At 66.1% G+C, this 110731-nt stretch carries 117 protein-coding genes and 1 other RNA gene (2 of these 118 cut by a window edge); 48 read left to right on the top strand and 70 right to left on the bottom strand.

Going from position 1 to position 110731, the window contains the following annotated elements; translation table 11 throughout:
- Positions 1–195 carry the 3' portion of a 50S ribosomal protein L11 methyltransferase gene (prmA, locus tag LV476_RS10895; RefSeq protein ID WP_250076077.1) on the top strand. It extends 705 nt beyond the left edge of the window, so 195 of the gene's 900 nt are visible here — the last part of the coding sequence; its start codon lies off the left edge, out of view; it ends in the stop codon at positions 193–195.
- A 17-nt stretch (positions 196–212) separates the two neighbouring features.
- Here prmA and LV476_RS10890 read toward each other — a convergent pair whose 3' ends face one another.
- Genes LV476_RS10890 through LV476_RS10870 form a run of 5 tightly spaced genes read right to left on the bottom strand, consistent with a single transcriptional unit; the run spans position 213 to position 5473 of the window.
- Complete coding sequence (locus LV476_RS10890; protein ID WP_250076075.1) at positions 213–1115, bottom strand: potassium channel family protein; 903 nt, start codon at positions 1113–1115, stop codon at positions 213–215.
- Positions 1105–2295 (bottom strand): FAD-dependent oxidoreductase, encoded by a 1191-nt coding sequence (locus LV476_RS10885; RefSeq protein ID WP_250076073.1) that lies wholly within the window; start codon positions 2293–2295, stop codon positions 1105–1107. Before LV476_RS10885 ends, LV476_RS10890 begins: the two co-directional genes overlap by 11 nt.
- Positions 2295–3521, bottom strand: a complete 1227-nt coding sequence (locus LV476_RS10880; protein WP_250076071.1) for an FAD-dependent oxidoreductase — start codon at positions 3519–3521, stop codon at positions 2295–2297. The genes LV476_RS10885 and LV476_RS10880 overlap by 1 nt, the downstream gene beginning before the upstream one ends.
- Before the next feature lie 7 nt (positions 3522–3528).
- Positions 3529–4881 carry an aminopeptidase P N-terminal domain-containing protein gene (locus LV476_RS10875; protein WP_250076069.1) on the bottom strand — a complete coding sequence of 451 codons (1353 nt, stop codon included), beginning with the start codon at positions 4879–4881 and terminating at the stop codon, positions 3529–3531.
- Positions 4882–4921: 40 nt separating this feature from the next.
- Complete coding sequence (locus LV476_RS10870) at positions 4922–5473, bottom strand: UPF0149 family protein (RefSeq protein ID WP_250076068.1); 552 nt, start codon at positions 5471–5473, stop codon at positions 4922–4924.
- Between the two features lie 137 nt (positions 5474–5610).
- Here LV476_RS10870 and LV476_RS10865 point away from each other — a divergent pair, with 137 nt between their 5' ends.
- From LV476_RS10865 to LV476_RS10845, 5 genes are all read left to right on the top strand, one after another.
- Positions 5611–5829 (top strand): hypothetical protein, encoded by a 219-nt coding sequence (locus LV476_RS10865; protein ID WP_250076066.1) that lies wholly within the window; start codon positions 5611–5613, stop codon positions 5827–5829.
- A gap of 3 nt (positions 5830–5832) precedes the next feature.
- Entirely contained in the window at positions 5833–6129 is a 297-nt protein-coding gene (locus LV476_RS10860; protein ID WP_250076065.1) for a cell division protein ZapA, read from the top strand.
- A gap of 70 nt (positions 6130–6199) precedes the next feature.
- Positions 6200–6388, top strand: a non-coding RNA gene (gene ssrS / locus LV476_RS10855) — 6S RNA.
- 9 nt (positions 6389–6397) lie between these two features.
- Positions 6398–7012, top strand: a complete 615-nt coding sequence (locus tag LV476_RS10850; protein ID WP_250076063.1) for a 5-formyltetrahydrofolate cyclo-ligase — start codon at positions 6398–6400, stop codon at positions 7010–7012.
- Between the two features lie 30 nt (positions 7013–7042).
- Positions 7043–7504 (top strand): EVE domain-containing protein, encoded by a 462-nt coding sequence (locus LV476_RS10845; RefSeq protein ID WP_250076062.1) that lies wholly within the window; start codon positions 7043–7045, stop codon positions 7502–7504.
- Between the two features lie 78 nt (positions 7505–7582).
- Here LV476_RS10845 and ilvA read toward each other — a convergent pair whose 3' ends face one another.
- Positions 7583–9106, bottom strand: coding sequence for a threonine ammonia-lyase, biosynthetic (gene ilvA, locus LV476_RS10840; protein WP_434062826.1), 1524 nt, complete (start codon positions 9104–9106; stop codon positions 7583–7585).
- A 146-nt stretch (positions 9107–9252) separates the two neighbouring features.
- Between ilvA and rpiA the strand changes: the two genes are divergently transcribed.
- From rpiA to aroE, 5 genes are all read left to right on the top strand, one after another.
- Positions 9253–9918, top strand: a complete 666-nt coding sequence (gene rpiA / locus LV476_RS10835) for a ribose-5-phosphate isomerase RpiA (protein ID WP_058575407.1) — start codon at positions 9253–9255, stop codon at positions 9916–9918.
- Between the two features lie 8 nt (positions 9919–9926).
- The gene (locus LV476_RS10830) at positions 9927–10439 is read left to right on the top strand and encodes an ATP-dependent zinc protease family protein (RefSeq protein ID WP_250076060.1); all 513 of its coding nucleotides are present in this window, start codon (positions 9927–9929) and stop codon (positions 10437–10439) included.
- Positions 10440–10537: 98 nt separating this feature from the next.
- On the top strand, positions 10538–12097 hold the full coding sequence (locus LV476_RS10825) for an inactive transglutaminase family protein (protein WP_250076057.1): 1560 nt from the start codon (positions 10538–10540) through the stop codon (positions 12095–12097).
- Complete coding sequence (locus LV476_RS10820) at positions 12097–13077, top strand: alpha-L-glutamate ligase-like protein (protein ID WP_250076055.1); 981 nt, start codon at positions 12097–12099, stop codon at positions 13075–13077. The genes LV476_RS10825 and LV476_RS10820 overlap by 1 nt, the downstream gene beginning before the upstream one ends.
- 8 nt (positions 13078–13085) lie before the next feature.
- Positions 13086–13946: a shikimate dehydrogenase gene (aroE, locus tag LV476_RS10815; RefSeq protein ID WP_250076053.1), complete on the top strand. Its 861-nt coding sequence runs from the start codon at positions 13086–13088 to the stop codon at positions 13944–13946.
- Positions 13947–14032: 86 nt separating this feature from the next.
- Here the strand turns inward: aroE and LV476_RS10810 are convergent, their stop codons facing one another.
- The 22 genes from LV476_RS10810 to rsmI all read right to left on the bottom strand — a co-directional run bounded on the left by LV476_RS10810 (position 14033) and on the right by rsmI (position 34076).
- Positions 14033–14467 carry a DUF2802 domain-containing protein gene (locus LV476_RS10810; protein ID WP_250076051.1) on the bottom strand — a complete coding sequence of 145 codons (435 nt, stop codon included), beginning with the start codon at positions 14465–14467 and terminating at the stop codon, positions 14033–14035.
- Entirely contained in the window at positions 14464–14970 is a 507-nt protein-coding gene (locus LV476_RS10805; protein WP_250076048.1) for a chemotaxis protein CheW, read from the bottom strand. The genes LV476_RS10810 and LV476_RS10805 overlap by 4 nt, the downstream gene beginning before the upstream one ends.
- Positions 14971–15009: 39 nt before the next feature.
- The gene (locus LV476_RS10800; RefSeq protein WP_250076046.1) at positions 15010–15921 is read right to left on the bottom strand and encodes a chemotaxis protein CheW; all 912 of its coding nucleotides are present in this window, start codon (positions 15919–15921) and stop codon (positions 15010–15012) included.
- The gene (locus LV476_RS10795; protein WP_250076044.1) at positions 15921–16757 is read right to left on the bottom strand and encodes a ParA family protein; all 837 of its coding nucleotides are present in this window, start codon (positions 16755–16757) and stop codon (positions 15921–15923) included. The genes LV476_RS10800 and LV476_RS10795 overlap by 1 nt, the downstream gene beginning before the upstream one ends.
- A complete protein-coding gene (locus LV476_RS10790; protein ID WP_250076043.1) occupies positions 16754–17827 on the bottom strand; it encodes a protein-glutamate methylesterase/protein-glutamine glutaminase in 1074 nt (357 codons plus the stop codon). Before LV476_RS10790 ends, LV476_RS10795 begins: the two co-directional genes overlap by 4 nt.
- Positions 17828–17830: 3 nt before the next feature.
- Positions 17831–19909: a chemotaxis protein CheA gene (locus LV476_RS10785; protein ID WP_250076040.1), complete on the bottom strand. Its 2079-nt coding sequence runs from the start codon at positions 19907–19909 to the stop codon at positions 17831–17833.
- Between the two features lie 93 nt (positions 19910–20002).
- Complete coding sequence (locus LV476_RS10780) at positions 20003–20773, bottom strand: protein phosphatase CheZ (RefSeq protein WP_250076039.1); 771 nt, start codon at positions 20771–20773, stop codon at positions 20003–20005.
- A 13-nt stretch (positions 20774–20786) separates the two neighbouring features.
- Positions 20787–21173 (bottom strand): chemotaxis response regulator CheY, encoded by a 387-nt coding sequence (gene cheY, locus LV476_RS10775; protein ID WP_250076036.1) that lies wholly within the window; start codon positions 21171–21173, stop codon positions 20787–20789.
- Between the two features lie 112 nt (positions 21174–21285).
- Positions 21286–22008: an RNA polymerase sigma factor FliA gene (locus tag LV476_RS10770; protein ID WP_250076034.1), complete on the bottom strand. Its 723-nt coding sequence runs from the start codon at positions 22006–22008 to the stop codon at positions 21286–21288.
- Positions 22005–22895, bottom strand: coding sequence for a MinD/ParA family protein (locus LV476_RS10765; RefSeq protein ID WP_250076033.1), 891 nt, complete (start codon positions 22893–22895; stop codon positions 22005–22007). Before LV476_RS10765 ends, LV476_RS10770 begins: the two co-directional genes overlap by 4 nt.
- A complete protein-coding gene (flhF, locus tag LV476_RS10760; protein WP_250076031.1) occupies positions 22892–24418 on the bottom strand; it encodes a flagellar biosynthesis protein FlhF in 1527 nt (508 codons plus the stop codon). Before flhF ends, LV476_RS10765 begins: the two co-directional genes overlap by 4 nt.
- Positions 24419–24462: 44 nt before the next feature.
- Entirely contained in the window at positions 24463–26493 is a 2031-nt protein-coding gene (gene flhA, locus LV476_RS10755) for a flagellar biosynthesis protein FlhA (RefSeq protein WP_250076340.1), read from the bottom strand.
- Positions 26494–26619: 126 nt separating this feature from the next.
- Positions 26620–27759: a flagellar biosynthesis protein FlhB gene (gene flhB, locus LV476_RS10750; protein WP_250076030.1), complete on the bottom strand. Its 1140-nt coding sequence runs from the start codon at positions 27757–27759 to the stop codon at positions 26620–26622.
- 4 nt (positions 27760–27763) lie between these two features.
- Positions 27764–28534 (bottom strand): flagellar biosynthetic protein FliR, encoded by a 771-nt coding sequence (fliR, locus tag LV476_RS10745; protein WP_250076027.1) that lies wholly within the window; start codon positions 28532–28534, stop codon positions 27764–27766.
- An 11-nt stretch (positions 28535–28545) separates the two neighbouring features.
- Positions 28546–28815, bottom strand: a complete 270-nt coding sequence (gene fliQ / locus LV476_RS10740) for a flagellar biosynthesis protein FliQ (RefSeq protein WP_058575391.1) — start codon at positions 28813–28815, stop codon at positions 28546–28548.
- Between the two features lie 3 nt (positions 28816–28818).
- The gene (fliP, locus tag LV476_RS10735; RefSeq protein ID WP_250076025.1) at positions 28819–29580 is read right to left on the bottom strand and encodes a flagellar type III secretion system pore protein FliP; all 762 of its coding nucleotides are present in this window, start codon (positions 29578–29580) and stop codon (positions 28819–28821) included.
- Complete coding sequence (gene fliO, locus LV476_RS10730) at positions 29570–30004, bottom strand: flagellar biosynthetic protein FliO (RefSeq protein WP_250076023.1); 435 nt, start codon at positions 30002–30004, stop codon at positions 29570–29572. Before fliO ends, fliP begins: the two co-directional genes overlap by 11 nt.
- A gap of 5 nt (positions 30005–30009) precedes the next feature.
- Positions 30010–30423: a flagellar motor switch protein FliN gene (gene fliN / locus LV476_RS10725; protein WP_250076020.1), complete on the bottom strand. Its 414-nt coding sequence runs from the start codon at positions 30421–30423 to the stop codon at positions 30010–30012.
- Positions 30416–31468 (bottom strand): flagellar motor switch protein FliM, encoded by a 1053-nt coding sequence (gene fliM / locus LV476_RS10720; RefSeq protein ID WP_250076019.1) that lies wholly within the window; start codon positions 31466–31468, stop codon positions 30416–30418. The genes fliN and fliM overlap by 8 nt, the downstream gene beginning before the upstream one ends.
- Before the next feature lie 46 nt (positions 31469–31514).
- Positions 31515–32033, bottom strand: a complete 519-nt coding sequence (locus LV476_RS10715) for a flagellar basal body-associated FliL family protein (protein WP_250076017.1) — start codon at positions 32031–32033, stop codon at positions 31515–31517.
- Between the two features lie 108 nt (positions 32034–32141).
- The gene (locus LV476_RS10710; RefSeq protein ID WP_250076016.1) at positions 32142–33131 is read right to left on the bottom strand and encodes a GGDEF domain-containing protein; all 990 of its coding nucleotides are present in this window, start codon (positions 33129–33131) and stop codon (positions 32142–32144) included.
- A gap of 42 nt (positions 33132–33173) precedes the next feature.
- On the bottom strand, positions 33174–34076 hold the full coding sequence (gene rsmI / locus LV476_RS10705; RefSeq protein ID WP_250076015.1) for a 16S rRNA (cytidine(1402)-2'-O)-methyltransferase: 903 nt from the start codon (positions 34074–34076) through the stop codon (positions 33174–33176).
- A gap of 146 nt (positions 34077–34222) precedes the next feature.
- Here rsmI and LV476_RS10700 point away from each other — a divergent pair, with 146 nt between their 5' ends.
- The 12 genes from LV476_RS10700 (at position 34223) to folE2 (ending at position 46749) form a co-directional block, all read left to right on the top strand.
- Positions 34223–36163, top strand: a complete 1941-nt coding sequence (locus LV476_RS10700; RefSeq protein WP_250076014.1) for a penicillin-binding protein activator — start codon at positions 34223–34225, stop codon at positions 36161–36163.
- 24 nt (positions 36164–36187) lie between these two features.
- The gene (locus LV476_RS10695) at positions 36188–36598 is read left to right on the top strand and encodes a YraN family protein (RefSeq protein ID WP_250076012.1); all 411 of its coding nucleotides are present in this window, start codon (positions 36188–36190) and stop codon (positions 36596–36598) included.
- Between the two features lie 34 nt (positions 36599–36632).
- Positions 36633–37196: a hypothetical protein gene (locus tag LV476_RS10690; protein WP_250076010.1), complete on the top strand. Its 564-nt coding sequence runs from the start codon at positions 36633–36635 to the stop codon at positions 37194–37196.
- A 5-nt stretch (positions 37197–37201) separates the two neighbouring features.
- Positions 37202–38605 (top strand): FAD-binding oxidoreductase, encoded by a 1404-nt coding sequence (locus tag LV476_RS10685; RefSeq protein WP_250076008.1) that lies wholly within the window; start codon positions 37202–37204, stop codon positions 38603–38605.
- A gap of 73 nt (positions 38606–38678) precedes the next feature.
- Positions 38679–39500 carry a cytochrome C assembly family protein gene (locus tag LV476_RS10680; RefSeq protein WP_250076006.1) on the top strand — a complete coding sequence of 274 codons (822 nt, stop codon included), beginning with the start codon at positions 38679–38681 and terminating at the stop codon, positions 39498–39500.
- A gap of 88 nt (positions 39501–39588) precedes the next feature.
- Positions 39589–40863 carry an HlyC/CorC family transporter gene (locus LV476_RS10675; protein WP_250076004.1) on the top strand — a complete coding sequence of 425 codons (1275 nt, stop codon included), beginning with the start codon at positions 39589–39591 and terminating at the stop codon, positions 40861–40863.
- Between the two features lie 3 nt (positions 40864–40866).
- Positions 40867–42249, top strand: coding sequence for a DNA repair protein RadA (gene radA / locus LV476_RS10670; protein WP_250076002.1), 1383 nt, complete (start codon positions 40867–40869; stop codon positions 42247–42249).
- 83 nt (positions 42250–42332) lie between these two features.
- Positions 42333–42614 (top strand): exodeoxyribonuclease VII small subunit, encoded by a 282-nt coding sequence (locus tag LV476_RS10665; RefSeq protein WP_250076000.1) that lies wholly within the window; start codon positions 42333–42335, stop codon positions 42612–42614.
- 61 nt (positions 42615–42675) lie between these two features.
- Positions 42676–43578, top strand: coding sequence for a polyprenyl synthetase family protein (locus LV476_RS10660; protein ID WP_434062837.1), 903 nt, complete (start codon positions 42676–42678; stop codon positions 43576–43578).
- Positions 43578–45476 (top strand): 1-deoxy-D-xylulose-5-phosphate synthase, encoded by a 1899-nt coding sequence (gene dxs / locus LV476_RS10655; protein WP_250075995.1) that lies wholly within the window; start codon positions 43578–43580, stop codon positions 45474–45476. The genes LV476_RS10660 and dxs overlap by 1 nt, the downstream gene beginning before the upstream one ends.
- Complete coding sequence (gene queD, locus LV476_RS10650; protein ID WP_250075993.1) at positions 45473–45874, top strand: 6-carboxytetrahydropterin synthase QueD; 402 nt, start codon at positions 45473–45475, stop codon at positions 45872–45874. The genes dxs and queD overlap by 4 nt, the downstream gene beginning before the upstream one ends.
- Positions 45875–45975: 101 nt before the next feature.
- A complete protein-coding gene (gene folE2 / locus LV476_RS10645) occupies positions 45976–46749 on the top strand; it encodes a GTP cyclohydrolase FolE2 (RefSeq protein ID WP_250075991.1) in 774 nt (257 codons plus the stop codon).
- Between the two features lie 107 nt (positions 46750–46856).
- Here folE2 and bamC read toward each other — a convergent pair whose 3' ends face one another.
- The gene (gene bamC / locus LV476_RS10640; RefSeq protein WP_250075989.1) at positions 46857–47975 is read right to left on the bottom strand and encodes an outer membrane protein assembly factor BamC; all 1119 of its coding nucleotides are present in this window, start codon (positions 47973–47975) and stop codon (positions 46857–46859) included.
- A gap of 39 nt (positions 47976–48014) precedes the next feature.
- Positions 48015–48911, bottom strand: a complete 897-nt coding sequence (gene dapA / locus LV476_RS10635) for a 4-hydroxy-tetrahydrodipicolinate synthase (protein ID WP_250075987.1) — start codon at positions 48909–48911, stop codon at positions 48015–48017.
- A gap of 246 nt (positions 48912–49157) precedes the next feature.
- Here dapA and LV476_RS10630 point away from each other — a divergent pair, with 246 nt between their 5' ends.
- The 3 genes from LV476_RS10630 (at position 49158) to LV476_RS10620 (ending at position 51909) form a co-directional block, all read left to right on the top strand.
- Positions 49158–49652 (top strand): peroxiredoxin, encoded by a 495-nt coding sequence (locus LV476_RS10630; protein ID WP_250075985.1) that lies wholly within the window; start codon positions 49158–49160, stop codon positions 49650–49652.
- A gap of 52 nt (positions 49653–49704) precedes the next feature.
- Complete coding sequence (locus LV476_RS10625) at positions 49705–51129, top strand: PhoH family protein (protein ID WP_250075983.1); 1425 nt, start codon at positions 49705–49707, stop codon at positions 51127–51129.
- A gap of 210 nt (positions 51130–51339) precedes the next feature.
- On the top strand, positions 51340–51909 hold the full coding sequence (locus LV476_RS10620) for a DUF302 domain-containing protein (RefSeq protein WP_250075981.1): 570 nt from the start codon (positions 51340–51342) through the stop codon (positions 51907–51909).
- A gap of 190 nt (positions 51910–52099) precedes the next feature.
- Here LV476_RS10620 and LV476_RS10615 read toward each other — a convergent pair whose 3' ends face one another.
- Positions 52100–53053, bottom strand: a complete 954-nt coding sequence (locus LV476_RS10615) for a LysR family transcriptional regulator (RefSeq protein WP_250075979.1) — start codon at positions 53051–53053, stop codon at positions 52100–52102.
- Positions 53054–53244: 191 nt separating this feature from the next.
- Here LV476_RS10615 and LV476_RS10610 point away from each other — a divergent pair, with 191 nt between their 5' ends.
- Both LV476_RS10610 and LV476_RS10605 read left to right on the top strand, forming a co-directional pair.
- A complete protein-coding gene (locus LV476_RS10610) occupies positions 53245–53730 on the top strand; it encodes a DUF4124 domain-containing protein (protein ID WP_250075978.1) in 486 nt (161 codons plus the stop codon).
- Positions 53731–53893: 163 nt separating this feature from the next.
- A complete protein-coding gene (locus LV476_RS10605; protein ID WP_250075977.1) occupies positions 53894–55600 on the top strand; it encodes a proline--tRNA ligase in 1707 nt (568 codons plus the stop codon).
- Between the two features lie 82 nt (positions 55601–55682).
- Here LV476_RS10605 and LV476_RS10600 read toward each other — a convergent pair whose 3' ends face one another.
- From LV476_RS10600 to LV476_RS10590, 3 genes are read right to left on the bottom strand one after another with little or no spacing between them, the layout of a single operon-like run.
- The gene (locus LV476_RS10600; RefSeq protein WP_250075975.1) at positions 55683–56474 is read right to left on the bottom strand and encodes an efflux RND transporter periplasmic adaptor subunit; all 792 of its coding nucleotides are present in this window, start codon (positions 56472–56474) and stop codon (positions 55683–55685) included.
- Positions 56471–57904, bottom strand: coding sequence for a TolC family protein (locus LV476_RS10595; RefSeq protein ID WP_250075973.1), 1434 nt, complete (start codon positions 57902–57904; stop codon positions 56471–56473). The genes LV476_RS10600 and LV476_RS10595 overlap by 4 nt, the downstream gene beginning before the upstream one ends.
- A gap of 49 nt (positions 57905–57953) precedes the next feature.
- Entirely contained in the window at positions 57954–58454 is a 501-nt protein-coding gene (locus LV476_RS10590; RefSeq protein ID WP_250075971.1) for a thioredoxin family protein, read from the bottom strand.
- Positions 58455–58694: 240 nt separating this feature from the next.
- Between LV476_RS10590 and wrbA the strand changes: the two genes are divergently transcribed.
- The 4 genes from wrbA (at position 58695) to LV476_RS10570 (ending at position 61139) form a co-directional block, all read left to right on the top strand.
- The gene (gene wrbA, locus LV476_RS10585) at positions 58695–59285 is read left to right on the top strand and encodes an NAD(P)H:quinone oxidoreductase (RefSeq protein ID WP_250075969.1); all 591 of its coding nucleotides are present in this window, start codon (positions 58695–58697) and stop codon (positions 59283–59285) included.
- Positions 59285–59731, top strand: coding sequence for a DUF2069 domain-containing protein (locus LV476_RS10580; RefSeq protein ID WP_250075967.1), 447 nt, complete (start codon positions 59285–59287; stop codon positions 59729–59731). The genes wrbA and LV476_RS10580 overlap by 1 nt, the downstream gene beginning before the upstream one ends.
- Positions 59731–60552, top strand: a complete 822-nt coding sequence (gene galU, locus LV476_RS10575) for a UTP--glucose-1-phosphate uridylyltransferase GalU (protein WP_250075964.1) — start codon at positions 59731–59733, stop codon at positions 60550–60552. The genes LV476_RS10580 and galU overlap by 1 nt, the downstream gene beginning before the upstream one ends.
- A 104-nt stretch (positions 60553–60656) precedes the next feature.
- Positions 60657–61139 carry an FKBP-type peptidyl-prolyl cis-trans isomerase gene (locus tag LV476_RS10570; protein ID WP_250075963.1) on the top strand — a complete coding sequence of 161 codons (483 nt, stop codon included), beginning with the start codon at positions 60657–60659 and terminating at the stop codon, positions 61137–61139.
- A gap of 93 nt (positions 61140–61232) precedes the next feature.
- Here the strand turns inward: LV476_RS10570 and LV476_RS10565 are convergent, their stop codons facing one another.
- The gene (locus LV476_RS10565; RefSeq protein WP_250075962.1) at positions 61233–62042 is read right to left on the bottom strand and encodes a BPSS1780 family membrane protein; all 810 of its coding nucleotides are present in this window, start codon (positions 62040–62042) and stop codon (positions 61233–61235) included.
- Between the two features lie 81 nt (positions 62043–62123).
- On the opposite strand from LV476_RS10565, the gene LV476_RS10560 reads away from it, so the two are divergent.
- Positions 62124–62879, top strand: a complete 756-nt coding sequence (locus tag LV476_RS10560) for an HAD-IA family hydrolase (RefSeq protein WP_250075961.1) — start codon at positions 62124–62126, stop codon at positions 62877–62879.
- 90 nt (positions 62880–62969) lie between these two features.
- A complete protein-coding gene (locus LV476_RS10555) occupies positions 62970–63386 on the top strand; it encodes a CZB domain-containing protein (protein ID WP_250075960.1) in 417 nt (138 codons plus the stop codon).
- Between the two features lie 15 nt (positions 63387–63401).
- Here LV476_RS10555 and LV476_RS10550 read toward each other — a convergent pair whose 3' ends face one another.
- From LV476_RS10550 to LV476_RS10540, 3 genes are all read right to left on the bottom strand, one after another.
- On the bottom strand, positions 63402–64037 hold the full coding sequence (locus tag LV476_RS10550) for a CBS domain-containing protein (protein WP_250075957.1): 636 nt from the start codon (positions 64035–64037) through the stop codon (positions 63402–63404).
- Positions 64038–64116: 79 nt separating this feature from the next.
- The gene (gene sbcB, locus LV476_RS10545) at positions 64117–65667 is read right to left on the bottom strand and encodes an exodeoxyribonuclease I (RefSeq protein WP_250075955.1); all 1551 of its coding nucleotides are present in this window, start codon (positions 65665–65667) and stop codon (positions 64117–64119) included.
- Positions 65668–65693: 26 nt separating this feature from the next.
- Positions 65694–67685, bottom strand: coding sequence for a lytic transglycosylase domain-containing protein (locus LV476_RS10540; protein WP_250075953.1), 1992 nt, complete (start codon positions 67683–67685; stop codon positions 65694–65696).
- 129 nt (positions 67686–67814) lie between these two features.
- On the opposite strand from LV476_RS10540, the gene gluQRS reads away from it, so the two are divergent.
- Positions 67815–68726, top strand: a complete 912-nt coding sequence (gene gluQRS, locus LV476_RS10535) for a tRNA glutamyl-Q(34) synthetase GluQRS (protein WP_250075951.1) — start codon at positions 67815–67817, stop codon at positions 68724–68726.
- A gap of 6 nt (positions 68727–68732) precedes the next feature.
- Here the strand turns inward: gluQRS and LV476_RS10530 are convergent, their stop codons facing one another.
- Complete coding sequence (locus LV476_RS10530) at positions 68733–69599, bottom strand: rhodanese-like domain-containing protein (RefSeq protein ID WP_250075950.1); 867 nt, start codon at positions 69597–69599, stop codon at positions 68733–68735.
- A gap of 159 nt (positions 69600–69758) precedes the next feature.
- Here LV476_RS10530 and LV476_RS10525 point away from each other — a divergent pair, with 159 nt between their 5' ends.
- Complete coding sequence (locus tag LV476_RS10525) at positions 69759–70472, top strand: hypothetical protein (protein WP_250075948.1); 714 nt, start codon at positions 69759–69761, stop codon at positions 70470–70472.
- A gap of 19 nt (positions 70473–70491) precedes the next feature.
- On the opposite strand, the gene LV476_RS10520 is transcribed toward LV476_RS10525, so the two are convergent.
- The 11 genes from LV476_RS10520 to LV476_RS10470 form a co-directional block, all read right to left on the bottom strand.
- Positions 70492–72093 (bottom strand): peptide chain release factor 3, encoded by a 1602-nt coding sequence (locus LV476_RS10520; protein ID WP_250075946.1) that lies wholly within the window; start codon positions 72091–72093, stop codon positions 70492–70494.
- 67 nt (positions 72094–72160) lie between these two features.
- A complete protein-coding gene (gene rimI, locus LV476_RS10515; RefSeq protein WP_250075944.1) occupies positions 72161–72631 on the bottom strand; it encodes a ribosomal protein S18-alanine N-acetyltransferase in 471 nt (156 codons plus the stop codon).
- Positions 72628–73173 (bottom strand): hypothetical protein, encoded by a 546-nt coding sequence (locus LV476_RS10510; RefSeq protein ID WP_250075942.1) that lies wholly within the window; start codon positions 73171–73173, stop codon positions 72628–72630. Before LV476_RS10510 ends, rimI begins: the two co-directional genes overlap by 4 nt.
- Before the next feature lie 16 nt (positions 73174–73189).
- Complete coding sequence (locus tag LV476_RS10505; protein WP_250075941.1) at positions 73190–74737, bottom strand: 2-isopropylmalate synthase; 1548 nt, start codon at positions 74735–74737, stop codon at positions 73190–73192.
- A 235-nt stretch (positions 74738–74972) separates the two neighbouring features.
- Positions 74973–75752, bottom strand: a complete 780-nt coding sequence (gene pssA, locus LV476_RS10500) for a CDP-diacylglycerol--serine O-phosphatidyltransferase (RefSeq protein WP_250075939.1) — start codon at positions 75750–75752, stop codon at positions 74973–74975.
- Between the two features lie 43 nt (positions 75753–75795).
- On the bottom strand, positions 75796–76812 hold the full coding sequence (gene ilvC, locus LV476_RS10495; RefSeq protein ID WP_250075936.1) for a ketol-acid reductoisomerase: 1017 nt from the start codon (positions 76810–76812) through the stop codon (positions 75796–75798).
- Between the two features lie 55 nt (positions 76813–76867).
- A complete protein-coding gene (ilvN, locus tag LV476_RS10490; RefSeq protein ID WP_250075934.1) occupies positions 76868–77368 on the bottom strand; it encodes an acetolactate synthase small subunit in 501 nt (166 codons plus the stop codon).
- Positions 77369–77381: 13 nt separating this feature from the next.
- On the bottom strand, positions 77382–79082 hold the full coding sequence (locus tag LV476_RS10485) for an acetolactate synthase 3 large subunit (RefSeq protein WP_250075932.1): 1701 nt from the start codon (positions 79080–79082) through the stop codon (positions 77382–77384).
- 401 nt (positions 79083–79483) lie between these two features.
- The gene (locus LV476_RS10480; protein ID WP_250075930.1) at positions 79484–80428 is read right to left on the bottom strand and encodes a hypothetical protein; all 945 of its coding nucleotides are present in this window, start codon (positions 80426–80428) and stop codon (positions 79484–79486) included.
- A gap of 241 nt (positions 80429–80669) precedes the next feature.
- Positions 80670–80903, bottom strand: a complete 234-nt coding sequence (locus tag LV476_RS10475) for a sulfurtransferase TusA family protein (RefSeq protein WP_250075929.1) — start codon at positions 80901–80903, stop codon at positions 80670–80672.
- A gap of 26 nt (positions 80904–80929) precedes the next feature.
- Positions 80930–81250, bottom strand: coding sequence for a rhodanese-like domain-containing protein (locus tag LV476_RS10470; RefSeq protein ID WP_250075926.1), 321 nt, complete (start codon positions 81248–81250; stop codon positions 80930–80932).
- Between the two features lie 160 nt (positions 81251–81410).
- On the opposite strand from LV476_RS10470, the gene LV476_RS10465 reads away from it, so the two are divergent.
- The 4 genes from LV476_RS10465 (at position 81411) to soxB (ending at position 86570) form a co-directional block, all read left to right on the top strand.
- Positions 81411–82826, top strand: coding sequence for a M48 family metalloprotease (locus LV476_RS10465; protein WP_250075924.1), 1416 nt, complete (start codon positions 81411–81413; stop codon positions 82824–82826).
- A gap of 335 nt (positions 82827–83161) precedes the next feature.
- Positions 83162–83542 carry a sulfur oxidation c-type cytochrome SoxX gene (gene soxX, locus LV476_RS10460; RefSeq protein ID WP_250075922.1) on the top strand — a complete coding sequence of 127 codons (381 nt, stop codon included), beginning with the start codon at positions 83162–83164 and terminating at the stop codon, positions 83540–83542.
- Positions 83543–83595: 53 nt separating this feature from the next.
- Positions 83596–84459 carry a sulfur oxidation c-type cytochrome SoxA gene (soxA, locus tag LV476_RS10455; RefSeq protein ID WP_250075920.1) on the top strand — a complete coding sequence of 288 codons (864 nt, stop codon included), beginning with the start codon at positions 83596–83598 and terminating at the stop codon, positions 84457–84459.
- Positions 84460–84764: 305 nt separating this feature from the next.
- A complete protein-coding gene (gene soxB, locus LV476_RS10450; RefSeq protein WP_250075917.1) occupies positions 84765–86570 on the top strand; it encodes a thiosulfohydrolase SoxB in 1806 nt (601 codons plus the stop codon).
- Positions 86571–86657: 87 nt separating this feature from the next.
- On the opposite strand, the gene LV476_RS10445 is transcribed toward soxB, so the two are convergent.
- On the bottom strand, positions 86658–87194 hold the full coding sequence (locus LV476_RS10445) for an asparaginase domain-containing protein (RefSeq protein WP_250075915.1): 537 nt from the start codon (positions 87192–87194) through the stop codon (positions 86658–86660).
- 124 nt (positions 87195–87318) lie between these two features.
- Here LV476_RS10445 and LV476_RS10440 point away from each other — a divergent pair, with 124 nt between their 5' ends.
- The 4 genes from LV476_RS10440 to moaB all read left to right on the top strand — a co-directional run bounded on the left by LV476_RS10440 (position 87319) and on the right by moaB (position 89900).
- The gene (locus LV476_RS10440) at positions 87319–87657 is read left to right on the top strand and encodes a DUF3579 domain-containing protein (protein WP_250075913.1); all 339 of its coding nucleotides are present in this window, start codon (positions 87319–87321) and stop codon (positions 87655–87657) included.
- Between the two features lie 88 nt (positions 87658–87745).
- A complete protein-coding gene (gene rimO, locus LV476_RS10435) occupies positions 87746–89125 on the top strand; it encodes a 30S ribosomal protein S12 methylthiotransferase RimO (protein WP_434062825.1) in 1380 nt (459 codons plus the stop codon).
- Complete coding sequence (locus tag LV476_RS10430) at positions 89125–89379, top strand: DUF3565 domain-containing protein (protein WP_250076337.1); 255 nt, start codon at positions 89125–89127, stop codon at positions 89377–89379. The genes rimO and LV476_RS10430 overlap by 1 nt, the downstream gene beginning before the upstream one ends.
- Complete coding sequence (gene moaB / locus LV476_RS10425) at positions 89376–89900, top strand: molybdenum cofactor biosynthesis protein B (protein WP_250075909.1); 525 nt, start codon at positions 89376–89378, stop codon at positions 89898–89900. The genes LV476_RS10430 and moaB overlap by 4 nt, the downstream gene beginning before the upstream one ends.
- A gap of 4 nt (positions 89901–89904) precedes the next feature.
- Here the strand turns inward: moaB and LV476_RS10420 are convergent, their stop codons facing one another.
- From LV476_RS10420 to glyA, 9 genes are all read right to left on the bottom strand, one after another.
- Positions 89905–90426 carry a phosphatidylglycerophosphatase A family protein gene (locus tag LV476_RS10420; protein ID WP_250075907.1) on the bottom strand — a complete coding sequence of 174 codons (522 nt, stop codon included), beginning with the start codon at positions 90424–90426 and terminating at the stop codon, positions 89905–89907.
- Positions 90423–91403, bottom strand: coding sequence for a thiamine-phosphate kinase (thiL, locus tag LV476_RS10415; protein WP_250075905.1), 981 nt, complete (start codon positions 91401–91403; stop codon positions 90423–90425). Before thiL ends, LV476_RS10420 begins: the two co-directional genes overlap by 4 nt.
- Positions 91404–91424: 21 nt before the next feature.
- Positions 91425–91949 carry a transcription antitermination factor NusB gene (nusB, locus tag LV476_RS10410; protein ID WP_250075903.1) on the bottom strand — a complete coding sequence of 175 codons (525 nt, stop codon included), beginning with the start codon at positions 91947–91949 and terminating at the stop codon, positions 91425–91427.
- 6 nt (positions 91950–91955) lie between these two features.
- Entirely contained in the window at positions 91956–92438 is a 483-nt protein-coding gene (gene ribH, locus LV476_RS10405) for a 6,7-dimethyl-8-ribityllumazine synthase (protein WP_250075901.1), read from the bottom strand.
- Between the two features lie 24 nt (positions 92439–92462).
- Positions 92463–93575 carry a 3,4-dihydroxy-2-butanone-4-phosphate synthase gene (ribB, locus tag LV476_RS10400; RefSeq protein ID WP_250075899.1) on the bottom strand — a complete coding sequence of 371 codons (1113 nt, stop codon included), beginning with the start codon at positions 93573–93575 and terminating at the stop codon, positions 92463–92465.
- A 95-nt stretch (positions 93576–93670) separates the two neighbouring features.
- A complete protein-coding gene (locus LV476_RS10395; protein ID WP_250075897.1) occupies positions 93671–94312 on the bottom strand; it encodes a riboflavin synthase in 642 nt (213 codons plus the stop codon).
- Positions 94313–94353: 41 nt separating this feature from the next.
- Positions 94354–95502, bottom strand: coding sequence for a bifunctional diaminohydroxyphosphoribosylaminopyrimidine deaminase/5-amino-6-(5-phosphoribosylamino)uracil reductase RibD (gene ribD / locus LV476_RS10390; protein WP_284047453.1), 1149 nt, complete (start codon positions 95500–95502; stop codon positions 94354–94356).
- On the bottom strand, positions 95492–95992 hold the full coding sequence (gene nrdR / locus LV476_RS10385; protein ID WP_250075893.1) for a transcriptional regulator NrdR: 501 nt from the start codon (positions 95990–95992) through the stop codon (positions 95492–95494). Before nrdR ends, ribD begins: the two co-directional genes overlap by 11 nt.
- 13 nt (positions 95993–96005) lie before the next feature.
- Positions 96006–97268, bottom strand: coding sequence for a serine hydroxymethyltransferase (glyA, locus tag LV476_RS10380; RefSeq protein WP_250075891.1), 1263 nt, complete (start codon positions 97266–97268; stop codon positions 96006–96008).
- 430 nt (positions 97269–97698) lie between these two features.
- Between glyA and LV476_RS10375 the strand changes: the two genes are divergently transcribed.
- On the top strand, positions 97699–98187 hold the full coding sequence (locus LV476_RS10375) for a Crp/Fnr family transcriptional regulator (RefSeq protein ID WP_250075889.1): 489 nt from the start codon (positions 97699–97701) through the stop codon (positions 98185–98187).
- A 3-nt stretch (positions 98188–98190) separates the two neighbouring features.
- Here LV476_RS10375 and LV476_RS10370 read toward each other — a convergent pair whose 3' ends face one another.
- The 9 genes from LV476_RS10370 to LV476_RS10330 all read right to left on the bottom strand — a co-directional run bounded on the left by LV476_RS10370 (position 98191) and on the right by LV476_RS10330 (position 108396).
- A complete protein-coding gene (locus LV476_RS10370; protein ID WP_250075887.1) occupies positions 98191–100644 on the bottom strand; it encodes a heavy metal translocating P-type ATPase in 2454 nt (817 codons plus the stop codon).
- A 49-nt stretch (positions 100645–100693) separates the two neighbouring features.
- Positions 100694–101494 carry a FixH family protein gene (locus tag LV476_RS10365; protein ID WP_250075861.1) on the bottom strand — a complete coding sequence of 267 codons (801 nt, stop codon included), beginning with the start codon at positions 101492–101494 and terminating at the stop codon, positions 100694–100696.
- Positions 101495–101565: 71 nt separating this feature from the next.
- The gene (gene ccoG / locus LV476_RS10360) at positions 101566–102990 is read right to left on the bottom strand and encodes a cytochrome c oxidase accessory protein CcoG (RefSeq protein WP_250075859.1); all 1425 of its coding nucleotides are present in this window, start codon (positions 102988–102990) and stop codon (positions 101566–101568) included.
- 149 nt (positions 102991–103139) lie between these two features.
- On the bottom strand, positions 103140–104060 hold the full coding sequence (gene ccoP, locus LV476_RS10355) for a cytochrome-c oxidase, cbb3-type subunit III (RefSeq protein WP_250075856.1): 921 nt from the start codon (positions 104058–104060) through the stop codon (positions 103140–103142).
- Positions 104041–104238: a cbb3-type cytochrome oxidase subunit 3 gene (locus tag LV476_RS10350; RefSeq protein WP_250075855.1), complete on the bottom strand. Its 198-nt coding sequence runs from the start codon at positions 104236–104238 to the stop codon at positions 104041–104043. Before LV476_RS10350 ends, ccoP begins: the two co-directional genes overlap by 20 nt.
- A 65-nt stretch (positions 104239–104303) precedes the next feature.
- Positions 104304–105038: a cytochrome-c oxidase, cbb3-type subunit II gene (gene ccoO, locus LV476_RS10345; RefSeq protein WP_250075852.1), complete on the bottom strand. Its 735-nt coding sequence runs from the start codon at positions 105036–105038 to the stop codon at positions 104304–104306.
- An 18-nt stretch (positions 105039–105056) separates the two neighbouring features.
- Positions 105057–106514, bottom strand: coding sequence for a cytochrome-c oxidase, cbb3-type subunit I (gene ccoN, locus LV476_RS10340; protein WP_250075850.1), 1458 nt, complete (start codon positions 106512–106514; stop codon positions 105057–105059).
- 285 nt (positions 106515–106799) lie between these two features.
- The gene (bioC, locus tag LV476_RS10335; protein ID WP_250075848.1) at positions 106800–107645 is read right to left on the bottom strand and encodes a malonyl-ACP O-methyltransferase BioC; all 846 of its coding nucleotides are present in this window, start codon (positions 107643–107645) and stop codon (positions 106800–106802) included.
- 70 nt (positions 107646–107715) lie between these two features.
- The gene (locus LV476_RS10330) at positions 107716–108396 is read right to left on the bottom strand and encodes an alpha/beta fold hydrolase (RefSeq protein WP_250075846.1); all 681 of its coding nucleotides are present in this window, start codon (positions 108394–108396) and stop codon (positions 107716–107718) included.
- A gap of 107 nt (positions 108397–108503) precedes the next feature.
- Here LV476_RS10330 and plsY point away from each other — a divergent pair, with 107 nt between their 5' ends.
- Positions 108504–109139 carry a glycerol-3-phosphate 1-O-acyltransferase PlsY gene (plsY, locus tag LV476_RS10325; protein WP_250075844.1) on the top strand — a complete coding sequence of 212 codons (636 nt, stop codon included), beginning with the start codon at positions 108504–108506 and terminating at the stop codon, positions 109137–109139.
- Positions 109140–109152: 13 nt separating this feature from the next.
- Here plsY and tsaD read toward each other — a convergent pair whose 3' ends face one another.
- The gene (gene tsaD, locus LV476_RS10320; protein WP_250075842.1) at positions 109153–110172 is read right to left on the bottom strand and encodes a tRNA (adenosine(37)-N6)-threonylcarbamoyltransferase complex transferase subunit TsaD; all 1020 of its coding nucleotides are present in this window, start codon (positions 110170–110172) and stop codon (positions 109153–109155) included.
- 179 nt (positions 110173–110351) lie between these two features.
- Here tsaD and rpsU point away from each other — a divergent pair, with 179 nt between their 5' ends.
- The gene (rpsU, locus tag LV476_RS10315; protein WP_125199564.1) at positions 110352–110567 is read left to right on the top strand and encodes a 30S ribosomal protein S21; all 216 of its coding nucleotides are present in this window, start codon (positions 110352–110354) and stop codon (positions 110565–110567) included.
- Between the two features lie 25 nt (positions 110568–110592).
- On the top strand, positions 110593–110731 hold the start of the coding sequence (locus tag LV476_RS10310; RefSeq protein ID WP_250075841.1) for a GatB/YqeY domain-containing protein. Its footprint extends 311 nt past the window's final position; the window shows 139 of its 450 coding nt (coding positions 1–139); its start codon is at positions 110593–110595; its stop codon lies beyond the right edge, outside the window.

Genomic DNA, 110731 nt, shown 5'->3' with positions numbered 1-110731 from the left:
CTCGCACCAACGCTGATCGAACTGGCGCCCATGTTGAGCCGCCATCTCAAGCCGGGTGCGCGCTTCGTCCTGTCGGGCATCCTGACCCATCAGGCCGACGCCGTCGCTGCTGCCTGGCAGGCCGCCGGATGCCGGGTGGACACGTTCGGCGAACTGGGCGACTGGGCTCTGGTGGCCGGTCACCGACCGACCTGAAGCCGAACCCGGCGCTGCTAGCGCGCCGGCGGCTCGCGTTCGCTTTCCTCGCTTCCCGCCGACCATTCCTCGTTCGAGCGGCGGGCATCCTGCTGACGCTCAAGTAACGCCTCGATCCGGTCGAGGCGATGGAGAATCCGTGTCTCGACGCGCTCTTCATCCTCGCTGGTCGCCTCCATCTTCAGGCCGACCAGAAATGCCGCGATCGACGCACTGATCAGGCTCAGCCAAATCACGGCGATCGCGACATAGAGGAGGCCGAGCGATCGCCCGGCCTCGGTCTGCGGCACCATGTCGCCGTAACCGACCGTCGACAGGGTGACCATGACCCACCACACGCCGTCGCCGAAATCCTCGAAGGTCTCCGGATCGAGCAGGGGCATCAGCGAGCCGCCGAGCATCACCAGGAAGGCGGTCATCAGACCGATCGCGAAGAAGACATGCCGGCCCAGCTCGCGGAAGTAGCGCCGCCCCAGTCGCAGGGCGGTAATCAGTACCAGCAGCCCGCGCAACAGGCGCAGCCCGAGCAGGAACTCCACGGCCTGGATCAGGATCAACGGCAGGCCGATGGCGACGACACTCACCAGCAGCCAGTTGCTCTTGAGGTAGAAGACCTTGTCCTTGACCAGGGCCAGCAGGATCAGCTGTTCGACCAGGAAGAACCCCCAGATCAGCTGGTCGATCCAGAACCCCTGGCCGAACTCGATCCGGCCCGTCTGGGCCAGATACCATTGAAACGGAATCCACAGGGTAATCAGCAGCAGCGGCAGTTCGAGCCGATACGCCCATCGCTGGGCAGCCCGATCCTCATAGTCCGCCACCCCGGCGATGCCGAGAACGCGCGTGAGCTTCACGCCCCAGTAGATCATGCGCCGGGCGGTCTGCTTTTCCGGTGGATCGAGGAAGGGCTTATCCGCCAAAGCGCTGCCCTCCCGCCATGCGCGTCATCCAGCGGCGCAAAGGCGGCACGCCGGCAACCAGCTGCGTCGCGGCGGTGCGCGCCGCCACCGTCACGGGATCGCGGCGTCGATAGCCCCAGTCGAAGGCATCCATGAGCGACTGGACCAGTTGATTGTCCGCCCGCCGGCGGCGCTCGTAGGCGCGGCCCAGCCGCGCGGCGCCGGGCGCGTGACCATCCGACTCGCCCAGTAGCGCGTCCAGCGCGTCGACATCGGCGAACCCCAGGTTCGCCCCCTGCCCCGCCAGCGGGTGGATCGAGTGGGCCGCGTCGCCGACCAGGATGACCCGCTCGGCCCAATAGCGATGAGCGTGCAGGCGCCGGATCGGGAACCAGGCCTGGCCGGCCACCCGGTCGATCTCGCCCAGCTCCTCGGGGAAGTGGCGGATCGCTTCATCACGCAGTTCGGTCGGCGACAGAGCGTGGCGCGCTCGCACGCGCTCCGGCGCGTCGTACCAGACCAGCGACCCCCGCGAGCCGGCCAGCGGCAGGAAGGCCTGCGGGCCGTCCGGGGTGAAACGTTGCCAGGTAATGTCCTGCTGCGGGTAGGCGGTCTCCACCGACAGGATCTGCGCGGCCACGGCATAATCACGGCTGCTCGCGCCGATACCGGCCGCCTCGCGTATCCAGGAACGCTGACCGTCGGCACCGATAACGAGATCGGCAGTCACGGCCCGTCCATCGGACAGCGTCACCCTGGCGTTGCGCTCGCCGACTTCAAGCTGTTGCGGGACGCTGCCGGTCAGGCACTCGACGTTGTCGCAGCCGGCCAGCTGTTCCCACAAGGCCAGCTGCACGCGCCGGTTCTCGACGATGTAGCCCAGATACGGACGGCCAATCTCGGCCGCCTCGTAGGTCAGATCGCCCGGGGCGACGGCATCGAAGACCCGCATGCGCCGATAGAGGGCGGCGCGCTCGGCGCGAATGGCGGGCCAGGCACCCAGTCGATCGAGCAGCGCAATGCTCGCCGGCGCGAGCGCCGAGACCCGCAGGTCGAAGGGATCGTCACCAGCCAGTGGGGCGGGCGGCTCGCGCTCGACTAGCACCACCTCGAAATCGCGCCGCGCCAGAGCAAGCGCCGCGGCAGCACCGACCATGCCGCCACCGACCACGATCACGTCGGCGTGATGCGCCGCGGCCATCAGGCAATCCCCCGCGTGGCCCGCACCAGGCGGTTCTTAAGCGGCAGCAGGCCGTCGAACAGCGACAGCGTGCTGCCGCGCAGGTGTCCCAGCCCCGGCAGGTCGAGCGAGAAACCGCGCACCAGCCCGTCGGTCAGGCCGATGGTGCGGCGGTAGTCGGCCTTGCGCAGTGAGCGATATCGCTCGAGGCGCTCGGGATCGCCCGGGTCGACCGCCGCACCCCGATCGGCACGCAACACCCGGGCGAGATCACGAATGTCGCGCAGGCAGAGATTGAAGCCCTGCCCCGCCACCGGGTGCAGGGCGTGGGCGGCGTTGCCCAACACCACCAGCCGCTCGTCGACCGGCTCGGTGGCAGTCACCAGGCTCAGGGGATATTGCCCCCGCGGGCTGACCGCCGAGAAGCCGCCCAGACGATGACCGAAGGCCTCGTCGACGGCCCGGGCGAAGGCCGCGTCGTCGAGTCCGCCGAGGCGCTCGGCCTCCTCGCGGCGCGCGACCCAGACCAGCGAGACCCGGTCATCTGCCGCCGGCAGCACGGCCAGCGGCCCGCCGGTGGTGAAGCACTCGAAGGCGACGCCCCCGTGTGGACGCGACGGCATGGCGGTCGCCACGGTCGCTACCTGCTCGTACTCGCGCCGCTTGACGCCCATCTCGGCCTGCTCGCGTACCGCCGATTCGGCCCCGTCGGCCGCGACCACCAATCGGGCATGGCGGGAGACACGCTGCTCATCGGCTCCCTCGCTCAGGGTGACGGTCACCCCGTCGGCATCGGTTTCGTGGTGCTCGTAACGGGCCGGACGGCGATACGTCACCGGGGCGTCGCCCGACGGCGGCTCGGCGAGCAGCGCCTCGAGACGGTCGCCCAGTGCCCGGTTGGGCATGACGTAACCGAGCGCCTCGACACCGGCGGAGCGGGCGGTGATGCGCGTCAGGCCGAAATGGCCGCGATCGAAGACCCGCACCTCGCGAATGCGCTCGGCGGCAGCGGAGAGCGATGCATCCACCAGCCCGAGGGTGTCGAGGTACTGCCAACCCGCGTCGGCTACCGCCGTCAGCCGGCGGTCGAAGCTGGCCGACTCACCGGGCGGACGGGGCTCGACCACCTCGACGCGCCAACCGTCGGCCGCCAGCGCCCGCGCCAGCACACCGCCGACCATGCCGCCGCCGACGATGATCACGTCGGTGTCGAATGGCATCTGGCTGTCGTCGATGGCTCGGCTCATGGGCGATTCACTCCAGCGGCAGGCTGACCGGATCGCGCCGGCCGGCGAAAAGCGCCTCGATCTCGTCGATCCGTTTGGGCACCTCTCGGGTGAGCACCTCGTGCCCCTCCTCGGTGACCAGCACGTCGTCCTCGATACGGATGCCGATGCCACGGTAGGCCTCGGGTGCATTCGACTGCGGATCGACGTAGATGCCCGGCTCGACCGTCATCACCATGCCGGGCTCGAGTTGGCGCCATTCGCCGTCGACGCGATAGCGGCCGACGTCGTGCACGTCCGAACCCAGCCAGTGGCCGGTGCGGTGCATGAAGAACGTCCGGTAACGGCCCTCCTCGATCGCTTCCTCGACCGGCCCGTCGATCAGGCCGAGCGAGATCAGCCCTTCCGCGATCACGCGCACGGCAGCCTGGTGGGGGGCATCGAAGGACACGCCCGGAGCGATGGTCTCGATCGCGGCGATCTGCGCATCGAGCACCAGCTGGTAGAGCTCGCGTTGCGGTTCGGAGAAGTGGCCGCTGACCGGCCAGGTGCGCGTGATGTCGCCGGCGTAGTAGTCGACTTCCGCACCGGCGTCGATCAGGACCAGATCGCCGTCCTTGAGCTCGGCGGCGTTGGCACGATAGTGCAGCACACAGGCATTCGACCCGCCGGCCACGATCGGCGCGAACGACGGCTCGCCGTGAGCGCTGGCGAACACCTTCTGCAGGATCGCGGCAATCTCGTATTCGAACAGGCCACCGTGCACGCCACGGGCCGCCGCGAGGTGTGCCTCGGCGGAAACCGCGGCAGCCCGGCGCAGCCGGTCGATCTCGTGGGCCGACTTGATCAGACGCAGTTCGTGCAGCGGCACGGTGACGTCCTTGAGCGTCTCCGGCGGCTGAACACCGGCCCGCGCCCCGCGACGCAATGCGTCGAACCACCCCAGCGCCTGCATGACCAGGTCATGCTCGGCGAACGGCAGGTAGCACTTGGTGTAACCGCGCAGCAGCTCGGGGAGCCGCTCGTCGATTTCGTCGATGGGAAAGGCCTGGTCCACGCCCAGCACCGCGGGTGCCTGCTCCACGCCCAGCTGCGGGCCTTCCCAACGCTCGCGCTCCGGGTCGCGCGGGCTGACGAAGGCAATCACCTCGCCGGCCTCGCGCTTCGAGCAGAGCACCAGCAGGGCGTCCGGTTCGGCGAGACCGGTGAGGTAGTAGAAGTCGCTCGACTGCCGGAACGGCCAGGGATTGTCGTGATTGCGCTGCTGCTCGCAGGCTGCGGTGACGATCGCCGCCCCACGCTTCCCGATCCGTTTGAGCAAGTGTTTGCGGCGGCGTTGGTATTCCCGCCGCTCGGTGGCTGAGGGACCGATCGTCTGCATCTCGTCTCTCGTGTCGAAAGTTCGTGGAGCCCGACGTTGCCTACTGCAGCCGATTGGAGCCGGCACTCTCCGGCACCGGCGGATGCAGTTGCAGGTACATGACCAACAGCGCCGAGCTGAGGTACTCCTCGATCTGGTGGAGATCGAAGGCATCGTCCTCACTGCGACCGACCGACTCGGGGTCGAGTTGCGCGATGTCGCCGAGATCGTCGAATACCTCGCGTGCCTCGTCGGTCAACGCGCGGCGTGCCGGCCCGTTCTCGATCGCATAGCCGTAAAGCACGCCCTGCGCGAAGTCGATCAGCCCCTCGACCTGGTCGCGGGGGCTGGCGTCATCGTCGGGAAGCACCAAATCGAGACCCAGATTGTCGGCCGTGGTGACCTGCTCGACGAACTGCCGGTACAGACCGGAAAGCTCTGCCGGCACGGCCTGCGGCTCTTCGTCCTCCTCGACCAGTTCAGCCAGCCAGCGCGACTGCTCGGCCGGCCCGCCGCCGACCCACATGCCGATCAGCACCCCGTGTGCTTCGGCCGGATTCGCCAGCGCCCCGATCGAGTCGAGCGCCTGCTGGAGTCGTTGGTATTCGGTCATTGGCTCCCCGTTGGCATTCTGCATGGATCGTCGCGGGACACATTGTCACCGCTATGCCAGGCAAATGATAGACTCCAGCGGGTCGGGCGCCGCCCCGCCCGTGACCCGAGGGGCGCCACACGCGGAGATTCGCAACCATGGCCGAACGGCTTGCCGACAAGATCGAACGACTGATTGCCGCCGCAGAGCGGGCCCACGACGAACGCAGCGCGCTGCGCGAACAGGCCGCCGCGCTGGCCGAGGAAAATCAGGAGTTGCGCCGGCTGATTCAACACAGCCATGCCCGCATCGAGGAACTGGCCGGCCAGTTGCGGCGTCTGGAAGACGAGGCCGTCCACTCCCAACCCGAGGATTGATCCATGAGCCAGCCGACGCATCCCGTGACCGTGCGGGTGATGGAAAAGGACTACCGCATCGTCTGCCCAGCCGAAGAACAGGGCATGTTGCTGCGCACGGCGGAATATCTCAACGACGAGATGGCGGAGATCCGGCGCACGAGCAAGGTGCTGAGTACCGAACGGATCGCCGTGCTTGCTGCGCTCAACATCACCCGCCAGTTGCTGGAAGGCCGGGAGCTCGAACTGCCGGATGATCTGGAGAACGGCGAGCTGGCCGGCCGGATCGACCGATTGCTGACGGCCATGGAGCAACACTAAGCCGGCGAACAGATCGCCGTGCCACACGACACCGCTTGAAAGCCCGGACCACCGCCCCTAGCATGAAGACAGTCTTCTGGGACGTTCGCCAGGTGGCGCTCAATCCCTTGAGCCTTAATTTGCGACACAGGGGGCGGCAAAACGGTTCTGTGTGCATGTCCGCGCCCAGCGCGGAAAGCCTAATGAGCCGGGCGTGGCCCCCGACTTGAACCCTACCGGTTCAAGGTCGTAGCGTCGCCAGCGGCGCCCTGGAAGACACCTCATTCTGATGCTCAAGCCTGACAAAGCCGCCCTGAGAAAAGCGCTCCGCGCCCGCCGCAAGGCGTTGGGCGGCTTTCAGCGATTCCAGGCCATCCGCCGTCTGGAGGCCCGGCTTGAGCGCCTGACCCGCGGGCTCTCGCTGCATGCCGTCGCTGCCTACTGCGCCTTCGACGGCGAACCCGAGCTCGACGGCTGGCTGCAGCGTCATCGAGGCCATATCTGGCTGCCACGGGTACTGCCGGACTACCGGCTGGCCTTCCATCATGCCGACCCGCTGACCGCCTGCTCGCACCGACGCATGCCACGCCGGCGCACCAACCGCTTCGGCATCATCGAATCCAGCGATCCGCGTCGGCGGGGTATCAACAGCCTCGATGCCCTGCTGATCCCGCTGGTCGGTTTCGATGCGCGCGGCAACCGACTCGGCATGGGAGCCGGCTTCTACGACCGCGCACTGACCAAGCGCCACGGCCGGCGCCCCCTGGCCATCGGCGTGGCCTTCGGCTGCCAGGAGGTCGACAGCCTGCCGGTCGACCCCTGGGACCAGCCGCTGGATTACGTCGTCACCGACAGCGGCATCATCGATGCCCGCCGCTCGGCCGGCCCCGCGGCCTCGGACTGACTCGCCTATCACGACGCACAGGAGATACTCATGGCCTACTGGCTGATGAAATCCGAACCCGACGCCTTCTCCATCGACGACCTCGAGCGCGTCGGAACCGAACCCTGGGACGGCATACGCAACTACCAGGTGCGCAACATGATCCGAGACGAGATGAAGCCGGGCGACCGCGCCTTCTTCTATCACTCGAACACCAAGGTCCCGGGCATCGTCGGCATCATGGACATCGTCAGCGAGGCGCGCCCGGACCCTACCGCCTTCGACCCGGACGAGAAGTACTACGACCCGAAATCGGATCCGGACAAGCCGCGCTGGTTGCTGGTCGACGTCAAGTACGTCCGTCATACCAAGCGCGTGATCCCGCTGCCCGAACTGAAGGCGGATCCGGCGCTCGAGGAGATGCCGCTGGTACGCCGCGGCAACCGGCTGTCGATCATGCCGGTGACCGAAGACCAGTGGGAGCACATCCTCTCGATCGAGGATCAGGGCTGAGAACGCCCGGCGAACGCGCCAACGAGAAAACCGCGCCGAGGCGCGGTTTTTTGATGGAGCAAGAACCAAGGATCCCGGTTACGCCAGGAACAGCGGATAGACCGGGTTGTCGCTCTCGGCCCAGTAGGGGTAGCGCAATCGCTCCAGGTAAGCGGTGAGCTCGGCGACCTCGCCCTCCGGCACCTGGATGCCGACCAGCACCCGGCCGTAGTCGGCGCCGTGATTGCGGTAGTGGAACAGGCTGATGTTCCAGCGCGCACCCAGATGCGAGAGGAATTTCAGCAGCGCGCCGGGACGCTCGGGAAACTCGAAGCGGAACAGCCGCTCGTCGGCGATATCGCCGGCGTGTCCGCCTACCATGTGCCGCCCGTGGAGCTTGGCCATCTCGTTGTCGGTGAGATCGATGACGGGGTAGTCAGCGGCCTTGAGTTGCTCGAACACCCGCGCTCGATCGGCCTGCTCGGCAAGCTTGATGCCGACGAAGATGTGCGCCCGATCGGCGTCCGCATAGCGGTAGTTGAACTCGGTGATTTGTCGGCGCCCCAGCAACTCGCAGAATGCGAGGAAGGCACCCGGGCGCTCCGGAATGGTCACCGCGTAGAGCGCCTCGCGGTGCTCGCCGATCTCGGCACGCTCGGCGACGAAACGCAGCCGGTCGAAGTTCATGTTCGCCCCGGAAGCGATTGCCACCAGGGTCTCGTCGGCCAGGCCTCGCTCGCGGGCATAGCGCTTGAGTCCCGCAGTGGCGAGTGCTCCGGCGGCCTCGTTGATGCTGCGGGTGTCGTCGAAGATGTCCTTGATCGCCGCGGCCATCTCGTCGGTATCGACGGTGATCACCTCGTCGACCGCCTCGCGGGCGACCTTGAACGAATGCTCGCCGATCTGGCGCACGGCCACGCCATCGGCGAACAGCCCGACCTGCTCGAGCACTACCCGCTCGTCGGCGGCCATGGCGGCGGCCAGGCAGGCGGCATCCGCCGGCTCGACGCCGATCACACGGATCTCGGGGCGCAGCGCCTTGACGTAGGCGGCCACGCCGGCGATCAGCCCGCCCCCGCCGACGGGGACAAAGATCGCGTGGATCGGATCGGGATGGTGCCGCAGGATTTCCGCGCCGACGGTGCCCTGGCCGGCGATGATATCCGGATCGTCGTAGGGCGGGATGTAGGTCAGCCCCTCGGACTCGATCAGGGTGGTGGCGTGGGCGAAGGCATCGTCGAAGGCATCGCCAACCAGCACCGCCTCGGCGCCACGACGCCGAACCGCGTCGACCTTGATCGCCGGGGTGGTCTCGGGCATCACGATCACCGCGCGCAGGCCGAGCGTCTGTGCGGCCAGGGCCACGCCCTGGGCGTGGTTGCCGGCCGAGGCGGCAATCACCCCGCCACCGATGCGCCCTTCGCGCCAGAGCTTGTGGATCTTGTGATACGCCCCACGCAGTTTGAAGGAGAACACCGGCTGCATGTCCTCGCGCTTCAAGAGCACCCGGTTGCCGATGCGTTCGGACAGCTGGACGGCCGGTTCCAGCGGGGACTCGATGGCCACGTCATAGACCCGGGCCTTGAGGATCTCCTCGAGATAGTCACGCAGCAGGGGCGTCAAATCCGCACCTCGTCATCGATGGATCGCGGGCACGTTTGCCCGCCAAACCGTGGTAGTGATATACGATAGGAGATTACCAGAAACCCGAGCCCCCGCGGCGTCGCGCCATCCTGACGGGGCCTATCGAGTACAGAGTGAAGGCAAGAATGAGCAACACCGAACAAGGCAAGAAACTGGCCGCCCAGGCCGCGATCGAATACGTCCCGGCCGGCAGCGTCGTCGGCGTGGGCACCGGCTCGACGGTCAACTACTTCATCGACGAACTCGCCAAGATCAAGAACCGCATCGAAGGCGCGGTCTCCAGCTCCGAGGCCAGCACCCAGCGCCTCAAGGATCACGGCATCGAGGTCTTCGACCTCAACAGCGTCGACTCCGTGCCGGTCTACATCGACGGGGCGGACGAGTCCAACGAGAACCTGCAGCTGATCAAGGGCGGCGGCGGTGCCCTGACCCGCGAGAAGATCATCGCGCAGATGGCCGACAAGTTCGTCTGCATCGCCGACGAGACCAAGCTCGTCGACGTACTCGGCGCCTTCCCGCTGCCGGTCGAGGTCATCCCGATGGCGCGCAGCATGATCGCCCGCGAACTGGTCAAGCACGGCGGCCAGCCGGTCTACCGCGACGGCTTCGTCACCGACAACGGCAACCAGATCCTCGACGTGCACAATCTGCGCATCATGGAACCGGCGAAACTCGAGGCGGAACTCAACGACCTTCCCGGCGTCGTAACCGTCGGTATTTTCGCCCTGCGTCCGGCCGACGTCCTGATCCTGGGCACGGCGGACGGCGACATCCGCAAAATCGACGGGTAATGTTCTCTATGCATGCAGTCAAACTCTTGACCCGCACAGGCCATCTCTTGACGGCCGCGTTGCTGACCTTCTCCTTCGTCGCGCCGGTTCAGGCGGACGACAAGGAAATCTTCGGGTACGTCGAGGACGTCAAGGTCATGGAACTCGGCTGGATAATGGAAGCCAAGCTCGACACGGGAGCCACCACCTCCTCGATCGACGCCCGCGAGATCGAAACCTTCGAGAAAGACGACGAGGAGTGGGTTCGCTTCAAGGTCGTCGATCGGGACACCGGCACCGAAGCCTGGCTGGAGCGCGAGGTCGAGCGCACGGTCAAGATCAAGCGCCACGAAGGCAAACCGGATACCCGCTACGTGGTCAACCTGACCATCTGCGTCGACAGCACGGAGATCGAGGAAGAGGTTACCCTCAACAACCGTGACGGGTTCAACTACCCGGTACTGGTCGGTCGCAACCACATGGCAGGACGAATCATCGTCGACCCGGAAGAACGTTTCACCGACGACCCGGACTGCAAGTAACGCCAGATCCACCCGGCCGGCATGTCGCCGGCCGCTTTATTCCGGGCGCATGACCGCCCGGTTTTGCCGTCCTACCCACCGGAGCAAAACACGCCATCATGAGACAAATCCACCTGCTGTCCGTTGTTTTCCTGCTGACCCTGGTGGGCCTCTCGGTGGCGTACTACAAGCACAGCGCTCTGGGCTTTCCGCTCACGCCGGACCGCGAGACCGAGACCTGGACGGTCGAGGCACAGATCGCGATGGACACCGGCACGGCACCGGTGTCGGTGCGTTTCGCCCTGCCGACCGACCCGCCCCACTATTCGGTTCTCGACGAGAGTTTTGTCTCGCGAGGCTGGGGCCTGACCACGCAGTCGACCGACAAGCAGCAGGAGGCGATCTGGACCAAGCGCAACCCGGAAGGCGACCAGACGCTCTACTACCAGTCCACGGTCTACCGGGCGGATGACGAGATCGAGCCCTCCCCCTATCCGGGACCGGCCGAGCCGCCGGAACTCGAGGAACCGCTCAAGTCGGCTGCCGAGGCGTTTATCGAGGAAATCCGTGCCGGCTCGGCCGACATCCAGACCTTCGCCACCCTGCTGGTCAAGGAGATCAACGCCGCAAATCCGCACGAGAACATGGCCGCCTACCTCAAGCCGAACGCGAACGACGTCGAGCGCACGCGTCTGGCGATCCGCCTGCTGGCCATCGCCCGCATTCCGGCACGGATGACCCACGGCGTCATGCTCGAGGACGAAGGCCGCAACCTGCACCCCACCACCTGGCTCGAGGTGCACAATTCGCGGCGCTGGGTCCCGATCGACCCACGTTCCGGCAAGGTGGGCTACCCGCGCGACTTCCTGGTCTGGTGGCATGGTGACCGCCCGCCCATCGAGGCATCCGGGCTGAAGGGCTGGGAGGTAACCTTCGCCACCACCCGCACGCTGCGCGACGCCGTCGAGACCGCCGAGCTGCAATCGACCATCGCCCAGTCGCGACTGCTCGACTTCTCCCTGCTGGAGCTGCCGATCGACGTGCAGAACACCTACCGGGTGTTGCTGCTCGTGCCGCTGGGTGCGCTGATCATCGTGCTGTTGCGGAACATCATCGGCATCCGCACCTTCGGCACCTTCATGCCGGTGCTGATCGCCCTGTCGTTCCGGGAAACGCAACTGGTCGGCGGCGTGGTGATGTTCACCCTGATCGTGGCCCTCGGGCTGGCGATCCGCTTCTATCTCGAGCACCTGAAACTGCTGCTCGTGCCCAGGCTGGCCTCGGTCGTGATCGTGGTGATCCTGCTCATGGCGCTGATCAGCATCGTCTCCCACCGACTCGGACTGCAGATCGGCCTGTCCGTTGGGTTGTTCCCGATGGTCATCCTCGCCATGACCATCGAGCGCGTATCGATCGTCTGGGAGGAGCATGGCCCGGGTGATGCACTCGCCCAGGGGGCCGGCTCGCTGGCCGTGGCGGCACTGGCCTACCTGGTGATGGTCAACACCTACGTCACGCACCTGTTCTTCGTCTTCCCGGAACTGCTGCTGGTCGTGCTCGCGCTGACCCTGCTGCTGGGCCGCTACACCGGTTACCGCCTGACCGAACTGTTCCGCTTCCGCGCGTTCAAGACGTTGGCACATGCCCGGCGTCCCAACCCGCCCGAGGATTCGCGCTGATGGGCATCAACTGGCCCATCTCGCCGCGTCGACTGCGTGAGCTCGGGGTGCTGGGCATGAACCAGCGCAACGGCGAGTTCATCGCCCAGATGAATGCCCGTCGCTACTACCCGCTGGTTGACGACAAGATGCTGAGCAAGGAATTGGCCGAGGAAGCCGGCCTGACCGTGCCCCAGCTCTACGGCGTGATCCGCACCACACACGAGATCAAGGGGCTCGCTGAGCTGGTCGGGCAGCACGAGGAATTCGTGATCAAGCCGGCCAACGGCGCCGGCGGGGACGGCATCCTGGTGATCGACGGCAAGCAGTCCGATCGACCGCTGGTCTATCGGCGCAGTTCGGGGCGACCGATCGACATCGACGCGATCGCCCTGCACATCTCCAACATCCTCGCCGGCGCCTACAGTCTCGGCGGGCGCCCCGACGTGGCGATGATCGAATACCGGGTCAAGTTCTCGCCTCTGTTCGCCAAGATCAGTTTCCAGGGGGTTCCGGACATCCGCACCGTCGTCTATCGCGGCTATCCGGTGATGGCGATGGTGCGCCTGCCGACCAGCCAGTCGGACGGCAAGGCAAACCTCCACCAGGGGGCAATCGGTGCGGGCGTGGACATGTCGAGCGGCAAGACGCTCGACGGCGTCGCCCACAATGCCCACGTCACCCACCACCCCGATACCCACGAACCCATCAACGGCGTGGCGATCCCGCAGTGGCAGTCGCTGCTGGAAATGGCGGCGAAGTGCAGCGACATCACCGGCCTTGGCTACATCGGTGTCGACGTGGTTCTCGACCACGATCTCGGCCCGCTGATCCTCGAGCTCAACGCCCGCCCGGGGCTTTCCATCCAGGTTGCAAACGGTGAGGGTTTGCGTCACCGTATCGAGCGCATCGACCGGCACATGGCATACCTCGACGGCCACGAGAACGCCGCCGAACGAGCCGCCTGGTCCCGCGCGAATCTCGCCCCCATGAACCTGTGACTCACGCCATGCCTCAGCGCTACGCCGTCATCGGCAACCCGATCGAACACTCACGCTCTCCCCTGATTCATCAGGCCTTCGCCCGTCAGCTGGGTATCGACCTGACCTACGAGAAGCTTTGGGCGCCGATCGATGGCTTCGACGAGGCGATCAACGCGTTCCGCGAGGCGGGCGGTCGCGGCATGAACGTCACGGTCCCCTTCAAGCTCGAGGCATTCGACCTCGCCGGCCGTCACAGCGAACGCGCCAAGCGGGCGTTGGCCGCCAATACGCTGGCGTTCCCGGAGTCGGTGGACGAGCCGATCTTTGCCGACAACACCGACGGCGTCGGGCTGGTCAACGATCTTGCCTTCCACGGCCTAAAGCTTGAGGGCAAGCGCGTCCTGATACTGGGCGCCGGCGGGGCCACTCGCGGCGTTCTCGCGCCGCTGCTCGGGCAGAATCCGCAGGAGATCCTGATCGCCAACCGCAACCCCGAGCGGGCCTACGGCCTGGTCGAGGAATTCAGCGACGCGGCAGGCGAATGCCGGCTGTCCGGCTGCCCGCTCGCCGGCATCGAGGACAGCCTGTTCGACCTGATCATCAATGCCACCCCCGCCAGCCTTTCCGCGCAGCTCCCTCCCCTGCCGGATGCACTGGTCGGGGCGCGGACCGTGGCCTACGACATGGCCTATGGCGCCGAGCCGACCGTCTTCATGCAGTGGGCCGAGGAACGCGGCGCCCGCGCCCTCGACGGGCTGGGCATGCTGGTCGAGCAGGCGGCCGAGAGCTTCGCCCTGTGGCACGGTCAACGTCCGGACACGGCCCCGGTACGCGAACTGCTGCGTGAGGATATCCGTCTGGCTGCCGAATCCGCCGAGACGGACTGACCACAAGGCCCACGCACGCAAAGAGGCCCGCGCCGATTGGCGCGGGCCTCTTTGGTTTCCAGCCAGCCTGCCGTGAGTACACGTGATTACCGTGGCGGGCGACGATCCTCGTCCGGGCGGTTGACCCGCATCAGCAGCCGAGCCTCGCTCTCGGACAGCCCGAAGTCCTCGATCAGCTCCTCCACGCTGACCCGCCCCTGCGAGGCGAGACGCAGGGCATGCCCGAATCCGGGCTGGTCGTCGTCCGCTGCCACGGCGTCGATCCGGGCATTGAGCTGCGTCAGACGCTCCAGCGTCTCCCTCCCCTGCTCGTCCAGCTGATCGATGTGCCGCCCGAATCCGGCTAGCGCCGACTCGAGACCGCGGTTTTCGCGCTCGAGTCGCTCCATCTGGCTCTGAAACCAGCGCTCGCGGGTCAGCCGGGCGTTCCTGGCGCTCCGGTGGAGCGACAGGCTGACCAGCAGGGCGATCAGGGCAAGAATCAGAGCAGCGGCAGCGAGCCAGAGCGGCGGTATCGTCATGGAGTAGCGAGGTCGGAGAGGCTTTTCATATCGACAAGGATAATCAGTTTCTCATCCTGAGGCACGATTCCAAGAATATGGCGCGCCCGATCATCCGCCACCGACAGCGTTGCCCTGTCCACCACCGACTGCGGCAACACGATCACCTCGGCGACGCTGTCGACCACCAGACCCACGATTTCGCCGGAGGCGACCTCGATCACCATGATGCGGCTGTTCTCGTCCCACTCCTTGGCCTCCAGGCCGAAGAATGTGCGCGCATCGACCACCGTGACGACGTTGCCGCGCAGGTTGATGATGCCGAGAATCGCATCCGGCGCCCCCGGGATCGGGGTGATCTCGGCATCACGCAGCACTTCCTGCACGTCGAGGACGTTCAGGGCATAGGTCTCGTCATCGACGGTGAAGCTGACCCAGCGCGACAGGGGGCCCTGGTCCTGTGCCTCGAGCTCGTCGTCGTACTGCTCGGGGGCGTGTGTCGTTTCCAACGCTTGATTCGTCATCTCTCACCTCGTCCGCGGCCCCTCGTCGGGGCACGCACCTTATCGGGATCCTTTCAGTGCCGCTCTCAGTCCGGCCACATCGAGCACCGCCACTCCGGCCGACGGCGCAGTGCCCGCCAGCCAGCCACGCCGCTCATTCTTCTGCGCCTCGCTGCGCCATTGCACAGCGTCTTCATCGAACGAAGGCGCCTCGCTGACCGGCTCGGCCACCACGCCCCACAGGCCGCCGTTGCCGAGCAACAGCACCTCGGTGGCATCCCCGCGGCAGCGCGCGCCGGTAACGGTCGACAGCGACAGGATCAGCCGCGGCCGGCCATCGACCGTCAACGCCCCGGCCACCTGCTCCGGGGCACCCGGCACCGGTTCGAGCGTGGCATCGACGTGACGCGAGACCACCGCCTCGGCCGGAAGCGCGAGGGTCATGCCACCGACGCGCAGCCAGGCCCACGGCGAGGCCTCGGCAGGTTCGTCGAGCGCCATGGACTCTTGCCCAATGGCCGCTACGGGGGTCGCCGTATCGAGCGATGCCGACTCATCGGTTGCCGCGGCCTCCTCGGCCACCGGTTCGGCATTCCCCTCGTCTTCGGACGCCACAACGGCGGCCATGTCAGTCGCTTCGTCTTCGTCGTCCGCTTCCCGAGAGCCTGTCTCTTCGGCGAACGACTCCGGCTCATCAGCAACAACCGGATCGGCGGGAGCTTCCGCAGCCGTCGGAGCTTCCTCTTCTGCCGACTCGGCCGGGGTGTCCACCACCGGCTCGTCGGCAACGACGGACTCCGCCGCCTCGACGTTGTTGACCACCGTCAGCCCCGGCGACTTGCGTGACCGCGACGACTCGGGGGCCTCGTCCTGTTCGGGGTCCCGGAGCAGACCATCGAGGTAGGCGGTGATCGCCGCATCCTGGTCGACGATCGACTGGCTTCCGGAGGGATTGCGCTTCTCGGCGGCCATCAGCGTGACTCCTGCAGGCGGGTACCGCTGGAGGCCACGTCGGGCGCCGGCGCCATCGCCTGCTGGCCGACATGGGTCTCCAGCCATTGCAGAAACTGGTGGTACGCCTTGCTGCCGCGGGCATCCGCCTGGATCAGCGGCAACGGCTTGCCCTGCCGACTGGCCTCGCGGAACTGGGTATCGACCGGGATCACCTCGGTCCAGACATCGTCGTCATAGCGGTCGTGCAGAATGCGCAGCGTGTCGTGCGACGCCCGCGTGCGACGGTCAAACATCGTCGGCAAAATGACGTACTCGAGCCGTTCGCGACGCGAGCGCTGCACCATCGCCAGGGTGCGCAGCATCCGCTCGAGCCCCTTGAGCGCGAGGAACTCGGTCTGCACGGGCACGATCAGGAATTCGGCCAGCGCCAGCGCATTGACCATGGTCACGCCGAGGATCGGCGGGCAGTCGATCAACACGTAGTCGTAATCGTCGCGGATGCGTTCGACCGCCCGCTTGAGCACCAGGCCCATGCCATCACGCATGCCCAGCTGACGGTCCAACGTCGCCAGAGCGGTGGACGCCGGCATCAGGCTGATGCCATCAAAGGCGGTCGGATGCACCACGCGCGCCGGGTCGAGCGGCTGACCGTCGGCGGCCGACTTGAACAGCGAGTAGACGCTGGCGCCGGGCGCCTCGGGCTCCATGCCGAAGTAGACCGTCATCGACCCGTGAGGATCGAGATCGACGAGCAGCACGCGCTTGCCGTCCCGGGCCAGGTGACCGGCGAGACTGACGCTGGTGGTCGTCTTGCCGACCCCGCCCTTCTGATTGGCTACGGCCCAGATCTTCATCGCAATGCTCCTCCGATGGCCGCACCGATCTGCCCCAGGGGCAAAACCGATTCGGCCAAATTGGCCTTGGCCACCGCCGCCGGCATGCCGTAGATCACACTGCTGGCCTGATCCTGGGCCCAGACGTGACCACGCGCCGCGACTACCTGTCGCGCGCCCTCGGCCCCGTCGTCGCCCATCCCGGTCAGGACCACGGTGAGCAGGTCGTCGGCGGCCACGCGGGCAGCCGAGGAGAACGCCAGGCTGACACTGGGGCGATAGTGTTCGTCGGCAACCGGGTCCCGCAGGTTGAGCTTGTAGGAACCGTGCCGACCGCCCACCTCACCGTGCTTGCCGCCGGGAATCACGTAGGCGGTGCCCGGCCGCAGCAGGTCGCCGTCGCCGGCCTCGACCACCCGGATCGGCATGGAATCGTTCAGGCGCTGGGCGAACGGCCCGGTAAACGCGCCCGGCATGTGCTGGGCGATCACGATCGGCACGGGGAAGTCGGTCGGCAACTTGCCGAGCACCGCCGGCACCGCAGCGGGCCCGCCGGTGGAGGCGCCGATCACCACCAGCCCCTGCCGTGAGAGAAAGCCACTTGGCGCCCCTTGCCCGGAACGAGCACTGCCCGAGGGCCGCGCTGCCGGCTCGGGGCGCGCCGAGGCCAGTGTGCCGCCGTTCTCGCGCTGTGCGCGGAGCGCGAGCATACGTACGCGCGAGCACAGCCGCCGCCCGGAGCGCGCCAGCGTATCCTCGGGGTCATCGCCGTTCTTGGGAAAGAAGTCGACCGCGCCGGCATCCAGTGCATCGAGCGTCGCCTCGGCACCGGCCTTGGTCAGCGCCGAGAGCATCAGGATCGGTGTCGGGCAGCGCTCGGCAATACGACGCACCGCCGAAATGCCGTCCATGATCGGCATCTCGACATCCATGGTGATGATGTCGGGCTTGAGCTCGCAGGCCTTGAGCACGGCCTGCCGACCGTTCGAGGCCTCGCCGATCACTTCCAGGCGTTCGTCGCCGGCAAACACCTCGCGCAGGGCGCGGCGGAAAAACAGCGAATCATCGACGATCAGGACACGAATCGGCATGGATCAGGCCACCGAACGCAGACGGTTCCGCCCACGACTGCCGGCATGTCGACGGACCATGCCCGGCAGGTCGAGGATCAGCGCGATGTGACCGTCGCCGGTGATGGTCGCGCCGGCGAAGCCCTCGACCACGCGCAGCAGCTCGCCCAGCGGCTTGATCACCACTTCCTCCTGACCGATCACCGAGTCGACCACCAACGCCATCAGCTGCGCGCCGTGCTGAACCATGACCACCTGGTCGGTCTCGGCACGCTGCCCCGGCGACTCGCCGCGCAGGGCGAGCCAGTCGGTCATGCGGAACAGCGGCACGGCACGGTCGCGCACGGTGATCGTTGCCTGGCCGTCGACGACGTTCACCTCCTTGTCCGCCATCTCGAAGATCTCGTTGACCACCGACAGCGGAATGGCGTATTTGCGGCCACTGACGATGACCATCAGCGTCGGCAGAATCGCCAGCGTCAGCGGCACCTTGATGTTGATCTGGGTGCCCAGCCCAGGCTCCGAGTCGATGCTGATCGTCCCGGACAGCTTAGTGATCGCGGTCTTGACCACGTCCATGCCGACGCCGCGACCGGAAATGTCGGAGATCTGCTCCTTGGTGGAGAAGCCCGGATGCAGGATGAGCTCAAAGCACTCCTGGTCCGTCAGGCGCTCGGCGCTGTCCGGGTCGACGATGCCTTTCTCCACGCCCTTGCGGCGCAGCACGTCGGCATCCATCCCCGAACCGTCATCCTGGATGGCAAGGCGAATGTGATCCCCTTCCTGAGCGGCCGACAGCAGCACGGTACCCGCCCTGGGCTTGCCGTTGGTCTCGCGGTCGTCTGGCATCTCGATGCCGTGATCGACGGCGTTACGCACCAGGTGGATCAGGGGATCGGCAAGCGCCTCGACCAGGTTCTTGTCGAGGTCGGTGTCCTCGCCCTCGAGCTCCAGGTTGACCTCCTTGCCGAGGGTCCGGGCAGTGTCGCGCACCACGCGCGGGAAGCGGCCGAAGACCTTCTTCACCGGCTGCATGCGGGTCTTCATGACCGCGCCCTGAAGGTCGGAGGTGACCATATCCAGGGTGGCAATCACCGAGGCGATCTCCTCGTTCTCGAAGCTGGTCTTGAGCGTGTTCATGCGGTTGCGCACCAGCACCAGCTCGCCGACCAGGTTCATGATGCCGTCGAGTCGCTCGGTATCCACCCGCACGGTGGTCTCCGCCGCCTTGGCGGATTCGGCCGGCTTAGCCTTGGCCGCCGGCTTGCCTGACCCGGACGCGCTTGCAGTGGACGCCGCCGGTTTCGGCGCCGGCTCGACCTTGGGCTGCGGGACGGCCTCGGCGGGTTTGACCGCTGCCGTGGGCGCCTTGCCCTTGCCGTAAAGCTCGTCGAGAACCGCTTCGAACTCCTCGTCGGTGATCTCGTCGGAATCGGCCGCCGCCGATGCCTTGGCCTCGGACTCGGGCGCGGCAGCTGGCGTCGGGGCCTGGAATTGGCCCTTGCCGTGTAGCTCGTCGAGCAGGCTTTCGAACTCGTCGTCGGTAATCAGGTCATCGTCGGCAGCGCCACTCGACTCCGCAGCCGGGGCCTGGTCGGACTCGGCGGCATCGAGATCGGCCAGCATCCGGTCGAAGGCGTCATCTTCTGCCACGACCGCTTCGTCCTCGGCGGCAGGCTCGGCCGCCGGCGCTTCGCCGGGTGCCGGCTCATCGCTTTGACGAGCCAGGCCCTCGATCTCGTCGAGGAAAGCAGGCGAGACGGCCTCGGGATACTGACCGGCTCGAAGGTCGTCGAACATGCCGTTGAGCACGTCGATCACCTGCAGCATCACGTCCATGATGCGGCTGTTCATGGCGATCTCGTGATTGCGCAGCAGGTTGAAGATGTCCTCGGCGCGGTGGCAGACCTCCACCAACGGATGCACTTCGAGGAAGCCGGCCCCGCCCTTGACGGTATGGAAGGCACGGAACACCGAGTTGAGCCTGTCCGCGTCATCAGGCGACTGCTCGAGCTCGATCAGTTGCTGATCCAGTCCATTGAGCAGCTCGCCGGCCTCAATCAGGAAGTCCTGCAGCAGCTCGTTGTCGGGTTCGAATGCCATGATTGCCTCTCATTCACTCTGTGGCGCGGCTCATGCCGCGGCCACGTGTCCTGCCCGACCGCGCTCGGCGGGCTGCCTCCTGTCCGGCCGGAGTCAGAACCCCAGGCTGGCCAGGAGATCGTCGACGTCGTCCTGGTTCTTCACCACGTTGTCGCCGGCATTGGGCAGCTGCGGCCCGACGCCGTCCTCGGCACTCTCGGTCTTGCCGCCCTTGGCGCCGTCGGCCTTGCTGCCGCACACCGGGGCGGTGATCTGCAGCAGTCCCACCAGTTTCTCCTCGAGCTGCTCGAGCAGGTCGATCACCCGCATCAACAGCTGCCCGGACAGATCCTGGAACTCCTGGGCCATCATGATTTCGGTCAGTTGCCCCCTGAGACGCTCGCCACTGCCGGTCGCCGAGTCCAGGTAGCGGGTCATCGATTCGACCACGCTCTCCAGTCGGGAGTTATCGGCCTCGCTGGCCGCGACTTTAGCCAGCTCGTCCTTCAGCCGTTGAGATCGATCGATGATCTTGTCGGCCATGGGCGAGGCCTCTTCGGTGATCGAGAGGGTGCGGGTCGCCGCCTGTTCGGTCAGGGTAATCACGTAACGCAGCCGGTCACGCGCATCGGGCATCTCGTCCTGGGCCAGGGCACCGAGGCGCTCGTCCTCGGCAAAACTCCGCAGGGTGTCGTGCACCTCGCGGGTCATGCGCCCGACTTCGTCGAAAATGTTGCCGGAATAGGCGGCGGTGAGATCGCCGATCAGACGCGCCTCGCCGGCGACATCCTCGTTCTCGATCGCTGCCACCAGTGCACGGGCGTCGGCCAGTCGCTTGTCGCGGTCGACCAGCGGTTGGAAGTCCTGTTCGTCTGCTCCACTCATGTCTCGCGCGCCCCTACGATTCGACGCGCTCGAAGATCTTGTCGATCTTCTCCTTGAGTGTGGCCCCGTTGAAAGGCTTGACGATGTAACCGTTCACGCCCTCCTGGGCGGCGAGGACGATCTGCTCGCGCTTGGCCTCGGCGGTCACCATCAGTACCGGCAGGCCGGCCAGTCCCGGATCGGCACGCACATTGCGCAGCAGGTCGATGCCGGTCATGCCCGGCATGTTCCAGTCGGTGACCAGGAAATCGAAGTTGCCCTGCTTGAGCAGCGGCAGCGCCGTCTGGCCATCGTCGGCCTCCTCGATATTGGTGAAGCCGAGCTCTTTGAGAAGGTTCTTGATGATCCGGCGCATCGTGGAGAAGTCGTCCACCACGAGGATCTTCATGTTTCGGTCCATTTTCGCCCCTGGAATGGTTGTCAGTACCAGGCAGGTTGCCTTGTTAGAACGTGGGTAAGAGGGTCTATCGGCGCCAAGCGGAAAAGATTGAGCCCTTTCCGCGATCGGCAGCCTATTTCCAGGCGTTCATGGCGGTCTTGAGCCGCATGATTGCCTTGTTGTGGATCTGGCACACGCGCGATTCGCTGACGCCGAGCACGGCACCGATCTCCTTCTGGTTCAGTTCGTCGACATAGTACAGCGACATGACCAGTCTCTCGCGCTCGGGCAGCTCGTCGATATAGCCCGCCAGATCGCGCTGGAAGTGGTTCTCGGCGAGCGCCTCGTCGGGCTGCTGGCTGTGCGGGTCGGCGACGTCGTAGGTCTCGTTCTCGCCTTCGCCGGCGTGGTCCAGCGAGGTGACGTGCACTGTCGAGGCATCGCTCATCGCGGCGTGATACTCGTCGAGCGTCAGGCCCATGCGCTCGCAGACCTCGGCATCCCGCGCCTCGCGGCCGGTCTCGGATTCGATCTCGGCGACCGTCTGGGCGATCTCGCGCTGACGGCGGTAGACCGAACGCGGCGCCCAGTCATTGCGACGGACCTCGTCGAGCATCGCCCCGCGAATACGCAGCCCGGCATACGTCTCGAAGGAAGCGCCCTTGTCGCCGTCGAACAGGCGGGCGGCATCGAGCAGCCCCACCATGCCGGCCTGGATCAGATCCTCGGCCTGGATGTGGGAGGGCAGACGGCCGAGCAGATGGAAGGCAACACGCTTGACCAGGCCGGCGTGCTTAGTGACCAGTGCCTCGGTCGATCCGGCCTGAACGTTCTGATACATGGCACGAGCGTTCATAGCAGATTCTCGGGATCCAGCTCGACGTTGTTCACCAGCCGTTCGACGAAGAACTGCAGCTGACCCTGCGGACCGCGGGGGGCCGGCCAGTGGTTGACACGGTCGGCCATGGAGGTGAAGGCCCGGGCCGACTTGGCCCCGCCGTAGAGCTGCACGACGGTCTTCTGGCGCTGCACGGCTCGACGGAGATAGTCGTCGAACGGCACCGACCCCATGTGCGTCAGGGTGACGTCGAGAAAGCGCTTGGCAGCCACCGAGAGTTTCTCGAACAGCCGCCGCCCTTCCGCGGCGTCGCGAACCATGTTCGCCACGACGTGGAAACGGGTCACGTCATGCTCACGGGAAAGCACCTTGATCACGGCATAGGCATCGGTGATCGAGGCCGGCTCGTCGCAGACCACGACCACCACCTCGTTGGCCGCCTCGGCGAAACGCACCACCGAGTCGGCGATGCCGGCGGCCGAATCCACGATGAGCGTGTCGACCGGCCAGCGCATCTCGGAGAATGCCGAGATCAGACCGGCGTTCTCGGCGGGCGTCAGCGCAGCCATGTGCGCCACGCCGCTGGATGCCGGCAGGATGCCGATGCCCTCGGGGCCCTCGAGCATGATCTCGTCCAGACTCGCCGTGCCTTCCAGCACATGGGACAGGTTGCCCCGCGACTGTAGACCAAGCAGCACGTCGACATTGCCCAGTCCGAGGTCGGCGTCCATGAGCACCACGCGGTCACCGGTACGCGCGAGGGCGACCGACAGGTTGAGCGAGACGTTGGTCTTGCCCACCCCGCCCTTGCCACTGGTCACGGCGATCACCCGCACCGGCCGACTGCCGGTGGCGTGGCGGGCGCCGTCGGCCTGGTCGTGGCCGCCCCAGGGCGCGTTTGTCATCCGGCTTGCTTGAGCATCCACAGCGGATCATCCCTGTCGGTATGTTCGAGTTGCGACTGCCCCATCTCGAGGGCCTGCTTGATCAGGTCGGCCGCCTTGGGGAACCAGAGATCCTCCGGGACCCGCTGACCGACGCCGGCGCAGACGAGCGGCAGACGCCGCGGCGCACCATCGACCCCTGCCAGGGGGCGGACCAACGCGGCCAGCCCGCCGCCGAGCAGCACGGTCTCGTCGAGCTTGGTCAATACCGTGCCATGCAACGGCAGGCCGGCGAAGCGTTTCTTGACGTCCTCGAGGGCCGGATACTGCGCATTCGCCGACAGGACCAGCAGAAGCTTGACTGACTCGCCCGCGCCCATCAGCGCCTCGAGCTTCTGCATCATGCGGAAATCGCGCTGCGACATCCCCGAGGTATCGATCAACACCAGGTGGCGATCGGCGACCGCCTCGAGCAACTGCGCCAGGTGCGTCTCGTCTCGCGCGATGTGCAGTGGCACATTAAGGATACGGGCGTAGTTGCGCAACTGCTCCTGAGCCCCGATACGGAAGCGGTCGGTGGTAATCAGCGCGACCGAGTCGCGGCCACGGTGCAGCACCGCACGAGCCGCCAGCTTGGCGAGCGTGGTGGTCTTGCCCACCCCGGTCGGGCCGACGAAGGCGTACGTGCCCCCGGCCTCGACCGGATCCTCGGCGCGATGCTCGAGCTGGTCGCCCAGCATCTTGAGCGCCTCGACAAAGGCCCGCTCCGGTTTCGCCGTGGCGGCGGCCCGGCCGAGCTCCCGGGCCAGCCCGATCGGCAACCCCAGGTCCTGCAGGCGCTGGACAGTCGAGACCTCGGCCGGATGGGCCTGGCTGAACCGGTGCCATTCCATGACCGACAGCTGTCGCTCGAACAGATCGCGCAGCTGGGCGACCTCCTCGGTCAGGGTCGACAGGCGTCCTTCGGCGGCCCCCTGGTCCTCGACCAGCCAGTCCCAGTGGGACGGCGTGCGGTCCGACGACCGGCCGACGGGCTCTTCGGCGACCGGAGCGGTCGACTCGGCCGGCTCGCCGGCCAGCTGCTCGTTCCAGGCGGCCAGCGCCTCGGTGAACGCGGCCCGGTCGTCCTCGGTCTCGGCCGATCCCGCCGTTTCGGCCGGCTCCTCGGCCTCGGCACGGCGGCACCGTTCGGCAAGCATCTCGGCGGTTGTCTTCGGCGCCTCGCTCTCGGCGGCAGCCGGCTGCTCCTCTCGCTCCGCTTCGGCCGTGGAGGCCGGCGCCGGACGGGTCGGCTCCTGGTGTTCTGCACGCGGCGCACGCTCGGCTGCTGCCGCCGGGCGATCTGTGGCACCGGCGATGCGGGAGGCCGACTGCTGGGCGGCTGCCAGCTGGATCGCCTTCTCGTCGAAATCCATGGCCGCGATCACCTCGACCCCGCCGGAAACCGGCTTGTTGGAGAGGATGACGGCGTCGTCTCCGAACACGCGCCGTACCTGGCGCATGGCCTCACGCATATCACTGGCGATGATTCGTTTGATTTTCATGTGTCACCAGACCCTTGGGGCGGTTGGGTTGTCCGGTCGAGTCGTCAGCCGTCGTTCTGGTTACCGACGCTCGCCACCACGCGTATTTCCTTGTTGTCCGGGATCTCGTGATAGCTCAGCACGCTGAGCGTCGGGATCGAGTGCCGGACCATGCGCGAGAGCCAGCTGCGAATCTGCGGAGCCACCAGGAGGATGGCCGGCTTGCCACTCTGCTCCTGACGCTCGGCCGCATCCCGAAGCGACTTGTGCAGTCGTTCGGCCAGGCCGGGCTCGATTCCGGGGGCCTGATTCCCGCGCTGGGTACTGTTTAGCAAGAGCTGTTCCAACTGCGGATCCAGCGTGATGACCGGCACGGTCGGCGCCAAGCCGTTGATGTACTGAACGATCATGCGCCCGAGCGCCATGCGCACGCTCTCCGTCAATTCCCCGACGTCCTGGATGCGCTGCCCCTGGATCGTCAAGGTTTCGGCAATCGTGCGGATATCGCGGATCGGAATCCGCTCGGCCAGCAGCTGCCCCAGCACCTCGACGATGGTTGTCATCGGCAGGGTCTTGGGCACCAGATCCTCGACCAGTTTCGGACTGTTCTGCTTGAGGGTGTCGAGCAGCTGCTGAGCCTGCTCGTAGCCGAACAGGTCGGCGGCGTTGTCGCCCAGGATCTGCGACAGGTGCGTGGCGACCACGGTGGCCGGGTCGACCACGGTATAGCCGAGCGCCTGCGCCTCTTCCTTCTGGTTGCGATCGATCCAGTACGCCTTCAGGCCGAAGGCCGGGTCAGTGGTCTGGATGCCCTTGATGTCACCGGAGACCTGCCCCGGATTGATGGCCATGTCGCGGTCCGGGAAGATCTCGGCATTGCCGATCGGCACGCCGTTGAGACTGATGCGGTACTCGTTGGGCTTGAGATCCAGGTTGTCGCGGATGTGGACCGTCGAGATCAGGAAGCCCAGATCCTGCGAGAGCTTCTTGCGCACGCCCTTGATCCGCGGCATCAGCTGGCCGCCCTGGTTGCGGTCGACCAGCGGGATCAGGCCGTAACCGACTTCCAGCCCGATCAGGTCGACCGGCGGCACGTCGTCCCAGGTCAGTTCCTTCACCTCGGGCTTGGCCTCCGCCGGAGCCGCTTCGGCCGCGGCCTGCTCCGCCGCCTCGGTCGCATTGCGGCGCGCGATCATCCACGCGCCGGCACCCGCCAGGGCGGCCAGCCCCAGGAACGCCACGTTGGGCATGCCCGGCACCAGGCCCAGCCCGGCCATCAGGCCCGCGGCAACCCCCAGCACCCGCGGGTCGGAGAACATCTGCCGGCTTACCTGTGCACCCATGTCCTCCTTGGAGGCGGTCACGCGGGTGACGATGATCGCGGTGGCGGTCGAGATCAGCAGCGAGGGAATGGTCGCGACCAGGCCGTCGCCGATGGTCAGCAGGACATAGGTTTCGGCGGCGGTGCCGAAGGGCATGCCGTGCTGGGCGACACCGATCAGCAATCCGCCGATCACGTTGATGAACACGATCAGGATGCCGGCGATCGCGTCCCCGCGGACGAACTTGGAGGCACCGTCCATCGAGCCGTAGAAGTCGGCCTCGGAGGCGATCTCCTCTCGACGTGCGCGCGCCTGTTCCTGATTGAGGATGCCGGCGTTGAGGTCGGCGTCGATCGCCATCTGCTTGCCGGGCAGCGAGTCGAGGGTGAAGCGGGCGGAGACCTCGGAGACGCGTCCCGCGCCCTTCGTGATGACCACGAAGTTGATCACCATCAGGATGATGAACACCACCAGACCGACGGCATAGTTGCCGCCGATGACGAAGTTGCCGAACGCCTCGATCACGTTGCCGGCCGCGCCGGTCCCCTCGTGGCCGTTGAGCAGCACCACCCGGGTCGAGGCCACGTTCAGCGCCAGACGCAACAGCGTGGCGACCAGGATCACCGTCGGGAAGATGGCGAAATCCAGCGGCCGCCCGACGTAGAGCACCACCATCAGGATGATCAGCGACAGGGTGATGTTGAAGGTGAACAGCGCGTCCAAGCCCAACGGTGGCAGCGGCACGATCACCATCGCCAACAACATGACGATCATGATCGGCGGACCGAGTCCCTGCCCGCGGTACTGGCGCAGGCTGCCGCCGAGTCGGGACAGGCCGAGGTTGTTGAGGCTGGATTTCATGGTCTGGCGTTCTTCTCGCAATCAGTTCGGTTCAGGGCGTCAGGCGTTTGGCGGCACATCGAATTCCTGCGGCACCTCAGGGTCCGGGCGGCCCGGAGACGGCCCGGCGCCGCGCGCGGCTTCCTTGAGCTGATAGACGTAGGCAAGCACCTGGGCCACCGCGGTATAGAGCGCCGCCGGTATCACCTCGTCGATCTCGACGTGCGTATACAAGGCCCGTGCCAACGGCGGTGCCTCGAACAGTTCCACGCCATGGGCCTGGGCGATCTTGCGCAGGTTCATGGCCATCTCGTCGACGCCCTTGGCGACCACCATCGGCGCGCCGACGCCCTCGGCGTCGTACTTCAGGGCAACGGCGAAGTGCGTCGGGTTGGTGACCACCACGTCGGCCTCGGGCACTGCCTCCATCATGCGCCGCTGCGACATCTGCATCTGGGTCTGGCGGATGCGCTGCTTGATCTCGGGCCGGCCCTCGGTGTCCTTGTGCTCGTCCTTGACCTCCTGGAGTGTCATGCGCTGCTGCTTGTGGTGCTGCCAGATCTGGAACGGCACGTCGATCAACGCCACCAGCAGCAGACCGAGCGAGACCGCCAGGAACCCCCAGGCAATCAGCCAGCCGGCGTGGGCGAGCGCCGCATCGAACGGCTGCAGGCCGAGACTGAGGAATTCCGGTTCGAAGGCGAAGAACACCGCGATGCCGATGGCCGCGATCAAGGTGAACTTGGCGAAGGTCTTGGCCAGCTCCATCAGCGCCTGGACACCGAAGATGCGCTTGAACCCGGAGAGGGGATTCATCTTGGACAGCTTCGGCGCCATGGCCTGGGTGGAGAAGTTCCAGCCGCCCACCGCCAGGGTCGCGATCACCGCCAGGACGATGGTGGCGAGGAACAGCGGCGCGAAGGCGAGAAAGCCGTCGGCGAACGCGTTGGCCAGGCGGCTGAACATCGCCGCCTGATCGAAGACGTCGGCCCGCGAGATGATGAACGACTCCCGAACCACCTCGGAGAGCCCCAGCATCATCTGGCCGCCGAAGACCAGAAACACCGCTGCCGAACCGGTCGTCAGCACGAAGGAGTTAAGCTCGCGCGAACGCGCCACCTGCCCCTTTTCACGGGCATCGCGAAGGCGTTTCTCGGTAGGTTCTTCGGTTTTCTCCTGACCGTTCTCGTTCTCGGCCACCGTCTTACCTCAGGATTTCCGTGATCAGGACGAACGCCTGTTGCACGAACTGTTCCACGTTCGGGAACCAGAGGGGAGCGGCGAGGAAGAGCAGGAAGAAGCCGATCATCAGCGTGGCGGGGAAGCCTACCGAGAAGATGTTCATCTGCGGCGCGGCGCGCGTGATCACGCCCATCGCGAGGTTGACCATCAGCAGCGTGGTGACGATCGGCAAGGCCACGAGCACCGCGTTGATGTACATCTGCTGGCCGAAGTCGGCAATGGCTCGGAAATCCTCGGGCGTCAGGCCGATGGGCGAGATCGGCAGAATCGTGAACGAGTCCGCCAGCATCTTGACGATCATCGCCGGCACGTTGAGCGTGACCATCAGCAGCGTGACGACGATGGTGAGAAACTGGGACACCAGCGGCACGCTGACCCCGTTCTGCGGATCGACGGTCTGGGCGAAGCCCAGGCCCATGCTCATGGCGATCGACTCCCCGGCGATGACGAAGGCCGCCAGCACCAGGTTGAGTACGAAACCCATCGCCACGCCGATCAGGATCTGCTGGACGATCATCACGAACCCGGCGACCGAGAGCGGATCGACGGTCGGGATGTCGGGCACCATGGGCGTGATCACCACCGAAATCACCAGCGCGATCAAGAGGCGAACCCGCATGGGGAGCGTCTGCGAACCGAAGATCGGCGCGACCATCAGCATGGCCCCGACCCGGATCAGTACCCACAGGTAGCTGACGGCCCAGCCGAGGATCTGGTCGATCGCCAGTTCCATTCAGGCCCGGCCTAGGAGATCAGCGACGGGATGTTGTGGAACAGCCGCTCGGTGAAGTCGACGATGACCTGGAGCATCCAGGGCGCGGCCAAGAGGATGGCGAACACCACCGCGATCATCTTGGGGATGAAGCTCAGCGTCATCTCGTTGATCTGCGTGGCCGCCTGGAACATGCCGATCAGCAGGCCCACGGCCAGCGCGGTGAGCAGGATTGGCATCGACAGATACAGGATGACCGTCAGCGCCTGGCGGGTCAGCTCGATAACCGTATCCGGACTCATGACCTAGCCCCCCATGTAGAAGCTGGATGCGAGCGTGCCCATCAGCAGCGCCCAGCCGTCGACCAGCACGAACAGCATGATCTTGAACGGCAGCGACACGATCATCGGCGAGAGCATCATCATGCCCATCGACATCAGTACCGAAGCCACCACCAGGTCGATGATCAGAAACGGGATGAAGATCATGAAGCCGATCTGGAAGGCCGTCTTCAGCTCGGAGGTGACGAAGGCGGCCATCAGCACCGTCAGCGGCACGTCTTCGGGCGTCTCGAACTCCGGGTAGTCACCGATCCCCTGGTACAGCGCGATGTCGGTTTCGCGCGTCTGGTTGAGCATGAAGGTGCGCAACGGCTGGGCGGCTCGGTCGATCGCCTCGGTGGCGGTGATTTCTTCGGCCATGTAGGGCCCGACGCCCTCGTCGTAGGCCTTCTGGAACACCGGCGCCATGATGAACAGCGTCAGGAACAGGGCCAGCCCCAGCAGGATCTGGTTCGACGGCGTCTGCACCGTCCCGAGCGCCTGGCGCAGCAGGGCCAGCACGATGATGATCCGCGTGAACGAGGTCATCATCAGCAGCATCGACGGCAGCAGGGTGAGCACCGTCATCAGGGCGAGGATCTGCAGCGTGAGGCTGTACTGCGTCTCGCCGTTCTCGCCCTCGGTCAGCGTCACTGCCGGCAGGCCGGGCTCGGCCAGCACAGGCAGGCTGACCGAGAACAGACCGAACGCCAGCAGCAGGGCTGCAAGCAGGCGCCTAGCCGTCATTCGAACCTCCCTTGCCGCGCCGGCCGAAGCGGGCAGCAAGCTGTTCCTGGAAGGCCTCGCCGAAGCTCGGATGGCCACCCTCGCGCTTGACAGGGTCGAGCGGCGGATCGACCCAGCCGAGCGACTCGATCGCGCCCTGGCTGACCCCGACCAGCATCTGCCGATCGCCGACCGCCACCAGCAGGATGCGCTCGCGCGGGCCGATCGACATCTGGGTGAGCACCTGCATCGGGTAGTTGCCCGCCCGGGCGTCGAGCCGACCGAATCGCTTGACCGCCCACACCAGCGCGAACATCAGGATCAGCACCAGCAACAGGCTGATCACCAGCTTGACCAGGTAGCTCGGCGCCAGCGGATCGATCGTCTCGGCCGCGGCGGCCGGGGCCGCCATCGCGAGCATCGAAAGGAAAACCAGTGCCCGCATGCCCATCAACGCAGCTTGCGCAGGCGCTCGGCCGGGCTGATGACGTCGGTCAGGCGGATGCCGAACTTCTCGTTGATCACCACCACTTCGCCGCGGGCGATGAGCGTGCCGTTGACCAGCACGTCCAGCGGCTCGCCGGCCAGCCGGTCTAGCTCGACGATCGACCCCTGGTTGAGCTGCAGCAGGTTGCGGATGTTGATCGAGGTGCGCCCGATCTCCATCGAGATGGTGACCGGCACGTCCATGATGACGTCGAAGTTGACCGGGTTCTCGTCGTCGTCCGGCTGACCGCCATCATGGAACTGTTCCATGTGGACCTGCGAGGCATCATCGCTGCCCCCGCCGGCCTCGGTCTCGGCCTGTTCGGCCATGGCCGCCGCCCAATCGTCCTCGACGGACTTGTCGGATTCATCAGCCATCGTCATTTTCTCCTGATTGCTTCAGCCCGGGGATCTGCGCCCGCAGGATCTCGTTGGGGTGTGCCGCCCGTTCCAGTCGTTCCGGAACGGCCTCCTCCACCCGTATTGCCTTGTTGCCTTTGTAGTTACCCATCTTGCCGCGGAACAGCGGCAGCCCGTCGCTGACCAGCGTGGAGCATTCGGGCATCTCGAAGGGAATCACCTGACCGACCTCGAGGTTGGCCACGTCCTTGAGCGACATGCGCACGTCGGCCAGGTGCGCGCTCAGATCGACCTCGGCAAACCCCAGCTCGCGCTTGAGCGCCTTGGTCCAGCGCTCGTCCACCTCGAGCCGGTCGCCCTGCATGCCGCCGTCGAGCAGATCGCGGATCGGCTCGATCATCGAGTACGGCACGACGAAGTCGAACTTGCCGGACCCGCCCTCGACCTCGATGCGAAAGCTCGAGACAACCACCACCTCGGTCGCCGAGACGATGTTGGCGAGCTGCGGGTTCATCTCGTGGCTCACGGTCTCGAACATGATCGGGTAGATCGGCGCCCAGGAGTTCTGCATTTCCTCGGTGGCCTGCTCCAGTACCCGCTTGATCACGCGCAGCTCGGTGGGCGTGAAATCGCGCCCCTCGATCTTGGCGTGCATGCCGAAACCGCCGAAGAAGTTGTCGACCAGCGAAAACACCAGCCGCGACTCCATCATGAACATGCCCAGACCCTTGAGCGGACGCACGTGCATCAGCGTCATCGAGGTGGGCACGAACAGGGTGTGGATGTAATCCGAGAACTTGCTCATCTCCACGCCTTCGATCGAGATCTCGACCGAACGGCGCAGCATGGAGACCAGCCGGATGCGCAGGCTGCGAGCGAAGCGCTCGTTGAGCATCTCCAGGGTCGGCAGGCGCCCCCGGACGATACGCTCCTGGGTGGTGAGATCGTAGGAGATGGCCTGTTGCGGGTCGCCGACGCCCTGTTCGGTCTCGACGTCGCCTTCGTCCACGCCATTGAGCAGCGCGTCGATCTCGTCCTGGGAGAGAATGTCTGCGTCAGTCATAACTCGCTCGCGCCCCCATTGCGCCGAACCCGGTTCCCGACCGGCATCACTGCATCAGAAGCCGGGTGAAATAGACGTTCTCGACCGGCTTCTCGAGCTCGGTCCCGTCCTCGAGGATGCGGTTGATGTCCTCGGTCAGCGTCTGCTGCAGCGCCTCCTTGCCCTCGCGGGTGCGCAACTCGGCGGCATCGACTTCGCTCAGCGACAGCATGACGTCGTTGATGATCCGCGAACGCAGCGCCTTGACGTGCTCCTGGACCTTCGGGTCGCGGGTCACCATGTCCAGCTGCACCTGCAGCACGTTGGCGTCGTTCGGCTTGCTCAGATTGACCGTGATCGGCTCGCCGAGCGGGATGGTGATCGGCGGCCCCTTGGGTGCCTCGACCTCCTCTACCTGTTCCTGGGCAACCTCGTCGCCGGCCGGCTCCTTGTCGCCACCGGTCAGGAGAAGCGTGGCCACCACCGCCCCAACGGCGAGAATCACCACGATCAGCACCACCAGCAGGATCACCACCAGCTTGCTACCGCCCTTCTTCTCTTGAGTTGCCTCGTCTCCTTCGGCCATCACCGACTCCTCGCTTGTTCTTGTGCACTGCCCTTCCGAAACAACCGGAAACGCAAATGTCCGCGATTCTCACGCGTTTGCATTGGTTTTGCCACTACCGTCGCAGGCTCAGGCCAGTCGCCCCAGCGGTTCGCCGCCGGCATGGTCACCGTGACGGCCGTACAGGGCCTGGTCGGCGCGACGAAACCACTCGTCGCGATCCTCGTCCTCGCGCCACTGCGCCATCCCGATGCTCGCCCTAAGAGGGATGATCTCGTCACCGGTATCGCGCAGCGGATACTCCTGCAACCACTCGATCAGTCGGGCCGCGAGCCGGCGGGCACCGTGATACGGCGTCTCGGGAAGAATGACCGCAAACTCGTCGCCACCGAGCCGGTAGGCGCTGTCAGTCTGCCGCAGACAGCGATCCAGCCCCTCGGCCACACGCGTCAGCGCCCGATCACCAACGTCATGCCCGTAGGTGTCGTTGATCGACTTGAACCGCGACATGTCCAGGAGCAGCAGGCTCGCCTGCCCACCGTAACGCTGGAAGCGCGCATGCACCTCCTGCAGGTCCATGTCGAAGGCACGGCGATTCTTCAGTCCGGTCAGCGCATCGTGTTCGGCCGCGATCAGAGCGTGCTCGAGCATCCGCAGATTGCGCAGCGGATAGGCGACCACTGCCAGCATCCGGCGCAGCGGCCCCAGATCGAAGTTCTCGACTGGATATCGGCTGTGCAGGAGAAGGCGACCAAAGGAACCATCATCCAGCGACAGCGCTATCGGGATGGTGTGCTCCGACGGGTTCGCCTCGTTGCAGCAGTAGCGCTCTTCGCCCAGCTGCCAGGAAATTGACGTTATCGACAGAAATACCTCGAGGTGCTCGCGGATGCTGTCGAGCGCCACCGCGACGCTGACGCAGCGCACCAGCGACCGTAGCAACGCCGCACCGCGCTCGTTCCATTCCTCGGGCGTCGCCCCCGGCGTCGCCGGATAGCAACAGGCCGATCCCCGCTCCGGCCCCGAGGCCGCCGGGTCGCCATATGATTCGTCCGTGTTGAGGTAGCAGGCCATGCCGAAACCCTTCTGGCTAATGGTTGTCGCGGTCGTTAGCGTCAAGCATCCGCGCCGTTGCGATGGGTAATGCAGCATGTGTGCCAATCAGGAGTTGGGGGCATCCTCCCGCCGTGCGAGCACCTCGGCGTAGACCGCGTTGCGCGAGCGTGAGGTCGTTCGCGAAACGACCCGGGCAATGGTCTTCGGCGCCACGCCTTCGTCGACCAGCAACCCGATCAGGACATCCGCGTCAACGGCGTCGCCAGCCTCCCCGGCCTCGCCCGGCCCGACCAGAACGACGAACTCTCCCCGGGCGGGGATCTCGCCAGACGCCAGCTGTTCGGCCAACTCGGCCAGCGAGCCACGTGCGATCTGCTCGAAGCGCTTGGTGAGCTCGCGGGCGAGAACGGCCGGACGAGAACCACCGAGGCCCTCGGCGCATGCCGCCACGCTCTTGACGATGCGGTGCGGCGCCTCGTAGAACGCCAGGGTCGCCTCGACTTCCGCCAACTCGGCGAGACGTTCACGCCTCGCCTTGCCCTGAGGCGGCAGAAACCCCTCGAACCAGAACGGGCGCCCCGGCAGTCCGGAGGCGGACAGGGCAGCGATCACCGCTGATGCGCCGGGGATGGGGACGACCGGCACCTCGCCATCCGCCAGCACGCGCACCAGCACCTCGCCCGGATCACTGATGGCCGGCGTGCCGGCGTCACTGATCAGCGCAACCGATTCACCGGCCTCGAGCCGACGACGAATCGCCTCACTCGCCCCGCGCTCGTTGTGCTCGTGCAACGCGACCAGTTCCTTCTGCACGCCGAGATGGTTCAACAGGACCCGGGCATGACGGGTGTCCTCGCAGGCGATGAAATCCACGCCGCGCAGCACCAGGATGGCCCGCTCGCTGATGTCGGCCAGGTTGCCGATGGGAGTGGCGACCACATAGCAATGGCCCGCCACTACCCAGCGACCGGGGGATACCGCCTCGCGCCCCGCATTCGAACTGGACATTTGGTTATACTCACTCACGGTTTTCACTTTCTTATGGTCACTTGGCGACGAAACCATCCGCCGCGCAGGCGGGTCCACGTTGACCAGGGACCATCAGTACCCTGACCGGGACTGCCATTTTGCCCACGTTACCGGAGACGGATCGCATGCCGACCAGCAAACGCCCGCTCACCCGCCGGCGCCAGCAGGCCTTCCCCCGCACTGTCGCTCGTGTCCGCCTAGGACTGTTTGCCGCCGCTCTGCTGACGCTCGGCGGCTGCGCCCAGATGCCAAGCTCGGGAAAACCGGCACCCGCCTCCCCGGCGCAGACGCAACTGCAACAGGCGGTACAGGCCTCCGACCCGGCCGGAATTGCCCGCGCTCGGCTGGCCATGTCGCAGGACCTCTCCGGCACCGAGCGAGCAGAGCAGCAACTTCTCGCGCTGGAAACGGCCATTGATGCCCACGATCTCCAACTGGCACGCGAACTCTATCAGCAGGTCGACACCCAATCGCTCTGGCCGCGCATCAACCCCCGGCGAGCGGCCATCGCGCGCGGCCTTGGCCAGTGGGCCGAAGGCGATCGCAGCGGGGCCATGCGCACCATTCACCGTATCCCGCTGCCGCTCGAACCGAACATCGAAGGGCGCCGCCTGTTCCTGCTGGGTGCCATGGAAGCGGAAGCCGGCGACCCGTTGCGTGCGGCGCGCTACTATCATGCCGCCAACGACCTGCTGCCGCCCAAGCAGCGCGAACCGAATCACGCCCGCATCTGGAACCTGCTGCTCGAGATCCCGACCGAGCAGCTCCGTGACGCGGCGGCCAATGCCGGCGACTCGCGCTTCGCCGACTGGCTCGACCTGGCTCTGACCTACCGCCAGCGCCCCGCCGGCGTGGAAGACTGGGTCACCAACCACCCGGACCACCCCTCGGTCGAGAGTGGGTTCGTCGACATGCTCGACTCGGCCGGCAGCCTCGAGTCGATCCGCACCCCGAGCCAGCAGGGACCGGTGGCCGTACTGCTGCCCCACTCCAAACAGTACGAGGGCATCAGCCAGGCCATCCGCCAGGGGATCGAATACGCTGCCCAGAATGGCGCCCTCGGGGGCCGCGAGTTGCGCTTCATCGACTCCGGCACCGGCCGACTCGGCGTCCGTGCCGCTCTCGAGGAGGCCGAGGCGGCCGGGGCAGCCGTGGTTATCGGGCCACTGCTCAAGTCGCAGCTGCCCGCACTCGGGGCGATCGGCCCGAATGGCCCGCTGGCCATCGCGCTGAATTCGCCGGCGCCGGGCGAATCCATGCCCATGGGCGTGGTGAGCTTCTCGCTCTCGCCGGAGCAGGATGCCCAGGCCGCCGCCCGTCGCATGTGGGCCGAGGGCCATCGGCGGGTGGCGATCTTCTCGGCCGGGCAACAGCTCGGCGAGCGAACCCGCGACGCCTTCGCCGAGGAGTTCACCCTGATGGGCGGCGATGTGGTCGACCGGGCCAGCTTCAACCCCGGCCAGACCGACTTCTCCAGCGAACTGCGCAACCTGCTGCAGGTGCGGGACGAAGCCGAGGATGACGGGCCGTTCCAGCCGGTAATCCGCAACGACCTGGACGCCATCTTCCTCGCCGCCAGCGGCGACGAACTCGCGCTGATCACGCCGCAACTCGATTACTTCGGCGCCGAGGAATTGCCGCGTTACGGCCTGGGACTGGCCTACTCCGGCAATGTCGACAAGCGGGCCGATGGCGACAAGGACAAGGTCAAGATCCCGGTCGCGCCGATGCTGCTGGCCGGCCCGGCGGGCCCCGATCACCCGATGCGCCCCGCCTACGAGCAGGCGCAGCTCGCCGGCTCGCTGCCGCGCCTGTTCGCGTTCGGCGCCGATGCGGCCCGCGTTGCCGGTCGGATCGATGCCCTGCTGCAGGGCGGGACGGTCAGTGGTCTGACCGGCGAGCTGTCCCTCACGCCCACGGGTGTGATCCAGCGCCAGCCGCGCTGGGGCCAGTTCCGCAACGGGCTGCTGAAGCCGCTGCCGGAGCTCGGCGACACCATCAGCTCCGATATGAATTCGGGCTCGACGGACGGGACGACCGGCAACGTTCCGACGACCGGCTTCTAGACACCAAACAGGGAGGCGCGCGGCATGGACGCCCTGCGACGCTGGTGGCCCGCTCGACGCCGGACCGGTTTCCGACCGGCCGACCGTCGGCAACTGGGCCGGGCGGCCGAGGAACTGGCTCTCGCCCACCTGGAACGGGCGGGGTTGTCACGACTCGACCGCAACGTGCGCGCCGGTCGCGGCGAGATCGACCTGATCCTCCGCGACGGCGACACGCTGGTATTCGTCGAGGTGCGTGCCCGTGCCGATGGCGCCCTGGTATCGGCCGCCGAAAGCCTATCCGCCCGCAAGTGCGCCAAGGTGCGCGAGACGGCCGAGCGGCTGATTGCCGCCCGCCCGGACTGGCAGGCGTTCTATTGCCGCTTCGATGTCGTTGCCGTCACCGCCACCGCAAACCAGACACCCGAGATACAGTGGTTGCGCGACGCCTTCTGAATCGCGCGAGCAATCCGGACCCCGAGAGACACGAATGAGCGACATTCTTGATGGACTGAGACGACGGCTCGACCGGGACCTGGCCGAGATGGGCCGGCTGGTCGACGACACCGCCCCACAAGCGCTGGAGGCCGCCGGGGTCATCCTCACCGCCGTGCTCAACGGCCAGCGCGTCCTGAGCTGCGGTGCCCGCGAGCGCAGCGACCTCGCCCATTACTTCGCTCGCCTGATGACCGGCCAACTGGAGCATCCCCGCCCCGGCCTGCCGGTCATGGCACTGTCGGAATATCCCGGCGGCAAGGAACCCTTCGTGCGCGCCATTCGTGCACTGGGCGCGCAGCACGATGTGCTGTTCGCCGTGAGCTGCAACGCCGTCGACGGGGTGCTGCCGGCGCTGCGGGCGGCCCACGAGCGCGACATGCAGGTGGTCCTGCTGTCCGCCGGCTCCGAAGACGTGATCGCCCCGCACCTGGAAAGCCAGGACCGCCTGATCTGCATCGCCACCGAGCATCGCGGACTCGCCTACGAAGCGCAGGTCCGTTGCCTGCATATCCTCGTCGATCTGGTCGACCGCCAACTGCTTGGCCTTACCGACTGAATGCGATGACGGCCCTGGCAACCTTCACCCAGCAATTGGGCGCGGCGCTGCCCGCCGACCGGATCATGACCGATGCCGGCTCGACCTGGGCCTACGGCATGGACAACAGCCGGGTCCATCATGCCGCCGATGTGGTGGTCTTCCCGGAGAACCACGACGAGGTGGTCGAGGTCATGCGCCTGGCCGCCGAGTGCCGAATCCCGGTGACCACCCGCGGCCGCGGCACGGGGACGGCGGGCGGCTCGGTGCCGGTCGAGGGCGGCGTGGTGCTGGTGACCGACCGCATGACCCGCGTGCTCGACTTCCGTCCCGAGGACCGGCTGATCGTGGTCGAGGCCGGTCTGATCAATGCCGAGCTGCAGCGCATCGTCGCCGAGAAGGGCTTTTTCTGGCCGCCGGACCCGACCAGCAACGCCCTGTGCACCGTTGGCGGCAACCTGGGCTGCAATGCCGCCGGGCCGCACGCCGTCAAGTACGGCACCACGCGCGAGAACGTGCTGGGCCTGCGTGCCGTCGATGGTCAGGGACATACCATCAAGGCCGGCTCGCAGACCACCAAGGGCGTGGTCGGCCACGACCTGACCCGGCTGATGATCGGCTCGGAAGGCACCCTGGGGGTGATCACCGAGGCGACGCTCAAGCTCACCCCCCTGCCCGAAACCCGTCGCCTGCTGCGCGCCTTCTACCCGGACATGCATACCGCCTCCGAGGCAGTCTCGCGGGTGATGGCCCAGCCGGCCACGCCGGCGGCGATCGAGTTCATCGACGGCAATGCGCTCGACCTGCTGCGCCGCAACTCGCAGGCGACCATCCCCGATGCGGCCGGCGCGATGCTGATGATCGAGATCGACGGCGACGAGACCGGTATCGACGGACTGGTCCAACGCGTGGTGGCTGCCGCCGGTGACGACCGGGCGGATATCGCGGTGGCCGAGACGACCGAGGAGCAGAAGGCGCTCTGGGCGGCGCGCAAGGCGCTCTCACCCACCCTGCGCCAGGTCGCGCCGAAGAAGATCAACGAAGACGTGGTGGTGCCGGTCTCGCGCATCCCGCGGCTGATCGAGACCCTCGATGCCATCGCCGCGCGCCACGCGATCACCATCGTCAGCTTCGGCCACGCCGGCAACGGCAACATCCACGTCAATCTGCTGGTCGACCCGGACGACCCGGCGCAGATGGCCGGCGCGGAAAAGGCTCTCGACGAGGTGTTCTCGGCCGTGCTGGCACTCGACGGCACGCTGTCCGGCGAGCACGGCATCGGCTACGTCAAGCGTGGTTTCATCGACCGGGAAATCCCGCCCGACTCGCTCGCGCTGATGCGGGGCATCAAGGCGGTGTTCGACCCGCTCGGCATTCTCAATCCGCACAAGAAGCTGCCCGACCCGGCCGCGCCGGATTCGACGCGCTGAGTCTGTGGCAGACTGTGCGATCAACTGAAACCATTCGCAGCCCGCGGACCCAATTCCAGGAGGAGCGTCCCAGGTGGACCACAGCGTGACCTTTCTCGCCAGCGCGACCATCACCGGCTTTGTCCTGGCCACCATCCTGCTGCTGGTGGACCAATGGCAGCGGCTGGAGCGATTCTCGTTCCGACTGCCTGGCCTGCTGATCGCGGTCGCCGCACTGATCGGCCAGGGGGCCCTGCTCTACCAGCTGGGCGTACGCACCGATCCGCCGGCGCTGAATCTCTCCGTGCTCAACGCGCTGGCCACGGTCTTCTGGCTGGCCAGCGCGATCACCGTGGTGAGCACCTTTCGCGAGCGGCTCGAGGGCATCGCGGTCATCCTGCTGCCGATCACGGCGCTGACCGTGTTCCTGACCGTGTTCGTCCCGGAGTCGAACGTGCCCATCCGTACGGGCGACCTCGCTCTTGACGGGCACATCCTGATCTCGCTGACGGCCTACGCCCTGCTCACACTCGCCGCCCTGCAGGGCGTGATGCTGCTGATCCAGCACCAGGCCCTGCACGGCCACCATCCGGCAGGGTGGATCCGTCGATTGCCGCCGATGGAATCGGTCGAACAGCTGATGTTCCGCTTCATCGTGATCGGCTTTCTGCTGCTCACCCTGGCGCTGGTCACCGGCTTTCTGTTCCTGGAGAACATCTTCGCCCAACACCTGGTCCACAAGACCGTGCTGTCGGTGATCGCCTGGCTGGTATTCGCCGTGTTGCTGGTCGGTCGTCACGTCGCCGGCTGGCGAGGACGGACCGCGGTGCAGTGGACGCTGGCTGGCTTCATCCTGATGGGGCTGGCCTACTTCGGCACCAAGATCGTGCTCGAGTGGATACTCGACCTCGGCTGACCCATCCTCCTTGTCGAAGCCGCCCGACTCGAAATAGCCGGGCCTTCGCCGTACACTTCCCGCTGGTTCAATCGCAAGCACCACTCTCTTGAACGAAATCCCCCTCGGTTTTCTGTTCACGGCCCTGGCCGTGCTCATCGTGCTGTCCGCCTTCTTCTCCAGCTCGGAGACCGCCCTGATGGCGCTCAACCGCTATCGGTTGCGCCACCTGGCAAAGCAGGGCCATCGCGGCGCCCTGCGTGCGACCAAGCTGCTGGACACGCCCGACCGCCTGATCGGCCTGATCCTGCTGGGCAACAACTTCATCAACATCCTGGCCTCGTCGATCGCCACGGTCATCGGCCTGCGGATGTTCGGCGACTCGGGGATCGCGATTGCCACCGGTGCGATGACGTTCCTGCTGCTGATCTTCGGCGAGGTCGCCCCCAAGACGGCCGCCGCGGTCTACCCGGAACGTTTCGCCTTCCCGGCCTCGTTCATCTACACGCTGCTCATCCGCCCGCTGCGCCCGGTGGTCTGGCTGATCAACTGGATGGCCAACGGTCTCTTGTCGCTGTTCGGGCTGCACCCGAAGGACCGCGGCTCGAATGCCCTGACCCGCGCCGAGCTGCACACCGTGGTGCGCGAATCGGGCCAGCGCCTGCCCGATCTCGACCAGACCATGCTGCTGTCGGTACTCGAACTCGGCCAGGCCAATGTCGAGGACATCATGATCCCGCGGGCCGAAATCGTCGGCATCGACATCACCCAGGACTGGGACGACATCCTCGACCAACTGATCCACGCGCAGTACTCCCGCCTGCCGGTGTTCGAGGGCTCGGTGGAACACACCATCGGCATCATCAACGTCCGTCGCTTGATCGGCCCGTTGATCGACGAAAGCCTGACGCTTTCGCGCCTCAAGCGCCGCCTGGCCGAGCCCTACTACACGCCGGAAGGCACCCCGCTGACCACGCAGCTGCTCAACTTCCAGCGCCAGGAGCGTCGCTCCGCGCTGGTGGTCGACGAGTACGGCGACATCCAGGGGCTGGTCACGCTCGAAGACATCCTCGAGGAGATCGTCGGCGAATTCACGACCTCGCCGGAGTCCGACCACGAGGGCATCACGCTGCAGGATGACGGTCGCTACATCGTCCGCGGCAATCTGCCCATCCGCGAGATCAACCGCGAGCTCAAGATCGATCTGCCCACTCACGAGGTCAGTACGCTCAACGGGCTTGTGATCGAACAGCTCGAATCCCTGCCCACGGTCGGCGCGACCGTGGAACTGCCCGAGGCACACATCGAGGTGCGCACGGTCAGAAAGCGCGCCGTCGACACCGCCCTGATCACCACCTTCCCGGCCGAGGAAACCGAGGTCTAGCCCGTGGCGAAGAAGAGCCAGACCGCCTTCGTCTGCCGCGAGTGTGGCGCCGATCATCCCAAGTGGGCCGGACGCTGCAACGAGTGCGGTGCCTGGAACAGCCTGGCCGAGATGCGCCTGCCCGGTGGCAAGTCGCCCGCCCGCGAGGCAGCGGGCTACGCCGGCGAGGCGCCGAAGATCACCGCGATCGGCGAGGTGGAAGTCAGCGACACGCCGCGCGAATCGAGCGGTCTTGGCGAGCTCGACCGCGTGCTCGGCGGCGGGCTGGTGCCCGGCTCGGTTGTACTCCTCGGCGGCGATCCGGGCATCGGCAAGTCCACCCTGCTGCTGCAGACGGTGCTCGGCCTGCAGGACCGTATCGAGTGCCTGTACGTCACCGGCGAGGAATCCCTACAGCAGGTCGCCCTGCGTGGCCGGCGGCTGGGCACGGATCTGGCCGGGCGCGCCGGCGAGCTGACGCTGCTCTCCGAGACTCGCATCGAGTCGATCCTCGCCGCCTGCGCCAAATCCCTGCCGGGGCTGATGGTGGTCGACTCGATCCAGACCCTCTACACCGAGGAGCTCTCGGCCGCCCCCGGTTCGGTCTCGCAACTGCGCGAGGCGACCGCCCAACTGGTGCGCTTCGCCAAGCGCCATGACGTGATCGTGCTGATCGTCGGTCATGTCACCAAGGAGGGCGCGCTGGCAGGTCCGCGCGTGCTCGAGCACATGGTCGACACGGTGCTCTACTTCGAGGGCGATCCGGGCGCGCGCTTCCGGGTGATCCGCGCCGTCAAGAACCGCTTCGGCGCGGCCAACGAGGTGGGTGTGTTCGGCATGACCGACCACGGCCTCAAACCCGTCTCCAACCCCTCGGCCATCTTCCTCTCCCGCCACGAGAAGCCGGTCCCCGGCAGCGTGGTGATGGTGACCCGCGAAGGCACTCGGCCGATGCTGGTCGAGGTCCAGGCGCTGGTCGCCGACCACCCCGGCGGCGGTTCGCGCCGCCTGACCGTCGGCCTCGACCAGAACCGGTTGGCGATGCTGCTGGCCGTACTGCATCGCCATGGCCAGGTCGCCCTGTTCGACCAGGACGTGTTCCTCAACGTGGTCGGCGGCGTGCGCGTCGCCGAGACGGCCGCCGACCTGGCCAGCCTGATCGCGATGCTGTCGAGCTTCCGCGACCGGCCGCTGCCGCAGGGGCTGGTGATCTTCGGCGAGGTAGGACTGGCCGGCGAGATCCGACCGGTGCCCGGTGGCCCCGAGCGACTGGCCGAGGCGGCCAAGCACGGTTTCACCCGCGCGATCGTGCCGCGCGGAAACCGACCTCCCAAACCGGTCGAGGGACTGGAGGTAATCGGTGTCGGCCACCTCGACGAGGCGATCGAAGCCGTCGACACGTTCTGACCGGGGGTCTTCCGTCCCGGCGGCTTTTGGCCGCCTTCGCCCCGCGACGATATAATCCATGCCACTTATCCAAGAGGCCTCCCATGGATTCTCCGACCCCGTCCCAGCCCATCCCGGCCCAGACCGTCGACGCCGGCGATCCGTCCGCGATCGCCCGTTACGAGAAGGCACTGGCAGAACTCGAGCAGATCGTGGCCCGACTGGAAAGCGGCGAACAGAGCCTCGAACAGTCGCTCAAGGACTACGAACGCGGCGTGGAACTCGAACGCCAGTGCCAGCGCGCCCTCGACGAGGCCGAGCGCCGCGTGGCCGCGATCAACGAACCGCCGGTGGACGACAGCGGCGACAGCAGCCCGTCCGCCTGAGTTCGTGACCAACACCGCCCCCAAGGCCCCATTTGCCGCCCCGTCCGGTTTCGAGGACTGGTTGCAGTCCTTCCGCGAGCAGGTGGAAAGCCGGCTGGCCGACGTACTCGACCGCCGGCTTGCCGGCGCCCAGCCTCGGTTGGCCGATGCCCTGCGCCACGCCACGCTCGACGGCGGCAAGCGCCTGCGCCCGGCACTGGTCTTTCTCGGCAGCCTCGTTGGCCACCCTTGGCCGGACAGCGAGGATGAGCGCCTCGAGAGTCTCTGGTCTGCCGCGGCCGCAGTCGAACTGATCCACGTCTACTCGCTGGTCCACGACGACCTGCCGAGCATGGATGACGACGACCTGCGCCGGGGCCGCCCCACCCTGCATCGCGCCTTCGACGAGGCGACCGCCATCCTCGCCGGCGACGCCCTGCAGACACTCGCCTTCGGTGAGCTGGCCGCCTCAAGCGCCGACCCCGCCGTCCGCCTCGACTGGATTCGACGACTGGCCGAGGCGGCCGGACCGCTGGGCATGGTCGGCGGCCAGACGATCGACCTGTCGTTGGCCGGGCGGACGGAGGACCACCCGGACCTGGCTACGCTCGCCGATCTGCACGACCGCAAGACCGGCGCCCTGATCCGCACCTCTCTAGCCCTCGGGGCGCGCTGGGCCGGACTTCCTGCCCGGGAAACCCGGCTGGTCGAGGATTTCGGTCGCCTGCTGGGACGTGCCTTTCAGATCCAGGACGACATTCTCGACGTCACCGGCTCGGCCGAAGCCCTGGGCAAGACGCCGGGCAAGGACGCCGCCGCGGACAAGTGCTCCTACGTCACGGTCGCCGGGCTCGACGGCGCCCGTCGCGAACTCGACGACACGGTGCGGCATGCACATGCTGCCCTGTGGGAGCTGGCCACGCTCGGAGCCGACCCGCAGGCCTTGAGTGCCTGCCTCGAATTCGTCACCCAGCGCCAGCACTGATGTCGCTGACACCACGCCACACCCACCTGCTCGACCTGATCGAGCAACCGGCCGATCTTCGGGCCCTGTCGCGCGGCTCGCTGCCGGCCCTGGTCGAGGAAATGCGCCACGCCCTGCTGGCCCAGGTCGAGGAGACCGGCGGTCACCTGGCCGCCAATCTCGGCGTTGTCGAACTCACCCTGGCGCTGCACCGGGTGTTCGACACCCCCTACGACCGTCTCGTCTGGGACGTCGGCCATCAGGCCTATCTGCACAAGATGCTGACCGGCCGACGCGGCTGGATGGCGAAATTGCGCCAGCGCGGCGGGCCGGCCGGCTTCACCCGCCGCGAGGAGAGCGAGCACGACCCGTTCGGTGCCGGCCACTCCAGCACCTCGGTCAGCGCGGCGCTGGGCATGGCGCTGGCCGCCGAACAGAAGGGAGAAGACCGCCAGGCGGTGGCGATCATCGGCGACGGTGCGATGACCGCAGGGCAGGCGTTCGAGGCGCTCAACCACGCCGGCGACCGGCAGGCCAACCTGCTGGTGATCCTCAACGACAACGAGATGAGCATCTCGCCCAACGTCGGCGCCCTCAACCAGCACCTCACCCGCCTGCGCAGCAACCCGCTGGTCGAACGCTTTCGCCACTCCGGCGAAGAAATCCTCGCGCAAGCGGGCCCACTGGGCGAGCTGCTTGGCTCGACCCGTGCCGGGCTCCGTGACGGCGTGCGCCACCTGCTCGGCACCTCGAGCCTGTTCGAGGAACTGGGGTTTCGCTACTACGGGCCGATCGACGGTCACGATCTCGACACGCTCATCGATACGCTCGGCAACCTGCGCGAACAGCGCGGCCCCAAGCTGCTGCACGTGGTCACCCAGAAGGGACGAGGCCTGGCGCCGGCCGAACGTGATCCGGTCGGCTTTCATGGCGTGGCTCGTAACGGGGTCAGCCAGGCGGCCGAGACAGCTCAATCCCCCGCCAAGGCGCCCAAGCCGCCCAGCTGGACCGAGGCGGCAGCCGACTACCTGTGCGAGAAGGCCGAGGCGGATGGTCGCGTGGTCGCCATCACGCCGGCAATGGTCGAGGGCTCGGGTCTCAAGGGCTTCCAGTCGCGCTTTCCGGAACGACTCTTCGACGTCGGCATCGCCGAGCAGCATGCCGTGACGCTGGCCGGGGGCCTTGCCACTGAGGGGCTGCGCCCGGTGGTCGCGATCTATTCGACCTTCCTGCAGCGCGCCTGGGACCAGGTCATCCACGACATCGCCCTGCAGCACCTGCCAGTCACCTTTCTGGTCGACCGTGCGGGTCTGGTCGGTCCGGACGGCCCTACTCACGCCGGCAGCTTCGACCTGGCACTGGGCATGAGCGTGCCCAACCTGGCGGTCGCGGTCCCCGCCGACCGGCGCGACCTCGAGGCGGCGATGGACTGGGCGCTCGGGCACGACAGGCCGGTGCTGATCCGCTACCCGCGCGACCGCTGTCCGGCGGATCTCGGCGGCGAGCTGCTCGGTGACGAACCGACAGCCCCGCGGCGGCTGCGACAAGGGCGCTCGGTGCTGGTCATCGGCATCGGTGCGATGGTCGAGCGGCTGGTCGGAGTGTGCGACGAGATCGACGCCACCCTGATCGACCTGCGCTGGGCCAAGCCGTGGTCGATCGACATGCTCGCGGACCTGGCCGGCGAGCACGACGTGGTGGTTACCGTCGAGGAAGGCAGCCGCATCGGCGGGGTCGGCAGCGAGCTGCTGCATGCCCTCGCCGAACAAGGCATCCAACGCCCCGCGTTGCGACTCGGGCTGGAGGATCGCTTCATCGAGCATGGGACCCGCGAGGAGTGTCTGGCCGACACCGGACTTGATTCTCGATCGATCGCGGATACTATCGCCGCATTTGCAGACCAGGTGAGCGCCACATGAGCATCCCGACTTCCCTGCCGACAGGGGGCAGCTACACCCTGACCACCGAGGTAGAGTTCGCCGCGGCGCACCAGCTCCACGGCTACGAGGGCAATTGTGCCCGTCTGCACGGCCACAACTGGCGCGTGGTGATCGAGGTCACCGGGAGCAAGCTTGACGACGTCGGCATGGTGGTCGACTTCAAGCTCATCCGTAGCCGGGCCCGTGAGATCGCCAAGCGGCTCGACCACGCCTACCTCAACGAGGTGCCGCCGTTCGATGCGGTCAACCCGACCGCCGAACATATCGCAGCCTATTTCCATCAGGCGCTGGCGACGACCCTCGACGCCGACGCCTACCACGTCTCTGCCGTCACGGTATGGGAGAACGCCCGCTCGGCGGCCACCTTCCGCCCGTAAGGCCGCCGGCGAGACCGGCGGCGACGTGCTAGAGTCGGGCCCCGTGTCCGACCGGACCCTCACCCAACACGACGTTTGATCTGCCCATGAACAGCCACGAAATGCCCGATGTCCAATCCAGCCACGATGCGCGTGATATCGCCATCGACCAGGTGGGCATCAAGGCGATTCGTCACCCCGTGACCATCCGCGACGGCGGCCAGGAGCAGGCGAGCGTCGCCGAGTGCCAGCTGACCGTCGGCCTGCCGGCAGACAAGAAAGGCACCCACATGTCGCGCTTCGTCGCCCTGCTCAACGAGGCGCCGCTGACACTATCCGTCGACACACTGGGTGACTGGACGCACGCAATGATCGAACGGCTCGAGGCGCAGTCCGGCGAGGCGCATTTCACCTTCCCCTACTTCGTCGCCAAGGACGCGCCGGTCAGCGGCCAGGGGGCGATGATGGACTACGACGTCACCCTGATCGGGCGCATCGAGCACGGCCGAGCCCACATCGGCCTGAAGCTCGTGATCCCGGTGACCAGCCTGTGCCCCTGCTCCAAGGAGATCTCGGCCTACGGCGCGCACAACCAGCGCTCGCACATCACGGTGGAGGGCGAGATCAGCGATCCGGGACTGTCGTTGCGGGCGCTGATCGGTGCGGTCGAGGCACAGGGGTCGTGCCCGCTATGGGGACTCCTGAAGCGCCCGGACGAGAAGTACATCACCGAATACGCCTTCGACAATCCGAAGTTCGTCGAGGACATGGTGCGCGATGTCGCCAACGCCCTGGAGGACTACCCGGGCCTCAACGGCTTCTCGATCAGCGTCGAGAACTTCGAGTCGATCCATAACCACTCGGCCTGGGCCGTGATCCACCGCCCGGGGCGCTGACAACCGCCCTCTCGGTTATCGGCATACAAAAAAAGGCCCCGTCATTACGACGGGGCCTTTTTCATGGCCACCTCGGCCGTGTCGATCACGGCCGGGGACGATCGGCCTTACTCGAGCTCGGCATTGATCCGCGAGAGGATAACGGCGCGGTCCTGCGGCAGCGTGCCGCCGGCGACGTTGATCCGATCGATGCGAATGTCGGTGCCACCATCGCGGCGCGTCTCGACCTTCAGCGTCAGGTGCAGCGTGATTTCGGCTTCCTTGTCGACGGTCACGCCACGCATGACGATGCCCTCATAGAGCGACTGCGGGTAGCTGTGCTTGACCTCGATCTCGCCGTCATCGCGCTCACGCGAGACCGGATCGAAGCCGAGGCGATCGAGCGCCAGCCCCAGACGATTCCAGGCACGCGGATAGGACTGGCTGACCTGGATGAAGCGGTCCTCCGGCTCGTCGCCGGTGACGACCTTCGAGCGGGCCTGGAACTTCGCACCCACCATGGCGCGCGATTCCTCGGCAGTGCCACCGGACAGGTAGGCGGCGAGCCGCGACATGGTCTCGGCGGTCAGGGCCGAGGAGTCCGTCTCGTTGCTGTACTTGAAGGTGGTGCTCTCCTCACCCGGGACCAGCGGTTCGTCGCCGGTCAGTTCACGCTTCTGGCCGGTGACGAACACGAGCGTCTCGTTCTTGTCCTCGCCCTGCTCGATGCGCAGGCGGACCTTTTCGATCGAATCGGGCTTGAAGATCGTGTCCTGCGCGATCTTGAGGATGCGCATGATCGAGAAACCGGGCCCCTCGTTGCTGGCAACACCGGTCCAGTCCGTCTCGATCAGACCGACGTTGGGCTCGAGCCGACGGATGTTGTAGCCCTCGTCACGCAGGAAGCCCTGCAGCTTCGGCCAGACGGTGTCGGGGTCGGTACCCACCACCAGGTAGCGGCTGCCCGGCTCGCCGGCGACCTCGATGTCGGTGCCGGTGGCCAGCACTCCGGACTCTTCTTCGCGCGCCTGCGCCTCGGCGCGGGCGGAAGCGACCTCGGGCAGCGCGACCGAGCCACCAGCGGCCGGGCCGGAAAAGGCCGGCGGCACTTCCAGCTGGGCGGCACGATTCGCCTTCCGATCATCATCGTCGTCACCGACGAAGGGAAGGCTGGAGCAACCGCTGATCAGGCCGGTGGCCGCCAGTGCGGCGAAGGTCAACATCCGGTATTGGGTGGGGTTTCGCATGCCGGTTCGGTTCCAGTGTCTTGAATGAATGGGTGGCCGTCAGGCCGGCTGCAGGCAGCCGGCCGCGTCGAGCGCCTCCTCGAGACCGGCGTGACAGAAATCGTCGAGCTCGGTCAGGGGAAGGCGCAGGGTTGGCCCGATCAAGCCCATGCGGTGCAGGGCCCATTTGACCGGGATCGGATTGGTCTGACAGAAGAGTTCGCGGTGCAGCGGGGCGAGGCGCGCGTCGAGCTCCTCGGTCGCCGCCTCGTCGCCGGCGAGCGCGGCCTCGGCCATGCGCGCCATCAGCTGGGGCGCCACATTGGCGGTCACGGAGATGCTGCCCTGGCCGCCCGCCAGCATGCAGGCCGCGCCGAGGTTGTCCTCGCCGCTGTAAACGGCGAAATCCGCCGGGCCACGCCCGATCAGGTCACGCATCCGCTCGATCGAGCCGGCGGCCTCCTTGATGCCGACGATGCGCGGATGCCCGGCCAGATCGAGGGTGGTGTCCGGCGCCATGTCGACCGCCGTGCGGCCCGGCACGTTGTAGAGGATCATCGGCAGGTCCACCGTATCGGCAATCGCCCGGAAGTGCTGCTTGAGGCCTTCCTGAGTGGGCTTGTTGTAGTACGGCGTGACCGACAGGTGGGCGTCAGCACCCGCCGAGCGGGCACCACGTGCCAGCGCCAGCGCTTCGCGGGTGGAGTTCGCGCCGGTGCCGGCGATCACCGGCAGGCGGCCGGCCGCCAGGTCCACGGTCGCCCGGATCACGGCAATGTGTTCCTCGTAATCCAGGGTGGCCGACTCGCCGGTGGTGCCGACGGCGACGATCGCGTGGGTCCCGGCAGCGACATGCCACTCGATCAGGCGTTTGAGACCGACATAATCCACTGCGCCGTCATCGTGCAATGGGGTGACCAGGGCCACCATGCTGCCGGTAATCGTCTTCGCCGCCATGTCGCCTCGCGTGTAAGTGTCGCCAAAGGGTGATCGTGACCGTCCCGTGCCTGCGCGGTCGAAGCGGGACCAAACTCGCATAGTACCGGCAGATATCGGCTAGTGACAAGCCGAGCAGCAAGGCGTTCCGCGAACCGCAAATGCCTGCTCGCGCCGCACTCGGCGACTGCTATATTTCATGTCAGGATGGCATTGACCCGGCGAGTTTCACCCGGGTTGAACACACAAGGAGCAACATAGCCACCCATGAGCAAGCAGACCACCGCGAAGCAGGCTGTCGAACCGACCACGGGCCAACCGGCCCCATCATTCAGCGGTGAGACCACCGACGGCCAGCAGCTGTCGATGGTTGATCTCAAGGGCACCCCGCTGGTGCTCTACTTCTACCCCCGCGACAACACGCCGGGCTGCACCACCGAGGCACGCGATTTCCAGGCCCGCCTGGCCGAGTTCGAGGCGGCCGGCGTCCGGGTGGTGGGCGTGTCCAACGACGATGCAGCCAGCCATCGCAAGTTTTGCGACAAGCAGGGCATCACCTTCCCGCTGATCGCGGACACGGACCGCTCGGTCAGCACGGCATTCAATGTCCTGCGGATGAAGAACATGTTCGGCAAGCGCTTCGAGGGCATCGAGCGCAGCACCTTCCTGATCGACGCCGACGGCGTGATCCGGCAGACCTGGCGAAAGGTCAAGGTCCCCGGCCACGTCGACGAGGTGCTGGAGGCCATCAAGGCACTCTGAGGACCGTTGCCCGACAACGGCCACCGTTAAACCACCGGGGATCCCTGCATCGATGATCAACACGACCCGTCAGACCCGCTGCCTGTTCGTTCTCGACACCAACGTGCTGATGCACGACCCGACTGCCCTCTACCGCTTCATGGAACACGACATCTATCTGCCGATGATCGTGATCGAGGAGCTCGACAACGGCAAGAAGGGCCAGTCGGAAACCGCTCGCAACGTCCGCCAGGTGAGCCGCTTTCTCGACGAGATGCTGGCCGACGTGGACATCGCCACCCTCGACGACGGGCTGCCGATCCACACGACCCTGCACGGCAAGGCCGAGCACGCCGTCACGCCGACCGGGAAGCTGTTCCTGCAGACGCACGAGGAAAACAGTGACCTGCCGGTCAACCTGCCGGGCAGCCGGGCAGACAACCAGATACTGGGGATCACCCTCGCCCTTAAGGAAAAGATCACCGATCGCGAGGTGATCCTGGTCTCCAAGGACATCAACCTGCGCATCAAGGCCACCGCGGTCGGCCTGAAGGCGGAGGATTATCAGAACGATCAGGTCCTCGACGACGTCTCGTTGCTGCATACCGGCTACGAAACGCTCGGTCCCGATTTCTGGGAAGCGCACGGCCAGTCACTGGAGTCGTGGCAGGACGAAGGACGCATCTTCTACCGGGTCCACGGCGCCGACACCGAGGAGTGGTACCCCAATCTCTACCTGCGGCTCGAGGCACCGGCCCCCTTCGCGGCGGTGGTCCGCGAAGTCCATGGTGACGGCACCGCCGTACTCGAGAGCATCACCGGCTACGAGCAGGAACGTCACTCGGTGTGGGGCATCACCGCCCGCAACCCGGAGCAGAGCTTCGCGCTCAATGCGCTGATGGATCCGGACATCGATTTCGTCAGCCTGCTCGGCCAGGCGGGCACCGGCAAGACACTGCTCACCCTCGCCGCCGCCCTGACGCAAGTGCTCGAGCAGAAGCAGTTCACCGAAATCGTGATGACGCGCGTAACCATCCCGGTGGGCGAGGACATCGGCTACCTGCCAGGCACCGAAGAGGAAAAGATGACGCCCTGGATGGGGGCGCTGATGGACAACCTGGAGGTGCTGGCCAAGACCGACGGCGGGGGCGGCTCCTGGGAACGGGCGGCCACCAACGACCTGCTGCAGTCACGCATCAAGATCCGCTCGCTGAACTTCATGCGCGGCCGGACCTTCCAGAACAAGTTCATCATCATCGACGAGGCGCAGAACCTCACCGCCAAGCAGATGCGCACCCTGATCACCCGTGCCGGCCCCGGCACCAAGATGGTCTGCCTCGGCAACGTCGCACAGATCGACACACCCTACCTGACCGAGACCAGTTCGGGGCTGACCTTCGTGGTCGACCGTTTCCGCGGCTGGGCACACGGTGCGCACGTCACACTGGCCCGCGGCGAGCGTTCACGGCTGGCGGAATTCGCCGCCGAGGTCCTCTAGCACACATGCCGAAAACCGGATGAGCTTGGCACGCGGCCATCCGGTGGCAATCACCCCATCGTTTGCAGCGGTATTCATCGATAGCCAGATTAACCCCCTTTATCAGAGGTAAATTAATCCAGTTTGTAAGCATGTACTAATGCGCAGATAATCAGGACCGCTCGAGGCATAAGGACCTCAAGGCGAAAAATTACACAGGGAGAGTCACACATGCGTAATTTCCTCAAGACAGCCATTCTCGGCGTTGCCATCCTGTCGTTGTCAGGCTGCGGCTTCCTTTCCATTAAGGACGACCTCGATCCGCAGGCCATGGACATCTACAAGGAGATGTACGGCAAGTTCGTTGAAAGCGGCGGCGACCTGGGTGCCGCTACCGTCTGGCGGATGAAGGTCGACGAAGGCCTCACCCCGGAAGACATCAAGGTGAGCATCGAGTCGGCAGCGGTCGGCAGCGGTCTCAAGAACGTCGGCGAGATGCCGCTGTCCAAGCAGCTCGAGCTGGAGACCGGTGAAGAGCAGCGCTACCTGATGATCTATCAGTACTGCAGCCCGTCCATCGCTCGTCAGGCGGTCGACTTCAGCCCGTACTTCTCCGCCTACCTGCCGTGCCGTATCTCGGTGGTCGAGGACGAGGAAGGCAACTACTGGCTGTACGGCCTGAACATGGACATGTTCGTTCACGGTGGTAAGGAAATGCCGCCGGAGTTCAAGAAGAACGCTCAGCATGTTCGCGACACCATCTACAAGATGATGAAGGCAGGCGCGTCCGGCGGCTTCTAAGCCCGCCACGCCTCCCGGGCCGCTCAACCGGCGGCCCAGCAAAGAACCCGGCCGGGGTCACCCGCGCCGGGTTTTCTTTTTGCCGACCGGCCACCCGCCCGACGCACAACGGAAAACCCGCAGCTCAACGCAAGACGCCCGCCGGATCGGCGGGCGTCTGAGGGAAAACGAACCGGCGTGCGCCTGCCTGTCAGGCTTCCTCGCCGTTGGCGGTGTGCTGGATGACCTCCAGGTCGTGCATCGGCGTGCTGTCGCGGCAGTAGTTGCGCGAGAACTCCAGCAACTGCTCCATCGCCGGCAGGCGGAACTTGTGCCGCTGACGCACGAAGGAGAAATCGCGGAAAAGGCGCGGCTTGAGCGGCACGGCCTTCAGCAGCCCCAGCTTGAGCTCCTTGCTGATCCCGGCGGAGGACATGATCGACAACCCCATGCCGGCCTCGACCGCCCCCTTGATCGCCTCCGGGCTGCCCAGCTCCATGCAGACGTCCCAGCCTTCGGTGAGCCCCTGCTCGTTCATGTAGGAAATCACCACCTCGCGGGTACCGGAACCTTCCTCGCGGCAAATGAACGGGTAGTTCATCAGCTTCTCCACCGGCACACCCTTGTCGGCATAGGCGGTCAACTCGTGCTCGGGCGGCATGATCACCACCAGCTCGTCGCGGCGGCAGGTCTCGACCAGGAGGTTCTTGTTGGTGACGCTACCCTCGACCAGCGCCAGGTCGACCACGTTGTGCTCGACCATCGAGACCACCGATTCGGTGTTGCCCACCTTCAGGCGCACGGACAGATCCGGATGCTCCTGACGGAAGTTACCCAGGAGGGCCGGCAACATGTTCTCGGCCACGGTCATGCTCGCACCGATATTGAGCGCCCCGCCGATCTCGCCGGTCATCTCCTTGACCCGTCGGTCCATCTCGTCATAGAGCTCGAAGATGCGCTCCGATATCTCGTAGACGGTGTGGCCGACGTCGGTCAGCGTGACGCGATTGTGTGTCCGGTCGAACAGGCGGGTGTCGAAGTGTTCCTCGAGTTGCCGGACCTGAAAGGTGACCGCCGGCTGCGTCATGTGCAATGCCTCGGCTGCCTTGGTGAAGCTCAGCAGACGGGCAACGGTATTGAAAACCTTGAGGCGTCGGTCAGCCATTGGTCCACTCTCTGTTCCGGTGGGCGATAAATATGACCGCAGAGTGTATCAAGCCAGCTTGTGGTTTGCGACCAGCATGGCACCCGCCCCAACCGCGCCACGATCGGGCCAGCAGGGCTTTTCACGCCATGCCAAGCGGTTTATGCTCGGAGCAGACACGTGACAAAACCAGCACCCGGGAAGTGGAAATCATGCAAGGAATCGCAACACGTCTGACCTCGTCACTGCGCCTGATCGTCGCGGCGAGCCTCGCCACCGCCCTGCTCGCCGGCACATCCGCGAGCGCGGCCACGATCTACAAATCGGTCGACAAACACGGCAACGTGACGTTCTCGCAGACGCCGCCGAAGGACCGCCCCTCCCAGACCATCGAGGCGAACGCTCCACCTGCGACCGAAACCGCCGACACGACTTCCAACAAGGAAGAGGCGCCAGCTGCGGACAACGATCGGGCCACCGATCCGACGACCGAGGTCAAGGTAGTCGACCGCGACAAGGCCCGCGAGACGTGCCAAAAGGCCCGTGAACAACGCGAGGCCGTCGCCAACAGCGGCAACCAGCTGATGGTCGAGGACGAGGCCGGCAAGTATCAGCCGATGACCGAAGAGCAACGCCAGGAACGCCTCAAGCGACTCGATGCCATCATCGAGCAAGCCTGCACTGCCGCCGGCGAGTAACCCGGCACCAACGCGGAACCATCGGCCGCCTTCGGGCGGCCGTCTTGTTTGCACGCCCTCGACGCCTCGTCACGGCTGCCGGTACAATTCGGCCTCCCCGACTGTGTCGCCCGCGACGCAGCGCCCCACACAACCCGCACTCCGAAACCCAAGCGAGACCCTCATGCGAGCCAGCCAATTCGCCATCAACACCATGAAGGAAACCCCGGCCGAGGCGGAGATCGTCAGCCACCAGCTGATGCTGCGTGCCGGCATGCTCAAGAAGCTGGCCTCGGGGCTCTACACATGGTCACCACTCGGCTTGAAGGTCCTGCGTCGCGTCGAGGCAATCGTGCGCGAGGAAATGGATGCCGCCGGCGCGCTCGAGCTGCTGATGCCGGCAGTCCAGCCGGCCGAGCTGTGGGAAGAATCGGGCCGCTGGCAACAGTACGGCCCCGAGCTGCTGCGACTGACCGACCGGCATGGTCGCGATTTCTGCTTCGGTCCGACCCATGAAGAAGTGATCACCGACTACGCGCGGCGCGAACTCAAGAGCTACCGCCAGCTGCCGGTCAACTTCTACCAGATCCAGACCAAGTTCCGCGACGAGATCCGCCCGCGCTTCGGCGTCATGCGGGCCCGCGAGTTCGTCATGAAGGACGCCTACTCCTTCCACGCCGATGCCGAGTCGCTCGAGCAGACCTACCAGGTCATGTACACGGCCTACAGCCGCATCCTCGAGCGCATGGGGCTGGCGTGGCGCGCGGTGGTCGCCGACACCGGCTCGATCGGTGGCAACGCCTCGCACGAATTCCACGTGCTGGCCGACTCGGGCGAGGACGCCATCGCCTATGCCGTCGACGGCGAGTACGCCGCCAACGTCGAGATGGCCCCCACCTTCCCGGTCGACGAGCCGCGCGCCGAGCCGACCGAAACGATGACCGAGGTAGCAACGCCGAAGGCGCGCACCATCGAGGAAGTGGCAGCGACGCTCGACCTGCCGGCTACACGCACCGTCAAGACCTTGCTGGTCAAGGGCGCCGAGACGCCGGCGGTGGCACTGGTGCTGCGCGGCGATCACGCGCTCAACGAGATCAAGGCGACCAAGCACCCGGCCATCGCCGAGCCGCTGACCTTCGTCGACGAGGCCGAGGTGCCCAAGCTGACCGGCGCCTCGGTCGGCTCGATCGGCCCGGTCGCCCTTGACATCCCGGTGATCGCCGACCACGCCGCCGCGGCGCTGACCGACTTTGCCTGCGGGGCGAACAAGAACGGCTACCACCTGACCGGCGTGAACTGGACGCGCGACCTGCCCGAGCCGGAGACGGCTGACCTGCGCGACGCGGTCGCCGGCGACCCGGCGCCAGATGGACAGGGCAAGCTCGACATCTGCCGCGGCATCGAGGTCGGCCACGTCTTCCAGCTGGGCGACAAGTACAGCCGGACGATGAACTGTGAGGTACTCGGCGAGGACGGAAAACCGATCACGCCGCTGATGGGCTGCTATGGCATCGGTGTTTCTCGCATCGTCGCTGCAGCGATCGAGCAGAACTTCGACGACCGTGGCATCCGCTGGCCGCAACCGATCGCGCCGTTCACGGTCGCCATCGTGCCGATCGGCGCCAACAAGGACGAGACGGTCATGGAGCGGGCGGAGTCGATCTATGCCGACCTGCGGGCACGCGGCATCGAAGTGATCCTCGACGACCGCGGCATGCGCCCGGGCGCGGCCTTCGCCGACTGGGAACTGATCGGCGTCCCGCTGCGCGTGGTGGTCAGCCCGCGCGGACTGGCTGCGGGCCAGCTGGAGGTCCGCCGTCGCGACGCCACGGAGAGTGAGGACATCCCGGCAGACGGGTTGTTCGAGTGGCTCGACGCCCAGATCGGCTGACCGGCCGCTCGCGGCGCAGAACGAGAACGGGGCGGGATGATCACTCCCGCCCCGTTTTTCATGCGCGCCTTGCGGGTAACGATCAGTCGCCCGGCAGATCCAACGTGACTGACTGACCAGCGCGCCAGTCGAGTTCGCCCCGTTCGATGCGCACCTCCACCCGGTAACGGGTCTCACCACCCGCCTCGGTCTCGGCACGAATGGCATCCACCTTACCCGTGCGACTTTCCCCGCCGCGCCTGACCTCGATCTCGTCACCCAGCGCAATCACGCCAAGTTGGTCGGCGGTCAGCGGGGCCACGGCGATCAACTGATCGGACCGGGCGATTTCGATCAGCGTCGGCGGCGTCAGCTGCGGCGAGACCACCTCACCGACGGCTGTATTGACGGCCAGCACCCTTGCCGCGAAGGGCGACTCGAGCTGGGACTGGTCCCGCTGCCAGGCCCTTAGCGCCGCCTGCGCCCGTGCCCGGTCACGCTCGCCCGCCGCCCGCTCGCGCTCGATGATCGCCAGGGCCCGCTCGGAATCCGAGCCAACCGTCCGGTCGTAAAGCGCCTGAACGCGCTCGGCGTCCAGGGCGGCCTCGTCGGCCACGAGGGCCAGCGCCTTGATCTCCGCGACGGCCATCCGATGACGCTGGTCGAACGGGGTCGGGTCCAGCGCCAGCAACAGCGCGCCCGGCTCGACCCGCTCGCCGGCACGCACCGGCAGCTCGGCGACCACACCGGAGACCGGCGTCGACAGCGACACCCGGTCGGCGAATGTCAGTTCGCCCTCCACCTCGCCCGCGAGACCAGCCGGCGACGTGCCGAGGAGCAGCAGGAACGCCAGCGTCCTGCGTACGCCGTCCTGCCCCGTATTGAATACCTTCATGACGCTTCCTCCGTGGCGCCCGACGCGCCGGCTGATTCCTCGGTCGCCCCCAGCAGCACCGTCTCCAGCGGACGGTTCGTCAGCAACGCGATCTCCGCCCATCGCGTCGCCAAGGCGTAAGTGGTCCGCATGCGCTCGAGCCGTGCCACCGACATCTCGACCATGGCATCGCCGAGATCGGCCGCCTTTTCCATCTGGTAGAGCGTCTGCTTGCGCATGAAATTGAGTTCGGCAAAGTTCTCCAGCGCGACCACCCGCTGCCGGCCAATGGAGCGATGCAGACGGATCATCTCCACCAGCTCGGTGGCGTAGGAACGAATATCCGCCTCGCGCTCGGCCAGCTCGGCCACCGCCGCCATCCGCTCGGCCTGGGCGGCCGCGATCTCGGCATTGCGCGCACCGCCCCGAAACAGTGGGAATTCCAGGTAGACCCCGGCGCGGAACGGGTCACGCATGGAACCCTCGCGGGTGTAGTAATCGGCGTTGATCTCGCTGTGAATGCTGGGAAGGTTCGAACCACGCGCCGCTACGAGGGCCGACTCGCTACCGTCGACCTGACGGCGCAGCGCGGCAAGCCGCAGGTCCTGCTCGAGAGCCGAGGCGATCAGCTCATCGGCGTCAGGCGCCTCGCGATCGAACAACGACTCGAGATCCGGGGCCTCGAGGGTTCGTGGCAGCACATCCGGCCGACCGGCAATCTCGGCAAGATGGCGTCGGCTCAAGCGACGCTCGGCATCCGCCCGACCCCGCTCCAGCATCACCTCCTGGTAGTCGCGCTCGAACACGGCGATGTCGTACTCGGAGGTCTGTCCCAGCTCGCGCCGGTCGCGGGCACGGTCGTAGCGGATGAACAGGATGGCCATGCGCTCGTTGAGCATCTGGTAGCGCTGGTCGGCAAGCAGCACATCGAAATAGGCCCGCAGCAATGCCAGTCGCTGGCGCTTGGCCTGATCGAGCAGGGCGAGACGGGCGCCGTCCACACGCGCCTCGGCCGCTGCCTCTCGTTCATCCTGTCGACCGAAGTCGAACAGCTTCTGGCGCAACGACAGGCCGGCCCGATGATCGTCGTGCTGATCACTCTCCGTGGCCAGCTCACTGGGTTCAACGTAGCGCAGCCGCCCCTCGAACATTGCCTGAGGCCGGTTGGCGGATCGCGTCAGCTGCTGCTCGGCCAGCCGCCGCTGGTAACGGGAACGGGCGGCGACCACGCCGTATTGGCCTTCGAGAGGGAGGGAAAGCAGTTGCTCGAGCGAGAGATCCTCAGGCAAGGGGGCGCCATTGGCCAGTCGACCCTGGTCGATCACCGGCGGCGGTGGCGGGGTCGCATCGGCAGCCGCGGGCATTGTGGCCCCCGTCACCAGCAACCCCAGCGCCAATCGCCACGACTTCAGCACCCCATGGCGCCGCCGCACTCTCTCTGGCCTGTCCATCGACCTGCTCTCCCTGTCGTGACGCGAACGCGTCAGCCGCCCGCGACCATCACTGCTGCTTCTTGAACTTGAAGAAGTTCATACCCGGCTCCTGATACGCTCCGGAAGCCACGAATTTCATCAGGAGCAGGAACTCCTCGGCGGACTGGGTCGGGCCGGTGTACCGCAAGGCGGGCTTGCCTTCGGTGTCGAAGAAGATCATGACCGGGGTGGCCCGTACGCGGTGCTCCTTGAAAGCGAAGTCCTTTTCCTTGACCTGCTCCCCGTTGGGGGCGGTCATCATCACGTCGCCTTCGATGTCGATGCTGACCGTGACGAAATGCTCGTCGATATAGGCCTGCACTTCAGGGTCGGTGAACACCTGGGTCTTCATGCGATGACAGAAGGGGCACTCGTCCATCTCGAAGAACGCGAACACACCGGCCTTGCCGGCATCGCGCGCGGCCTGCACGTCCGCCTGCAGATCCTTGAAGGGATCATCCCAGAATCCTTCCAGCGCCTGCGCCTGCGCCGCGCCCGTCATGACGAACGCCAGCACAAGCAAGACCACGGCAAGGAACTCCCCCCACCGGAATGTACTCACACGATCCATGCAACGCCTCTCGTCCCATTCGGCATCGAACTGCCACCATTCGACATACGGAAAATCAAAGGGCCAACCAGCCTTCCGGTCGCCGGCAAACGATGTCGCCCGGCAGGCCGCTCGGCACGGGGTGACAGACCACCCTCAGGGCGAGGTTATTGCTAAACTCGACGGGCGGCAACCGAATTGGCTCGACCGATCAACCCGATGCCGCGAAATCCGAACCCGGACCCCCGCGTGGACATTCTCATCCTCTACTACAGCCGAAGCGGCAACACCGAGGCCCTTGCCCGGCAGGCTGCCCGTGGCGTCGAGCAGGTCGAGGGCATGACCGCCCGCCTGCGCCGCATCCCCTGCCCCGACGGCCAGCAACCGACCGAGGGCGACCCGGAGGTGAACGTCGACGACCTGCGCGAGTGCCACGGCCTGCTGCTCGGCAGCCCGACCTACTTCGGCGGCATGGCCTCGGCGGTCAAGCGCTTTCTCGAGGACACCAGCGGGCTCTGGTTCCGCGGCGAACTGACCGGACGCCCCGCGGCGGTCTTCACCTCGACCGGGTCGATGCACGGCGGCCAGGAAACCACGCTGCTGTCGATGATCGTGCCACTGCTCCATCACGGCATGCTGATCACCGGCATTCCCTACCAGCACCCCGCCCTGGTCCATACGCAGACCGGTGGCACCCCGTATGGCGCAAGCCATACCGCCAACGACCACCCTCAGCTCAGCCGGGACGAGCGCGACCTGACTCGCGCCCTGGGCGCCCGGGTGGCCGAAATCGCGAGGCAATTGGCCTGATGCGCGGCGCGACTACCGCCGAGGGGCTCCCGCTGTGGCCGCTGCGACTGATGGCCGCCAGCCTGCTGGTCGTGGTCGCCGGCTACGGGGTGATCGCCTTCGGCGGTGAAGCCGAGGTCCGTCCCGGCCTGGTGACCACCGGCCTTCTGCTTCTCCCGGCGGTCGCGGTGCTGCCGGGACTATGGCGTGGCCATTACAAGACCATGGTCTGGGCCGCCCTGTTCGCGTTGTTCTACCTCCTTGTCGCAAGCACCGACGCCTGGGCGGCAGCCGCCAACCGCGGCTGGCACCTGCTGATCGCCGTCGCGGCCACGGTCGCGTTTCTCGCCGCGTGGTGGCACAGCATCCAGCGCCGCCGCACACTCAAGGGTCGCGCTCGCCGCCGGCACGCCGACACCCAGTCACCATTGAACGCACAGCCAACATCAAACGCAGAGGATTCGTGATGATCGAGAAGTGTCTCTTCCCCGCCGCCGGCTACGGCACCCGTTTCCTGCCCGCCACCAAGGTCATGCCCAAGGAGATGCTGCCAATCCTCGACCGGCCACTGATCCAGTACGGCGTCGAGGAGGCCTTCGAAGCCGGCATGACGCAGATGGCCATGGTCACCGGCCGTGGCAAGCGCGCGCTCGAAGACCACTTCGACGTCAACTACGAACTCGAGCACCAGATCCGCGGCACCAAAAAGGAGTCCATGCTCGCCTCGATCGACCGCCTGATCGAGAACTGCACCTTCTCCTACACCCGCCAGCTGGAAATGCTGGGTCTCGGGCACGCCATCCTCACCGGCGAACGGCTGGTCGGTCACGACCCGTTCGGCGTGGTACTGGCGGACGACCTGTGCGTGGGATCGCCGGTCGGCATCATGGCCCAGATGGCCACCATCTACGAGCGTCATCAGTGCTCGGTGATCGCCGTCGAGGAAGTCCCGGAACAGGACATCCACAAGTACGGTGTCATTGGTGGCACGCCGATCGACGACGACGTCATCCAGGTCAGCGAGATGGTGGAAAAACCCTCTGCCAACGAGGCGCCGGGCAACCTCGCCATCATCGGTCGCTACATCCTCACGCCGGATATCTTCGACATCCTGCGCCGCACCCCGCCGGGGACTGGCGGCGAGATCCAGATCACCGACGCCTTGCGCGAACAGGCTGAACAAGGCAAGGTGGTCGCCTACCGGTTCAAGGGACGGCGCTTCGACTGCGGCAGCCCATCGGGCTTCGTCGCCGCCACTAACCACTTCTATCACCTCAGCACGCGCTAGGCATCTCACGCCCCCGCGTGCGGGGAACCTCCCCGCGTACCTTCTGTCGCAGGCGGGTTCGGGAGGCTACCCCAAATCCACAGCCGTCCACGTGAGGCAAATCAATGCAAGTTCAAAACGACCACGTCGTTTCCATCGACTACACCCTGAAAAACGATGCCGGTGAAGTCATGGACACCTCCGAGCAGAACGGCCCGCTGGCCTACCTGCACGGTCACCAGAACATCATCCCGGGTCTGGAAAAGGCGCTGGAAGAGAAGTCGGTCGGCGACAGCTTCACCGTCAGCATCGAGCCGGCAGAAGCCTACGGCGAGCGCGACGAGCGAATGATCCAGACCGTGCCGCGCTCCATGTTCCAGGGCGTCGACGAAATCGAGCCGGGCATGCGCTTCCAGGCACAGACCGAAGGCGGCGTCACCGTCGTGACCATTAAGGAAGTCAACGGCGACGAGATCACCCTCGACGGCAACCACGAGCTGGCGGGCGAGACCCTGCACTTCGACGTCGAGGTCAAGGACGTGCGCCCGGCCTCCGAGGAAGAGATCGAGCACGGCCACGTCCACGGCCCGGGCGGTCACGAGCACTGATCCGCACCGACCGGACTCCCGTCGCGTCAGCCGCGGCGGATACGAAAAAGGCAGCGCCACGGCGCTGCCTTTTTTGTGCCCGACCGGCGCGGATCAGCCGACCGGTTGGTCCGACTCCTCCGGCTGACCCTCCGCTCTCGGGAAGATCGACACATACGCCGCGTACATGGCCGCCCAACCCCATGGCACCAGCAGGATCGCGCTCAGGCCCACCGTCAGGGGCACCGTCATAAACAGCGCCAGCCAGATCAGGCCGAAGATCAGCATCGGCACCCAGTTGAACCACACGGCACGGAAACTGGCGGACAGGGCCCCTCGCACCGTGTCACCCGCCAGCACGACGCGTGGGATGGCGAACAGCATGGCCGACAGGTAGACCACGTAGAGGCCGATCACCAGCAGCCACAGCCATATCGCCGCGCCGGACGTCAGGACCGGCAGCAGCTTGGCCGCCCTCTCGCTGTCGCTGATCTCGGGATTGTTCAGCGCCGCCATCCCTCCTTCCGGCATGGCCGCCGCCAGATAGCCGGCGACCAGGAGCAGCATCGCGAGATTCACCAGGATGGTCACGCCACCCAGCGCCAGCAACGTGCGCCATGGCGCCCCGTTCGAGAACTGGGAGAAGAGCAGGTCGAAGCCGATCGGCTGCTCGCGGGCCAGCGGCTCTTCCTCGGCCCGCTCGAGTATCTGGGCGATCCGGACGAAGATCATGATCACGCCGCCGCCCAGCAGTGGCGCCAGCAGGTAGCCGGCGCCCATGCCGATCAACGGCACGAAGCTGGTCAGGAAGATAAGCAGGTACATCAGCAGGACGCTGCCGATGACCAGGCCGGGCCGTGTCTTCAGAAGCTGCCAGCCACCCGCGATCCAGCGGGCGCCGGAACTGGCCGGTCGTTTGCGCATTGCGTAGACTCTCGTTCGTTTTGATTCATGTCCCCCGTTCCACGGGAACGGACACAATGGTAACCAAAGTTGGAACCCTGCATGCTGCAAGCCATTCTTTTCGACGTCGACGGCACCATGGCCGACACCGAACGTGACGGCCATCGCGTGGCCTTCAATCTCGCCTTCCGCGAGGCGGGACTCGACTGGCACTGGGACGTGCCCACCTACGGCGAACTGCTGGCGGTAACCGGCGGCAAGGAACGCATCCGCTACTTCATCGACAGCTGGGCACCGGAAGTTCCCGACGTCGACGACCTCACGGTCTGGATCGCCGGCCTGCACAAGGCCAAGACGGCTCATTATCTCGAGCTGCTGCGTCAGGGCGAGATCCCGTTGCGCCCCGGCGTGGCTCGCCTGATCGCCGAGGCCCGCCAGGCAGGAGTGCGACTGGCCATCACCACGACCACCACGCCGGAGAACGTCACCGGCCTTCTGAAGGCAACGCTGGGGGACGACAGCCCCGACTGGTTCGAGCTGATCGCTGCCGGCGACATCGTCCCGGCCAAGAAGCCGGCGGCGGACATCTACCACTACACCCTCGAGCAGATGAACCTGTCGGCGAACGAGACGATCGCCCTGGAGGATTCGGCCAACGGCGTGCGCTCGGCGCGCGATGCCGACGTGCCGGTGATCGTCACAGTCAATGACTACACCGCCGGGGACGACTTCGACGGCGCGATCGCGGTGCACACGGATCTGGGCGAGCCGAACGAACCCGCCGAGACCCTCGCCGGGCCGGCGCCCGAGCATGGCGTGATCGACCTGGGCTACCTCAAGGGCCTGCTCGAGCGGTGACTCGACCGGCACCTCGCGTGCCGCCCCTGTCGGGCGGCGAGCAAATCGCCTAGACTGAATTCACGATCCACGCCCGAGTAAAGGCCCCTCATGAGCGCTCCCACCCCGGATTGGTCCGAGCAATTCGACTATCAGGCTTTCATCGACGGCTTCGAGGAAGTCACGTACTGGCACTTCGACTGGTACTCGCGGATCATGGCGGTGCTGCTCTATCGCACGCCCCGCCCTGCCCTGAGCGAGCACGAGTGCCGTTTTGGTCGGTTCCTGGAAAGCCATGGTGCCCCGCCGGGACGACAGGCCGAGTTCGACAAGGTCCACCAGCTGCACGTGAAGATGCACAAGTCGGCGGACACGCTGCTGACGAGCGCCGAAGGTGGGGAGCAGGCGGAACGCGAATCCTTCGACGAGTTCGTCGAGCTGCAGAGCCTGTTCCTGGCGACCTGCTTCAACCTGATGCGCGACGCCTACAGCGACAGTTGCCTGCTCGCCCATCGCCAGACCGACTGAGCGGTCAGAACGCGGCTACAGCCAGAGTTCGAGCGGCGCGTAGTTGATCAGTGCGCGCAGGATGTCGCTGCGCGTGACCACGCCGATCACTCGCGGCGGATCCTCGCCCTGGTCGACGATCGGCATGCCACGGATGTCCTGGTCGATCAGCACCCGGGCGAGCTCGCGGATGTTCGTCTTGGGGCCGGCGGTGAGGACCTCGAAACGCGAGATGGCTCCCACCGGCATCTTGGCCAGATCCGTGTAGCGAATCCGCTGCCGGGTAATATCCCCCCGCGTGATGATCGCCTCGATCCGTCCGTCATCCCCCATCACCGGCAGCAGGCCGATGCCACGGTCGGCCATCAAGTCACGGGCCCGCCCGACGGTATCGTTGATGCCGATGGTGATCGGCGGCTTCGACATGATCTGCTCGGCCAGGGACACCGGCGCCGGCTCCCGGTTGACCGCCCCCGACGCCTCGTAATAGGCACGCAGCCGCTCGGCGCCAGCACCGCCGCGGGCGCCCCGCTGGAAGGAGGTCCCGCCCCGGTCTTCCCGTACGGCGCGAACCGGCTCGACCATCATGGGCGGCCGCAGCAATCCCGGCGACGTCGCCTCGTCGATGGTCACGGGATCGCTCACCCCACGCCCGAAGACCGTAAAACTCATGGCAGTTTCCTCATCTGTACTTCGAGGTTATCGGCCCCATACCGGCACAACTTGAGCCAAGTAATTGACCCTACGCCGGCTAGGCCGTTCCCTGACCATTCGGCACCCCCGACCCCACCTCGCGCTCTCGCTCCGAGAGCCACCGCCGGTAGGGCTCCAGCAATGCGCGCTGCTCGACCGACCAGTGCTCATCGTGCTCCAGCCGCTCCAGCTCGGCACGCAGACCGGGGAAGTCGCGAGCGGACGGATCCCCCTCCTGCGCCTGGCCGGGGCGTAGCTGATCGACCAGCCTCCTGTGCCAGCGCTCCCTGCCCGCGGCGTCCAGGGCCTCGGGCAGGTTGCGGGCCACGAACCCCTCCACCAGTTCGGGCAGGCGATCGTCCTCGAACGACCAGGCCATGAGATCGCGGGCATGATCGATCGCCTCCTGCCGCGAGCCAAGCGAGCGCGCCCGCTGCCACCAGTCATCCATATGACGACGATCGGCCGGGGGGACAAACCCGGCATAGAGGGACTGCTCGACCGGCTTGGGCGGAAATTCGCCCTCGGTCAGCTCGAGCGCGCCGATCAGCCGCTCCCTTAACGCCGGCAGGTGCTCACGGAATCGCTCGGCATGCAGGGCGATCCGCTCCCGGTCGATGACCATGCGCTGGGCGACGCCTTCACGATCGAGCGCGTCGGCCGGCAACACCACCGGCACCCGGTTGAGATGGATGGACTTTATCGGGAGGCGCAGCTCGTCCCAGTCGCGCTCGGCATCCTCGGGCGGGCTCTTGAGAAACCGCCGTTCGGCCCAGGCCTCGGCGTCAAGATCCAGCCACGGCAGCGGGTCGAAGCGCAGGTCCCAGCATTCGCGTCGATTGCGGTTGCCGTCGACCTGACCGAACGAGCAGAACATCGACGCCGAGGCGACGCGCGCCGGCAGCCGCGGCGAGACGTGCAGAAACGGCGAACTATCGGGCGAGTCGATCAGTCGGGCCACCTGTCGCTTGTCCCGGGCGGCCAGCAGGTACTCCCAGAGCGCCGTATCTGCCTCGCGCAGCCGGCGGGCCAGGTCGATGGTCGCCTCCACGTCCGAGAGCGCGTCGTGCGCGTGCTCGTGCGTCAGCCCGTTGACCGCCGAGAGCTCGGCCAGCCGCAGGGTCGGCCGACCGTCGCTGCCGACCGGCCAGTTGAGCGCACCCGGCACCAGCAGACGATACGCGCGGGCAGCGTCGAGCACGTCGAAACGGCTGTTGCCGTCGGCCCACTCGTGACGGTAGGGGTCCATGAGGTTGCGCCAGAAGAGAAAGCGCAGCATCGGCGCATCGAAGCGCAGGTTGTTGAACCCCACCACACAGGTATTCGGCTGACTGACAAGCCGATGGATCCGGTTGGCGAGGTTCGCCTCGCTGTCGGCCCCGGCCAGTTCCGGGGCATCCGGCAGGATGCCGGTGGTCATCACCGCCGCGGGGTGCGGCAGGCAATCCTCAGGCACGCGGGCGTACCAGACCACCGGCTCGCCGATCGGCTGCAATGCCATGTCGGTGCGGATCGCGGCGAACTGCAGCGGCCGGTCGAAGGCCGGGTCGGCGCCGGTGGTCTCGAGGTCGAAAAAGAGAAAACTGGGTGGTGCACTGGTGACAGACAAAGCCGGCTCCCTGGCATGACGTGGAATCAGTCCGCTGACGGTATCACCGGCAGCAGCGTACCGAGGCGCTCGGGCCGGCCGGTCAGACGCCAGTGGTAGATCACCATCCCGGCCAGCACCGCCCGGGCGTAGGCCCGCGTCTCGTCGAACAGGATCGTGTCCACCCAGACATCACCGGGCAGCGGCACCTCGGGCAGCCAGTCCCGAACCCGCCCCGGACCGGCATTGTAAGCGGCGATGGCCAGCGGGTAGCGCTCGTCGAAGCGCTCCGCCATGTGACCGAGATAGGCCGCCCCGAGGGCGATGTTCGTGCCGGGGTCGGTCAGGCGAAGCGGCGCGAGGCCCAGGTCGGCCTGCCGGTTGATCCAGCGCCCGGTCGCCGGCATCAGTTGCATCAGGCCCTGCGCGCCCACGCCGGAACCGATGTCGCGCATGAACAGGCTTTCACGCCGCATGACCGAATACACCCACGCCGGCGGGATGGCCTGTCGTTCCGCCTGCGCCTCCACCAGGGAACGATACGGCGTCGCGTACCGGGCCGCCAGCCATTCGGGATCGTGGAAGGCCTTCATGCGGGCGAGCACTACGGAGGCACGATCAGCCCAGCCGGCCTGGTCGGCCAGCCAGGCCAGCGCGGGAAGACGCTCGTCGGCCACATTGTCCAGCGCGTGCTCGAACAGCCGGCGGGCGTCCTCCGGGCGATCCAGCCGCTGCAACGCGAACGCCAGCGCGAGCCACGGCCGACCCTCCAGATCGGCGACGGCCTCGTCGGCCGGCTGCGGGGGCTCGATGGCCTCCGCCGGAAGCGGATAGCGGATCCCGAGACGATCGGCCGCAAGAAAGCCATGGTAGTCGGGCGTCTCGGCCAGCTCGCGCCAGGCCTGGCGGGCCGCCGTTTTCTGGCCAAGGCGGTGATCCGCTTCGGCGCGCCAGAAGCGCCATTCGCGCTCGGCGGCAATCTCCTCGGGCATGGCGTCGATCGCCCGCTTTACCCGCGACCAGTCGAGGTGACGCAGGGCCGAGCGCACCGTCCAGGTCCAGACCTCGTGATCGCGCGCCGAGAGCGGTACCTCGCGCAGCCACTCGTAGGCCTGCGGTTCGTAGCGGTAGGCCGCCTTGAGAGCCGCCAGTCGTGCCACCGACCCGGCCTGTTCGTCATCGACCAGCTCCAGGCGGGACGCTCGTTCGAGAAGCTCACGCGCACGGGCCGGATCCTTCTTGGCCAGCCACAAGAGCCCCTGGGTGATCGCCTCGGCGTCACCCTCGGCCTCGATGCGCTCGGCCACGGCGGTGGCCGGCCGATCACGCAGCGCGATCCAACGATCGCGATAGGCGACTAGCCCCGTCGGCCCACGCCGAACCAGGTAGCGGGCCAGTCCGTCCTGACCCGCCGTTACCGCCGCCCGGATACGCGCCCGGTAGGCGGCCGCGTCCAGATAGTCGTTGGACTCGAGCCAGGCGAAGGCCGGGTCGCAGGCCTCCGGCTGGCTGCGGCCTTGCTGCCATACCGCCAGCGCCTCGTCGGCCTGATCGCCGGTGAGTGTTCCCTCGAGCGCGAGCTCGGCCTCCCAGTAGGCACACTGCCGGCGCGTGCCGGCCGTGATCTCGGGCGCGCGCTCGAACACCAGCTGGTACTGCCCCCAGGACTCCTGTTCGGCAAGGTGGTCGAGGTAGCGACGCTTGAGAAGAGGCGCCAACGGGTCCTGGGGGTGCTCGCGCAACTGCGCGGCGACGGCGGCTGGCTCCTCGTCGACCCGTTCGAGCAGCCAGCGCGTCTGCAGATAGAGCCGGATCGATTCGCCATGCGTCTGGCGTTCGACCGTTTCTAGCGCCAGACGGAATCCGGCTCGATCGTGTCGCTCGATGGCCTCCAGCCCGGCCGCCAGTCCCGCCGGCGGCTCGCCCTGCAGGTATGCGGCGCCAACCGCGTCGACCGACGCCACGAACATCGGGGCGACGAGCAGCATCGGCAGGAAGCGGAGCAGACGCGGCAGTGGGAACGACAGGGGGGCGGACATGGGCATCACTTTACGCTTTCGGATGACGGTGGTTGGACGGGCCCGTGTAGGATGCCGAAAAAGGCCTTGAGTTCGTCGCTTGGCGACATTATCCATTCGTCAACGCAATCGATAACCGACCGAACCGAGATGACCAGCACGCCCCCGTCCCAGGACCGCTACCACGGCCGCTTTGCCCCGACCCCGTCCGGGCCGCTGCACGCCGGCTCGCTGGTCGCCGCGCTGGGCAGCTTTCTCGATGCCCGTGCCCAGGGCGGGCGCTGGTCGGTACGCATCGACGACACCGATGAAGCGCGCAGCCGCCCGGAGGCCATCGATGCCATCCTCGCCCAGCTCGAGGCTCACGGACTCAAGCCCGATGGCAGCGTGATCTTCCAGAGCCGTCGGCGGGATCACTACGAGGAAGCACTGGAACAACTGGCTGAGGCCGGACGAGTCTATCGCTGCGGCTGCACCCGCGCCCATCTGCGGGCCTGGGCAGCCGAACACGGCCAGACGATGGGTGCGATCGGTCCGGTCTATCCGGGCTTCTGCCGCGAGAAGCCGGCCGCCGAGGACGAGCGCCATGCCCTGCGATTCCGTGTCGGTGACACCGAGCGCCGGGTTGCCGACCGGCGGCTGGGCTCCATCCGCCAACGACTCGCCGCCGAGGTGGGCGATCCGGTCCTCCGCCGTGCCGACGGCCCGATCGCCTACCATCTCGCCAATGTGGTCGATGATGCCGCGATGGGCATCACCCAGGTGGTCCGCGGCGAGGACCTGGCGGAACTGACCCCGCTGCACGTCGAGCTGGCCGAGGCCCTCGGCCTGACAGCACCCGGCTACTTCCACCTGCCGCTGGTCAACGGCCCGGACGGCCGCAAGCTGAGCAAGACCAATCACGCCCGGCCACTGGACAACCGAGAGGCCGCGGCGAACCTCGACGTCGCGGCGGCCGTTCTCGGCCTCCAGGCCACGAGCGGCGCCTCGATCAGCGAGCGACTGGACCGCTGGATCGGGGAGTGGCGACAGCGCCACCCGCTGCCCGCCGCCCCAACGTGACGCGGCCTACTTGAGCCCCATGCTCTCGTAGAGGGTGCGCGCGCCGCCCTCGAGGAACCAGTAGTCCTCGGCGCCCTGCGCCTCGAGGTAGTACTGCAGCCAACGCACCTGCTTGCCGGTGGCGTCGAGGAAGAACATCGGCCGCCCCTCGCGCATGGCCGTCTGCACCAGCCCATTCAACTCGCGGTTACCGGTGGTCAGCGGCACGTGCCGGTCCCGCATCTGGAACAGCGACACCCCCTGACGCTGCTCCTGGCTGCGGATATCGACGATCAGCGGATCGGTGCTCGCCACGATACGGCCATAGAAGTCGTCTTCCGGCAAGAGATGCGACTGGAACTGTTCGTCGGCGATCAGGCGGTCGGCGCTTTCCAGCGGCGCGCCGAGGAGCGTGGTGTGCTCCGGATGGGCCTTTGCCCAGGCGAAGACGCCCGCATCGTAGACCCGCACGCGGGACAGCCCGGCTTCCCGGGCCTTGATCGCCGCCTTGTAGGAGACCGAGCAGGTCACCCCGTTGCAGTAGAACACCAGCGGTTGGCCCGAGGCTTCCGCCAGCGACTTCACCGTGGCATTGAAGGATGCCGAGGCGAGCGGGACGGATCGGGCGTCCTTGATGTGGAGCGTCTCGTATTCGTAGGTCGAGCGCGCGTCGACCACGGTGACCGAATCGAGGGTTTCGGCCAGTTCGGCCGTCTCGATCGGCTGCAGACCGACCGACTCGTACTTCTCCCGCAGCGGAAAGTCCTCGGTGGCCCAGGCCGACGGCGACAGCCACGCGAGCGTGGCGGCCAGCATCGCGGTCCCGATCAGGCGGCCGGTCATCGCCCTTTTGCGCCGCCTGACATTACGGCCTTCCATCCCTGTGTACGCCATGCGTATATTCCCTCATCTGACAATCCGAATACCGGCAACATACCGCCTTCTTCTCGCCCGGCGCAAGGCAATACATTCACGACTTGCCCCGCCTGCTGGGGGCTGATTAAATCCCGGCTCGGGCCGTTGCCCTCCACCCCATTTCACTCGGGAACCGCCATGCCCCGCCTGCTGACTCATCACCCGCTGCCCGGAGCCGTCCGAGGCCTGCTCTCCGCCCTGCTGACCGTCGCCGTCCTGACCGGCTGCGACCGCTCCCCGCCGGAACACGCATTCCTGCCCTGGGATATCGAGATCAACGATCACGGGCACGTCTCGGTGTTCGGTGTCACCCTCGGCGAATCCACTCTGCTCGACTTCAAGCGCCTGTACGGCCAGAAGGCGGACCTGGCGATGTTCACCAAACCCGACGAGCCGATCACGCTCGAGGCCTACTTCGGCCAGATGGCCGTCGGGCCGCTGACCGCCAAGGTGGTGCTGATCGCCGAGGTCGACACCGCCACGCTGGAACGCTGGGCCGAGCAGTCACGCATCGCCGACCCGACGCCGTCGGGGGCGCGCAAGCTGTCGATGTCCGATGAAGCACTGCTGGAAGCGCAGGAAAAGCCGATCCGCTCGATCAGTTACGCCCCGAGCGCCGACTACGACAGGGAATTGATCACCCGTCGCTTCGGGGAGCCGGCCGAAGTCCGGACACTGGCGGACGGTCGCGACGAGGACGAGCCCCCAGCCGAACTGTGGCTCTACCCGAAAAAGGGATTGCTGATCACGGTCGAACCCGGCGACAAGGAGCTGTTCCAGTACATCAACCCGGGTCAGTTCGACCGGCTGCTTGCCGGCACGGTGACCCAGACCAGCGGCAACGCCCCCTGACGGACGCGAGTCAGCGCGGTCAGTCCGTGCTGTAGTCGCCGTGCTCGCGGGTGGCGAGGAAGCGCACTTCGGGCCAGCGCTCCTGCGCCATCTGCAGGTTGACCCGGGTGGGGGCGATGTAGACCAGATCGCCGGCGTGATCGAGGGCCAGGTTCGCCTGGTTCTTGTTCTTGAACTCCTCGAAACGCTTGGCATCGTCGCATTCCACCCAGCGGGCGGTGTTGACGTTGACCGCCTCGAAGCGGCAATCGACCTTGTACTCGTCCTTGAGGCGCTGGGCGACCACGTCGAATTGCAGCACGCCCACCGCGCCCAGGATCAGGTCGTTGTTGGTCATCGGCCGGTAGAGCTGGGTCGCGCCCTCCTCACAGAGCTGCGAGAGCCCCTTGAGCAACTGCTTGGACTTGAGCGGATCCTTGAGCTGCGCCCGACGGAACAATTCCGGGGCGAAGTTGGGGATGCCGGTGAAGGCAAGCTTCTCGCCCTCGGTGAAGGTGTCGCCAATGCGCACCGTACCGTGATTGTGGATGCCGATGATGTCGCCGGCCTGGGCCGTCTCCAGCCGCACCCGATCGGAGGACATGAAGGTCAGCGCATCCGGGATCTTCACGTCACGGCCGAGCCGGACGTGATGTGACTTCATGCCGCGGCGGAACTCGCCCGAGCAGATGCGCAGGAACGCGATCCGGTCGCGGTGCTGCGGGTCCATGTTCGCCTGGATCTTGAAGACGAAGCCGGTGAACTTGTCTTCCGACGGGTCGACGGTACGGCCGGTCGCCTCGCGTGGCTGCGGCGCCGGCGCATACTCGACGAAATCGTCGAGCAGCGACTGCACGCCGAAGTTGTTCATTGCCGAGCCGAAGTACACCGGCGTCTGCTCACCGTTGAGATAGGCCTCAAGGTCGAACTCGTCGGCCGCCCCCTGCACCAGTTCGATCTCGTCACGCAGCTCGTCCGCCTGGCTGCCGATACGCTCGTCAAGCTCCGGGTTGTCGAGCCCCTTGATCGCCTCGACCGCCTGATCGCGGGTGCCGTCAGCGGTGCCATACAGGTAGGTGGTGTCCTGCGCGATGTGGTAGATGCCACGAAAGCGCTTGCCGCTGCCGATCGGCCAGGTCACCGGGGCGCAGCGGATGTCGAGTACGGTCTCGACCTCGTCGAGCAGTTCCAGCGGATCGCGACCCTCGCGGTCAAGCTTGTTGACGAAGGTCATGATTGGCGTGGTGCGCAGGCGGCAGACCTCCATCAGCTTGATGGTGCGCGCCTCGACGCCCTTGGCCGCGTCGATCACCATCAACGCCGAATCCACCGCGGTCAGCACGCGGTAGGTGTCCTCGGAGAAGTCCTCGTGCCCCGGGGTATCGAGCAGGTTGACGATCCGCTCGCGATACGGGAACTGCATCACCGAGGAGGTCACCGAAATACCGCGCTCCTTCTCCATCGCCATCCAGTCGGAAGTGGCGTGGCGCCCGGACTTCTTGCCCTTGACCGTGCCGGCGAGCTGGATCGCGCCGCCGAACAGCAGCAGCTTCTCGGTCATGGTGGTCTTGCCCGCGTCGGGGTGCGAAATGATCGCAAACGTCCGGCGGCTGGAATAATCGTTTTCGGGAGTGGTGCTCATGAATTCTCGGAATAGGCAGTCGCTCGCCGCGCCGCGTCGGTAACGGCGGCGAGCCGGTAAAACGTGATCAGGACAGCAGGCGACGCATCACGCGCGCATCCTCGCGTCCGCTTGGGGCCGGATAATACGCCTTTCGGTGGCCGATATCCGCGAAGCCGGCGCTCTCATACAATCCGATAGCAGCGTGGTTGCCCGCACGCACCTCGAGCAGGACGCAGCTCGCCTCGGCCGCCCGAGCGCTGGCGATCACTCGTTCGAGCAGAAACCGGCCGGCCCCGGATCGCTGGATCGTCGGCTCGACACAGAGATTCAGCAGGTGCCATTCGTCGAGCACCGCCATGACCACCGAGTAGCCGACGAGCTCGCCATGTCGAAAGGCGCCGTCGAGCCGATAGCCGGCACGCAGGCACTCCTCGAACACCGCCTCGCTCCAGGGATACAGGTGGGCAGCCTCCTCGATGGCGAGCACCTCGGGCAGGTCCTCGACGGCCAGCGCCGCCCAGTCCCAGCTCGGGCGTTCGGCCGGCGCGACGCTCATGTGCGCGACCGACGCGAGCGCGCGGCCAGGGCCCGCCACAGGCGCCGCTTGGCCTGCCCGTCGCCCGCCAGCGTCGACAGCTCCCAGGTTTCGCCAGCGAGGGTCAGCCGATCGCCCTCGCCCGTTTCGCAGGCCAACCCGGCCACCCGACCGATCGCCTCGGCCAGCGCACGGTGAGGCGACCCGGCCGCGACGCTCAATCCGTCCGCCGGCGAGGCCGCGGGAGACTCTTGCTGGACCGATTCCTTGCCGGTCGACTCCGGTTGGATAGCAGCCGCTGCGGCCTGCGGTGCGACAGCTGGCCTAGTCGACGCCGGTGTGTCGGCTGCTACCGGCTGAGCCGGCGCATCGGCCGATTCGACCGGGTCGATACCCGGACCAGCGTCGACAGGCAGCTCATCGGCATACGCTGCCGGATGCGCATCGAGTTCGACCGCGTCCACGCCGCGCCTACCGGCCGGCAGCGGGACCCGGCCACTAGGCCGGTAACCCTCGATGCCGAGCCAGCTCAATGCCGCTTCGCGGTCGACCCGCAATCCCATGATTAGGCGCGACCGTTCACACGTCACCCATCTGGGGGTGAGCGCGCTTGGGCGGATGCTCGAGCCGCTCGACGGCGTTGAGATAGGCCTTCGCCGAGGCGGTCACGATATCGGTATCCGCGCCCTGTCCGGTGACGATACGTCCGGCGCGTTCCAGACGGACATTGACCTCACCCTGGGCATCGGTGCCGCTGGTGATGTTGTTGACCGAGTAGAGCTGCAGGTTGGCGCCCGAGGCGACGATCTTCTCGATCGCGGCCAGCGCGGCATCGACCGGGCCCGCCCCGGTCGCCGTGGCGGTCATCTCCTCGCCGCGGATCGACGCGGTAACGGTGGCCTCCGGCGTCTCGCCGGTCTCGGAGCAGACGTGCAGGGAGACCAGGCGGAAGGCCTCCTCCTGCTCGTCGTAGACCTCGGAGACCAGCGCCTGGATGTCCTCGTCGAAGATCTCGCGCTTCTTGTCCGCGAGCTCCTTGAAGCGGCGGAAGGCGTCGTTGAGCGCCTCCTCGCTCTCGAGCTCGACGCCGAGGTCCTTGAGGCGGCTCTTGAACGCGTTGCGCCCGGAGAGCTTGCCGAGCGACAGGCGGTTGGTCGACCAGCCGACGTCCTCGGCGCGCATGATCTCGTAGGTCTCGCGGTGCTTGAGCACGCCGTCCTGGTGGATGCCCGACTCGTGAGCGAAGGCGTTGGCACCGACGATTGCCTTGTTCGGCTGCACCGGGTAACCGGTAATGGTCGAGACCAGCTTCGAGGTCGGCACGATCTGGGTGGTATCGATCCGGGTCGACACGCCGTAGACGTCCTGACGGGTGCGGGTCGCCATGACGACTTCCTCGAGCGCGGCGTTGCCGGCCCGCTCACCGAGACCGTTGATGGTGCACTCGACCTGGCGGAAGCCGGAACGGACCGCCGCCAGCGAGTTGGCCACCGCAAGACCGAGATCGTTGTGGCAGTGCGTCGACCAGACCACCTTGTCCGAGCCCTTCACCCGGTCGATCAGGGTCGCCATCTGTTCGGCCCACTGGTCCGGGGTGGCGTAGCCGACCGTGTCGGGTACGTTCAGTGTGGTCGCCCCAGCCTCGATCACCGCCTCGAACACCCGCACCAGGAAGTCCATGTCCGAGCGCACCGCGTCCTCGGCGGAGAACTCGACGTCGTCGGTGTACTCGCGCGCGATCTTGACCGCGTTCACCGCGTGACCGACCACCTCGTCCGGCGTCATGCGGAGCTTCTTCTCCATGTGGATCGGGCTGGTGGCGATGAAGGTGTGGATGCGGCGTTTCGGGGCCGGCGAGACCGCCTCGCCGGCACGGCGCACGTCCTTCTCGCCGGCGCGAGCGAGCGAACAGACGGTGGAATGCTGGACGTGCTCGGCGATGGTGCGGATAGCGTTGAAGTCGCCCTCGCTCGCCGCGGCAAAGCCGGCCTCGATCACGTCCACGCCCAGTCGCTCCAGCTGACGGGCGATGCGCAGCTTCTCGTCACGCGTCATGGACGCGCCCGGACTCTGCTCGCCGTCGCGAAGCGTCGTGTCGAAGATGATCAAGGAGTCACTGCTGCTCATGGCAAAAACCTCAGGTATCACCGCCGGGTCGTCCCGTCGGCATGTCATTTCTAGTCGGTGGTCGCGTGGATCGCCTCGCCAGGCCTCATGTCAGATGCCCCAACGGGGCAGTCGCAGCAGCAGCGACAGGCAGACGCAACGCAGCCCGACCACCGAAACGGTGGCCGGGAGGGGATAACGGGCTGCGTGAGAACGACTGCTCATGAGGCAAAGGTAACGACGGCCGGACCGCGATTCAAGAGCGCCGCGAGGCAAGCCGACGACGCAAGCCGCGACTCAGCGCCCATAGCGGAGCCGACAGCGCGTAGCCGCTTGCCAGCACCCAGACCGTCAGGGCGAAATCCCGCACCGCGAGCACGAACACCAGGATCGCGATCGGCAGGCTCAGGAACGACAGCCGCAGCCGTGGCGAGAGTCGCTTGCCGCTGAAGTACGGGAAGCTCGATACCATCAGCAGACCGGTGGTGATCGTGATCACCCACACCCAGCCCTGTTGCTCGTTGAACGCCAGTCCGTGCGATTCAAAGAACCACACCATGCCCATCAGCACCGCTGCCGCGGCCGGCGAGGCCAACCCGACGAAGTAGCCCTTGTCGACCGTCTCCACCTGGACATTGAAGCGTGCCAGACGGATGGCGGCCGCCGCAGCGAAGACGAACGCGCCGAGCATGCCCCAGCGGTCATCCATGCCCTGCAGGCTCCAGAGATAGACGATCAGTGCCGGCGCGATGCCGAACGAAACCACGTCGGAGAGCGAGTCGAACTGGACGCCGAACTCGGACTCGGTGCCGGTCATCCGCGCCACGCGGCCGTCCATCCCGTCGAGGATCATCGCGACGAACACGGCCAGTGCGGCCGGGACGAAGTCGCCCTGAACGGCCATCACTATCGCGAAAAAACCGGCGAACAGGGCGCCGGTCGTGAACAGGTTGGGCAGGAGATAGATCGCCTTGCGCCGCCGACGCGCCGCCTGAGCCTCGCTCGGTTGCTGCTCGGTCTGCGTTTCGTGATCCATGCTCTGCCCCTCCCGGGATTGCCTCGTGCGATGGGCCCCGCGATCAGTTGCGGGACTTGTCGACGATCTTGTTCGCGCTGATCCACGGCATCATGCCGCGCAGACGCTCGCCGACCTGCTCGATCGGGTGCTCGGCATCCTGACGACGGCGGGCCGTCATTGAAGGGTAGTTCAGTGCCCCCTCGTTGATAAAGCGCTTGGCGTACTCGCCGTTCTGGATGTTGGCCAGCGCCTCGCGCATCGCCTGACGGGACTCCTCGTTGATCACCTTCGGGCCGGTGACGTACTCGCCGTACTCGGCGTTGTTGGAGATCGAGTAGTTCATGTTGGCGATGCCGCCCTCGTACATGAGATCGACGATCAGCTTGAGCTCGTGCAGGCACTCGAAGTAGGCCATCTCGGCCGGGTAGCCCGCCTCGGTCAGGGTCTCGAAACCGGCACGGACCAACTCGACGGTACCGCCGCAGAGTACGGCCTGCTCACCGAACAGGTCGGTCTCGGTCTCGTCCTTGAAGGTGGTCTCGATGATGCCGGTACGACCACCGCCGACGCCGGAGGCGTAGGACAGCGCGATGTCCTTGGCCTTGCCCGACGCGTCCTGGTGGATCGCGATCAGATCCGGGATGCCGCCGCCACGGGCGAACTCGGAACGCACGGTGTGACCCGGGGCCTTCGGCGCGATCATGATCACGTCGAGGTCCTTGCGCGGAGTGACCTGGTTGTACAGGACGGAGAAGCCGTGGGCGAACGCCAGGGTCGCGCCCTCACGCAGGTTCGGCTCGATCTGGTTGGCGTAGATCTCGGCGTGGTTCTCGTCCGGCGCCAGCACCATGACCACGTCGGCCCAGGCGGAGGCTTCCTCGATGGTCTTGACCGTCAGGCCTTCACCCTCGGCCTTCTTCTGCGAGCCGGAACCGGCGCGCAGGCCGATCGCGACCTCGACACCCGACTCCTTGAGGTTCAGCGCGTGGGCGTGGCCCTGCGAACCGTAGCCGATGATGGCGACTTTCTTGCCCTGGATCAGGGAGAGGTCGCAGTCCTTGTCGTAGTAAACCTGCATGGTGATGTCACTCCAGTCTTGTTGATTCGGAAATTACGGAATTCGGGGTCGAAGCTCAGACCTCGGGAACCAGCATGCCGCGCGGGCCGCGGGAGATGCCCAGCGCGCCGGAACGCACGATCTCGACCACCGGGATCGAGCCGAGCGCCTCGATGAAGGCATCCAGCTTGTTACCCGGACCGACCAGCTGCACGGTGTAGCTGGACTCGGTCACGTCGATGATCTGGCCCCGGAAGATGTCGGCCAGGCGGTAGACCTCCTCGCGCACGGCCTCGAAGGCCTGCAGCTTGACCAGCATCAGCTCGCGCTCGATGTGCGCGGTGTCGGCCATGTCCTGCACCTTGACCACGTCGATCAGCTTGTTGAGCTGCTTGACGATCTGCTCGATCACCTGCTCGTCGCCGCTGGTCACCAGCGTCAGGCGCGAGAGGGATTCGTCATGGGTCGGTGCCACGCACAGCGACTCGATGTTGTAGCCGCGTGCCGAGAACAGCCCGGCCACCCGGGAGAGCGCGCCGGCCTCGTTTTCCATCAGGATCGAGATGATGTGTCGCATAGTCAGGCCGCCCTCACACCAGGATCATTTCGTTGAGGCCCGCGCCGGCGGGGACCATCGGGTAGACGTTCTCTTCCGGATCGGTCTGGAAGTCCATGAAGACCAGCCGGTCCTTCATGGCGAACGCCTCCTTGAGCGCGCCCTCGACGTCGGACGGCTTCTCGATGCGCATGCCGACGTGGCCGTAGGACTCGGCCAGCTTGACGAAGTCCGGCAAGGACTCCATGTAGCTCATCGCATAGCGGCCCGAATAGAAGAACTCCTGCCACTGGCGAACCATGCCGAGATAGCCGTTGTTGAGGCTGATGATCTTGACCGGCAGGTTGTACTGCAGCGCCGTGGACAGCTCCTGGCTGCACATCTGGATACTGCCCTCGCCGGTGATGCAGGCGACCTCCTCGTCGGGGTGCGCCCACTTGGCACCCAGCGCGGCCGGCAGGCCGAAGCCCATCGTGCCGAGGCCGCCGGAGTTGATCCAGCGATGCGGCTTGTTGAAGCCGTAGTACTGCGCCGCCCACATCTGGTGCTGGCCGACATCGGAGGTGACGAAGGCGTCGCCTTTCGTGACCTCCCACAGCTTCTGCACCACGTACTGCGGCTTGATGATCTCGTCGGACCACTTGTAGTCGAGGCACTTCATGCCGCGCCACTGCTCGATCTGGTCCCACCAGGCCTCGAGTTCCTTGGTCTTCTTGGCGCCGCCGGCCTGATTGACCAGCTCGATCATCTCGGTCAGGACCGACTTGACCGCACCGACGATCGGCACGTCGACGACCACGTTCTTCGAAATCGAGGACGGGTCGATGTCGACGTGGACGATCTTCGCGTGCGGGCAGAACTTGGACAGATCGCCGGTGACCCGGTCGTCGAAGCGCGCACCGATGGCGATCAGGACATCGCAATGGTGCATGCCCATGTTCGCCTCGTAGGTGCCGTGCATGCCGAGCATGCCCAGGTGCTGCTTGTCGCTCGACGGGTAGGCGCCCAGGCCCATCAGCGTCTGCGTGATCGGGTAGCCGAGCTTCTGCGTGAAGTGTGTCAGCTCGTCGCCGGCCCGGCCGAGGACCACGCCACCACCGGTGTAGATCATCGGCCGCTCGGCGTTGACGATCAGGTCGACCGCCTTGCGGATCTGCCCGGAATGCCCCTTCTCGCTCGGCTGGTAGGAACGCATCGCGACCTTTTCCGGGTACTCGAACGGGATCTTCACCTTCGGGTCGGTGACATCCTTGGGGATGTCGACCACGACCGGGCCCGGGCGACCGGTGGTCGCGACGTAGAACGCCTTCTTGATGGTCTCGGCCATCTCGCTGACGTCCTTGACCATGAAGTTGTGCTTCACGCAGGGACGCGTGATGCCGACGTTGTCGACTTCCTGGAAGGCGTCGTTGCCGATCAGCGCACTGTGGACCTGGCCGGTGAAGACCACCAGCGGGATCGAATCCATGTGCGCCGTGGCGATACCGGTCACCGCATTGGTCGCGCCCGGACCGGACGTGACCAGCACGACACCCGGCTTGCCCGTCGCCCGGGCAAACCCGTCGGCCATGTGGACCGCGCCCTGCTCGTGGCGCACCAGTACGTGCTGGACCTCTTCCTGCTGGAACAGGGCATCGTAGATGTGAAGGACCGCCCCACCGGGGTAGCCGAAGACCGTATCGACCCCTTCCGACTTGAGGCACTCGACCAGGATTTCACCGCCGGACAATTCCACGAGAGTACTCACCTCGAAACTTGCGCGTTTCACTGACTAATGGCTTGACGATCGGCTCGACGGCGGACGCGCCGCACAAACGATCGTCCGATTTCGGGGAAACCGTCCCCGCATCCGGGAACCGCTCCCGGATGGTCATCCACTTCTCATTGAGTTTGCTCGAAAGCACAGAGTGCAACGCGATCAACGCAGCCCATGACGACGGCAGCCCGCCCAGGCGGCGAGATCATCGCCGGCCGGACAGGCTGCCATCAACCGCGGTTGCGCCCGTTAGGGCCCGGCGGTCTCAATCGTAGACTGGGCAATATAACGTGTTATTCGACAGATTTCACCACTTTGGACGCATTTCGTCCGACCACGGGGCGCGGCCGGACGGGCATGGTGGCGAATGCCGACAACAGTCAGAAGGTACCGAACCCGCCGCCTGAGCGTTCTTCCTTCTCGATCTTGCCGTCGACGACCGCAATCAGCAGGTCGTTGATGGCATCCGGAGCGGAACGCAGCTTAAAGAAGGAGGCATCGCCACCCATCATCGGCAGGTCGGGGAAGAACAACGCCATGCGGAAACGCAGGTTCAGCGTCTCGGCCACGTTGCCGTCCAGGAGAACCGGGTACGGCAGGAACGCGTAGCCGCGCGGCGCCTCGTTGTTGACAGCCTGCACCAGTGCCGCGCCGTGGGCATTGGGGTCATCGGTCTGCATCGCCACGCCGTAGACAATCTGGTTCTTGCCCGGAATTTCCACGCGGTAGACCAGTTCGGTGCCCAGCTCGCCGCTCTTCACGCGCTCGGTGATCTGGCGATCGGCTGCCGAAAAGCTGCTGAAGCTGCCCAGGTCGACCGAGTCGGCAAACGTTTCCAGACCGAAGGCGTACTGGTAGGTGCGCAGGTTCGCCTTCGAGATCGGCTCGGCGCCGAAATAGCCCTTGGCGCCCAGCGCACCTGCCAGCCCCTGGAAGGCCGCCTCGTGGCTGCCCTCGAGGCGATACCCGTGGGCGACGTACTGCGGGTTCTGGTAGCTGATACGGGTCTGAGCATCGGTCTGCTCGAAGGCGACGCTGACCACGGCGCCGTAGCCACCTCGCTTGCTCCGGGAGGCCGTCTTGCGCAGCGCCTCGCTGCTGACGACCAGCACATACACGCCCTCGGTCGGGGCATATTCCCCGACCACATCGAATCCCTCGTTACCGAGCTTCTCGCGCGCAGCCGCGACCGCCGCATCGACATCCCCGGCGAACGGGGCCGCCTCGACGAATGGCTGGTACTCGGCCCGAACCAGACCGGAAAACAGAAGACCCATCAAGAAACTGCCCGCAAGCAGCAGGCGGAACGAACCGGTTTTCCCCATGACTCATCACTCCCTTGCCAAGATATTTTGTCGTTTTATTGTCGTTCTTTTTATCGTCTTTCTTTGACAATTCCGACAATACGCCAGAATCGCAGGGAATACCTAGTTCCGTATATCAGTTCCGGCTCATCCAGCGGGCCGCCGCCCTCCCGCGCCAGCGATCCCGGCAAGCCCTCGTCCGTTGAAAACCCAGCCAGGGGACACCGACGATGTATCCGCGCCCCGGGTCGGGTCCCGATGTCTAGTCACCGCGCGCGAGCTCGACGCGCAACACGTCGTCCTGCCATTCGAGCGAGAGCAGCTCGTGCCCCGCCCGCTCGCAATAGGCACGGAAGTCACTTTCCGCACCCTGATCGGTGGCCAGCACCACGATCGATTGCCCTGGCGCCGCCGTGGCGATGGCCTTGCGCGCCTTGAGCAGCGGCATCGGGCAGGAGAGCCCGCGCGCATCGACCTCGATTGCATCATCCGCCATCCGCGAACCCTCTTTAACAATGGCTCTCACTGATCCGGCGCGGTCAGCGGAAGGCCTGAACCGGCCCAATACATAATGCCGCCCTCCAGGTTGTACAGTCGCTCGACGCCCTGGCCGGCCAGATACTGGCACGCCTGCGCCGAACGCGCCCCGCTGTGGCAATAGATGACAACGTCCTTGTCTCCGCGGAATCGGTCGACGTTCATCGGCACCAGATGGAGCGGAATCAGTGTGGCCCCCTCGATAATGCCGCGATCCGTCTCGGCCGGGCCTCGCACATCAAACAGGGCCACTTCGTCGAGGCGGTCCTTGAGTTCATCGGCCGTGATGTTGCCGTAAGCTGCCATAATCGTCTCCAACCGGTCGCATGGTGAATTCGGGAAAGTCTAGCGGGCGCCGCCCCCTGGCGTCTATCGAACGCCGGCGCCACCGACCGAGCATTTGCATCGCGAACCCAGCCGGCCCGCCTCGGTCAAACGCAACCGACAGCAATATCTACTCAAGCCGATGAATAAATCGATCCGCGCAACGCTCGCCTCCATACTGGCCTTCGCCGTCCTGGTCGGCCAGCCGGCAATGGCCGAATATCGCCTCCCGGAACTCGGCACGCCGGCCGACACGGTGCTCTCGCCCGAAGATGAACGCGAGATCGGCGCGAAAGTCTTCGAGCAGCTCCGGGAGCAGGGCGGCGTCATCGAAGATGCCCTGATCGACAGCTATCTCAATGATCTGGGTGTGCGGCTGATGTCGTCATCCTCGGGTACGCGATTCGCCCCTAACCTGGTGGTTGTCGACAACTCGACCATCAATGCCTTCACCGTACCGGGCGGGCACATCGCGGTGTTCTCCGGGCTGATCCTCACTGCCGAGAACGAAAGCGAGCTTTCCGGCGTGATCGCCCACGAAATCGCCCACGCCACTCAGCGCCACATCGCCGAGATGGTGGCCGCCCAGACGGGGAACAACCTGACGGCGATCGCGGGGTTCATTGCAGGCGCCCTGCTCGGCGCCGTCAATCCGCAACTGGGGGCGGCTGTCGCGACGGCCGGCATTGCCGGGGCCGCGCAAAATGCCATCAACTACACGCGCATGCACGAGCGCGAGGCCGACCGGCTAGCTCTGGACACCCTGAAACGGGCCGACATCGATCCGCGCGGCATGATCAGCTTCTTCGAGAAGCTCCAGCGCCGGGCCGGCGGCGCGCCCAGCCGGCAGTTCGAGTTCCTGCGCACCCACCCGATGACGGCCGAACGCATCAGCTCGATCAAGGACCGCATCGCCCGCCTGCCCGAGGGAGAGTTCGGCCAGACCGACAGCGAGGCATTCCGGCTGGCTCGCGCCCGGCTGGCCGGACTGCAGGGCGAGTCCGGCCTCGGCCTGGATGACACCGCCGAGACCTATCGCCGCGCAGTGGCCGCGCAACGCAACGGCCGACACGATCAAGCCGTCGATCTGCTCGAGCCATTGCACGCACAGCAACCCGGCAACCGCTGGTTCGCCCTGCCCCTTGCCCGAGCCCTCAACGACCAGGGCAACGCCCGCGAGGCGGACCGCATTCTCGATGAATTGATCGCCCTCTACCCCGGCGATGCCACGCTGATGCGGGTCGAGGTCGAATGGATGCTCGACCGGGGCGATACGGAGACGGCCTACCGGAAGGCTCGCGAAGCGGTCGAATCCCGTCCGGATGACCCGGAAGCCGCCTTGGCCCTGTCAAAGGCAGCCAGCGCAGCGGATCGTCCGCTGGAACATCACGAGCAACTCGGCCGCTACTTCCTGCTCAAGGACAACCTGGTCGCAGCCCACCAGGAGCTCGAGACGGCCTACACCTTCACGGCAGACAACCCGCGCGCCCAGGCCCGGATCGAGTCCACCCTCGAGGAGATCGAACGTCGCGCCGGCCAGACGGAAGACGAAGACTGACCCACGGACCGCGCGTTTCTGGCACCGACAAGAACATGAAACCGCCTCGCGACGCGCTGGCGGAACCAATGATCGCCCAGTCATCGCCTCACCACCGCGCACCCCCTCCAAATGGCGCCCTGTGGTAATTTTCCTGCCGGGAAAGCCGTCATGACGGGCCCCGTGCCGACATCGAATTTCAACAAATGCTAATAAATAAAATCATTGTGTCGGCATAAATTATTTTTTATTGTCTCGAGTGTTCAGGCCACTAAAGTGGTAGACGTCGAATCGATGAATGAGACAACTCACCAAGGCATCTCGGCGCTTACGAGCGACCGCAGAGGAGGATAACAATGAAGAAGTTCACATCCGTGATCACCACGGCAGGCGCCGCCGCACTGCTCGCGGCCGGCATGGGTTTCTCCGGTGCCGTCGCGGCACAGGAAGAAGGCATGTCCGACTCCGCCAAGAAAGGCAAGGAACTGGCCTTCAACCGCGGCAAGGGCAACTGCCTGGCGTGCCACCAGATTCAGGGCGGCAATCTCGCGGGGAACATCGGCCCGGCTCTGATCGCCATGAAGGCGCGTTATCCGGACCGTGAAGAGCTCAAGAACGTCATCGCTGATCCGCGCGACAAGTTTGGCGACCAGACCATCATGCCGCCGTTCGGGGCCCACAAACTCCTGAGCGACGATGAAATCGAGCACATCACCGATTTCATCCTCACGCTGTAAGACCGCTCCAGGAAGCAAACATAAAGACCCGAATTCAGTAGGAGACGCATAGAATGAAACGCTTGATCTCTAGCATGCTCGCAGCCAGCGTACTGGCCACCGGCGGCGCAATCGCGGCCGACGCAGCCAACCCGTCCGATCCGGAAGAGTTTCGCCAGCTGATGGTTGAGTTCTACGAGGACCGCTACCCGGACGTTCCGTTCGAGAACTACAACATGGGCGTTTACGCCATCGATGATGATGCCCGCTCCCAGTGGGAAGGCATGATGATCTTCCCGCAGACCGACGAGTTCGTCGCCAAGGGCGAAGAGCTCTGGAACGAGTACCGCCTGCCGAACGGCAAGCCGCTCTCCTCCTGCCTGGGCGAGGCCAAGGGCCTGCGCGCCAAGTACCCGTACTTCAACGAGAAGGACGGCGAGGTGCACAGCCTGGGTCTGGACATCATCAACTGCCAGAAGAACGCCGGCGAAGAGGCTGAAAAGGTCTGGGACCCGAAGAACAACTACAAGAAACTGGCTAACGTCCTTGCCTACCTCGCCAGCGAGTCGAACGGCATGACCAACCAGGTCAAGATCGACAGCGAAGGCGCCAAGGCTGCCTACAACCGCGGCAAGGAAGCATGGTTCCGTCGCACCGGTCGCCTGGACAACTCCTGTGCCGATTGCCACCAGTACCACGGCGGCAAGTATGCTCGCGCCGAGCACCTGCACATGAACCTGGGCAACACCACGCACTTCCCGGCATTCCGCTACAGCAAGGGCAGCATGTTCACCCTGCACAAGCGCATGTACGGCTGCGTCCGCGACACCGGCACCATCCCGCCGAAGCAGTACTCCGAGTACCTGCGTGACCTCGAGTTCTTCATGTCCTACAACGACAACGAGCTCGAGCTCAACGGCCCAAACATCCGCAAGTAAGCCTCGGCTCTTGCGAGATCGGAAAAGCAGGCTTCGGCCTGCTTTTTTTGTGCCCGCTCGCAAGCCCGGCGCGGCGGCCGGCCGCGGCATACGGCCCCGCATACATGTTGCCCATAAGTATTTTTTCTATCGTCGCAGGGGTCAGTATGGTTAAATGGCCCGGTTCAGTTTCCTGGCACTGCCCCCGACGTGCCCACCGGGCTTGGGCCGGGTCAGGGAACCGGTAAAGATCCCTCGGATCCCGCCCTCCGCTACCAGCCGGGCCGGGTACTGACCCAAACTGAAAACGTAAAGGGGAGTTTTCAATGAGTCTTTCTCGTCGCGAATTTCTGCAGATGCTCGCCGTGGCCTCGGCCGCCGGCATCAACCTCGAGAGCGCGCAAGCCGGCACCGGCACCCAGCGCGTCGCGAGCTCGGTCAAGGCAAACAACGCCTCGAGCAACATGTACGAGGTGCCGCGCTACGGCAACGTGTCGATCCTGCACATGACCGACATGCACGCCCAGCTCAAGCCGGTTTACTTCCGCGAGCCGAACATCAACCTGGGCGTAGGCTCCATGAAGGGCAACCCGCCGCACCTGGTGGGCGAGAAGTTCCTGGAGTACTTCGGCCTGGAGCCGAACACCCCGGCAGCCCACGCCTTCACCTGCCTCGACTTCGCTGAAGCAGCCAAGAAGTACGGCAAGGTTGGTGGTTTTGCCCACCTGCTCACCCTGATCAAGCACATGCGCGAGCAGCGTCCGGGTGCCTTCCTGCTGGACGGCGGTGACAACTGGCAGGGCAACGCTCTGGCACTGTGGACCGACGCCCAGAGCCAGATCGATGCGATGAAGATCGCCAAGCCGGACTTCTTCACCTCGCACTGGGAAGCGACCTACACCAAGGACCGCATGGTCGAGGGCATCAACGAGCTCGAGTCCGAGACGAACATGGCGTTCGTCGCCCAGAACATCCTGGACAGCGACTTCTACGAGCGCGTCTTCAAGCCGTACGTCATTCGCGAGCAGAACGGCGTTCAGGTTGCCGTCATCGGTCAGGCGTTCCCGTACACCCCGATCGCCAACCCGAGCTGGATGACCGAGGGCTGGACCTTCGGCATCCGTGACGACAAGATGCAGGAGACTGTCGACGCGGCCCGCGCCGAAGGCGCCGAGGTTGTCGTTGTCCTGTCGCACAACGGCATGGACGTTGACCTCAAGATGGCCAGCCGCGTTACCGGCATCGACGCCATCATGGGCGGTCACACCCACGACGCGGTTCCGACCCCGACCATCGTCAAGAACAGCGGCGGCCAGACCATCGTCTCCAACGCTGGCTCCAACGCCAAGTACCTGGGCGTGCTGGATCTCGACGTGCGCAAGGGCAAGGTTCAGGACTTCAAGTACCACCTGCTGCCGGTCTTCTCCGACTTCATCGAGCCGGACAAGGAGATGCAGGCGTTCATCGACAAGGCCTACAGCCAGGAAATCACTTTCCAGGACAAGACCTTCAACGCCGGCGAGCGCACCAGCGAAGTCCTCGCGACCAACGATGCCCTGCTCTATCGCCGTGGCAACTTCACCGGCACCTGGGACCAGCTGATCTGCGACGCGCTGATCGACGTCAACGACGCCCAGATCTCGTTCTCCCCGGGCGTTCGCTGGGGCACCTCGCTGATTCCGGGCGAGCCGATCACCTACGACGACCTGATGACCGAGGTGGGCCTGACCTACCCGAACGTCACCGTCAACGAGTTCACCGGCGAAGAGATCAAGTCCATCCTCGAGGATGTCTGCGACAACATCTTCAACACCGATCCCTACTACCAGCAGGGCGGCGACATGGTTCGCGTCGGTGGTCTGAAGTACGCCTGTGCGCCGAGCGCCGAAAAGGGCAAGCGCATCCTGGACATGGAACTGGGCGGCAAGCCGCTGGATCCGAAGAAGAGCTACAAGGTCGCTGGCTGGGCATCGGTTGCCAAGCCGGGCAACATCCCGGGCGACACTGGCGAGATGATCTGGGACCAGGTCGAGTCCTGGCTGCGTGACCAGAAGCACATCAAGCCGGTCCAGCCGAACGAGCCGGTCCTCAAGGACGCGGAAGGCAACCCGGGCATCACCAAGAAGTGCTGATGACCCGGTCGCTCTCAATCGAGGGCGCCTGAAACGCGAAAGCCCCGCCACTTGGCGGGGCTTTTTTTGTGTGGTTCGCCTTGCGGGTCAGCACCCCCGGAACACGCCGGCCGCGCGATCCTTCACCAGCTGCCCTAGGGGACGGACCAGGCCGCTCATGGCCAGATATACCCCGGGAGACGGCTCGGCCTGAACGAAGCCGAACGCCAGCCCGAGATTGAATGCCGGCTCGACCGGATCGATCTCGTGCGGCCTCATGGCGCCGGTGATGACGATACGCTCGTCGGGACAGGCGGCGCAGAGCGCCTCGCCGGTGAGGTGCATCGTATCCGTGCCGTGGATGATCACCACCGGCGCATGCGGTGCACGCCCGAGCGCCGCAGACACCGCGGCCACGATCTCCTCACGATCGCTCTCGGTCATCTCGAGGCTGTCCTTGCACACCGGCTGCAACCACTCGACGTCGAGATTCTCTTGCGCCGATTCAAGGATTGCACGGGCCGCCGGGCTGCCGCTCTCGACAACCAGCTTCCCGTCGGTCGGCCGATAGCGCTTGTTGAAAGTCCCCCCCGTATCAACCACGATCAGCCGAAAGCCGCTCCCGGTCACATTGCGCACAGCCATCACGGCTTTCCTCCTGTTTTGATATCGCTGGCCGGATGCGTTTGGCGGCCAAGTGAAGTAAAATGGCCGATTGATTCTAATCGACCCATCCACATTCGGTGCAGGCCGAGCAAGCCACGACTTCATGGACAACCAGCCGAAACGCTACATCGTCGAGTCAGTGACCAAGGCCGGCGCCCGATTCCGCCCCAGTGACTGGATCGATCGCATCTCGAGCTGGGATGCGACGTTTGCCCAGCATCGTCTGGTCTATTCGCAGCGGCTGCACCCCGTCCTGCTCGACGGCCAGAAGATGCTGGTGATCGAGCCCGAACTGAAGACCGCGAATCGCCAGATGTTCGACTCGGTGATGCAATTCATCGACCGCAACAACCTCACGGTGCACGTCCAGTATCCCGACGGCCACCTCGAGGAGTTCAACGGCGAGAACGCCCCCGTCTCCCCCGACGCCGCCAAGTCATGACGCACAACCCGCCGCGCATCGGCTTCATCAGCCTGGGCTGCCCCAAGGCCACAGAAAATAAACTCGGCTCTAGGGATAACTAATGTCTATGCAGCCACAAGTAGGGTTTATTTCTCTCGGATGCCCCAAGGCGTTGGTCGACTCCGAACGGATCCTCACCCAGCTGCGCGCCGAGGGCTATGCCCTCTCCGACAGCTACGAAGGCGCGGAGCTCGTGATCGTGAACACCTGCGGCTTTATCGACTCGGCGGTGCAGGAATCGCTCGACACCATCGGCGAGGCGCTGGACGAGAACGGGCGCGTCATCGTCACCGGTTGCCTGGGTGGCCGCGACGAGGGCGATCTGGTGCGCGAGACGCATCCCAGCGTGCTGGCCGTCACCGGCCCGCAGGCCTATCAGGAGGTGATGGAAGCCGTTCACCAGCACCTGCCGCCGCGATTCGACCCGTTCGTCGACGTCATGCCCGAGCCGGGCAGCCAGGCAACCGCCAAGGACGCGAGCGAGGACGGCATGCCGACGCTGGACGAGGCCGTTGGCGTCAAGCTGACTCCGCGCCACTACGCCTACCTCAAGATTTCCGAAGGCTGCAATCATCGCTGCAGCTTCTGCATCATTCCCAGCCTGCGCGGCGATCTTGCCAGCCGGCCGATCGGCGAGGTCATGACCGAGGCGGAAAACCTCGTCAATGCCGGCGTGCGCGAGCTGCTGGTGGTCTCGCAGGACACCAGCGCCTACGGCGTCGATACCCGCTACAAGCTCGATTTCTGGGGTGGGCGGCCGCTGAAGACCCGCTTCCGTGAACTGGCCGCCGCGCTGGGTTCGCTGGACGCCTGGATCCGACTGCACTACGTCTACCCCTACCCGCACGTCGACGACGCCGTTGAGTTGATGGCCGAGGGACTGGTGCTGCCCTACCTCGACATCCCGTTCCAGCACGCCAGCCACCGCATCCTCAAGCTGATGAAGCGCCCGGCCTCGAGCGAGAACGTTCTCAAGCGAATCGCCAAGTGGCGGGAAATCTGTCCGGAAATCACGATCCGCTCGACATTCATCGTCGGCTTCCCCGGCGAGACCGAGGACGACTTCCAGGAGCTGCTCGACTTCCTCGACGAAGCGCAGCTCGATCGCGTCGGGGCGTTTGCCTACTCGCCCGTGGAGGGCGCGACGGCCAACGACCTGCCCGAGCCGGTGCCGGAAGAGGTCAAGCAAGAGCGCCTGGCGCGTTTCATGGAAAAGCAGGCAGCCATCAGCGCGGCCAAGCTGGCAAGGAAGGTCGGCCAGCGCATGCCGGTGCTGGTGGACGCGGTGGACGAGTCCGGCGCCGTGGCGCGCAGCATGGCCGATGCCCCCGAGATCGATGGTGTGGTCTACCTGCCCGAGGTGACCGACGTGGCCCCGGGCGACTTCGTCGAGGTGGAAATCGTCGAAGCGGACGAGCACGACCTGTGGGGCGTCCCCGTCCCCTGATGGTCCGGGCCGAGGCACCGTTACGGGCCATCCGCTCCTTTCACCGCGACGCCGAGGGGCACTGGTTTGCGCGCCTCGAATGCGGCCACAATCAGCACACGCGTCACAATCCGCCCTGGATCAATCGCCCCTGGGTGGAACACAGCCTCGGCCGCATTTCGATGCTGGGAAGCCCGCTTGCCTGCCGCAAGTGCGCGGAGGGGGCCGAAGCCGATCCGATGCCGTATCTGTCGTTCCCGGAGGGACACCGATGATGACCGAAGAACGCCCCTTCAAGCCCCTGAACATCGCCGTACTGACCGTCTCGGACAGCCGCAGCCTCGCCGAAGACCGCTCCGGCGACCGGCTGGTGGAGCGCCTCGAAGGCGCTGGCCACTACCTGTTCGAGCGCGAACTCCTCCCCGACGACATCTATGCGATCCGCGCCACCGTCTCGCGCTGGATCGCGACGAGCGACTGCGACGTGGTGATCACCACCGGCGGCACGGGACTGACCGGCCGTGACGGCACGCCCGAGGCGGTCTCCGTGCTGTTCGACAAGACCATCGACGGCTTCGGCGAGATGTTTCGCTCCCTGTCCTTCCAGACCATCGGCAGCTCGACCCTGCAGTCGCGCGCCACCGCCGGGGTGGCCAACCGCACCTACCTGTTCGTCCTGCCCGGCTCGACCGGCGCCTGCACCGATGCCTGGGACATGCTGATCGAAAGCCAGCTCGACTACCGCAAGCGCCCCTGCAACCTGGTCGAGCTGATGCCGCGCCTCAACGAGCGCTAGGCACTCAGCCCGCTACCAACAAAGTCGCCCAGGTGGCCAGCAGGGCGTAGCCCCCTGCCAGCAGGTCGTCGACCATGATCCCTAGACCGCCGCCGACCCGCCGGTCGAGCCAGTTGATCGGCCAGGGCTTGATCACGTCGAACACCCGGAACCAGACGAAGATCAGCACCAGCTGCCACCACGTCTCGGGGAGCACGACGAATACCGGCAACACCCCGACAATTTCATCGAAGACAATGCCGCCGTGGTCATGCACGCCCAGGCGTCGGCTCGCCTCGTCGCAGAGATAGACCCCGACCAGCGACAGCACTGCGGTCGCCGCCAGTAGCAAGCCGACGGTGGCGGCCTGGCCCCACGGCGCAGCCACGTGCACCAGCAGCCACCCCAGCAGGATGCCGGGCAAGGTGCCAACCGTGCCCGGCGCTTTCGGCGACAGCCCCGTACCCAGACCGAAGGCCAACCACATCACCGGGCTGCGACCGAGGTCGGCGACCCGGACGCGTGGTGCGGACTTCCCTGCGTTCATGCTTGCGATCCCCGGAAATGGTTGTAGCCCCGTTGACCGGGCAGGGGCCGGCCGGCACGCTCCCGGATCTCGCCGTCCGACCATTCGTCCGTAAGCCGGCCGATGACGGTCAGCCCCCACGCCGGATCAAGCTCGATAGCCGGAGGCAGGGCCACCACCAGTTCGTAGTCATCACCCCCGGCGATCAACCGCTCGATGTCGGCCGGGCGCTCCTCGAGCCAGCGCCGCGCCGCCCCCGACAGCGGGATCGCATCCAGATCGATCTCAGCGGACAGCCCGCTGGCAGTCAGCATGTGCCCGAGGTCCTGCAGCAGCCCGTCGGAGATATCCAGCCCGGCAGTCGCGTGACCGCGCAGGGCCTGCCCCGCGGACAGCCGTGGCTCCGGTCGGTCCAGCCGGTCGCGGAGGTAGTCGGCGTCGGTCTCGGCAAGGGTCGAGGGCGACTCCGTCTGCCCCAGTGCCAACGCGAGCCCCAACGCTGCGTCACCGATCGTGCCGGTGACCGCGATGAGATCCCCGACACGCGCCCCACCCCGGCGGATAGCCGTTTCCGGCGGCACCATGCCGAAGGCGGTGATCGAGAGGGTGGTCCGCGGGGCGCCGATGGTATCCCCGCCGACGAGATCGCAACCCCAGCGGTCGGCTGCCTCGCGCAATCCAGAAGAAAACCGCATCAACCACGTCTCGTCGGTGGCCGGCAGGCCCAACGACAAGGTGAAGGCCAGTGGCGCGGCGCCCATCGCGGCCAGATCGGAGAGGTTCACCGCCAGCGCCTTGTGGGCGACGGCCTCGGGAGGGGTGGCTTCGGGAAAGTGGCGCCCGGCGATCAGCATGTCGGTGCCGATGGCCAGTTGCTGGCCGGCAGGCGGGTGAATCAGTGCGGCGTCGTCGCCGACGCCGAGTGCCACCTCCGAACGAACGGGGGGCCAGTCGAAGTGGCGACGGATCAGGTCGAACTCGTCGGGCCCCGCTGCCATGCCTCGTCGTCCGCTGCGGGATCAGGACCCGCGGCGCGGCTCGGCCGGCCGGACCCGGTCGGCGAGCCGGTCGAGCACGCCGTTGACGTAGCGATGGCCGTCGGTGGCACCGAAACGCTTGGCCAACTCGACTGCCTCGTTGATGACGATCGCACGCGGGGTTTCAATCATGTGCGTCAGCTCGAAGGCACCCAGTCGCAGGATGGCGTGCTCGATCGGGTCGAGCTCGCGCACCGGGCGATCCAGATGCGGCTCGATCGCCGCGTCCAGTTCCGCGGCGTGCTGCTCGACACCACGCAGGATGCGGCGGAACAGCTCGAGATCGATGCGCAGCATGAAGGCGTCCTCCATGAACTGCGCCTCGAGCTGGTCGACCGGGACCGGGTTCATCAGTTGCTGGTAGAGCCCCTGGGCGGCACGCTCGCGAGCCCAGCGACGCTGCTTGCGCGCCGGCGATTTCTTGCCGGCGGGCGCGACCTTGTCGGATCCGGCGTCGTCGGCACCATCGTGGCGTGAGGGCTCGTCCTGGGGAAACTGCTTGATCATGAGCGTTTAGGCAATCTGGTCGATCTGGTCGAGGAGGTTGACCATCTCGATGGCGGTGGCGGCGGCTTCCGCGCCCTTGTTGCCGGCCTTGCTGCCGGCGCGCTCCATCGCCTGGTCGACCGTGTCGGTGGTCAGCACGCCGAAGATGACCGGCATGTCGAAGTCGGTGGCCACGCCGGCAATGCCCTTGGCGGCTTCCCCGGCAACGTAATCGAAGTGCGGCGTCGCGCCACGGATGACTGCGCCGAGACAGATGATGGCGTCGAACTTCTCGCTCGCCGCGACCCGTTGGGCGACCAGCGGCAGTTCGAAGGAGCCCGGCGCCATCACTACCGTGATCTGCGCGGGATCCACGCCGTGACGACGCAGCGTGTCGATCGCGCCGTCACGCAGCCGGTCGACCACCTGGGCGTTCCAGCGTGTCGCCACGATCGCGTAACGTCCTGCCCGGGCCGTCAGCCCGCCCTCGATCACCTGAAGCTCGTTCATGCCTGTCTGTCCCGTCTGCGGCGGTCAGTCCGCCTCGTCGTGAATGTAGTCGACCACTTCCAGACCGAAACCGGCCAGGGCGTGGAAACGCTTGGGCGCGCTCATCACGCGCATCTGGCGAACGCCCAGATCCTTGAGGATCTGCGCGCCCACCCCGTAGTTTCGCAGCTCTTCGACCTCGCCGCCGACTGGCTCGGCAGACGGCTTGTCCCAGCCCTGCAACTGGCGCAGCAGCTCGTCCTCGTTGGGCGTCGAACGCAGCACTACCGCGACGCCGGTCTCCATGCCCGCCAGGCGCGAGAGCACGTCGGAGAACGGCCAGCCGCAATCGCGCCCCTGCGGCTCGAATAGGTCGCAGACCGAGTGATGCACGTGCACCCGCACCGGCGTCGGCGTCTCGGCGTCCGGCGTGCCGCGCACGGCCGCAAACTGCAACTGGCCGCTGGTGAAATCCTTGTACGCATGCAGCGTGAACCGGCCGTGGCGCGTGTCGATCTCGGTGGCGAACTGGTGCTCGACCGAACGCTCGTGACGCATGCGGTAGCGGATCAGGTCTTCGATCGAGCCGATCTTGATGTCGTGCTCGGCGGCGAACTGCTCCAGGTCCGGACGGCGGGCCATGGAGCCGTCCTCGTTGAGGATCTCGACGATCACCGCCGCCGGCTCGCGCGCCTCGGCCAGTCGGGCGAGGTCCACGCCCGCCTCGGTGTGCCCGGCGCGCGCCAGCACACCGCCTGGACGCGCCATCAGCGGGAAGACGTGCCCCGGCTGGACCAGGTCGGCCGGCTTGGCCTCGGGCGCCACCGCGGTGCGGATGGTGCAGGCCCGGTCGGCAGCCGAGATGCCGGTGGTCACGCCGCGCGCGGCCTCGATCGAGACCGTGAACGCGGTCTGGAATGCCTCGCGGGTACGGCTAACCATCAGCGGCAGCTCGAGCTGCTCGCAGCGCTCTTGGCTCAACGTCAGACAGATCAGGCCGCGGCCGTAGCGCGCCATGAAATTGATGTCCTCGGCGCGCGTCTGCTCGGCGAGCATGACCAGATCGCCCTCGTTTTCGCGGTCCTCGTCATCGACGATGATGACCATGCGCCCGGCCCGCAGGTCGTCGAGGATCTCGTCAATGGGACTAAAACTCATAGGGTCTCTCAGCGCCGTCATGGAACGCCCGAAGGGCAGCCGGTAATTGTATCATCGCGGGCCCGACTGTAGACCACCGGCCCGGCAGGTGATCCTCAGGACAGATCCTGGTAGGGGCTCTGCCCGCCGCCACCGGGCTGGCCATCGCCGGCCTGCAGCAGGCGCTCGAGGTAGCGCGCCATCAGGTCGACCTCCAGATTCACCTGCCGACCGGGGCGGTACTCGCCCATGATGGTGGCCTCGAGGGTGTGCGGAATGATGGTCAGCCGGCAGCGCACGCCGCTGACCTCGTTGACCGTCAGGCTGACCCCGTCGATGGCAAGCGAACCCTTCTTGGCGACATAGCGCGCCAGCTCCGGCGGCACCCGCAGCCAGAACTCGGTCGCGCGCGCCTCGCTGCGCCGCGCATCGACGATCGCCAGCCCGTCGACGTGACCGCTGACCAGATGCCCACCCAGCGGCGTGGCCAGCGTCAGCGCCGGCTCCAGGTTGACGCGCGAGCCGGGGGCCAGCTGGCCGACCGTGGTCAGGCGCAGGGTCTCGGCGGAACAGTCGACCGAGAAGCGATCGCCATCCAGGTCGGTGACCGTCAGGCAGACGCCATTGACGGCGATGCTGTCGCCGACGGCGGTATGCACGAGATCCAGTCCCGGCGCCTCGATGGTCAGGCGGGCGTCGCCACCGGTCGGGGTCTGCTCGACCAGGGTGCCGACGGTCTGGATGATGCCGGTGAACATGCGTGTCTCTCCGCGGGTTTGGATAGCTGCCGGCGCGCCGCTTAGCGTGCCGGGCGCAGGGTCAGGCGCAGGTCGTCGCCGATCCGTGTCTCGTCGCTGATTTCCCAGCGGCTCGCATCGGCCAGTGCCGCCGGTTCGGGCAGCGCCAGCGCAGGGCGTGCCTGATGCCCGAGCAGTACCGGCGCCTGGTAGATCACCAGCTCGTCACACAGCCCGGCAGCGACGAACGCCCCGGCGAGCTTGGCGCCCGCCTCGACCAGCACCTCATTGATCTCGCGCTCGGCCAGGTCGGCGAGGATGAAGTCGAGGTCCATGCCCAGCCCTGCCGCGGCCGGCGCCTCGATCAGGTTCGCCTCGCGCTTGACCAGCGCCTCGTGGTGCACGCCGTCGCTGGCATCGCGGGTGTAGATCCACACCGGCCCGGGCGCGTCGAAGATCGCGGTGAACGGCGGCAAGCGCAGGCCTGAATCGAGCACCACCCGCGTCGGCTGGCGCACCTCGCCGTCGATGCCGAGTTCATCCGCCGACAGGCGCACATTCAGCCGGGCGCTGTCGGTCAACACCGTGTCGATGCCGCTCAGGACCGCACACTGACGGGCGCGCAGGAACTGCACGTCGCGCCGCGCCGCCTCGCCGGTAATCCACTGGCTCTCGCCGCTGGCCAGTGCACTGCGCCCGTCGAGCGACTGGGCCACCTTGACCGTCACCCACGGCCGGCCCCGCTCCATGCGCGAGACGAACCCCGGGTTGAGGGCCCGGGCGGCCGCCGGGGCGATCGCCTCGGTCACCTCGACCCCGGCCTCGCGCAGGATGTTGTGCCCGCGGCCGGCCACCAGCGGGTTGGGATCGTTCATTGCCGTGACCACGCGCGCCAGGCCTGCCTCGACCAGTTGCGGCGCGCAGGCCGGGGTGCGACCGACGTGGCTGCAGGGCTCCAGGGTCACATAGGCGGTCGCGCCACGTGCCCGTTCGCCCGCCTGCTCGAGGGCCCGCACCTCGGCGTGCGGCTGACCGGCACGAGCATGGAAACCCTCGCCGACGATCTCGCCGTCGCGGACCAGCACGCAGCCGACCCGCGGGTTGGGCGAAGTGGTGTAACGACCACGCTCGGCCAGGGACAGCGCATGCGCCATCCAGCTCCGGTCCTCGTGGGACGCGGGCCTATCGGCCGCAGTCGCCTCAGTTGGCATCGCCGATCAGGGGCAGCTGGTGGTCCGGGTCGCTGATGACGTCGTTGGCCAGCGACTCGATCGCCTCGCGGAAGGCCTCGACGCTGTCGAAACTGAGATACACCGAGGCGAAGCGGATATAGGCGACGTGGTCGAGGCGGCGCAGCTGGGCCATCACCATCTCGCCGATCTCGCGGGCGGCGATCTCGCGCTCCCCTCGACTGCGGAGCTGGCGCTCGATCTGCTCGATGGCCTCCTCGATACGCCGGGTCGGTACCGGGCGTTTTTCCAGCGCCCGCATCAGGCCGTCCCTGAGCTTGCGCTCGTCGAAGTTCTGCCGCGCGCCGTTGGATTTGACCACCCGCGGCATCTGCCGATCGGCCCGCTCGTAGGTGGTGAAGCGCTGACCACAGTCGGCACACTCGCGCCGGCGGCGGATGCCCTCGCCCGCGTCGATCGAACGCGAGTCGATCACCCGGGTGTCGTCGTTACCGCAGATCGCGCAGCGCATGCCGCCCCCTCGATCAGGCCTGGTTGGCCTCGTAGACCGGCAGGCGACGGCAGAGCGCGGTGACCTTCTCGCGCACCGCCTCGATCACCGACTCGTTCTCGATGTCGTCGATGATGTCGCACATCCAGCCAGCCAGATCGCGCGATTCCTCGGTCCCGAAGCCACGGGTGGTGATCGCCGCGGTGCCCACGCGGATACCGGAGGTGACGAACGGCGACTGCGGGTCGTTGGGCACGGCGTTCTTGTTGACGGTGATGTGGGCGTTGCCCAGGGCCTCGTCGACCGCCTTGCCGGTCAGGCCGCGCTTGACGAAGCTGACCAGGAACAGGTGGTTGTCGGTGCCGCCGGAGACCACTTCCAGGCCGCGGTCGACGAACACCTGCGCCATGGTGCGGGCGTTGTCGATCACCTGCTGCTGGTAGGTCTTGAAGTCCGGCTCCATGGCCTCCTTGAAGGCCACCGCCTTGCCGGCGATCGCGTGCATCAGCGGGCCGCCCTGCGAGCCGGGGAAGATGCGCGACTGGAATTTCTTCTCCAGGTCCGGGTTGGACTTGGCCACGATAATGCCGCCGCGCGGGCCGCGCAGGGTCTTGTGCGTGGTCGAGGTGACCACGTGGGCGTGCGGCACCGGATTCGGGTACAGGCCGGCGGCCACCAGACCGGAGACGTGGGCCATGTCGACCATCAGGTAGGCACCAACCGCATCGGCGATCTCGCGAAAGCGTGCCCAGTCCATCACGCGCGAATAGGCGGAAAAGCCGGCGATGATCATCTTCGGCTTGTGCTCCTTGGCCAGACGCTCGACTTCGTCGTAGTCGACGTAGCCCTCGTCGTCGATGCCGTACTGCACCGCGTGGTAGATACGCCCGGAGAAGTTGGGCTTGGCGCCGTGGGTCAGGTGGCCACCGGCATCCAGGCTCATGCCGAGCACGGTGTCACCCGGCTCGACCAGTGCCTGGAAGACCGCGGCATTGGCCTGGGAGCCCGAGTGCGGCTGGACGTTGGCGTAGTCGGCGCCGAAGAGCTTCTTGGCTCGGTCGATCGCGAGTTGCTCGGCCACGTCGACATACTCGCAGCCGCCGTAGTAGCGCTTGCCCGGGTAGCCCTCGGCGTACTTGTTGGTCAGCACGGAGCCCTGGGCTTCCATGACGCGCGGGCTGGCGTAGTTCTCGGAGGCGATCAGCTCGACGTGATCCTCCTGGCGGCGCACCTCGGCGTTGATCGCATCGGCAAGTTCCGGGTCGTAGCCCGCGATGGTCATGGACTTGGCAAACATGAATTGGCTCCTGAAGAAGGTGAAATCAAAACCGGCTCGACCCCGCGCGAGCGAGGCCGCGAAATACAAGCGGCCGCCCCGACAGGAACCGAGGGCGACCGAACAATGCCGGGAATTCTAGCATGTTGCGGCCGATCGCCTCGCCCGTCGCTCCGACCATCATGGCAGCGCCTCATTTTCCGTCGCGACACCCGGCCGGCCAAGCGAACCATCCGCAACCCGAGCATGAATCGGGCTCATGTCGCCTCACCACGCGCAAGAGGATCGACAAAACGTGAGCGGCTCGCGACAATGCAAGGAACCTCGGCACGGATCGTAATACCGCTCTGCGCGCCTTGAGGGCGAGCAACTCACCCAGCCAGAGTGGCATTACGATCCGTGCCGAGGTTCCTTAACCTTTCCCGCAAACCGGCATGGGAGCATTGCAGCGATGATGACCGACAACGACCGCCACGCCTTGGTCGACTTTCTCGCCCGCCACGTCGACACGCAGATCCTGACCCAGGCGGAGGTCGGCGCCTTCCTCGACTTCTGCGACTTCGAGGTGATCGAGCGCGGCGAGATCATCGCCGACATCGGCGAGGTGGGTGAATCGCTCTACTTCCTGCTCGAGGGCACCGCCGAGTTGATCGTCGGCCCGACCACCAACGAGGTCCCGGTCGGCCAGATCCACGCCGGCGAGATGCTCGGCGAAATGAGCTTCTTCGACCGCCAGCCACGCAACGTACGCATGCGGGCCCGCTCCAAGGTCCGTCTGCTGCGCCTGCCCCGCGCCAAGTACAACCGACTGCGCCTGGAGCACCCGGTCTTCTCGGTGCTGCTGCTCGAGTACGCCATCGTCAGCCTCGACCACCTCTACCGGCGCACCAGCACCGACGTGGCACAGCTCAACCAGTACATCCACAGCATGGGCGGCTGATCCCTACCCTCGCCTCAACCGCAGGGCATTGCCGATCACGGCGATCGAACTGACCGACATGCCGATCGCCGCCAGCCACGGCTGCACCAGCCCGACCGCGGCAATCGGAATCGCGATCGCGTTGTACCAGACCGACCAGGCAAGGTTCTGTCGGATCACGCCCATGGTGCGGCGCGCATAGTCGACGGCAAAGGCCGTCTCCGCCACCCGATCGTTCAGGAGCACCATGTCAGCGCTGTGCTTGGCGACCGCGGTGCCGCCGCCCATGGCCATCGAGACGTCCGCCCGCGCCAGCACCGGCGCGTCGTTGACCCCGTCACCGACCATCAGCACGCGGCCACCATCGGCCTGCAGGTCGGCGACCCGTTCCATCTTGTCTTCCGGCAACAGATCACCCTCGACGTGATCGACCCCCAGATGATTACCGATCAACCGGGCCCGATCGGCCTGATCGCCGGACAGCAGCCAGACCTGAACGCCGTGGCCACGCAGCCGGTCGATGGCCTCGCGAGCATCCTCGCGCAGCTCGTCGCCCAGCACGGCGCGGGCGACCAGCTGCTCGCTCCGGGCAATCCAGACCACCAGCTCGTCGACGGCCGCGTTCACCTCGGGCAGCCGGATGCCGAGCTCGCCCATCAGGCGGGCATTACCCACCGCGAAACGCTCGCCGGCAACCCGCCCGGTGACACCACGCCCGCTGGCGCTCTCCACGTCGCGCACCTCCCGAGCGGCCGGCGCCGCCTCCTCGCCCCAGGCGCGCAGTGCCCGACCCACGGGATGGTCGGCATACTGCTCCAGCGCGGCAACCACGGTGCGCAATTCGGCTTCGTCCGCGTCACCCAATCGCTCGACCTCACGCACGGCCAGCTGGCCGGTGGTCAAAGTGCCGGTCTTGTCGAACACCACGTGGGTGATGCCGGCCAGCCCCTCGATCGCCCGCCCGCGGGAGACCAGCAGTCCCTGGCGCGTCAGTCGGCCGACCGCCACCGCGATCGCTGCAGGTGTCGCCAGTGAGAGCGAGCAGGGGCAGGTGATCGCCAGGATGGCGACCGCAATCCAGAACGCCCGCGCCGGATCGATCACCAGCCAGGCAAGCGAGACCGCCGCCGTGGTGACCAGCAGGCCAATGACGAACTTCTGCGCGAAGCGGTCGGCCACCTCGGCCACCCGCGGCTTCTGCGACTGGGCCCGGTCGATTAGGCGCACGATCGAGGAGACCATGGTGTCCTGGCCGACCTTCTCCACCTCGACGGTCAGCGGGCTCTCGGTGTTGACGGTGCCGGCGGCCACCGTGTCGCCCGCACGCTTGAGTTCGGGCACGCTCTCGCCGGTGAGCATCGAGGCGTTCACCCCGCTCTCGCCCTCGATCACCCGCCCGTCGGCCGGCACCGGTCCGCCCGGACGTACCAGGATGCGATCCCCGGGCACCAGGTCGAATGCCGGCACCACGGTCATCGAGCCGTCCGCCTCGATGCGGTTGGCCACCTGCGGCACCAGCTTGTTGAGCGACTCGGCCAGCTCGCCGGCCTTGTGTCGCGCCCCCTGCTCGAGAAAACGCCCGGCCAGCAGCAGGAAGACGAACATGGTGACCGAGTCGAAATAGACCTCGCCACTATGGCTCAACACGGCGTAGACGCTGCCGCCGTAGGCCAGCAGGATGCTCAGCGAGACCGGCAGATCCATGCTGACGCGTCGCTGCTTGAGATCGCGCCAGGCGGGGCGGAAGAACGCCTGTCCGGAATAGAGCACGATCGGGGTCGATAGCACCAGGCTGACCCACCAGAAGAAGTACCGCATGCCCTCGGAGAGATCGAGGAAGTCGCCGAAATACAGCGACAACGAGATCATCATCACCTGCAGGTAGACCAGCCCGGCGACCGCCAGGCGGCGCATCATGTCGTGACGCTCGCGGCGGTAGACCCGGTCCTGGCGGTCCGGGTCGTAGGGATAGGCGCGGTACCCGATAGCCGCAATGGCCCGCAGGATCTCGGACAGCTGCACCTGGCGGTTGTCCCAGACGACCTGGGCGCGGTGGGTGGAGAAATTCACCGAAAAGGACTCGACGCCGGGGAGCTGGCGCACCTGCCGCTCGGACAGCCAGATGCAGGCGGCGCAGACGATGCCTTCGAGGATCAGCGAGGCCTCGCGTCGCTCGCCGTCGCGGTTGGCGACAAACGATTTCTGCATCTCTGGGCGGTCGTAGATCGCCACTTCCTCGAGCACGCGCTCAAGGTCGTCATCCGGCTTGGGCGAGGCCTCGGTGCGATGGCGGTAATAGTCCTCCATGTCCGCCTCGACGATGGCCTGGGCCACCGCCTGGCACCCCGGACAGCACATGGCACGCTGCTCGCCCAAAACGCGGGTGTAATAGCTCGCGCCGTCCGGCGCCGGCAAGCCGCAATGAAAGCAGCTGGCCTCGGCCTCCGTCTTCGGGGCAACGACGTCCGCCTCGCTCATGATTCACCCATGGCTCGCGCCACGCCGTTCAAGCGAACGACCCGACCGCTCACGGCTCGGCGATGTCGGTCATGCCGCGCAGCTGGTGGGTTGCGCCATCGCGACGCACGTTGACGATCACTTCCCACCGCCCCGGACGCGACGGGGTGATATCGGCCTGGTATACGCCGGGTTCGATCTCCTCGAGCCGGCGCGTGAAGTCGAGGCTCTGGCTCGAGAAACGCAGGAACTGCGCGGTCACGTCGGCATCCCGAACCGGACCGCCCTCCCCGTCGTACACCTGGATGCGAAACGGCGTGGACTCACCGACGACCGGCTCGCCCAGCCAGCCACGGCGCACCTGCCAGCCGCGGCGCTGCTGCTCCTCGCGCATGGCGTCATAGGCCTCGAACTGAGCCACCTTCTCCTGGTAGTCGTGAGCGACCGTGCCGGGGAAGTAGGAGGTGGCGACCGGACCGCCCTGAGGCTCCGGCAACAACTGGCGCGCGGCGTTCTCGCTCAGGCCACGCGTCGCGATGGTGAGGAAGATCGAGTCAAGCAGGATGATGACCGCGAAGAACGCGATGATGGTCGCCGGTCCGGCGTGAAAGCCCATCTTGTGCGACTTGGCATGTCGCGGCGGCGAGATCAGGCCGAGGATGAACGCGGTCATCACGAGGATGGCGACCACCATCGCAACCACGTCGAGTCCCGGCCAGGCGCTGATCGCATAGGGGGCATAGCTAGCCAGGGCCAGCACGCCGAGGATGAAGGCGATCTGGCGACCGGCGGTCGGGAAACGCCACCGCAGCAGGAAGAAGAGGATCGGGATCAGTGTCATGCCGATCCCGGCGGGCAGCAGTACGGCCATGTTGGAAAACCTGGTTGCAGCAGGCCGTCGCCCGGGGCTCCCTGCCGGGCGACGGCCTCAGAAATGGATGATCAGCGGAAGACGAATGTCGCGTCGTGCTCCAGCGGCTCGATGCGTCCGTTCTCCTCGGTGAGGACGAATTCTATCTTGCGACGGTCCACTTCTGCATCACGCGGCGCACGCACGTGCACCAGATACTTGCGCGAACCGTCGGCGGGTACGGAAAGCCCTTCGAAATCACCGACGACACTCACCTTGGCATCCGGCAAACCCTCCAGCGCCAGCGTGAAATCCAGCCGCTCCTGGAGCTTGTTGTTGATCTTCACGTTGTAGTTGTTCTGGATGTCGCCGCTGGCGAGGACCGTGAACAACGGCTGACGCACCTGCTGCACCGAGATGTCCGCCGGGGCACGCGCGAAGATGCCGTAGAGGAGCAGCGCGGTGGCTGCCAGCGTGGCGATCCCATAGCCGATCGTGCGGAACTTCAGCAGGTTCGGCTTCTCCCCGGTTTCCAGCTCCTGCTCGGAGGCATAACGGATCAGCCCCGTCGGCCAACCGCGCTTGGTCATGATCTGATCGCAGGCATCGATGCACAGCCCGCAGGAAATGCACTCCAGCTGCAGGCCGTCGCGGATATCAATGCCCGTCGGACAGACCTGCACGCAGAGCTTGCAGTCGATGCAATCGCCGACGCCCTGACCGTGACGCTCGTCGAGCGTCATCAGGCCCTGCTTGAGCGGCTTGCGGCCGGACTCGCCCTCGCCCCGCTTGGCGTCGTAGGACACCAGCAGGGTTTCCTTGTCGAACATCACGCTCTGGAAGCGCGCATAGGGACACATGTAGATGCACACCTGCTCGCGCGCGAAACCCGCCGCGATCAGCGTGGTCACGGTGAGGATCCCCGTGGTGATATAGGCGGCCTTGGCGGCGTCCAGGGTAAAAAAGTCGACGAACAGCTGCGGCGCATCGGCCCAGTAGGCGGTGAAGGTGAACCCGGTCCAAAACGCGATCGCGGTCCAGATGGCGATCGTGATGCCCTTCTTGGTGATCTTCTCGGCGTTCCACGGCTGCTTTTCCAGCCGCATGCGCTTGTTGCGATCCCCCTGGACCAGCGCCTCGACCTTCATGAAGGTGTCGGTCCACAGGGTCTGAAAGCAGAAGTAGCCGCAGAACGCGCGCCCGACAAGCCCGGTGACAAAGAACAGCAACCACGCGGCGAGAATCAGAAAACCCGCGAGCAGGAACATGTCCTGCGGATGGATGACCAGATCGAACAGGTAGTAACGGCGCGACGGGATGTCGAACATGACCGCCTGATCGGGCCCGGTTAGCCGCTCCCAACGCACCCACGGCAGCAGGAAGAACACACCGTAGGCGATCAGCAGGACCGCGTTCTTGAAACGCCGGAACCGGCCCCGGATCCCCTTGGGATGGATGGGCTCCCGCGCCGCGTAAAGCTCGTCGGCGGCGTAGCTGGGATCGTCGTGCTGGGCCATGAATCAAACTCCGAAACATACTCTCGGGGTAATCTTATACCCCATAGGGAAATTGTCTGACAACCGCACGCCAGAGAATTTTTCGGGGCCCGCAAACAAGAACACCGGCCAGGGGCCGGTGTTCCGAATCGGGAAAACGCCGGGGACGATCAGTTGCCGCCCATCTGACGCACGTAGATGGCGAGCATCCGCATCTGCGTCTCGGTCAGACGATCGCCGAAGCCCGGCATCTGGCGCTCGATACCGTTGTTGACGACGTGCTTGATCTCGTCAACCTGACAGGCGGTGTCACCGCCACAGCCCGGTACGTCAGCCACGTCCCAGATCGCGTCGGTCAGGTTCGGGGCGCCCATGGCCTCGTTACCCTCGCCATTCTGGCCGTGACAACCCGCACAGGTGGCAAACGCCTGCTTGCCACGGCTGGCCGCCTCGCCACTGATCTCGGCGTTGCCGGAGAGGCTCAGCACGTACTTGGCCAGATCGTCGATCTTGTCCTCGGGGACGTTCTGCGCCGGCATCATGCCGTTGATGCCGCCGTCGATCTTGCTGACGATCGTCTCGTAGGAGTTGCCGTACAGCCAGGCGTTGTCCGCCAGGTTCGGGAACAGGCCGATCTTGCCCTGGCCACCCGCACCGTGACAGGCCGCGCAGTAGTCACCGAAGGTGCCGTGGCCGACCGACATGGCGAACTGCAGGGTGTCCGGATCCTGCTCGATTTCCTCGAAGCTCATGTCCTTGACCTTGTTGACCCACTCCTGCTGAGCGAGGGCCGACGGGCTGGACTGCATGTTCTTGGTGAACAGCGCACGGGTGTTCCAGTGCTCGGTGACGGTCTTCTCTTCACCGTTCTCGCCTTCCACCGTGTACTCGACCGTGTTGATGCCCTTGGTGTAGGTATCGCCGTACGGCCAAGCCGGGTAAAGGATCCAGTAGACCACCGAGAAGATGATCGTGATGTAGAAGGCCCACAGCCACCAGCGCGGCAACGGGTTGTTGTACTCGCGCAGATCGCCGTCCCAAACGTGCCCGGTGGTCTCGACCTGCCCCTGCTTATTTTCCGGTTGACTCATCGTTATTCACCTGTTGTTTCTTTTGTTGCGTGGGGTCGAGCTCGTCGTCGTCCAGGAAGGGAATGTCCTTGTACGACTCCAGCCGCTGCTTACGCTTCTTGCCGGTGTAGACGTACACGATGATTCCCACGAAGGCGGAGAAGAACAGAATCAGCGCCAGCGGCTTGCTGTTCTCCATGTCGCCCAACCACGCAAAGATATCGCCAATCAAGAGATCACCTCGACAGTGGCGGTTTTCATGTATCAGCGGAACTGGTTGAAGTGGCCGTCTTCATACTTCGAGAAGTCGACCATCGTGCCCAGTACCTGCAGGTAAGCCACGAGGGCATCCATTTCGGTGATCTGGTCGGGGTTGCCGTCCCAGTTTTCGGCACTCGCCTCGTCTTCCAGCACCTGGGTGCCGTTGGAGACGTGCAGCTTGTCAGCCACCGATTGACCGAACTGCTCCACGTTGGCGTCGTACTCTTCCTGGCTCTGCGAGTACGGCACGCCGACGCGCTTGAGCGCCACCATGCGTTCCTCGATCTGGCTGTAGTCAAGCTCGGTGTCGAGCAGCCACGGATAACCCGGCATGATCGACTCGGGCACCAGCGACTGCGGGTCAACCAGGTGCTGCGTCTGCCATTCGTTGGAGTACTTGCCACCGACACGCGCCAGGTCCGGACCGGTCCGCTTGGAGCCCCACTGGAACGGGTGGTCGTACTGCGACTCGGCTGCCAGCGAGTAGTGGCCGTAGCGCAGCATCTCGTCACGGAACGGGCGGATCATCTGCGAGTGACAGGTGTAGCAGCCCTCGCGGACATAGATGTCCCGGCCCCGCAGTTCCAGCGGGGTGTAGGGGCGAACGCCGTCGACTTCCTCGACCGTTTCCTCGATGTGGAACAGCGGGACGATCTCGACCAGGCCACCGATGCTGATCACCATCAGGGTGAGGACGATCAGCAGACCGGAGTTGATTTCAATGCTTTCGTGTTTCATTCACCTAACCTCAATCCATTAGCGTGCGGCGGCAGCCACGGCGTCACGACCCTCGGCGGCGGCCGGCTGACGGGCCCCGGCGATCGTTTTGCGGATGTTGTAACCCATTACCAGCATCCCCGAGAGGAAGAACGCCCCACCGATGGCACGCACGACATACGGGATGTGCATGAACGACACGGTTTCGATGAAGGTGTAGGCGAGGTTGCCGTACTGGTCGAAGGCACGCAGCATCAGGCCCTGGCCGATACCGGCGACCCACATGGAGACGATGTAGAGCACGACACCGACGGTGGCCAGCCAGAAGTGGACGAACACCAGCTTGGTCGAGTGCAGGGTGGTGCCCCAGAGCCGCGGGATGAGGTGATAGAAGGAACCGATCGAGATCATCGCTACCCAGCCCAGCGCGCCGGAGTGAACGTGACCGACGGTCCAGTCGGTGTAGTGCGACAGGGCGTTAACCGACTTGAGCGACATCATCGGGCCTTCGAAGGTCGACATGCCGTAGAACGCCAGCGCGGTGATCAGGAACAGCATGATCGGATCGGTACGCAGCTTCTCCCAGGCACCCGACAGGGTCATGATGCCGTTGATCATGCCACCCCAGGACGGCAGCAGCAGGAGGATGGAGAAGGTTGCCGCGAGGGTCGAGACCCAGTCCGGCAGCGCGGTCCAGTGCAGGTGGTGAGCACCGACCCACATGTAAAGGAACGACAGCGCCCAGAAGTGGACGATCGACAGGCGGTAGGAATAGATCGGACGACCGGCCTGCTTGGGCACGAAGTAGTACATCATGCCGAGGAAGGCGGCAGTCAGGAAGAAGCCGACCGCGTTGTGGCCGTACCACCACTGGGTCATCGCGTCCTGCACGCCCGAGAACAGCGAGTAGGACTCGAGGCTGGTCAGGGAGACCGGTACCTGCAGGTTGTTGAAGATATGCAGCAGCGCGGTGGCCAGGATGAAGGCCATGAAGAACCAGTTCGCCACGTAGATGTGCGGCTGGCTGCGCTTGACCAGGGTCATGGCGTAGACGGCGAAGTAGATCACCCAGGTGACGGTGATCAGCAGGTCGACCGGCCAGATGAACTCGGCGTACTCACGGCCCTGCGTGTAGCCGGCCATGTAGAAGAGCACGCCCAGGCCGATCGAGAGCTGCCAGCCCCAGAAGGTGAGTTCCGGAAGGACCGAGCCGCCCCACAGCCGCGCCTGGCAGGTGCGCTGCACGATGTAGTAGGACGTCGCGAACAGCGCGCTACCACCAAAGCCGAAGATCACCAGCGTCGTGTGCACGGGGCGCAGACGACCGAAGGTGATCTCGGCAATGTTGAAGTTCAAAAACGGCCATGCCAGCTCACTGGCAATATAGACACCGGCAAGCATCCCCAACACGCCCCAAATCATGGCCATGATGGCGAACTTCTTGACGATGCCGTAATTGTACTGCTCGGTTGCTACCGGCACTGCATTGGTGGACATCGTGACCCCTCCAGACTTTTAGGTTCATCCCGGCCGCGGGACGGCCAGACCCTTTTTCTCGGTCGGCAATGATAATCCAATCCCCGGCATACAAAAACCTATGAATTTACTTATCTACTCGCGCCATGAGCGCCACACACTCGTATCAGCAGCGGCTCGCCAACGGCCTTTCAACCAGTTAGGCGGGCAACATCCTGTTCCATAAGCAAACCTGATCTTGTGGCGGGCAAGTTCTATGTGTTGCATCGACGCGACAGCCTCGCGAGCACGACCCCGCGGCAACGCTCACCCGCCCACCATGCCGTGAGCCTCCTGCGGCACGGGCGAAACACCGGTCCCCCATGCCAGGCCATAGACAATTTCATAGGTAAGCGGGATCTGACCGTCGACGGCCTGCTCGGCGAGCGCCTCGCGGAAACGGCGCCACGCCTGCGCACCGGTCATCCCGCGAGACCGCCCCGACTGGGTATTGCCCACGCCGACGCCACGCAGGTCACTGAGCAGCGCATCAACGGTCGGATAGGTCACCGTGACCGTCTCGCGGTCCATTACCGGATCGGCGAGCATGGCGCCGACCAGCGCGTCGCCCAGATCGTGCATGTCGAGAAACTGATGGACATGGGGCGACGGGTCCACGGCTGCCCAGGCACGACGCACCTCGACGAGGCTGTCCGGCCCAAGCGTGGTGAAGGCGAACGGCGCCCCGGAGGACATCACCCGCGCCACCTCCGCGAACAGTGCCGCCGGACGATCACTCCACTGCACGGCAAAGTTCGACACCACCGCGTCCATGCTGCCGCCGACGAACGGCAGCGCATGCATGTCGGCCACGACCCCCTGGCGGTGGAGCGACCACCAGCGGCGACGTGGGAGCCGCCGCAGCATCGCCTCGGCCAGATCCACCCCAATGACGTCGGCCTTGGGGTAGCGCTCGCGCATGGCGCGAACCATCTGCCCCGTCCCGGTGCCCAGATCCAGGATCCGTGCAGGCTCGAGCTTGAGCCAACCGAAACGCTCATCCAGGCGTCGACCGATCTCGTGCTGCACGGCCGCATGCCGGTCGTAGCTTTCGGCCGCTCGGTTGAATCGTTCGCGCACGCGACGCTGGTCAAAGGAAGGCAAGGCAGACATGAAGGCGAAGGGTACTCATTTAATATAGTGTCGTGATTGAGGAGCTGAAGGCCGGCTCTCGCCGCCAACTTCAGCCCGCGCTGAGGCGAGCGGCCAGTGCGGCGGGATCCGCAAACCAGGGAGCGTGACCGGGCTCGGTAAAACGCTGGCAGCACACACGCGGTGACAACGCCAGATGCGACGGCCAGTCGGCTGGCACGAGCGGGTCGTCCTGAGCCAGCCAACATTCGACCGGGGTCGACACGTCCGCCAGAAACGCACGCAGATCCAGCCGGGCCAACCAGTCGAGCCCGCTCACATCGGCCAGCGCCGGATCTCGGCCGGCAACGTCAGGCAGCGCAAAGCGACGGCGAAAGGCCGCCACCGCCGCCATGGGGTGGCGGGCGGCCGCCCGACGCAGGCCGCGCCACTCGGCCTCCGGCACCCCGGGCCAACCCGGCGCCTCGAGAAACCGCGGTGTGGCGTTGACGAGAACCAAGCGGTCGGGGGCGATCCGCCCCTGCCGCAACGCTTCGAGCAGGAGCACGCCACCAAGCGACCAACCCACCCAGACCGAGGGCTCCGGCTCGTCCGCCCGGACCACGTCCTCGCCAAGCCACCCTGCGGCAAAAGACACCCAGTCGAACGCCGAAACCGCATGATCGGCCAGCGCCCGCCGAAGCGGCTCGAACACCGCCGCCGGGTACGACCAGCCGGCCACGAGGCCGACGCGACCTCGCGGCGACTGCCGGGAAGCCATCGGCGCCGCCATGGTCACGACTCACCCCCGAAGATATTCGTTGCCGACCGACCACCCGTTTGCCGCCGGCCGGCTCGACCGCGATAATGGCCGCCCCATTCAAACACCGGGATCACCTCTTGACTGCCCTCGACTGGCCTACGCTGCTCATCGTCGCCCTTGCCGCCTACCTGATCGGCTCGCTGTCCACCGCGGTGATCACCGCGCGCCTGCTCGGCCTGCCCGACCCGCGCTCGGCCGGCTCGGGCAACCCCGGCGCAACCAATGTGCTGCGACTGGGCGGGAAAAAGGCGGCCATTGTCACGCTGGTGGGCGACCTGCTCAAGGGTCTGCTGCCGGTCGTGCTGGCTGCCGCCGTCATCGACGAACCGAACCGGACCGCCGCAATGGGAATCGCCGGGCTGTTCGCGTTCCTCGGGCACCTGTTCCCGGTCTTCTTTGCCTTCAAGGGCGGCAAGGGGGTTGCCACGGCGGCCGGCGCCATCCTGGCCATGGCGCCGGTGGTCGGCCTGGTCGCGATCGTCGGCTGGCTCAGCACGGCATGGGCAACCCGCTACTCGTCGCTCTCGGCCCTGTTTGCCGCCGTGGTCGCCGCCACGCTTGCCACCCTGCTCTCGCCACCCTTCATTGCCCTGGCCGTGTCGGTAATGGCGCTGCTCCTGATCCTGCGTCACCACGGCAACATCCGCCGACTAATCCGCGGCGAGGAGCCACGCATCGGCGAGAAGGCCTCGAAAGCCGATCCCGCCGAGTGATCCCTCGGCCAGCTCAGGCCGCCTCCCCGGGAATCGTCAGTGCATCAAGCGGCCAGCGTGGGCGCACCGAGAACCCCACGGTGGCATCACGCTCACCCGCGACCAGGCGCAGGTAACCAGCCAACGCGATCATCGCGGCATTATCGGTACACAGCTCGATCTCCGGGAAGAACACCCGGCCGCCACGATCGGCCATCATGGCCGTCAGTCGTCGACGCAAGGGGCGGTTGGCGGCAACGCCGCCCGCCACCACCAGCCGTTCCAGCCCGGTCTGATCCAGGGCCCGCTTGAGCTTGATCTCCAGCGTGTCGATCACCGTGCGCTCGAACGAGGCGGCCACGTCCGGATGCGCGCTGCCGCCGGCGATGGCATTCGCCACCGCCGTCTTCAGTCCGCTGAAGCTCAGCTCCAGGCCGGGGCGGTTGACCATCGGCCGAGTGAACGGAATCGCCGCCGGATCGCCCTGCTCGGCGAGCTTCGACAGCGCCGCCCCACCCGGGTAGCCCAGCCCCATTAGCTTGGCCGACTTGTCGAACGCCTCGCCGATGGCATCGTCTATGCTCTCGCCCAGAAGCCGGTAGCGACCCACCTCGAGCACTTCGATCAGCTGGCTGTGGCCACCGGATACCAGCAGTGCCAGAAACGGAAAGGACGGCGGCTCGGCGCTCAGCAGCGGGGCCAGGATATGCCCCTCCAGGTGGTTGACGCCCAAGGCCGGCAGACCGCACGCGGCCGCCAGCCCCTTTGCGAAGGCGGCGCCGGTCATCAGCGCGCCTGCCAGCCCCGGGCCGGCGGTATACGCCACCCCCTCAAGCTCGTCGTAGTCGATCCCAGCCTCGGCCATGGTCTCGCGAGCCAGCAGCGGCAGGCGCCGCATATGATCCCGCGCCGCCAGTTCAGGCACCACGCCACCGTAGGCGGCATGCACGTCGGTCTGCGAATGCACGCGGTGGGCAAGCAATCGCTCCTGCCGACTGTCATAGACGGCCAGCGCCGTCTCGTCACAGGAACTTTCGACTGCCAATACGCGCACGCGCCACACTCCTTAGATACAGGGCCAAAGGTGAACAGGGAAACGGAGGAATGAACCCGAAGGCGACTCGCCACTTGCACACCTCCGGCAACGCTTTATACTACAACACCTTTTATTTTGGGCCGCACGGGTCCGAAGCCAAACATTTCAGTTTCAATTCAACGAGGTGGAACGCATTCATGCCTTCTGTACGTGTTCGGGAAAATGAGCCCTTCGAGGTTGCAGTTCGTCGTTTCAAGCGCTCCTGCGAGAAAGCCGGCATCATCAGCGAGATGCGCGAGCGTGAGTACTACGAGAAGCCGACTGCCGCCCGCAAGCGCAAGGCCGCTGCTGCCGTGAAGCGCAACCAGAAGCGCCTCTCGAAGGAACAAGCGCGCCGCGTTCGCCTGTACTGATCTGTCGCTCGACGGCCTTTACCGCATGAGCACGATCAAGGCGCGCCTGACCGCCGACATGAAAACGGCCATGAAGGGCGGCGAAAAGTCGCGTCTGGCCACGATCCGCATGCTGATCTCCGCGATCAAGCAGCGGGAGATCGACGAGCGCCGCGACGTCTCCG

The sequence above is a fragment of the Guyparkeria hydrothermalis genome (genome assembly GCF_023555385.1).
Taxonomy (GTDB): Bacteria; Pseudomonadota; Gammaproteobacteria; order Halothiobacillales; family Halothiobacillaceae; genus Guyparkeria; species Guyparkeria hydrothermalis_A.
This window is presented reverse-complemented; position numbering and strand designations above follow the sequence as displayed.

Bases quoted from the DNA above. Each gene is read 5' to 3' on its own strand.
- LV476_RS10805 (WP_250076048.1), bottom strand. From the start codon at position 14,970: ATGACGAATCAAGCGTTGGAAACGACACACGCCCCCGAGCAGTACGAC.
- ccoN (WP_250075850.1), bottom strand. From the start codon at position 106,514: ATGTCCACCAATGCAGTGCCGGTAGCAACCGAGCAGTACAATTACGGC.
- rsmI (WP_250076015.1), bottom strand. From the start codon at position 34,076: ATGTCCAGTTCGAATGCGGGGCGCGAGGCGGTATCCCCCGGTCGCTGG.
- ilvC (WP_250075936.1), bottom strand. From the start codon at position 76,812: ATGCAGGTTTACTACGACAAGGACTGCGACCTCTCCCTGATCCAGGGC.
- LV476_RS10790 (WP_250076043.1), bottom strand. From the start codon at position 17,827: ATGCCGATTCGTGTCCTGATCGTCGATGATTCGCTGTTTTTCCGCCGC.
- rpsU (WP_125199564.1), top strand. From the start codon at position 110,352: ATGCCTTCTGTACGTGTTCGGGAAAATGAGCCCTTCGAGGTTGCAGTT.
- LV476_RS10430 (WP_250076337.1), top strand. From the start codon at position 89,125: ATGGTCCGGGCCGAGGCACCGTTACGGGCCATCCGCTCCTTTCACCGC.
- LV476_RS10550 (WP_250075957.1), bottom strand. From the start codon at position 64,037: ATGAGTTTTACGGTCTTCGGGCGTGGGGTGAGCGATCCCGTGACCATC.
- thiL (WP_250075905.1), bottom strand. From the start codon at position 91,403: ATGGCAGCGGGGCCCGACGAGTTCGACCTGATCCGTCGCCACTTCGAC.
- dapA (WP_250075987.1), bottom strand. From the start codon at position 48,911: ATGGCGGCGAAGACGATTACCGGCAGCATGGTGGCCCTGGTCACCCCA.
- flhF (WP_250076031.1), bottom strand. From the start codon at position 24,418: ATGAAAATCAAACGAATCATCGCCAGTGATATGCGTGAGGCCATGCGC.
- LV476_RS10565 (WP_250075962.1), bottom strand. From the start codon at position 62,042: ATGCGCAAACGACCGGCCAGTTCCGGCGCCCGCTGGATCGCGGGTGGC.
- moaB (WP_250075909.1), top strand. From the start codon at position 89,376: ATGATGACCGAAGAACGCCCCTTCAAGCCCCTGAACATCGCCGTACTG.
- LV476_RS10520 (WP_250075946.1), bottom strand. From the start codon at position 72,093: ATGAGCACCACTCCCGAAAACGATTATTCCAGCCGCCGGACGTTTGCG.
- ccoP (WP_250075856.1), bottom strand. From the start codon at position 104,060: ATGAGTCAACCGGAAAATAAGCAGGGGCAGGTCGAGACCACCGGGCAC.
- fliN (WP_250076020.1), bottom strand. From the start codon at position 30,423: ATGGCTGATGAATCCGACAAGTCCGTCGAGGACGATTGGGCGGCGGCC.
- LV476_RS10510 (WP_250075942.1), bottom strand. From the start codon at position 73,173: ATGGGATTGCGGGTCGACCGCGAAGCGGCATTGAGCTGGCTCGGCATC.
- LV476_RS10465 (WP_250075924.1), top strand. From the start codon at position 81,411: ATGAATAAATCGATCCGCGCAACGCTCGCCTCCATACTGGCCTTCGCC.
- LV476_RS10875 (WP_250076069.1), bottom strand. From the start codon at position 4,881: ATGCAGACGATCGGTCCCTCAGCCACCGAGCGGCGGGAATACCAACGC.
- LV476_RS10395 (WP_250075897.1), bottom strand. From the start codon at position 94,312: ATGTTCACCGGCATCATCCAGACCGTCGGCACCCTGGTCGAGCAGACC.
- ribB (WP_250075899.1), bottom strand. From the start codon at position 93,575: ATGAGTTTTAGTCCCATTGACGAGATCCTCGACGACCTGCGGGCCGGG.
- bioC (WP_250075848.1), bottom strand. From the start codon at position 107,645: ATGTCTGCCTTGCCTTCCTTTGACCAGCGTCGCGTGCGCGAACGATTC.
- LV476_RS10690 (WP_250076010.1), top strand. From the start codon at position 36,633: ATGAGCGACATTCTTGATGGACTGAGACGACGGCTCGACCGGGACCTG.
- fliP (WP_250076025.1), bottom strand. From the start codon at position 29,580: ATGACGGCTAGGCGCCTGCTTGCAGCCCTGCTGCTGGCGTTCGGTCTG.
- LV476_RS10860 (WP_250076065.1), top strand. From the start codon at position 5,833: ATGAGCCAGCCGACGCATCCCGTGACCGTGCGGGTGATGGAAAAGGAC.
- LV476_RS10885 (WP_250076073.1), bottom strand. From the start codon at position 2,295: ATGGCCGCGGCGCATCACGCCGACGTGATCGTGGTCGGTGGCGGCATG.
- LV476_RS10370 (WP_250075887.1), bottom strand. From the start codon at position 100,644: ATGAGCGAGGCGGACGTCGTTGCCCCGAAGACGGAGGCCGAGGCCAGC.
- LV476_RS10350 (WP_250075855.1), bottom strand. From the start codon at position 104,238: ATGGAGAACAGCAAGCCGCTGGCGCTGATTCTGTTCTTCTCCGCCTTC.
- LV476_RS10555 (WP_250075960.1), top strand. From the start codon at position 62,970: ATGAGCGCTCCCACCCCGGATTGGTCCGAGCAATTCGACTATCAGGCT.
- LV476_RS10700 (WP_250076014.1), top strand. From the start codon at position 34,223: ATGCCGACCAGCAAACGCCCGCTCACCCGCCGGCGCCAGCAGGCCTTC.
- LV476_RS10785 (WP_250076040.1), bottom strand. From the start codon at position 19,909: ATGGCATTCGAACCCGACAACGAGCTGCTGCAGGACTTCCTGATTGAG.
- rimI (WP_250075944.1), bottom strand. From the start codon at position 72,631: ATGAGCGTCGCGCCGGCCGAACGCCCGAGCTGGGACTGGGCGGCGCTG.
- LV476_RS10620 (WP_250075981.1), top strand. From the start codon at position 51,340: ATGCGTAATTTCCTCAAGACAGCCATTCTCGGCGTTGCCATCCTGTCG.
- nrdR (WP_250075893.1), bottom strand. From the start codon at position 95,992: ATGCGCTGCGCGATCTGCGGTAACGACGACACCCGGGTGATCGACTCG.
- ccoG (WP_250075859.1), bottom strand. From the start codon at position 102,990: ATGGCCCAGCACGACGATCCCAGCTACGCCGCCGACGAGCTTTACGCG.
- LV476_RS10570 (WP_250075963.1), top strand. From the start codon at position 60,657: ATGCAAGTTCAAAACGACCACGTCGTTTCCATCGACTACACCCTGAAA.
- soxB (WP_250075917.1), top strand. From the start codon at position 84,765: ATGAGTCTTTCTCGTCGCGAATTTCTGCAGATGCTCGCCGTGGCCTCG.
- ccoO (WP_250075852.1), bottom strand. From the start codon at position 105,038: ATGAAACACGAAAGCATTGAAATCAACTCCGGTCTGCTGATCGTCCTC.
- LV476_RS10580 (WP_250075967.1), top strand. From the start codon at position 59,285: ATGCGCGGCGCGACTACCGCCGAGGGGCTCCCGCTGTGGCCGCTGCGA.
- LV476_RS10830 (WP_250076060.1), top strand. From the start codon at position 9,927: ATGCATGCAGTCAAACTCTTGACCCGCACAGGCCATCTCTTGACGGCC.
- soxA (WP_250075920.1), top strand. From the start codon at position 83,596: ATGAAACGCTTGATCTCTAGCATGCTCGCAGCCAGCGTACTGGCCACC.
- galU (WP_250075964.1), top strand. From the start codon at position 59,731: ATGATCGAGAAGTGTCTCTTCCCCGCCGCCGGCTACGGCACCCGTTTC.
- LV476_RS10420 (WP_250075907.1), bottom strand. From the start codon at position 90,426: ATGAACGCAGGGAAGTCCGCACCACGCGTCCGGGTCGCCGACCTCGGT.
- wrbA (WP_250075969.1), top strand. From the start codon at position 58,695: ATGCCGCGAAATCCGAACCCGGACCCCCGCGTGGACATTCTCATCCTC.
- nusB (WP_250075903.1), bottom strand. From the start codon at position 91,949: ATGATCAAGCAGTTTCCCCAGGACGAGCCCTCACGCCACGATGGTGCC.
- rimO (WP_434062825.1), top strand. From the start codon at position 87,746: ATGCAGCCACAAGTAGGGTTTATTTCTCTCGGATGCCCCAAGGCGTTG.
- LV476_RS10625 (WP_250075983.1), top strand. From the start codon at position 49,705: ATGATCAACACGACCCGTCAGACCCGCTGCCTGTTCGTTCTCGACACC.
- queD (WP_250075993.1), top strand. From the start codon at position 45,473: ATGAGCATCCCGACTTCCCTGCCGACAGGGGGCAGCTACACCCTGACC.
- aroE (WP_250076053.1), top strand. From the start codon at position 13,086: ATGCCTCAGCGCTACGCCGTCATCGGCAACCCGATCGAACACTCACGC.
- LV476_RS10560 (WP_250075961.1), top strand. From the start codon at position 62,124: ATGCTGCAAGCCATTCTTTTCGACGTCGACGGCACCATGGCCGACACC.
- fliM (WP_250076019.1), bottom strand. From the start codon at position 31,468: ATGACTGACGCAGACATTCTCTCCCAGGACGAGATCGACGCGCTGCTC.
- LV476_RS10795 (WP_250076044.1), bottom strand. From the start codon at position 16,757: ATGAAGATCTGGGCCGTAGCCAATCAGAAGGGCGGGGTCGGCAAGACG.
- LV476_RS10330 (WP_250075846.1), bottom strand. From the start codon at position 108,396: ATGGCGGCGCCGATGGCTTCCCGGCAGTCGCCGCGAGGTCGCGTCGGC.
- LV476_RS10770 (WP_250076034.1), bottom strand. From the start codon at position 22,008: ATGAACGCTCGTGCCATGTATCAGAACGTTCAGGCCGGATCGACCGAG.
- ribD (WP_284047453.1), bottom strand. From the start codon at position 95,502: ATGCCAACTGAGGCGACTGCGGCCGATAGGCCCGCGTCCCACGAGGAC.
- LV476_RS10525 (WP_250075948.1), top strand. From the start codon at position 69,759: ATGCCCCGCCTGCTGACTCATCACCCGCTGCCCGGAGCCGTCCGAGGC.
- LV476_RS10605 (WP_250075977.1), top strand. From the start codon at position 53,894: ATGCGAGCCAGCCAATTCGCCATCAACACCATGAAGGAAACCCCGGCC.
- LV476_RS10630 (WP_250075985.1), top strand. From the start codon at position 49,158: ATGAGCAAGCAGACCACCGCGAAGCAGGCTGTCGAACCGACCACGGGC.
- fliQ (WP_058575391.1), bottom strand. From the start codon at position 28,815: ATGAGTCCGGATACGGTTATCGAGCTGACCCGCCAGGCGCTGACGGTC.
- LV476_RS10615 (WP_250075979.1), bottom strand. From the start codon at position 53,053: ATGGCTGACCGACGCCTCAAGGTTTTCAATACCGTTGCCCGTCTGCTG.
- dxs (WP_250075995.1), top strand. From the start codon at position 43,578: ATGTCGCTGACACCACGCCACACCCACCTGCTCGACCTGATCGAGCAA.
- cheY (WP_250076036.1), bottom strand. From the start codon at position 21,173: ATGGACCGAAACATGAAGATCCTCGTGGTGGACGACTTCTCCACGATG.
- LV476_RS10665 (WP_250076000.1), top strand. From the start codon at position 42,333: ATGGATTCTCCGACCCCGTCCCAGCCCATCCCGGCCCAGACCGTCGAC.
- LV476_RS10480 (WP_250075930.1), bottom strand. From the start codon at position 80,428: ATGGGGAAAACCGGTTCGTTCCGCCTGCTGCTTGCGGGCAGTTTCTTG.
- flhA (WP_250076340.1), bottom strand. From the start codon at position 26,493: ATGATCGTCATGTTGTTGGCGATGGTGATCGTGCCGCTGCCACCGTTG.
- soxX (WP_250075922.1), top strand. From the start codon at position 83,162: ATGAAGAAGTTCACATCCGTGATCACCACGGCAGGCGCCGCCGCACTG.
- LV476_RS10780 (WP_250076039.1), bottom strand. From the start codon at position 20,773: ATGAGTGGAGCAGACGAACAGGACTTCCAACCGCTGGTCGACCGCGAC.
- LV476_RS10610 (WP_250075978.1), top strand. From the start codon at position 53,245: ATGCAAGGAATCGCAACACGTCTGACCTCGTCACTGCGCCTGATCGTC.
- LV476_RS10470 (WP_250075926.1), bottom strand. From the start codon at position 81,250: ATGGCAGCTTACGGCAACATCACGGCCGATGAACTCAAGGACCGCCTC.
- rpiA (WP_058575407.1), top strand. From the start codon at position 9,253: ATGAGCAACACCGAACAAGGCAAGAAACTGGCCGCCCAGGCCGCGATC.
- LV476_RS10865 (WP_250076066.1), top strand. From the start codon at position 5,611: ATGGCCGAACGGCTTGCCGACAAGATCGAACGACTGATTGCCGCCGCA.
- folE2 (WP_250075991.1), top strand. From the start codon at position 45,976: ATGCCCGATGTCCAATCCAGCCACGATGCGCGTGATATCGCCATCGAC.
- LV476_RS10375 (WP_250075889.1), top strand. From the start codon at position 97,699: ATGATGACCGACAACGACCGCCACGCCTTGGTCGACTTTCTCGCCCGC.
- LV476_RS10595 (WP_250075973.1), bottom strand. From the start codon at position 57,904: ATGGACAGGCCAGAGAGAGTGCGGCGGCGCCATGGGGTGCTGAAGTCG.
- bamC (WP_250075989.1), bottom strand. From the start codon at position 47,975: ATGCGAAACCCCACCCAATACCGGATGTTGACCTTCGCCGCACTGGCG.
- LV476_RS10365 (WP_250075861.1), bottom strand. From the start codon at position 101,494: ATGGCCGTACTGCTGCCCGCCGGGATCGGCATGACACTGATCCCGATC.
- glyA (WP_250075891.1), bottom strand. From the start codon at position 97,268: ATGTTTGCCAAGTCCATGACCATCGCGGGCTACGACCCGGAACTTGCC.
- LV476_RS10445 (WP_250075915.1), bottom strand. From the start codon at position 87,194: ATGGCTGTGCGCAATGTGACCGGGAGCGGCTTTCGGCTGATCGTGGTT.
- fliR (WP_250076027.1), bottom strand. From the start codon at position 28,534: ATGGAACTGGCGATCGACCAGATCCTCGGCTGGGCCGTCAGCTACCTG.
- pssA (WP_250075939.1), bottom strand. From the start codon at position 75,752: ATGGATCACGAAACGCAGACCGAGCAGCAACCGAGCGAGGCTCAGGCG.
- LV476_RS10820 (WP_250076055.1), top strand. From the start codon at position 12,097: ATGGGCATCAACTGGCCCATCTCGCCGCGTCGACTGCGTGAGCTCGGG.
- LV476_RS10540 (WP_250075953.1), bottom strand. From the start codon at position 67,685: ATGTCCGCCCCCCTGTCGTTCCCACTGCCGCGTCTGCTCCGCTTCCTG.
- LV476_RS10850 (WP_250076063.1), top strand. From the start codon at position 6,398: ATGCTCAAGCCTGACAAAGCCGCCCTGAGAAAAGCGCTCCGCGCCCGC.
- LV476_RS10845 (WP_250076062.1), top strand. From the start codon at position 7,043: ATGGCCTACTGGCTGATGAAATCCGAACCCGACGCCTTCTCCATCGAC.
- gluQRS (WP_250075951.1), top strand. From the start codon at position 67,815: ATGACCAGCACGCCCCCGTCCCAGGACCGCTACCACGGCCGCTTTGCC.
- ilvN (WP_250075934.1), bottom strand. From the start codon at position 77,368: ATGCGACACATCATCTCGATCCTGATGGAAAACGAGGCCGGCGCGCTC.
- LV476_RS10715 (WP_250076017.1), bottom strand. From the start codon at position 32,033: ATGGCCGAAGGAGACGAGGCAACTCAAGAGAAGAAGGGCGGTAGCAAG.
- LV476_RS10695 (WP_250076012.1), top strand. From the start codon at position 36,188: ATGGACGCCCTGCGACGCTGGTGGCCCGCTCGACGCCGGACCGGTTTC.
- LV476_RS10530 (WP_250075950.1), bottom strand. From the start codon at position 69,599: ATGGCGTACACAGGGATGGAAGGCCGTAATGTCAGGCGGCGCAAAAGG.
- LV476_RS10600 (WP_250075975.1), bottom strand. From the start codon at position 56,474: ATGAAGGTATTCAATACGGGGCAGGACGGCGTACGCAGGACGCTGGCG.
- LV476_RS10765 (WP_250076033.1), bottom strand. From the start codon at position 22,895: ATGACAAACGCGCCCTGGGGCGGCCACGACCAGGCCGACGGCGCCCGC.
- ribH (WP_250075901.1), bottom strand. From the start codon at position 92,438: ATGAACGAGCTTCAGGTGATCGAGGGCGGGCTGACGGCCCGGGCAGGA.
- LV476_RS10800 (WP_250076046.1), bottom strand. From the start codon at position 15,921: ATGGCCGCCGAGAAGCGCAATCCCTCCGGAAGCCAGTCGATCGTCGAC.
- LV476_RS10440 (WP_250075913.1), top strand. From the start codon at position 87,319: ATGGACAACCAGCCGAAACGCTACATCGTCGAGTCAGTGACCAAGGCC.
- fliO (WP_250076023.1), bottom strand. From the start codon at position 30,004: ATGCGGGCACTGGTTTTCCTTTCGATGCTCGCGATGGCGGCCCCGGCC.
- LV476_RS10825 (WP_250076057.1), top strand. From the start codon at position 10,538: ATGAGACAAATCCACCTGCTGTCCGTTGTTTTCCTGCTGACCCTGGTG.
- LV476_RS10475 (WP_250075929.1), bottom strand. From the start codon at position 80,903: ATGGCGGATGATGCAATCGAGGTCGATGCGCGCGGGCTCTCCTGCCCG.
- LV476_RS10505 (WP_250075941.1), bottom strand. From the start codon at position 74,737: ATGAGCAGCAGTGACTCCTTGATCATCTTCGACACGACGCTTCGCGAC.
- LV476_RS10870 (WP_250076068.1), bottom strand. From the start codon at position 5,473: ATGACCGAATACCAACGACTCCAGCAGGCGCTCGACTCGATCGGGGCG.
- LV476_RS10810 (WP_250076051.1), bottom strand. From the start codon at position 14,467: ATGACGATACCGCCGCTCTGGCTCGCTGCCGCTGCTCTGATTCTTGCC.
- LV476_RS10880 (WP_250076071.1), bottom strand. From the start codon at position 3,521: ATGAGCCGAGCCATCGACGACAGCCAGATGCCATTCGACACCGACGTG.
- LV476_RS10685 (WP_250076008.1), top strand. From the start codon at position 37,202: ATGACGGCCCTGGCAACCTTCACCCAGCAATTGGGCGCGGCGCTGCCC.